The sequence below is a fragment of the Pseudanabaena sp. FACHB-1998 genome (assembly GCF_014696355.1).
Taxonomy (GTDB): Bacteria; Cyanobacteriota; Cyanobacteriia; order Pseudanabaenales; family Pseudanabaenaceae; genus Pseudanabaena.
This window is the reverse complement of record NZ_JACJQA010000031.1, coordinates 1-115,343: the sequence shown is the minus strand read 5'-3', so window position 1 is coordinate 115,343 and position 115,343 is coordinate 1. Positions and strand designations below refer to the sequence as shown.

General features: G+C 43.0%; 88 protein-coding genes and 3 pseudogenes (1 of these 91 running past the window's edge). 49 read left to right on the top strand and 42 right to left on the bottom strand.

The genetic code is table 11. From position 1 onward, the window contains the following. Both H6F42_RS13730 and H6F42_RS13725 read right to left on the bottom strand, forming a co-directional pair. On the bottom strand, nucleotides 1-783 hold the beginning of the coding sequence (locus tag H6F42_RS13730; protein WP_190399933.1) for a hypothetical protein. Its footprint begins 1,023 nt before the window's first position; the window shows 783 of its 1,806 coding nt (coding positions 1-783); the start codon lies at nucleotides 781-783; its stop codon lies beyond the left edge, outside the window. A gap of 301 nt (nucleotides 784-1,084) precedes the next feature. Then, nucleotides 1,085-2,626 carry a hypothetical protein gene (locus H6F42_RS13725; protein WP_190399932.1) on the bottom strand — a complete coding sequence of 514 codons (1,542 nt, stop codon included), beginning with the start codon at nucleotides 2,624-2,626 and terminating at the stop codon, nucleotides 1,085-1,087. A gap of 76 nt (nucleotides 2,627-2,702) precedes the next feature. Here H6F42_RS13725 and aspS point away from each other — a divergent pair, with 76 nt between their 5' ends. Beyond that, nucleotides 2,703-4,496 (top strand): aspartate--tRNA ligase, encoded by a 1,794-nt coding sequence (gene aspS / locus H6F42_RS13720; protein ID WP_190399945.1) that lies wholly within the window; start codon nucleotides 2,703-2,705, stop codon nucleotides 4,494-4,496. 119 nt (nucleotides 4,497-4,615) lie between these two features. Here the strand turns inward: aspS and trmD are convergent, their stop codons facing one another. After that, nucleotides 4,616-5,284: a tRNA (guanosine(37)-N1)-methyltransferase TrmD gene (trmD, locus tag H6F42_RS13715; protein WP_190399931.1), complete on the bottom strand. Its 669-nt coding sequence runs from the start codon at nucleotides 5,282-5,284 to the stop codon at nucleotides 4,616-4,618. 82 nt (nucleotides 5,285-5,366) lie between these two features. Here trmD and glp point away from each other — a divergent pair, with 82 nt between their 5' ends. From glp to H6F42_RS22140, 3 genes are all read left to right on the top strand, one after another. Next, complete coding sequence (gene glp / locus H6F42_RS13710; RefSeq protein WP_190399930.1) at nucleotides 5,367-6,629, top strand: gephyrin-like molybdotransferase Glp; 1,263 nt, start codon at nucleotides 5,367-5,369, stop codon at nucleotides 6,627-6,629. Between the two features lie 305 nt (nucleotides 6,630-6,934). Then, nucleotides 6,935-8,209 carry an RNA polymerase sigma factor SigF gene (locus H6F42_RS22320; RefSeq protein ID WP_347272311.1) on the top strand — a complete coding sequence of 425 codons (1,275 nt, stop codon included), beginning with the start codon at nucleotides 6,935-6,937 and terminating at the stop codon, nucleotides 8,207-8,209. Beyond that, nucleotides 8,210-8,332, top strand: a complete 123-nt coding sequence (locus H6F42_RS22140) for a hypothetical protein (RefSeq protein ID WP_277873870.1) — start codon at nucleotides 8,210-8,212, stop codon at nucleotides 8,330-8,332. A gap of 1 nt (nucleotide 8,333) precedes the next feature. Here H6F42_RS22140 and atpC read toward each other — a convergent pair whose 3' ends face one another. Then, nucleotides 8,334-8,738: an ATP synthase F1 subunit epsilon gene (gene atpC / locus H6F42_RS13700; RefSeq protein WP_190399929.1), complete on the bottom strand. Its 405-nt coding sequence runs from the start codon at nucleotides 8,736-8,738 to the stop codon at nucleotides 8,334-8,336. A gap of 5 nt (nucleotides 8,739-8,743) precedes the next feature. Beyond that, a complete protein-coding gene (gene atpD / locus H6F42_RS13695) occupies nucleotides 8,744-10,177 on the bottom strand; it encodes a F0F1 ATP synthase subunit beta (protein ID WP_190399928.1) in 1,434 nt (477 codons plus the stop codon). Between the two features lie 239 nt (nucleotides 10,178-10,416). On the opposite strand from atpD, the gene H6F42_RS13690 reads away from it, so the two are divergent. The 5 genes from H6F42_RS13690 (at nucleotide 10,417) to H6F42_RS13670 (ending at nucleotide 17,865) form a co-directional block, all read left to right on the top strand. Next, a complete protein-coding gene (locus H6F42_RS13690; RefSeq protein WP_190399927.1) occupies nucleotides 10,417-10,932 on the top strand; it encodes a dihydrofolate reductase family protein in 516 nt (171 codons plus the stop codon). Between the two features lie 471 nt (nucleotides 10,933-11,403). Beyond that, entirely contained in the window at nucleotides 11,404-13,773 is a 2,370-nt protein-coding gene (locus H6F42_RS13685; RefSeq protein ID WP_190399926.1) for a serine/threonine-protein kinase, read from the top strand. A gap of 17 nt (nucleotides 13,774-13,790) precedes the next feature. Continuing rightward, nucleotides 13,791-14,846 (top strand): pentapeptide repeat-containing protein, encoded by a 1,056-nt coding sequence (locus H6F42_RS13680; RefSeq protein WP_190399925.1) that lies wholly within the window; start codon nucleotides 13,791-13,793, stop codon nucleotides 14,844-14,846. Nucleotides 14,847-15,017: 171 nt separating this feature from the next. Further along, nucleotides 15,018-15,863: a carbohydrate ABC transporter permease gene (locus H6F42_RS13675; protein ID WP_190399924.1), complete on the top strand. Its 846-nt coding sequence runs from the start codon at nucleotides 15,018-15,020 to the stop codon at nucleotides 15,861-15,863. A gap of 280 nt (nucleotides 15,864-16,143) precedes the next feature. Further along, nucleotides 16,144-17,865, top strand: coding sequence for a DUF1565 domain-containing protein (locus H6F42_RS13670; protein WP_190399923.1), 1,722 nt, complete (start codon nucleotides 16,144-16,146; stop codon nucleotides 17,863-17,865). A gap of 46 nt (nucleotides 17,866-17,911) precedes the next feature. Here H6F42_RS13670 and H6F42_RS13665 read toward each other — a convergent pair whose 3' ends face one another. From H6F42_RS13665 to H6F42_RS13655, 3 genes are all read right to left on the bottom strand, one after another. Continuing rightward, entirely contained in the window at nucleotides 17,912-19,561 is a 1,650-nt protein-coding gene (locus H6F42_RS13665; RefSeq protein ID WP_190399922.1) for a 2-isopropylmalate synthase, read from the bottom strand. A gap of 143 nt (nucleotides 19,562-19,704) precedes the next feature. Then, nucleotides 19,705-20,682: a class I SAM-dependent methyltransferase gene (locus tag H6F42_RS13660; protein ID WP_190399921.1), complete on the bottom strand. Its 978-nt coding sequence runs from the start codon at nucleotides 20,680-20,682 to the stop codon at nucleotides 19,705-19,707. A gap of 55 nt (nucleotides 20,683-20,737) precedes the next feature. Then, nucleotides 20,738-21,280, bottom strand: a complete 543-nt coding sequence (locus H6F42_RS13655; RefSeq protein ID WP_190399920.1) for a WcaF family extracellular polysaccharide biosynthesis acetyltransferase — start codon at nucleotides 21,278-21,280, stop codon at nucleotides 20,738-20,740. A 182-nt stretch (nucleotides 21,281-21,462) separates the two neighbouring features. Here H6F42_RS13655 and H6F42_RS13650 point away from each other — a divergent pair, with 182 nt between their 5' ends. The 8 genes from H6F42_RS13650 to H6F42_RS13615 all read left to right on the top strand — a co-directional run bounded on the left by H6F42_RS13650 (nucleotide 21,463) and on the right by H6F42_RS13615 (nucleotide 29,350). Further along, the gene (locus tag H6F42_RS13650; RefSeq protein ID WP_190399919.1) at nucleotides 21,463-22,566 is read left to right on the top strand and encodes a type II toxin-antitoxin system RnlA family toxin; all 1,104 of its coding nucleotides are present in this window, start codon (nucleotides 21,463-21,465) and stop codon (nucleotides 22,564-22,566) included. A gap of 11 nt (nucleotides 22,567-22,577) precedes the next feature. Continuing rightward, nucleotides 22,578-22,946, top strand: coding sequence for a type II toxin-antitoxin system RnlB family antitoxin (locus H6F42_RS13645; protein ID WP_190399918.1), 369 nt, complete (start codon nucleotides 22,578-22,580; stop codon nucleotides 22,944-22,946). 42 nt (nucleotides 22,947-22,988) lie between these two features. After that, the gene (rnhC, locus tag H6F42_RS13640; RefSeq protein WP_190399917.1) at nucleotides 22,989-23,927 is read left to right on the top strand and encodes a ribonuclease HIII; all 939 of its coding nucleotides are present in this window, start codon (nucleotides 22,989-22,991) and stop codon (nucleotides 23,925-23,927) included. A gap of 230 nt (nucleotides 23,928-24,157) precedes the next feature. Beyond that, on the top strand, nucleotides 24,158-24,538 hold the full coding sequence (locus H6F42_RS13635; RefSeq protein WP_190399916.1) for a DUF3110 domain-containing protein: 381 nt from the start codon (nucleotides 24,158-24,160) through the stop codon (nucleotides 24,536-24,538). Nucleotides 24,539-24,670: 132 nt separating this feature from the next. Beyond that, nucleotides 24,671-25,144 (top strand): thioesterase family protein, encoded by a 474-nt coding sequence (locus H6F42_RS13630; protein ID WP_190399915.1) that lies wholly within the window; start codon nucleotides 24,671-24,673, stop codon nucleotides 25,142-25,144. 73 nt (nucleotides 25,145-25,217) lie between these two features. Beyond that, nucleotides 25,218-26,429, top strand: a complete 1,212-nt coding sequence (gene argJ, locus H6F42_RS13625; RefSeq protein ID WP_190399914.1) for a bifunctional ornithine acetyltransferase/N-acetylglutamate synthase — start codon at nucleotides 25,218-25,220, stop codon at nucleotides 26,427-26,429. Between the two features lie 158 nt (nucleotides 26,430-26,587). Further along, nucleotides 26,588-27,850 (top strand): ABC exporter membrane fusion protein, encoded by a 1,263-nt coding sequence (locus H6F42_RS13620; protein ID WP_190399913.1) that lies wholly within the window; start codon nucleotides 26,588-26,590, stop codon nucleotides 27,848-27,850. Nucleotides 27,851-27,964: 114 nt separating this feature from the next. Then, nucleotides 27,965-29,350 (top strand): FtsX-like permease family protein, encoded by a 1,386-nt coding sequence (locus H6F42_RS13615; RefSeq protein WP_190399912.1) that lies wholly within the window; start codon nucleotides 27,965-27,967, stop codon nucleotides 29,348-29,350. A gap of 256 nt (nucleotides 29,351-29,606) precedes the next feature. Here the strand turns inward: H6F42_RS13615 and H6F42_RS13610 are convergent, their stop codons facing one another. The 10 genes from H6F42_RS13610 to H6F42_RS13565 form a co-directional block, all read right to left on the bottom strand. Further along, complete coding sequence (locus H6F42_RS13610; protein WP_190399911.1) at nucleotides 29,607-30,533, bottom strand: glycosyltransferase; 927 nt, start codon at nucleotides 30,531-30,533, stop codon at nucleotides 29,607-29,609. 100 nt (nucleotides 30,534-30,633) lie between these two features. Continuing rightward, nucleotides 30,634-30,909 carry an HU family DNA-binding protein gene (locus H6F42_RS13605; protein WP_009625627.1) on the bottom strand — a complete coding sequence of 92 codons (276 nt, stop codon included), beginning with the start codon at nucleotides 30,907-30,909 and terminating at the stop codon, nucleotides 30,634-30,636. A 177-nt stretch (nucleotides 30,910-31,086) separates the two neighbouring features. Then, nucleotides 31,087-33,357 carry a transglycosylase domain-containing protein gene (locus H6F42_RS13600; protein ID WP_190399910.1) on the bottom strand — a complete coding sequence of 757 codons (2,271 nt, stop codon included), beginning with the start codon at nucleotides 33,355-33,357 and terminating at the stop codon, nucleotides 31,087-31,089. Between the two features lie 374 nt (nucleotides 33,358-33,731). Beyond that, a complete protein-coding gene (locus tag H6F42_RS13595) occupies nucleotides 33,732-34,565 on the bottom strand; it encodes a universal stress protein (protein WP_190399909.1) in 834 nt (277 codons plus the stop codon). Between the two features lie 245 nt (nucleotides 34,566-34,810). Then, the gene (locus H6F42_RS13590) at nucleotides 34,811-35,665 is read right to left on the bottom strand and encodes a metal ABC transporter permease (protein WP_190399908.1); all 855 of its coding nucleotides are present in this window, start codon (nucleotides 35,663-35,665) and stop codon (nucleotides 34,811-34,813) included. A gap of 104 nt (nucleotides 35,666-35,769) precedes the next feature. Then, a complete protein-coding gene (locus H6F42_RS13585) occupies nucleotides 35,770-36,510 on the bottom strand; it encodes a metal ABC transporter ATP-binding protein (RefSeq protein ID WP_190399907.1) in 741 nt (246 codons plus the stop codon). A 107-nt stretch (nucleotides 36,511-36,617) separates the two neighbouring features. Next, a complete protein-coding gene (locus H6F42_RS13580; protein ID WP_190399906.1) occupies nucleotides 36,618-37,652 on the bottom strand; it encodes a metal ABC transporter substrate-binding protein in 1,035 nt (344 codons plus the stop codon). 208 nt (nucleotides 37,653-37,860) lie between these two features. After that, complete coding sequence (locus H6F42_RS13575) at nucleotides 37,861-40,152, bottom strand: DUF1796 family putative cysteine peptidase (RefSeq protein WP_190399905.1); 2,292 nt, start codon at nucleotides 40,150-40,152, stop codon at nucleotides 37,861-37,863. A gap of 296 nt (nucleotides 40,153-40,448) precedes the next feature. After that, nucleotides 40,449-41,732: a Glu/Leu/Phe/Val dehydrogenase gene (locus H6F42_RS13570; RefSeq protein WP_190399904.1), complete on the bottom strand. Its 1,284-nt coding sequence runs from the start codon at nucleotides 41,730-41,732 to the stop codon at nucleotides 40,449-40,451. Nucleotides 41,733-41,886: 154 nt separating this feature from the next. Continuing rightward, a complete protein-coding gene (locus H6F42_RS13565) occupies nucleotides 41,887-43,095 on the bottom strand; it encodes a 4-hydroxy-3-methylbut-2-enyl diphosphate reductase (RefSeq protein ID WP_190399903.1) in 1,209 nt (402 codons plus the stop codon). A 219-nt stretch (nucleotides 43,096-43,314) separates the two neighbouring features. Here H6F42_RS13565 and H6F42_RS13560 point away from each other — a divergent pair, with 219 nt between their 5' ends. Then, entirely contained in the window at nucleotides 43,315-43,914 is a 600-nt protein-coding gene (locus H6F42_RS13560; protein ID WP_190399902.1) for a nitroreductase family protein, read from the top strand. Nucleotides 43,915-43,993: 79 nt separating this feature from the next. On the opposite strand, the gene psaK is transcribed toward H6F42_RS13560, so the two are convergent. The 9 genes and pseudogenes from psaK to H6F42_RS13515 all read right to left on the bottom strand — a co-directional run bounded on the left by psaK (nucleotide 43,994) and on the right by H6F42_RS13515 (nucleotide 54,297). Beyond that, the gene (psaK, locus tag H6F42_RS13555; protein ID WP_190399901.1) at nucleotides 43,994-44,266 is read right to left on the bottom strand and encodes a photosystem I reaction center subunit PsaK; all 273 of its coding nucleotides are present in this window, start codon (nucleotides 44,264-44,266) and stop codon (nucleotides 43,994-43,996) included. 173 nt (nucleotides 44,267-44,439) lie between these two features. Continuing rightward, a complete protein-coding gene (locus tag H6F42_RS13550) occupies nucleotides 44,440-46,056 on the bottom strand; it encodes a transglutaminase domain-containing protein (RefSeq protein ID WP_190399900.1) in 1,617 nt (538 codons plus the stop codon). Between the two features lie 248 nt (nucleotides 46,057-46,304). Further along, a complete protein-coding gene (locus tag H6F42_RS13545; RefSeq protein WP_190399899.1) occupies nucleotides 46,305-47,423 on the bottom strand; it encodes a fatty acid desaturase in 1,119 nt (372 codons plus the stop codon). A gap of 361 nt (nucleotides 47,424-47,784) precedes the next feature. Next, nucleotides 47,785-49,758, bottom strand: a complete 1,974-nt coding sequence (locus H6F42_RS13540; RefSeq protein WP_190399898.1) for an adenylate/guanylate cyclase domain-containing protein — start codon at nucleotides 49,756-49,758, stop codon at nucleotides 47,785-47,787. A gap of 279 nt (nucleotides 49,759-50,037) precedes the next feature. Next, entirely contained in the window at nucleotides 50,038-50,271 is a 234-nt protein-coding gene (locus tag H6F42_RS13535; RefSeq protein WP_190399897.1) for a hypothetical protein, read from the bottom strand. A 2-nt stretch (nucleotides 50,272-50,273) separates the two neighbouring features. Then, complete coding sequence (locus H6F42_RS13530) at nucleotides 50,274-50,954, bottom strand: hypothetical protein (protein WP_190399896.1); 681 nt, start codon at nucleotides 50,952-50,954, stop codon at nucleotides 50,274-50,276. A 158-nt stretch (nucleotides 50,955-51,112) separates the two neighbouring features. Beyond that, on the bottom strand, nucleotides 51,113-51,898 hold the full coding sequence (locus tag H6F42_RS13525) for a YoaK family protein (protein ID WP_190399895.1): 786 nt from the start codon (nucleotides 51,896-51,898) through the stop codon (nucleotides 51,113-51,115). A gap of 267 nt (nucleotides 51,899-52,165) precedes the next feature. Next, nucleotides 52,166-52,324, bottom strand: a pseudogene (locus tag H6F42_RS22315) (30S ribosomal protein S16); the annotation flags it as partial. A 788-nt stretch (nucleotides 52,325-53,112) separates the two neighbouring features. Continuing rightward, complete coding sequence (locus H6F42_RS13515) at nucleotides 53,113-54,297, bottom strand: HEAT repeat domain-containing protein (RefSeq protein WP_190399893.1); 1,185 nt, start codon at nucleotides 54,295-54,297, stop codon at nucleotides 53,113-53,115. Between the two features lie 469 nt (nucleotides 54,298-54,766). On the opposite strand from H6F42_RS13515, the gene H6F42_RS13510 reads away from it, so the two are divergent. Beyond that, complete coding sequence (locus H6F42_RS13510) at nucleotides 54,767-55,753, top strand: permease (RefSeq protein WP_190399892.1); 987 nt, start codon at nucleotides 54,767-54,769, stop codon at nucleotides 55,751-55,753. A 141-nt stretch (nucleotides 55,754-55,894) separates the two neighbouring features. Beyond that, the gene (locus H6F42_RS13505) at nucleotides 55,895-56,884 is read left to right on the top strand and encodes a hypothetical protein (RefSeq protein ID WP_347272312.1); all 990 of its coding nucleotides are present in this window, start codon (nucleotides 55,895-55,897) and stop codon (nucleotides 56,882-56,884) included. Between the two features lie 107 nt (nucleotides 56,885-56,991). Here H6F42_RS13505 and H6F42_RS13500 read toward each other — a convergent pair whose 3' ends face one another. Next, the gene (locus tag H6F42_RS13500) at nucleotides 56,992-58,182 is read right to left on the bottom strand and encodes a protein phosphatase 2C domain-containing protein (RefSeq protein WP_190399890.1); all 1,191 of its coding nucleotides are present in this window, start codon (nucleotides 58,180-58,182) and stop codon (nucleotides 56,992-56,994) included. 168 nt (nucleotides 58,183-58,350) lie between these two features. On the opposite strand from H6F42_RS13500, the gene fbp reads away from it, so the two are divergent. Next, on the top strand, nucleotides 58,351-59,379 hold the full coding sequence (gene fbp, locus H6F42_RS13495) for a class 1 fructose-bisphosphatase (RefSeq protein ID WP_190399889.1): 1,029 nt from the start codon (nucleotides 58,351-58,353) through the stop codon (nucleotides 59,377-59,379). Between the two features lie 163 nt (nucleotides 59,380-59,542). Here fbp and carB read toward each other — a convergent pair whose 3' ends face one another. From carB to H6F42_RS13480, 3 genes are all read right to left on the bottom strand, one after another. After that, nucleotides 59,543-62,794 (bottom strand): carbamoyl-phosphate synthase large subunit, encoded by a 3,252-nt coding sequence (gene carB / locus H6F42_RS13490; protein WP_190399943.1) that lies wholly within the window; start codon nucleotides 62,792-62,794, stop codon nucleotides 59,543-59,545. A 135-nt stretch (nucleotides 62,795-62,929) separates the two neighbouring features. Further along, nucleotides 62,930-63,526, bottom strand: a complete 597-nt coding sequence (locus H6F42_RS13485) for a Uma2 family endonuclease (RefSeq protein WP_190399888.1) — start codon at nucleotides 63,524-63,526, stop codon at nucleotides 62,930-62,932. 325 nt (nucleotides 63,527-63,851) lie between these two features. Next, complete coding sequence (locus tag H6F42_RS13480; protein ID WP_190399887.1) at nucleotides 63,852-66,077, bottom strand: NACHT domain-containing NTPase; 2,226 nt, start codon at nucleotides 66,075-66,077, stop codon at nucleotides 63,852-63,854. A gap of 274 nt (nucleotides 66,078-66,351) precedes the next feature. On the opposite strand from H6F42_RS13480, the gene H6F42_RS13475 reads away from it, so the two are divergent. From H6F42_RS13475 to H6F42_RS13460, 4 genes are all read left to right on the top strand, one after another. After that, entirely contained in the window at nucleotides 66,352-66,519 is a 168-nt protein-coding gene (locus H6F42_RS13475; protein WP_190399886.1) for a hypothetical protein, read from the top strand. Then, nucleotides 66,479-66,628 (top strand): hypothetical protein, encoded by a 150-nt coding sequence (locus tag H6F42_RS13470; protein ID WP_190399885.1) that lies wholly within the window; start codon nucleotides 66,479-66,481, stop codon nucleotides 66,626-66,628. Before H6F42_RS13475 ends, H6F42_RS13470 begins: the two co-directional genes overlap by 41 nt. Nucleotides 66,629-66,737: 109 nt before the next feature. Next, on the top strand, nucleotides 66,738-67,736 hold the full coding sequence (locus H6F42_RS13465; protein ID WP_190399884.1) for a phosphate ABC transporter substrate-binding protein: 999 nt from the start codon (nucleotides 66,738-66,740) through the stop codon (nucleotides 67,734-67,736). 313 nt (nucleotides 67,737-68,049) lie between these two features. Next, nucleotides 68,050-69,495, top strand: coding sequence for a trypsin-like peptidase domain-containing protein (locus tag H6F42_RS13460; protein ID WP_347272309.1), 1,446 nt, complete (start codon nucleotides 68,050-68,052; stop codon nucleotides 69,493-69,495). Nucleotides 69,496-69,566: 71 nt separating this feature from the next. Here the strand turns inward: H6F42_RS13460 and H6F42_RS13455 are convergent, their stop codons facing one another. After that, the gene (locus tag H6F42_RS13455) at nucleotides 69,567-70,442 is read right to left on the bottom strand and encodes a hypothetical protein (protein ID WP_190399883.1); all 876 of its coding nucleotides are present in this window, start codon (nucleotides 70,440-70,442) and stop codon (nucleotides 69,567-69,569) included. Between the two features lie 8 nt (nucleotides 70,443-70,450). Further along, nucleotides 70,451-71,962 (bottom strand): bifunctional orotidine-5'-phosphate decarboxylase/orotate phosphoribosyltransferase, encoded by a 1,512-nt coding sequence (locus H6F42_RS13450; RefSeq protein ID WP_190399882.1) that lies wholly within the window; start codon nucleotides 71,960-71,962, stop codon nucleotides 70,451-70,453. A 329-nt stretch (nucleotides 71,963-72,291) separates the two neighbouring features. On the opposite strand from H6F42_RS13450, the gene H6F42_RS13445 reads away from it, so the two are divergent. Next, a complete protein-coding gene (locus H6F42_RS13445; RefSeq protein WP_190399881.1) occupies nucleotides 72,292-73,230 on the top strand; it encodes a M23 family metallopeptidase in 939 nt (312 codons plus the stop codon). 72 nt (nucleotides 73,231-73,302) lie between these two features. Here the strand turns inward: H6F42_RS13445 and H6F42_RS13440 are convergent, their stop codons facing one another. The 5 genes from H6F42_RS13440 to H6F42_RS13420 form a co-directional block, all read right to left on the bottom strand. Next, the gene (locus H6F42_RS13440; protein WP_190399880.1) at nucleotides 73,303-82,770 is read right to left on the bottom strand and encodes a CHAT domain-containing protein; all 9,468 of its coding nucleotides are present in this window, start codon (nucleotides 82,768-82,770) and stop codon (nucleotides 73,303-73,305) included. 215 nt (nucleotides 82,771-82,985) lie between these two features. Beyond that, a complete protein-coding gene (ruvB, locus tag H6F42_RS13435) occupies nucleotides 82,986-84,254 on the bottom strand; it encodes a Holliday junction branch migration DNA helicase RuvB (RefSeq protein WP_190399879.1) in 1,269 nt (422 codons plus the stop codon). Next, nucleotides 84,235-85,050 (bottom strand): creatininase family protein, encoded by an 816-nt coding sequence (locus tag H6F42_RS13430; RefSeq protein WP_190399878.1) that lies wholly within the window; start codon nucleotides 85,048-85,050, stop codon nucleotides 84,235-84,237. The genes ruvB and H6F42_RS13430 overlap by 20 nt, the downstream gene beginning before the upstream one ends. A gap of 59 nt (nucleotides 85,051-85,109) precedes the next feature. Next, nucleotides 85,110-85,976 carry an alpha/beta hydrolase gene (locus H6F42_RS13425; RefSeq protein WP_190399877.1) on the bottom strand — a complete coding sequence of 289 codons (867 nt, stop codon included), beginning with the start codon at nucleotides 85,974-85,976 and terminating at the stop codon, nucleotides 85,110-85,112. 67 nt (nucleotides 85,977-86,043) lie between these two features. Then, the gene (locus H6F42_RS13420) at nucleotides 86,044-86,817 is read right to left on the bottom strand and encodes a sulfite exporter TauE/SafE family protein (protein ID WP_242018444.1); all 774 of its coding nucleotides are present in this window, start codon (nucleotides 86,815-86,817) and stop codon (nucleotides 86,044-86,046) included. Between the two features lie 121 nt (nucleotides 86,818-86,938). Between H6F42_RS13420 and H6F42_RS13415 the strand changes: the two genes are divergently transcribed. The 5 genes from H6F42_RS13415 (at nucleotide 86,939) to prmC (ending at nucleotide 92,911) form a co-directional block, all read left to right on the top strand. Beyond that, nucleotides 86,939-87,580 carry a CHRD domain-containing protein gene (locus H6F42_RS13415; protein ID WP_190399876.1) on the top strand — a complete coding sequence of 214 codons (642 nt, stop codon included), beginning with the start codon at nucleotides 86,939-86,941 and terminating at the stop codon, nucleotides 87,578-87,580. Between the two features lie 395 nt (nucleotides 87,581-87,975). Beyond that, entirely contained in the window at nucleotides 87,976-89,559 is a 1,584-nt protein-coding gene (gene serA / locus H6F42_RS13410; protein ID WP_190399875.1) for a phosphoglycerate dehydrogenase, read from the top strand. A gap of 690 nt (nucleotides 89,560-90,249) precedes the next feature. After that, on the top strand, nucleotides 90,250-91,752 hold the full coding sequence (locus H6F42_RS13405) for a hypothetical protein (RefSeq protein WP_190399874.1): 1,503 nt from the start codon (nucleotides 90,250-90,252) through the stop codon (nucleotides 91,750-91,752). A gap of 101 nt (nucleotides 91,753-91,853) precedes the next feature. Next, entirely contained in the window at nucleotides 91,854-92,000 is a 147-nt protein-coding gene (locus H6F42_RS13400) for a hypothetical protein (RefSeq protein WP_190399873.1), read from the top strand. 44 nt (nucleotides 92,001-92,044) lie between these two features. After that, entirely contained in the window at nucleotides 92,045-92,911 is an 867-nt protein-coding gene (gene prmC / locus H6F42_RS13395; RefSeq protein WP_190399872.1) for a peptide chain release factor N(5)-glutamine methyltransferase, read from the top strand. A gap of 58 nt (nucleotides 92,912-92,969) precedes the next feature. Here prmC and H6F42_RS13390 read toward each other — a convergent pair whose 3' ends face one another. Together H6F42_RS13390 and H6F42_RS13385 are read right to left on the bottom strand one after the other, a co-directional pair. Further along, nucleotides 92,970-93,473, bottom strand: coding sequence for a Tic20 family protein (locus H6F42_RS13390; protein ID WP_190399871.1), 504 nt, complete (start codon nucleotides 93,471-93,473; stop codon nucleotides 92,970-92,972). A gap of 177 nt (nucleotides 93,474-93,650) precedes the next feature. Further along, nucleotides 93,651-94,160, bottom strand: coding sequence for a Tic20 family protein (locus H6F42_RS13385; RefSeq protein ID WP_190399870.1), 510 nt, complete (start codon nucleotides 94,158-94,160; stop codon nucleotides 93,651-93,653). Between the two features lie 905 nt (nucleotides 94,161-95,065). On the opposite strand from H6F42_RS13385, the gene H6F42_RS13380 reads away from it, so the two are divergent. From H6F42_RS13380 to H6F42_RS13370, 4 genes and pseudogenes are all read left to right on the top strand, one after another. Then, nucleotides 95,066-96,787 (top strand): ShlB/FhaC/HecB family hemolysin secretion/activation protein, encoded by a 1,722-nt coding sequence (locus H6F42_RS13380; RefSeq protein ID WP_190399869.1) that lies wholly within the window; start codon nucleotides 95,066-95,068, stop codon nucleotides 96,785-96,787. Between the two features lie 419 nt (nucleotides 96,788-97,206). Next, the gene (locus H6F42_RS13375) at nucleotides 97,207-101,211 is read left to right on the top strand and encodes a magnesium chelatase subunit H (protein ID WP_190399868.1); all 4,005 of its coding nucleotides are present in this window, start codon (nucleotides 97,207-97,209) and stop codon (nucleotides 101,209-101,211) included. 128 nt (nucleotides 101,212-101,339) lie between these two features. Beyond that, a pseudogene (locus tag H6F42_RS21915) lies at nucleotides 101,340-101,559 on the top strand (IS1 family transposase); the annotation flags it as partial. A 289-nt stretch (nucleotides 101,560-101,848) separates the two neighbouring features. Then, on the top strand, nucleotides 101,849-102,454 hold the full coding sequence (locus tag H6F42_RS13370; protein ID WP_242018443.1) for a transposase: 606 nt from the start codon (nucleotides 101,849-101,851) through the stop codon (nucleotides 102,452-102,454). A 31-nt stretch (nucleotides 102,455-102,485) separates the two neighbouring features. Here the strand turns inward: H6F42_RS13370 and H6F42_RS13365 are convergent, their stop codons facing one another. Further along, on the bottom strand, nucleotides 102,486-102,893 hold the full coding sequence (locus H6F42_RS13365; RefSeq protein WP_190399867.1) for a hypothetical protein: 408 nt from the start codon (nucleotides 102,891-102,893) through the stop codon (nucleotides 102,486-102,488). A gap of 189 nt (nucleotides 102,894-103,082) precedes the next feature. Next, nucleotides 103,083-104,294: an FIST N-terminal domain-containing protein gene (locus H6F42_RS13360; RefSeq protein ID WP_190399866.1), complete on the bottom strand. Its 1,212-nt coding sequence runs from the start codon at nucleotides 104,292-104,294 to the stop codon at nucleotides 103,083-103,085. 709 nt (nucleotides 104,295-105,003) lie between these two features. Between H6F42_RS13360 and apcB the strand changes: the two genes are divergently transcribed. From apcB to H6F42_RS13290, 14 genes and pseudogenes are all read left to right on the top strand, one after another. Continuing rightward, entirely contained in the window at nucleotides 105,004-105,504 is a 501-nt protein-coding gene (gene apcB, locus H6F42_RS13355) for an allophycocyanin subunit beta (RefSeq protein ID WP_190399865.1), read from the top strand. A gap of 320 nt (nucleotides 105,505-105,824) precedes the next feature. Continuing rightward, on the top strand, nucleotides 105,825-106,904 hold the full coding sequence (gene fba / locus H6F42_RS13350) for a class II fructose-bisphosphate aldolase (RefSeq protein ID WP_190399864.1): 1,080 nt from the start codon (nucleotides 105,825-105,827) through the stop codon (nucleotides 106,902-106,904). A gap of 299 nt (nucleotides 106,905-107,203) precedes the next feature. Beyond that, nucleotides 107,204-108,118 (top strand): response regulator, encoded by a 915-nt coding sequence (locus H6F42_RS13345; protein ID WP_190399863.1) that lies wholly within the window; start codon nucleotides 107,204-107,206, stop codon nucleotides 108,116-108,118. 53 nt (nucleotides 108,119-108,171) lie between these two features. Next, nucleotides 108,172-108,369 (top strand): hypothetical protein, encoded by a 198-nt coding sequence (locus H6F42_RS13340; protein ID WP_190399862.1) that lies wholly within the window; start codon nucleotides 108,172-108,174, stop codon nucleotides 108,367-108,369. Continuing rightward, nucleotides 108,366-108,653: a hypothetical protein gene (locus H6F42_RS13335; protein ID WP_190399861.1), complete on the top strand. Its 288-nt coding sequence runs from the start codon at nucleotides 108,366-108,368 to the stop codon at nucleotides 108,651-108,653. The genes H6F42_RS13340 and H6F42_RS13335 overlap by 4 nt, the downstream gene beginning before the upstream one ends. A gap of 3 nt (nucleotides 108,654-108,656) precedes the next feature. Further along, nucleotides 108,657-109,082: a DUF29 family protein gene (locus H6F42_RS13330; protein WP_190399860.1), complete on the top strand. Its 426-nt coding sequence runs from the start codon at nucleotides 108,657-108,659 to the stop codon at nucleotides 109,080-109,082. Nucleotides 109,083-109,085: 3 nt separating this feature from the next. Beyond that, nucleotides 109,086-111,443 carry a tetratricopeptide repeat protein gene (locus tag H6F42_RS13325; RefSeq protein ID WP_190399859.1) on the top strand — a complete coding sequence of 786 codons (2,358 nt, stop codon included), beginning with the start codon at nucleotides 109,086-109,088 and terminating at the stop codon, nucleotides 111,441-111,443. Nucleotides 111,444-111,461: 18 nt separating this feature from the next. Further along, nucleotides 111,462-111,875 (top strand): tetratricopeptide repeat-containing protein, encoded by a 414-nt coding sequence (locus tag H6F42_RS13320; protein WP_190399858.1) that lies wholly within the window; start codon nucleotides 111,462-111,464, stop codon nucleotides 111,873-111,875. A gap of 13 nt (nucleotides 111,876-111,888) precedes the next feature. Further along, nucleotides 111,889-112,302 carry an element excision factor XisH family protein gene (locus H6F42_RS13315; RefSeq protein ID WP_190399857.1) on the top strand — a complete coding sequence of 138 codons (414 nt, stop codon included), beginning with the start codon at nucleotides 111,889-111,891 and terminating at the stop codon, nucleotides 112,300-112,302. Continuing rightward, nucleotides 112,290-112,634 (top strand): XisI protein, encoded by a 345-nt coding sequence (locus H6F42_RS13310; RefSeq protein ID WP_190399856.1) that lies wholly within the window; start codon nucleotides 112,290-112,292, stop codon nucleotides 112,632-112,634. Before H6F42_RS13315 ends, H6F42_RS13310 begins: the two co-directional genes overlap by 13 nt. Nucleotides 112,635-112,722: 88 nt before the next feature. Next, nucleotides 112,723-112,932, top strand: coding sequence for a DUF2281 domain-containing protein (locus H6F42_RS13305; protein WP_190399855.1), 210 nt, complete (start codon nucleotides 112,723-112,725; stop codon nucleotides 112,930-112,932). 169 nt (nucleotides 112,933-113,101) lie between these two features. Further along, nucleotides 113,102-113,260, top strand: coding sequence for a hypothetical protein (locus H6F42_RS13300; protein ID WP_190399854.1), 159 nt, complete (start codon nucleotides 113,102-113,104; stop codon nucleotides 113,258-113,260). A gap of 46 nt (nucleotides 113,261-113,306) precedes the next feature. Beyond that, entirely contained in the window at nucleotides 113,307-114,953 is a 1,647-nt protein-coding gene (locus H6F42_RS13295; RefSeq protein WP_190399853.1) for a glycosyltransferase family 39 protein, read from the top strand. A gap of 183 nt (nucleotides 114,954-115,136) precedes the next feature. Then, nucleotides 115,137-115,343: pseudogene (locus H6F42_RS13290) on the top strand (ISKra4 family transposase); the annotation flags it as partial.

Here is a 115,343-nt window from a genome sequence, read left to right as displayed (position 1 = left end):
CAAGGTTAAGTCATAACTATCCTTGAGAGCCGCAATACATTCGGAAAGAATACGATAGACGGAATGTTGAGGAAACCAAAAGCCTGAAACGATCGCAATCTTACGAGGATTAGGCTGATTGGCGATCGCGATACTCTGAATAAGCTGGCTATTTTTGAGGGACTGATTAATTTTGGCTTTGAGCAGGCGATCGTTATCGCCATCAACGTAGGTTGCCCCAAAATAAAGATCGTCGATTTTATAAAAACTAGTTAAGCGATCGTCATCATAAAGCAGGTGTTCGCGCAGATTTTGATAGACGATCCGATTTACTAAGCCCGAACGATAGATCTCTAAATAATGGCAATACCAAAGGCTTGCTAGTTCGGGACTCGCATCAAAAAAAGCTTTACGCTCAAACTGAAATATATTTCTTGCCGAACATAGGGTCAAGATTTTGGCATAGTTATGGGGCTGGAGCTTTAATAATTCGAGATAGGGATCTGTCGTTTTAAAGTCCGAGATCGCGACCAGATTTGAGATAGTTAAGTTTAATTGGATAAATTGCGATACATAGCGATCGCCTAAGACATAATCGGGCTGAGTAAAAATATATAGAAAGTTTTTGACAAAGGCATTGATAAAGTAGCTGGATTCAGGAGTAAGCCCTAGATAGGTGGTTTGATCAAAATGTTCAAGTATGCTAATCAGCTTTTCGGATAATATGTCGTAGTTTTTGGCAAGATAGTCTTGCAGAATCTCAAAATAATTAAATTGGGGATTTGGAGGATTCTGGGATTTCATACTTAATTTGCTAGATAAGTTCAAGAGTCAGCGGTTCGGGGCAAAGCCTTGTATTACCAATTCTTGGCGGAAAAGGGAGTATCTAAATTATGGATTTATTATGAATTTAAATGGTTACAGCTATACATAGATTTAAGTTCATTTACTAAATAGCCACTCACTTACCATCGCAGAATTAGGGGTGCGGCGATTCGCGCCGCACCCCTAATTGAAGAGTTGCGGCACTTCGCGCTGCAACTCTTCAATTAGGGGTTTAATTAAGTATCCCGCCCTAATACCGCAGCCCTTGTGTGTTGAGGTATTAGGGCGTTGGATAGGGCAAATCCTTGGGAGAAATTCTTTGGCGAGGTGGTGTGATTAGCATTAAGGGATCGCCGATCGCTGTGACTTTCCAAGGCGAAGACTGGTATTGCCGCGCCGCCACTAAAAAAGGGACTGCATCTAAAAGGCGCGATACGATCGTACTGGGTGGCACAAAGGCTTGGAGATATGGCTCATTGACACTACCAACATAGGCATAAGCGCCATTGGCAAGCCAACGACCTGCGATCGTCTGTGCATCGTCAGGAGTCACCGCCGACCAACTGTGGATAAAGTGGATCGCTGTAGGAGTTTGCCATTTAGGAATATCTGGGACTTGCGCCTCACTGCCATTGACGGTAAAAGCGCTAGGACTACCAGAGGAATTAACAAACAATAAATCGCTGGCAAGGCGATCGCTTTCGCGCCATTGTTTTAATTCAGCATTAGGAGTAGCGAATAATTTCGTTTTGATCCCCACTTTTTCTAATTTAGCGGCGGCAGGCTTCAGGGCATAAAAATACCAAGGCGACTCATTCGTATAAGTGTCGAACATTAGAGCCGTTTGGTAATCAAGAAAGATCGAACACATGGCTTGGTAAATACTTCGTTCGAGGGAGCCAAAAATCCATCCCGCGATCGCCCAGCGACTCCTATCAGGATTACGTGCTAATCCATCGGTTACCGCAAAATCTTCCTTCGCTTTTACCGCAGGTCGATACTTAACTGCCATTTGACGAGCGATCGTAATTGTATCGATCGCATCTCCTAGTTTTTTGTAGCCATAGCCAGTCTGCGCGATTTTATCTTCCACTGCACTGCGGAGGATTTGCCAGCGAGAGAACTCTAAGCTATCGTTGGGCTGTCCAAAATCGGTGTCTAAAAAGGTGAGAGGTTGCCCCCAAGCCGCCGCCAAGGCTACCGCCGCAGGAGCCGCAGGATCATTTAGGGAAGTAATCACCACTCCCGCAGGAATCCAGCCTAATTTTTGCCAATGATTTGCTAGCAATTTATATTCTGGAACTCCCCAAGTTTTCGCAACGGTATCTAGCAAATCACCTTCACTAGTTATTCGTTTCTCCGCAGCAGGAAGTGCATTAACAGAAGGTAGACGAATTACTTCCGCAGGCTGAAAGCGCCGAATAAACATCGGTGCGTATTGCGAGTCATCCATGAGAATTGGGAAACGTCCTTGCAAATTCCAAGTTTGCAAAGCTTTTAAAAAGGTGGCGCGATCAGGAACTAAAACTACGCGATCAACTGTGGGCAATCGAGAACGCAGTTTTACCATGCGTAAGCCAATTAAATTCGCCCAAGGCTCATTGCCGAAGTTGTCAGAAAATTTAAAAGTATGTTGAAGATTGTTATTACTTTGGATCTGCGAAGAGGAACCTTGCAACGATAGGATCAGGGAAATTAGCAATAACAGCCAGACTGACCAACGTAGCGATCGCCGCCATTTACTTTTACGCTTTTTTCGATGTCGCGATCGCCTCAAATTTCCACTCCCGAAAATATGAACTATCAGTAATTTACATTGCACTGAACAAGTTATGATAGTAAATGGTCAAAATTACAATTTTTACTTTTTTATCTAAAGTCTCGCCAATAACATCATGATGCGTAGCAACTATTGCGGTCACCTCAATGCCAAACATATCGGACAAACAGTTAGCTTGTGCGGTTGGATCGATCGCAGACGGGATCATGGTGGTGTGATCTTTTTAGATTTGCGCGATCGCACAGGAATCTTGCAAATCGTCAGTGATCCCCAACGCACTCCTCAATCCTATGATCTTGCAGGGGAAATGCGAAATGAATATGTAGTCAGAATCATCGGAAAAGTTTCTAAGCGTCCTGACGAGTCACTTAATCCTAAACTTGCCACTGGGGAAGTGGAAATCTATGCTGAATCTATTGAATTGTTGAATGCGGTCAATAAGCCTTTGCCTTTTTTGGTTTCGGAAGCAGACACAGTCAAAGAAGAATTGCGCTTTAAGTATCGCTATCTCGATATGCGAGGTGATCGCCTTGCCAAAAATCTCAAACTCAGATTTGAAGTGGTCAAAAGCATTCGCCGATTCCTTGAGGATGAGTATGGCTTTATGGAAGTGGAAACTCCCATCCTTTGTAAATCCACCCCTGAAGGAGCGCGAGATTATCTCGTACCGAGCAGAGTCAATGCTGGTCAATGGTATGCCCTACCCCAATCTCCCCAATTGTTTAAGCAATTGCTGATGGTAGGCGGCTGCGATCGCTATTATCAAATAGCCAGATGTTTCCGCGATGAAGATCTTCGCGCTGATCGCCAACCTGAATTTACCCAATTAGACATGGAAATGAGTTTCATGTCTCAAGAAGAAATTATTGAGCTAAATGAGAATCTCATCCGTTATATTTTCAAAACTGTTAAAGGTGTAGAACTTGGTGATTTCCCGCGACTCACCTATGCAGAGTCAATGGATCGCTATGGTTGCGATCGCCCTGATACTCGCTTTGGAATGGAACTGGTAAACGTCACTGACTTGTTCGCCAATTCGGGATTTAAAGTATTTGCCAACACCGTGGCAAGTGGCGGCATCATCAAAGTTTTACCTGTAATCGGTGGTGATGAAGCAATTTCTAATACCCGCATCAAACCCGGTGGAGATTTATCGAATCTCGTTGCCCAATACGGTGCGAAGGGCTTAGCCTTTATTCGGGTACGCGAAGATGGTGTGATTGATACCATCGGCGCTCTGAAGGATAGTATTACCGAAGAAGTCAAAAAGGAACTACTCGAACGCACAGGCGCAACCGCAGGCTCGATCCTATTATTTGGTGCGGGTGAAAAGGCGATCGTCAATGAATCGCTCTATCGCCTACGTCTCGCTCTGGGGCATGAGTTGGGATTAATCGATCATGACAAGCTCAACTTCGTCTGGATTACTGACTTCCCGATGTTTGAGTGGAATGCCGACGAGAAAAGATTGGAAGCTCTCCACCATCCTTTCACTTCGCCTCGTCCCGAAGATATTGCTGATGGAAAACCCATTGATGTCAATACGATCGCCCAAGCCTATGACCTCGTCCTCAATGGCACAGAAATTGGTGGTGGTAGCGTGCGTATTTACAAGCGCGATGTCCAAGAGAAGGTTTTTGCCGCGATCGGGCTAACCGATGAACAGGCAAAAGAGAAGTTTGGCTTCCTTTTAGAAGCTTTTGAATATGGAACTCCGCCTCATGGTGGATTAGCCTTTGGACTCGATCGCTTGGTAATGCTAATTTCTGGAGCCGACTCGATCCGCGATGTGATTGCCTTCCCTAAAACCCAGCAAGCCCGTGACTTGTTGACCGATGCTCCCTCCAGCGTGGATGACTCGCAATTAAAAGAGCTACACGTTAAGTTGTCACTCCCTCCCGCTAAAAACTAATAAAACCAAAGAATCAGCTATGCGGTGCGAAGCACCGCATAGCTGATTCTTTGGTTTTAAGGTCTATTTTTAGGCTGTAACTAAAATATAAGGTGAGCAATGCTCACCTTATATTTTAGTTACAGTAAATCAGGACGACGTTGTTTTGTTCTTAAAATTTGTTGCTCCTTTCTCCATTCGGCAATCAGTTTATGATTTCCCGATCGCAAAATTTCGGGAACTTCCCAACCGCGAAAAACGGGTGGTCTGGTATATTGTGGATAATCTAACAATCCATCTTCAAAACTTTCAAACTTAAGCGAATCTTCCTTCCCAACTGTCCCCGGGCGCAAGCGCACCACTCCATTAATTAGCGCCAGAGCAGGAATCTCGCCACAGGTCAGCACAAAATCTCCAAGGGAAACTTCACGAGTTACTAAATGGTCGCATACCCGCTCATCCACACCTTCGTAACTTCCACAAATAAGAACTAGCTGATCGTAGTTCGCTAATTCCTTAAACATTGCTTGCTTCATTGGCTCCCCCTGCGGAGTCATATAGATAATTTCCCGCTTAGGTAAAATTGGCAGTGATTCAACCGCCGCAAAAATAGGATCAGGTTTCATCAACATTCCCACACCGCCACCGTAAGGTTCATCATCTACGCGATGGTGCTTATCGGTGGTGAAATCTCTGGGATTAGTGAGATGTACCTCCGCAATTTGATTAGCGATCGCCTTCCCTAGCAAACTTGTCTGCAATGGCGAAGTAAAAAATTCAGGAAAGAGGGTAACAATATCTATACGCATAAATAAATTTTACCCGAACCAATGCTATTTTTTGAAAGTCTCACTGAGTGAGACTTTCAAAAAATAGCATTGGTGTATTTATATGTTGCCTGTATCTGAAGTCGAAGCAATAATTTTAAATTTAGTAAAACCCTTTAATCCTGAAATTGATAGTGAAAATTTACCCTTATCTCAAGCGCTAAACCGAATTCTTGCTGAAGATATTAAAAGTGAATTGGACTTTCCCCATTGGGATAACTCAGCAATGGATGGCTATGCTTTGAATTATGACGACATTACGGATGTGCAAGACTTGCAAAATTTTAAATTAGCGATCGCCTCCGAAGATATTCCCGCAGGAAAGGCGATCGCCCAGTCTTTAAAACAAGGTGAATGTGTCCGAATTTTTACAGGGGGAATGTTGCCAAAGGGTGCTGACACCGTAATTATGCAGGAAGATACTGAGCGCATAGAGAATTTGTTAAAGCTTAAAATTAAACCCACTCAAGGAGAATATGTTCGCCGCCAAGGTGAATTTATTAAAGCTGGCACAACTCTCCTTAAAGCAGGTACAAAAATTGGAGCCACGGAAATTGGAGCTTTAGCTTCCGCAAGATGTCAGGAAATCAAAGTTTATCGTCAGCCAAAAGTCGCACTTATTTCTACAGGTCAAGAGTTAGTCAGCCTCGAAAATTCAGAAGCCCTTCAATCTGGTCAAATCATTGATTCCAATGTATACGCATTATCCGCCCTAGTCCAACAAGTAGGAGCGATCGCCATTCCCTATGGAACTGTCCAAGATGATCAAGAAATTCTAGAAAAAATCATGGAACAGGCTATTCATAACGCCGATATTGTCATTTCATCGGGCGGAGTTTCGGTCGGTGATTATGATTATATAGATGAAATATTAGAAAAAATGGGAGCCGATATCCATGTTCGGTCGGTAGCGATTAAACCCGGAAAACCTCTCACCGTTGCTTCTTTCACTTCTATTCACATTGTGAATAGAAGTGAGGATAGAATTCTCTATTTTGGAGTACCTGGAAATCCTGTTTCCGCAATGATGAGCTTCTGGCGGTTTATTCGGGGGGCGATCGCCAAGTTAAATGGAGCTAATGAAATATATTGGCATCCTCAATTCATCCAAGCCATTACTACAGAGGATTTACACGCTCAAGGTAGACGGGAAACCTATTTGTGGGGGAAACTCAATTATATAAAGGGAATTCCCACCTTTCAGCCTACTCATAACTACAGTTCAGGCAATTTAATTAGTGCGATCGGCACAAATGCGATCGCGATACTGCGAGTCAATCAAACCTATGTTCCTGCTGGCGATGAAGCCCTCATCATGCTTATCTAAATGCTTTAAGAGAGTACGCCCAGCTACTTATAGCGGTAATCACTTGCAATTAAGCGAGTTGCGGCGCAAAGTGTCAGAACTCGTCTTCTGGTTTTGTGTCCTAACAAGAATGAGAACAGCTATGGATGTATAATCTAGATGTTATAAAAATATGAAAGTAATAGTAGTTTGTAAAACTTATTTTTACATTATTTACAACTTTTAGTAGTCTTGGAATAGACTAAGTGGGCTACGAGAGAAATTAAGTAATTTACTAGTTCCTTTAATCTGTGTGCAGTTGACAACTATCGGTATCAAGCACATGTATGCAAAGTTCTCATCTTATGTGTTGGGCATATCTATTCGCCGCTTACATCGTTGAGGATGTCTGCGGTATGCCATTAGATTCCAACCATCTCACTAACGAAAATATTCTCACGCTGCTAAAAGCCTATAGGATTTCCCCCAGTGAAAACCTACAGGAAAAGCTTATCGAAGTTTACATGGGGTTAATCCGTGAAACAATTTCTAATTTGCCAATTTCTTTAATTAATCAAACTAGAGTTGCTGATCGCCGTTCTAAAGATCGTCCTGTGATCAATGAGCGTCGAGTCACGAATATAAGAACAGGAGAACGCCGTGAAAGCGATCGCGAACTCATCGAAATCGGTAAGCAAGGCTTAAAAAAAGCCCTCCTCCAATTTAATCCTGAGCAAGATACAAATTTTTCAGAATTCGCCCGTTCTCACATCCATCAACACCTCCATAATTTTTTGCAAAGACAAGAGCTAGACAATCGCAATCAGCCGACTCAGTCCGATGAGGTAGATTCTCAAATCACGCTCACCCGCAAACAAGAAACCCTCGAAATTTTGCAAGCCTATCGGGCGAAGCCATCGATTAAGCTCCGCAATCAACTCGTTAATCTGAATATCGGACTAGTCCGCCGCGAAGCTTATCACTGGACACATCAATGCCAAGAAAGTTTTGAAGACTTAATGCAGGTAGGCTCGATTGGGTTAATTAATGCGATCGAAAGATTTGATGTCAGCAAGGGCAATGCTTTCAGTTCCTTTGCCGTGCCATATATTAAGGGGGAAATCCAACATTATTTACGTGATAAAAGTCCAACGGTCAGAATGCCTCGCGCATGGCTAACCACCTATAACCAAGGCTGCAAAATTATTCGCAACAAACGGACAGAGATGGGGCGCGAACCATCTAGCCAAGAAATAGCCGATGAATTGGGAATTAGTGTAAATGAATGGTATGACATCAAACTCGCCTGTCAAAACCGATCGCCTATTAGTCTCGATACCCCCATCGATCAAAGCGAAGATAGCTCAACTTCTATCGGCGATCTGGTCACCGATCAAAAATATCAAAGTTTTCAACTAGCCCAAGAAGACAATCTGCGTTTACAGCAAGCTCTCGATTTATTAGAAGATCGTACCCGTGAAGTGGTGGAGTTTGTATTTTTAAAGGAATTTACCCATCGCGAAGTTGCTGAAACACTGGGGATTAGTGCTGTCACGGTTTCACGACAACTTAAAAAAGGATTAATTGCCCTCAAAAAGATTTTGGCTACACCGATTGAATGATTGCTCTCTACTATCAAGAACAAGGGGCTTAAGCCCCTTGCCTATGCCTACCATAAAAAAGCGATCGCTAGTAGCGATCGCTTTTTTATGGAATCAAATCTTTCGCAACGCGAAAGTATTTAAATTAGATAGCAGTAGTTGCTTGAACTCTAGCGCGAGCCATCCGCAAAGCTTGTTCAGCTTGAATCTTGCCTTGCTTATCTTCAGCTTTAACACCAGCCAAAGCTTGCTCAGCTTCATCAAGTTTTTTGCGGGCTTCTTCAGCATTGATTTCGCTGCCTAATTCGCCACTACGCACCAAAACGGTTACTTCGTTTTCTTCAACCTCGGCGAAACCACCTGTTAAGGCGATCGCAGACCAAGCTTTATCTTTACGAAAACGTAACACGCCTGTTTCGAGTGCCGAAATCAGAGGGGCGTGATCGGTCAAAATACCCAATTGCCCTGTGGAACTAGGTAAAATCACTTCCTCTGCAACAGTGTCCAGAAGAGTTTGATCTGGCGAAATTACTTTTACAGTTAGGGTCATGATATTTAGTTACCAGCCTTTAGCTTTGCTGCTTTTTCGATCGCTTCTTCGATGTTGCCAACGAGATAGAAAGCTTGCTCAGGTAGCTCATCGAGTTCACCCTTAAGGATCATGTCAAAGCCCTTGATGCTTTCTTCGAGAGTGACATACTTACCAGGAGAACCAGTAAATACTTCAGCAACGAAGAAGGGCTGAGACAAGAAACGCTCGATCTTACGGGCGCGGGCTACAGCCAACTTGTCATCTTCAGAGAGTTCATCTAGACCCAAAATGGCGATGATATCTTGAAGCTCTTTGTAACGTTGCAGAATTGCCTGTACGCCACGAGCTACACGATAATGCTCTTCGCTGACGATCCCTGGTTGCAACATGGTCGAAGAGGAATCAAGGGGGTCAACCGCAGGATAAATCCCCTTAGAAGCCAAGCCACGGGACAACACGGTGGTTGCATCCAAGTGAGCAAAGGTAGTTGCAGGAGCAGGGTCAGTCAAGTCATCGGCAGGTACATATACCGCTTGCACAGAGGTGATTGAACCTTCATTTGTGGAGGTAATGCGCTCTTGCAAAGCACCCATGTCTGTCGCTAGGGTTGGCTGATAGCCTACGGCTGATGGCATCCGACCAAGCAGAGCGGATACTTCCGAACCAGCTTGAGTAAAGCGGAAAATATTGTCGATGAACAACAATACGTCTTGCTTGGAGACATCACGGAAATATTCCGCCATAGTCAAAGCCGTTAGACCGACACGCATACGCGCACCAGGTGGCTCATTCATCTGACCGTAAACGAGAGCGAGGTACTGAAGTACGCCCGATTCTTTCATTTCGTTGTAGAGGTCATTACCTTCGCGGGTACGTTCGCCTACACCACCAAACACCGACACACCAGAGTGCTTTTTGGCGATGTTGTTAATTAATTCTTGGATTAATACAGTTTTGCCTACACCAGCACCACCGAATAGACCAATTTTGCCACCACGACGATAGGGAGCAAGAAGGTCAATTACCTTAATGCCCGTTTCAAAGGTGCTGGGTTTGGTTTCTAAGCTAGTGAATGCAGGAGATGGGCGGTGAATTGGGAATTTTTCTTCGGTAGTAACAGGACCTAATTCATCAATAGGTTCGCCTAATACGTTGAAGATACGACCAAGGGTGTTAGGACCAACAGGAACCGTAATCGGTGCGCCTGTATCGGTTACATCCATACCTCTAACGATGCCGTCAGTGGTACTCATTGCAACTGCACGAACTTGGTTATCGCCTAATAATTGTTGTACTTCACAGGTGACATTAATGACTTGTCCTGCGGAGTTTTTGCCAGTTACGACAACGGCGTTATAAATTTCGGGGATTTTGCCACTGGGGAATTCGGCATCGACCACAGGACCGATGATCTTGGTGATGCGCCCGACGGATACTTTCTCTGCGGTTGTTACCATGCTTGCTGTTTACTCCAGCCTCTTAACTCAGAATCTAAAAAATTTGCAATGAAATGACGTGCAAAGAGATATATGCAAGAAAATGCAATACATCAATTTCAAACTATGGGATTTAAACTTTGAGTTTAATCAATAGTCTGATTATTTACACTTACATATAAAGCTAACCGCTTCTCAAAATATCATTTAATGGCTATCGAATGATCGTTGGTTTACTGAAAACGATTAGATTTTCTGCTATGGATAAATTAGTTTTGTATATTGCTACTAGCTTAGATGGCTATGTGGCGCGTAATTCTGGTGAGGTTGATTGGCTTTTTACCGATCAAGACTATGGTTATGAGGATTTTTATGGTTCGATCGATCGCCTCATCATGGGGCGCAATACCTATGAGCAGATCCAGTCTTGGGGCGATTATCCTTATCCCGATAAAGTAGGTTTTGTATTTTCTGGGACTATTCAAAGCGATCGCGACGAAAATGTCACTTTTGTATCTAGTGATTTAGTCGGCTTTGTTAAGGATCTAAAAAAGCAAGGAGGTAAAGATATTTGGTTAGTCGGTGGTGCAGCGATCGCCAAGCCCTGCCTAGAAAATAATCTGATTGATAAATTTATCCTGTCAATCCATCCGATCATTTTGGGAGAGGGTATCCCTTTGTTTACGTCACCTTTACCCACCTTGAATTTAGTGCTAGAGCAGTCTCAATCTTTCAATACAGGATTAGTGCAGCTTACTTACTCCGTTGCTAAGTAGAGGTAAGAGCGGCGCTTCGCGCCGCTCTTACCATTATTATGGTGCACGCGCAGCGTGCGTCATAAATTTTGGGTTTTTATATTTAATTGCACTCAGATCTTTATAGGCTTCAATGATGCTTATTCTTTTGATGCGAAGGATCTTGATTTTTTATTTTTTAATTGATAGAAAATGTTGTATAGCAAAGTAAGTTTTGCTTAAGACATAAAACCCAAAAAGCGAGTTACGGCGCGAAGCGCCGCAACTCGCTTTTTGGGTTTTGGTTTGTACTGGCTAACTCTTGCTTTGCTGTATATCAATACTTTTAGCAACTTCTTATCCAATATTATTTTGTAATTTTATTCAAAAAATTTGTATGAAAATTAACTTGCTATCAAGTTAAGGAAGTGTCAAAATGGTGTTGTTTAGAATCAGCAAAAACTTGTCCTGCTGATTCTAATAAAATCCTTGTTATTACTGGCTAAAATGACTATGCTCGGTAAAACTCTGACTGGGCGCTACAAAATCGTCAAACAACTTGGCGGCGGCGGCTTTAGCCAAACATTCATTGCTGAAGATAGATATTTACCAGATCGCCCCTCTTGTGTTATTAAGCAGCTTAAACCCGCTTCTTCGCAGGAAGATATATTAGAAATTTCGCGAGAGCTATTTGATAAAGAGGCTAAGGTACTCTATCGACTAGGTAAGCATGATTGTATTCCTAGTTTATTAGCTCACTTTGAAGAAGATGAAGAGTTTTTTCTCGCTCAAGAATTAATTGAAGGCGATGTTTTAACACAAGAAATTAGACGTGGACAGTGCTTGGGAGAGCAGTACACGATTGATTTTTTGACGGATATTTTAGCAACTCTTAATTTTGTCCATAGCCAGCAAGTCATTCATCGCGATATTAAGCCTAGTAATCTCATTCGCCGAGCTAGCGATCGCCGTATCGTCCTGATTGATTTTGGTGCAGTCAAAGAGGTCAGCACTCAGCCCATTAGCCAGTTAGGGCATACTTCTAGCCTTGTTATCGGTTCCCCAGGCTATATGCCCAACGAGCAATATAGCGGCAAAACTATGTATGCCAGTGATATCTATGCCGTGGGAATCATCGCTGTCCAAGCCTTAATTGGTTTACCTCCTAATCAAATTCCTGAAGATCCTATAACCAGTGAATTTAATTGGCACGATCTGGCTAAAGTCACCCCAACCTTGGCAAACGTAATCGATAAAATGGTGCGTTATGATTTTCGGCAACGCTATCAAACCGCCCATGAGGTTCTCGAAGCTTTACAACCTTTATTAACGCGATCGCTAGCTCAAACAGTTTTTAGTGCAGTTACCCCTTCTCTTCCCTCTGAAGAGATTCAATCAATACAACCCTCATCAGATACTGCCAGCAATTCTCCAAATCCAGTTCTCAGTCAATTTGAGATTTTGTTGCAAGATGTATCTGATGATCTAGAAATGAGTGAAGATCCTGTAAGGGCTAAAAAATTAATTTGTTTAGTATGCACAGGCATTTTAGAGAATGACCTGAATCGTTTGAATAATTTTAGTTTCGTGGAATTACTTCAAGATTTACATCAACAATATCCAACTATTGACGCGATTAAAGAGAATTTAGTTAAAGCTGTCAAAACTATAGCTGTTCAGAAACAAAAACAATATTTAATAGTTGCCAAAATTGTTTTTAATACAGTTTCCAAACTTTATCCATCAACGAAATCTGAGCCTGTAGAAGCTATTAGTTCTTCCCAATTTAATCATAATGCGGCTAATTCTTCGGCTCAGGCTACCCCACAGATCGCCTATTCGGTTAGTCATTTGGTGATTAATGCTGGCTCCGCCCAACTGGTAGCTCCTCTGGATACTTCGCAATCCAGTAATTCTAATAAAACTTCTGAAGTTTTATTAGAAGAAACTCCTCCAGAAGTTCCCTTTGTATCGGAGCCGCAATTCAACTTTAGTCAAGATGAATTGTCTTTACTCGATCCCTATCCCACTGAGGATAATGATCCTGACAATATCTATGCATGGGTTGCCCATGATATTGATACGGATGCTCAGCAAATGCGCCTCAAAAAGCTTTTGTTATATACCTATCAAGATGTTTGGGAGAATGATCCACGCCAGTTAAATAGTATTGATTGGGTGGCTTTATTAAAAGAGTTGGTTTCTTTTATGCCAACCTTTTCGCAACTGCTAGCTTTAGTTAAGGAGTCTGTGCAACGGGTTTCCAAGCCGCAGGAATATAGCGCGATCGCCAATTTATTGCTTTCCAAGTTAGAACGTCTATATTCTGAAGGTTTTGAGGAGATAGATCCTTCTATTAACTCAAATAGTTCTACTAACGGTTTTAATACTCAACCGAATGATCAGTATGCACAACCAGTTAATGTCCAGATTGATCGCAAGGTTCCCTTTGACCATAAAATTGCTAGCGATCTGTTTGATCTGAGAATGGAACTTTTACGATTTAGCAATCCGATGCGATCAAAGATTTTGCTGTTTTCCGTACTCTATTACCCCTTTGATGCTGAACGTGATAACTGGCAAGACCTTCACACTCATGCCATTGATGGACTGCTGCGACAATTATTTTATGCATTTCCGACTTTTGCCAAAGTTGAGAATATAGTTTGGCAAACGGCGCGATCGCTAAATGAAGCTAATGACTATCAGCAGTCAGCTAGTTATATTCTCCAAGTGATCCAGACTCTATACGAGCAGCTTGAAGCTAAATCAATGCGTCACCCTGCTGAAGGTAGTCTATCGCCTTCGGGAGATACGGACTTCACTCAGCCTAGTGCGATCATTAGCAATAGTGATGACGATGAAACTTGCCAATTTTTATAAGCTAAAAGATTTTTGATATGGAAGCACTTACTTCTCAAGATATTCTCCGTCGTTATGCTAAAGGCGATCGCGACTTTAGTGGCGCAAATCTCACGGGCATTAAACTGAGTGGCGCAAATCTCAATCGCACTGACTGGCTAGATGTAAATTTCTCTAAAGCCTATTTGAATAGTACCGTCTTCACCTTTGCCTGTTTGACTCGCGCCAATTTACGAGGAGCCTTAATGGTAGGCGCTCATTTATGTGGAGCTAATCTCAATCAAGCCAGTTTGAGCAATACCAATTTATCCAATGCCGATCTTCATGGTGCAAGCCTCCAAGGCGCAACTCTCTTTGGCGCAAACCTAAGTCTGGCAAACTTAATGGATACCAATTTGATAGATGCTGATATGCGAACGGTGAACTTAAGTGGCGCAAACTTAAGTGGAGCCTGTATGCGGGGAGCCAATCTCCGACAAGAACGTGCTGTTGGCGATCAGCATGACATAGATGCAAGTCGTAAAAAACGGAGTACGGCTAGCCTGAATGGCGCGATTCTCTGTGGGGCGGATCTGCGGGGTGCTAATTTATCGGGAGCCGATTTGCATAAAGCCGATCTTAGGGGAGCTAATTTGCAAGAAGCGACTTTGAGTGGCGCGAATCTTAGTGAAGCCAAACTCAATAATGCCAATATGTTAGGAATATTTCTGACAGAGGCAAATCTCAGTGGTGCTACACTTTCAGGCTCGGTTTTAGATAATGCTAAGCTGGAACGCGCCATTTTGATCGATGCTGATCTTAATGGCGTTTCGTTGCGAAGTGCAGTCATGGCAGATGTTAAGGCGAGTCGAGTCAAAATGCAGTTAACGGATCTGACCGATGTAAAACTGTCGCGAGCCGATCTCAGTCGCGCCGATCTGAGTGGTGCTGTAATGATTCGCGCTAACCTAATTGAAGCCTATCTGGCTCGCACTAATCTCACAAATGTCGATCTAACGGATGCCATTCTCAATCGTGCGGAATTAAGTAGCGCTAATCTGGTGGGTGCAATTCTCAAAGGGGCAACCCTTCCCGATGGCAAAGTTCAAAGATAAGTCAGAATTAGAGGTGCTTTGTAGGCAAATGGAAGTAAGAAACTTACAGCAATTACCAAATAAACAAGTTGAATAAGTGCGTCCCCCTAAAACTTTTGATAGTGCCGCGAAGCCCCACTATTAAAAGTTTCCAAAATCTAGTGTTAAATCCTATCAATTTAATTAGGCTGTATGAAGAGAAAAAATCAAAAATTATTAAATAATTTAAGTCAAATATCTTTATTTCTTATTTTAATTGCGATCGCTACTTTAACGGTGTTTCCTTTGCTGTGGCTAGTAAGTACTGCCTTTAAGTCCCCTAGCGAAAATATTTTCCAAACCGTACCGCAATTATTGCCAGCCCAGCCCACCTTTGACAATTTCATTAAGGTCTGGAAAAATTCTCGATTCGATTTGTATTTATGGAATAGCTTTTTTGTTTCGGGAATTACGGTAATTTTAAATTTATTATTCTGCTCTCTCGCGGCCTTTCCCCTTGCGAGATTAGATTTTAAAGGACGCGATCCGATTTTTTGGGCAATTGTGGGAACTACAATGATTCCTTTTCAAATTACGATGATTCCTCTTTATATTTTGGCAGTGAACTTAAATCTCAAAAATACTTACACGGGCTTGATTTTTCCCTATGTGATTTCTGCGTTTGGCATTTTTTTATTGCGTCAAGCCTTTCAAAGTGTGCCGAAGGAAATGGAAGAGGCGGCACGGATGGACGGATGCTCTAGTATGGGGATTTGGTGGCATGTGATGCTACCTGCGGCGCGTCCTGCCTTGACCACGTTGGCAGTATTTACCTTTGTGGCGATGTGGGGAGATTTCTTGTGGCCCCTAGCGATCGTTGACAAAGCCGAACTTTATACATTGCCGAGGGGAATTGCTAGTTTGGCTAGTGCTTTTTCGGAGGATTGGCGCTTGATTGCCGCAGGTTCGGTGATTTCGATGTTGCCTGTATTTATAGTTTTTATATTCCTCCAACGCTATATCATTCCCACAGAAGCAAGTATTGGGGTAAAAGGATAAGGTAGGCGGCTAAGCCACCCACCTTTATCATAAAAATGGCGACACGAAGTGCCGCCATTTTTATTTAGGAATTGAGTACTTGCCATAAATCTCAACTTAGGGTAGTTTATGATTCTTAAAGACTTGGGCAGTAAAAATTACAACGCTTCGCGCTCAAACCCAAATCAAGAGAGTTTTTGAAAGCGTTGCTTCGCAACGCTTTCAAAAACTCTCTTATAGTTAGTTTGATCGAATAATCGCTGTAATATTTCCGATAAACATCAAGAGAAGCTATCCATACATGAAAATGAGCATCCGCAAGACATTTCAAGGTTTTATTTTTCATAAAATGACCTATCTGCTTCCTTTGATAAGTATTCTGGCAAGTAATGCGATCGCTATCCCAGTCATCGCCCAAAGCAACAATAAGGCTTCCACAAATTCCAAAATTTCCAATCAAGTTACGAATAATCCTGAATCAGCAAGTCCTGTTATTCTCTACGTTAATCCTCTAACAGGTAGCGATCGCCCTGAAAATGGCTCAAATGCATCTCCTTTCAAGAGCATCTCCTATGCCGTTAGCCGTATTCAAGATGGAAATTCGCGCATTATTCAATTAGCAAATGGAACTTATAGTACTGCCACAGGTGAACGCTTTCCGATTCGATTGCAAGCAAATGTGACTTTGCGTGGGAATGAAGCCAATAAGGGCAAGGGGATCGCGATTTTGGGCGGCGGTTCATTTTTACCCGCTTCTAAATTTCCGCAAAATGTGGCGATCGCTTTGGCGGATCGGGCGGAATTGCGGGGAGTGACGGTAACAAACCCAAATCCCAGAGGTTATGGACTGTGGATTGAGAATGTGAGTCCTGCGATCGCCAATAATACTTTTTTAGACAATCAGCATGATGGCATCTTAATTACAGGCAAATCGACAGCAATTATTTCGGCAAATCAATTTTTTCGGAATGGTACAAGTGGCTTAGCGATCGAGGGTGAGGCGAGTCCTGATATTCGCGGTAATCTATTTCAGCAAACTACCTTTGGCATGAGTATTCGTCAGGATGCCGCACCGCAAATTACGGAAAACACCTTTACCCAAAATCAGAATGGGATTCTCATTCAAGCTAATGCTAAGCCTGTGTTGAGAGGCAATGTGATCGTGAATAATCGCAGCTATGGATTAACTATTTCCGATTTGGCTACTCCAGATTTAGGTAAACCCAATGAAGATGGGGGCAATGTTTTTCAGGGAAATGGCATATTTGATCTACAAAATGTCAGCCGTAATGCGGTTGCTGTGATTGGCAATCAATTAGACAGTAAAAGAGTGAAAGGAAATTTACAATTATCGAATGTGCGTCCGCCAAGCAATCTATTTGCGGCGGCTAATTCCAATTCCATAAGAAATAATCCTTCTTTCAGCAATAGCGCCCCAAGCTCTCCCTTAACTACGCCTCTAACTACTCCTATAAAAGGCGATCGCTTTGCCAATATCAATCAACAACTTGAACAAAGGATTGCTACTAGTCAGACTATGAATTTTGCGCCTAATCTTGATACTCCTCCCGCCTTAGTTAGAAATGCCCTGTCACCAAATGCTAGCAATCAAGCCAATAATCCCTTTTGGTACGAGCCTGTTACGCCTTTAATTATCAGAATTACGCCCAAAAGAATTGACTCACCCGTGCCGCCAAATACGGAAATTAATTCCAGCTTACGTCCTGTTGTCTCGAGACCTCCTAGTGGAGAGCCAGTTAATCAGCCAATCCAGATAGCCCCACTGGGAAATACAAATTTTAAGCCGCAAGTGCCTCCGCGTTATCGGGTGGTTGTGCCTGTTGGTTCGCCTAATGCGGTCGCGCAAGTCCGTCAAATTGTGCCAAATTCTTTTGCATCAAGGCTAAATGGCTACTTAGTTGTGCAAATCGGAGCCTATAGCGATCGCCGCATTGCGGAGGTGCAGGTGTCGCGGCTGGCGCAAAAGGGCTTGAATGCCAGAATTGAATCAATCAATCCATAAAAAAAGAGACTGGGCTTGCCCAGTCTCTTTTTTTATGGATTACAAATTATAGTGCTGCTTCTTTTTTGAGATTGTCGCGATCGCTTACTTTTGTATTTGGAGTCTGAAGCGCGAAATAGAGCTTATTCAAGGCGCTGATATAAGCTCTAGCAGAGGCAACAATTACATCGGTATTTGCGGAATGTCCCGAAAGCGTACCCACATCAGGATGCTTAAGGCGAATTGTGACTTCGCCAAGGGCATCAATACCTGCGGTTACAGATTGGACGGAGTATTCAATCAACTGATTGGGAACATTCACAATTCGATTGATTGCCTTATAAATGGCATCGACGGGTCCAGTGCCAACGGAAGCATCGGTTATTTCTTGACCATCAGGCATCACGACTGTAACAGTTGCAGTAGGAATGGCGCGATCGCCACAGCTTACTTGGACATGATCGAGCTTGAAGGCTTCAGGAGCATGACGGATTTCGTCATTGACGATCGCCTCTAAGTCGCGATCGCTAATTTCACGCTTTTTATCTGCAAGCTCCTTAAAGCGCACAAAAGCAGCATTAAGTTCCTGTTCGGAGAGTTCAAAACCAAGTTCCTTGAGGCGAGAGCTTAAAGCATTACGTCCCGAAAGCTTACCAAGAACAATCAAATTATCGGATAAGCCAATGGATTGGGCATCCATGATTTCGTAGGTGAGGCGATTTTTTAATACGCCATCTTGATGAATGCCCGACTCATGGGCAAAGGCATTTGCGCCGACGATCGCCTTATTGGGCTGTACCAACATCCCTGTGAGATTAGACACAAGGCGCGAAGTCTTGTAAATCTGCTTCGTATCAATGTTGCAGAGGGGAGCCGTAGACTCCGCAGGACGACCAAGATAGGTATTGAAATAGGAACGACGTACATGCAAAGCCATGACTAACTCTTCAAGGGCGGCATTGCCAGCACGCTCACCAATACCATTGATCGTGCATTCCATTTGCCTTGCGCCATTTTTAGCGGCTTCAAGGAAGTTGGCTACGGCTAAGCCCAAGTCATTATGACCATGCACAGAGATAATGGCGCGATCAATGTTTGGCACATTGTCCTTGATGCCCTTAATTAATGTGCCAAACTCTGATGGGGTCAAATAACCAACTGTGTCAGGAATATTTACGGTCGATGCACCTGCGGCGATCGCGGCTTCTAAAACTTGATAGAGAAATTCTGGATCGGAGCGTCCTGCATCTTCAGGAGAAAACTCCACATCTGCAACCTTAGATTTAGCATAGGCGACCATTTCTGGCACGATCGCCAAAACTTCAGCGCGAGTCTTGCGAAGCTTGTACTCCAAATGAATATCGGAAGTGGCAAGAAAAGTATGAATCCGACCTTTTGCCGCAGGTTTTACAGCTTCCGCCGCCGCCTCAATATCCGACTTAGTGGCACGGGCTAAACCGCAAATAGTGGGGCCATTTTCTGTGCCGACGAGTTTGGCGATTTCTTGGACTGCATGGAAGTCCCCCTTGCTGGCAAAGGGAAATCCCGCCTCAATGATGTCTACACCAAGTCGAGCTAGTTGCTGAGCGATTAGCAGTTTTTGCTCCACGTTAAGGGTTGCGCCGGGAGATTGTTCGCCGTCGCGGAGGGTGGTGTCAAAAAAGATAATGCGGTCTTGAGCAACATGAGACTCTGATGGTGTTGATGATGTAGACATAGGGCGTTATTTCATGAATATATTAATTGTGAAAATTCAACATTGCGCTAATGCAATCTTAGCCTTTTTCTTAGAAATTGGTAAGCAAAACCAAACCTAAAAAAAAGCGATGCATTGCATCGCTTTTTTGATCGCTTTTTTGATTACACAGCTTTAGCGATTACAGTCCGATGGCGCGGAGTATTCGGAATAATCGTGGGAGTTTCAAAACCTGCGGCGACTAGCTCCGCAGCCAAATCCAAGGAGAAGTATTGATCAAGATAGGGTTCTGTACTTTTGAGCAGAGTCAAAATGTAAGGAGGCATCTTTTTATAGATATCTGAAGCGGGATTCATATCCATGAGCGTGAAATAACCATTGGGGCGCAAAATACGGCGCATCTCTCTAAGGATTTGGCGCGTTGCCTCTTGAGGTAATTCATGAAAGATCAGAAAGCAGGAAACAAAATCAAAGGAACTATCTGGTAAGCCTGTACTTTCGGCTGTGGCGTGCAACCAATTGACTTGCTGCGATGCAAGAAGTTCGGGATGCTTGGTGCGGGTATTGTAATTAGCGATCGCCAAAAAATGGGGAGACAAATCTAAGCCTGTGATTTTTGCTTCAGGATAGGCGTTATGCAGTGCAAATGTACTCATGCCCACACTGCAACCGATATCGAGAATGTCTTGGGGCGGATTGGTGATTTTTGATTTGACAATATCAATGTAGCTTTGGCGCAAGCGGGAATCGCCTTGAACTGGAGGCTCGTCATCATTCCAAATACGGGAATGGACAGCATAAGCAGCAGATTCTACTTCGGTTGCAGGTAACCAACCCAGATTCCCTTCTTCATAGGCATGGAAAGGCTTTAGGTAATATTCAGGATATGTTAAGTTAGGATTTTGAACTTGGGCTAATTCTGCATCAAGATTTTGTTTTTGCAAATCCGCAGCAATTTGCAGCCAGTTTACGCCCATCGACTCAGCGCGTTCGATCATCATTTTCCGAGCGCGTTGTTTTGCAATATTAAATAAAGGCGCGATCGCTAAAATGCCATTAACTAATCGCGAAGCTAGTCCAATTTTTGTTTGACCTTTGGTTTGTTGTGTTTGTGAACTAGGGGCTGAATTGGCAACAGTCATAATAATTTTTTAATTTAATTTCTAAGGTAAGACTACAGGGCATAGACCTTGAGTCTTACCTGATTTTACGTGACTTAATCGCGATCGCGGGATTGCCACTATAAATTGTCATTGGCTCTAGCGATCGGGTAGCGACACTACCTAAGCCTAAAACTGCGCCTTGCCCCACCCGCACCCCTGCGGCAATTGTCGCCCTAGCTGCAATCCAACTCCCAGTTTCCAAATAAATCGGTGCTGTCTGGAGAGCAAAATCGCGATCGCTCCAGTCATGATTGCCTGTACAAAGATAAACCCCTTGAGAAATGCAGCAATGGCTCTCAATCGTAATCAGATCCAGATTATCTAGCCAAGCATCCTCCCCAATCCACACAAAATCATGAATAACTAAGCGCCAAGGAAATTTAACCCTAACTCCCGTTTTAATTCTTACTCCCTGCCCAATTTTTGCGCCAAACCAACGCAACACATTTACTTTTAATCCTGAGAAAGGAATCAAGTAACTTTTGACGATTGGCGATCCCACAAAGTACCAAAGTAATTGTTTTACGATGGATGCTCCTGTGCTGTAGGTTCCTGTAGTGTAGCGATCAAGACGCAAAGCGATATTTTCTCCTTAGATTATTATTCAGGTACAAAATGACATAGACATTTTTTGCGTTAATACACTTGAGACATAAATGTTAAATTTTTATTTTGATAATTCTTGCAGATTTTTTACTATATAAACTTAGAATAAGTAAAATAAAAACATAAAACACATCTTTATTTTAGGAATAGTCAATGTCATCTGATTTTAAGGAACTTAACTTAGATAGAACCCGTCTCAAGGAGTCCTTGGAAAAATTTTGCCAAATCAATAATATCCCCAGCCATCAATATAGTGAGGTTTCTAAGTCTACTCACAGGATAAAATATCAACATGAGGGTTGCCCCGTTACAGTTGATTTTATTTTTATTACCAATGGGACTACAACCATTCATACAAAACTTGGCAAGTATCCAGACAAAGGAGAATTACTAGCCGTTTATCTTAAGAACAACTTGGTTAATGATGATAGAAAGTCAGTTGTTGTCACAGTAAAAAATATAGACAAAGTGACTTTTGATACAATGATTGAGTTTTTTCAAGAACTTAAAAATGAGGATTTGGAAATAACACCAATTTCAATAAGCCACATCCCAGAAGACGCAATTAAAAAAGCTATAAGATTAACCAGCCAATATAATGATTCTTTAACCATAACTTACTTCAAGACTACTAACACTTTGGTAATTCAAGGTAAGCCTCTATATGGATACGATCAAGCAACTTATTTCCTTTCTCAATATACAGATCTAGACGGTTTTGTAGATATTGTAAGTAAGGGAGAAGAAGATGCTAATATCCCTGAAATAAATAAAGATAATGTTGAAGCCGAACTGAAATCTTTATTGCCAAATGCTTATACCCAATTAGCTGATGGAATACTTAAAATGCTCCGTACAAGCTGGACTTTAAAAGATATTTCGCTTCCTTTGCCAGACTATAGTTGTTATGTTTTTCCATCTTTGAGAGCGCTTGAAGGAGTTATGAGAAAATTATTGTTTGACGCTGGGTATTCTATTGAAGGAGAAAACAATAACTCGTTTGGAGGAATATTTTATATAGATAATAGGCAAAACTCTTATTTAGTAAAACCTGATTTTAGAAATGAAATTGGCAACGATAAAGTCTGCGATGCATTGGAAGTTTGCTATACCTACTTTAAAGAACAACGACATGAGCTTTTTCATATGAACGATTTTTCCGATGCTAGTAGATTTATCCCAACACAAAATCAAGCAAGTCAAATCATTGAGAAAGTTATAAGGATAATCGATAGGGCTTACAGTCAATTAATTTAATTGGAATAAAAATGATCGATGCTAAACAACTATATGAAATTGAAAGGTTCTCAAATCATACGATAATAGTTTTTTCTATGACGTATATGAACCCTATTTCTTATTTGCCCACTATAGAAAAAGATTTGGGCAAGTTAGACTTTAGCGGGAAAATTATCTTTGATTTATTGCTTTCTAATGGTAATAGCTCAAATCGTTTTGTTGAAGCACGTGTAAACAAGGCAAAGATCGACAGACGATCAATGAAAGTTATTGGATACTCTAGTTTAGAAGCATCTTTTATTAAGAAAACTAGAGAGTTTTATAAATCTCATAAATCTATATTAGACAACAGCACCATTTTATTAGATGAGGAAAAATTTAATTTAATTTACAACTGAATATCATGAACTAAAGCAATTTAACTAAATCAAATTTAAATTATGAATGACATTAGTAAAGCAATTCAAGAATATGAAAATCTTCGTCATTTAATTCTAAGTAATGATTTTGTAGTTTCTGACTACAAGCAAATCAATTATGGTTTACAGTTTTCTATTAGTAAATTAGGGTGGTCAGGTATTATTAGGGTCTATCAAAATAATCAAGGCAAAGTAAAAATTGACTTTTCTCAACTCGATAATAGCGAAAATTCAGTCTTGATAAAACATCTAAATGGCAATCAAACTAGGGATTTACCTCAAACAGTAAAACCAAATAGTTTTGATGCAGTTATATTGCCTGTTATTGGTAGTGATGAATCAGGTAAGGGAGACTATTTTGGCTCTTTAGTTATTGCTTGTGTATATGTAGATGAATTTATTTCACAAAAACTTTTTGATCTTGGAGTAAAAGATAGTAAATCCATCAGCGACACAAAAATCTTAGAAATTGCTAAACGGATTAGATATATTTGTAAAGATAAGTTCATAGTCTTAGAAATATCGGCCGAACGATATAATCAGATATATTCAAAACTTGAGAATGAGAAAAAATCACTTAATGATTTATTAGCTTGGGCACACGCTAAAGCAATAGAAGAAATTTTATCTAAAGTTGAATGCCAGACAGCAATTGTAGATCAATTTGCTGATGAGAGTCTGCTACTTGAAAAACTACAGGCACAAGGCAAAAAAATACAAATTATTCAAGCCCATCGTGCTGAAAGTAATGTAGCTGTTGCAGCCGCTTCTATTTTGGCGAGAGAAAGATTTATCAATAAGCTTGATAAGCTGGGAAAACAATATGAAATAAATCTTCCAAAAGGGGCTTCTCAAGAAGTAATTAAAGTAGCAAGGCTATTGGTTGAAAAGAACGGCAATGAAATTTTAAAGAAGATGGTGAAACTTCATTTTAAAACGACAAAAGAAGTACTTGCTTGATTTCAATTACTATAGATAGACATGAAAAAGCCTCAAAGTAAGATTTCATTGCAAGCAAATCTTGAAGAATAAATAAAACTTTTATAAAAAATAAAAATAGAGTAAGTGACGACACTATTACAAATTGGTATAAATGGTTTGAGAGAGTGCGTCCCACAGGGACGCACTCTCTCAAACCATTTAGGATTGTTATACAATATTAAAGCTTTTCTAACGGTCGAGTTTTTTCTATGCAAGTTTGGGTATTGCTGTTTAACGCTAACACCGATAACGAAGGTATCTACACCCTAGAAATTGAAGGCAACAATATTGTGGTTGCTTTCGAGCAGGAGGATGATGCCATCCGTTATGCTGGATTACTAGAAGCACAGGATTTTTTATCGCCAACGGTGGAAAGCATTAACAGCGAAGATTTAGAAGAATTTTGTCAAGAGTCAAATTATGACTTAAACATTGTCCCCACCGATGCCTTGCTGGTTCCGCCCGAAAAAAATGTTGATAAAACGGATTGGTCTAAGGATCATCAAGAACTAACCGAACCAGAAGACGAAATACCAGTCGAAGATCCCGTAATTGCCATGATGCGCCGTCGTCTAGAAAATTTACTATAACCCATGAATAGGGAGTGGTGCTTGGCTTTGCCGCGCCTCACTCCTTACTCACTGGGGAGTGGCTAGGATGAGAGCAACCTCGCATCCCAATGTAAGAAGTAAATTTTAAAAATTCCTTTAGGTACGATCATCATGGCAAATTTATCTTCTAATACCCTAACTAGTGAAATTACCCAGTTTGAGCCAAGCAGCAGTACTCAAGGTTGGTTTAACTATCCCGTCCATGTCTATCCTCACCATACCGACTACTCAGGCGTAGTTTGGCATGGCACTTATCTAACTTGGATGGAAGCCGCTAGAGTGGAATGTATGCGATCAGTCGGGATGAACTTTGAAGAGTTAGTTTCCGCAGGTGTGGATTTGCCTGTAGCCGAGATGTCTCTGCGCTACCACCGTTCCGCAAGGATGGGAGATGATGTCTTAGTGATGACTAAGTTAGTGCCAGACAAAGTACGTCTCAATTGGGAATATCAAATTCGCACGGAAACAGATCTATGTGTAACAGCAGTGGTTACCCTTGTACCTGTAGATTTTGAGAAACGTAAGTTGTTACGATCGCTACCAAGCTCGTTAGAAGGGGCGATCGCCAAGCTTACAGGAATTTAGATATAGTGCGGACAAATCTCACCTCCTAATCTAAATAAAAAATAAAAAATATCCAGAGGAAATTTTAAAAATCATGGCAGATTGGCAAGTAATCACAGGCGGCGTGACCGCAGCAAAAGGCTACAAAGCCACAGGTATCACCGCAGGACTAAAACCATCGGGCGCTCCTGACTTGACTTTGATTGCATCCGATGTCCCTGCGATCGCCGCAGGTGTATTTACGAAGTCCTGTGTTCGCGCCGCCTGTGTGGACTTTAACCGCGAAGTCTTAGCCAAAGGTGGCTCCGTTAGCGCAATTTTGTGTAATGCAGGACAAGCTAATGCCAGTACTGGCGCAGAGGGTTGGCGCAATGCGGTGGAGTGTGCCGAACTTGTCCAAAAGGCTTTAAATACGGTCGATGGGGTTTTAGTTGCCTCTACGGGAGTGATTGGTAAGCAGTTGCTCATGGATAAGATGCGTGCAGGGATTGCCAAAATTGCGCCCTTGATTTCTCCCGATGGTGGCGAAGCTGCCTCCAAATCAATCATGACCACTGACACTGTGCCGAAAAGTATTGCCCTTGAAACAGAAATTGATGGTAAGCCTGTCAGAATTGGTGGGATTTGCAAAGGCTCAGGCATGATCCATCCAAATATGGCGACCATGCTTGGTTTCGTCACCTGTGATGCTGGGGTAGAGCCGAAGCTCTGGCAAAAAATGTTATCTAGCTCAATCGATGCCAGTTTTAACCAAGTTACCGTCGATGGTGACACCAGCACTAATGACATGGTTTTAGCGCTGTGCAATGGTCAAGCAGGCGTAACTGTGACCGATGAAAATTCTGCTGCGGCGCAAAAATTACAGGTGATGCTCCAAGAAGTCTGCATGAGTTTAGCTAAGGCGATCGCCCGTGATGGTGAAGGCGCAACCTGCATGATCGAGGTGAATGTTTCAGGAGCTTCTAGTGTGGAAGCCGCCCGCCAAATCGCTAAAACCATTGTCGGCTCATCCCTCGTCAAATCCGCCGTATTTGGCAATGATCCGAACTGGGGAAGAATCGCTGCCGCCGCAGGGCGATCGGGCATAGATTTCAATCAAGATTTGTTAAATATTCAACTGGGCGACTTTGTGATGATGAAGGATGGTACTCCACAGGAATACGATCGCCAAGCCGCTAGTGACTATCTCAAAACTGACACCGTAATTATTAATGTCGGCGTGGGTGATGGATCTGGTAGTGGTACTGCGTGGGGTTGTGACCTGAGCTATGACTATGTCAAAATTAACGCCGAATACACTACATAAAAAAGAGAAAGGATGTACCTTGTACATCCTTTCTCTTTTTGCTAACGCTGATGTAGGATGTCTCCTTTACGGGCAAGGTGATATAGCTTAGTAAAATTGTGGCTAATTTCTCGATGAGATTTTTAAACCTATAGAGGCTAAAAAGAGGCAAAAAGCATATGCAGGTAGATGAACAGGCGGACAAACAGGTAGAAACGTCTACAGAAATCAGTAATATATCTGGAGATACACAAAGAATTGCTGCCAGCAGCACTACTAGCACCATGAAGAATGCCATCGAACCAAAGCGGTCTAATAAACTATTAATTCCTTTAATCGTAATTGCTTGTGCTGCCCTAGGCGTAAGTACATGGTTAGTACTGGGTCGCAATAATCAACCACAACCAGTCGCAACCCCAACTACTAGCAGCCCTGCCAAAGATCAGCCCAAAGCAATTAGTGCCTTAGGTCGTTTGGAGCCACAGGGAGAGGTAATTAAAGTTGCCTCGCCATCTGCACTTGGCACATCTCGGATTGTGAAATTGATGGTCAAGGAAGGCGATATCGTGAAACGTGGTCAGGTCATTGCGATTCTTGACAGTTACGATCGCTCAGTGGCGGCGCTACTCCAAGCTCAGAGTCAAGCTCAAGAAAGTGAGCGTAATCTGGCGAAGGTAAGAGCAGGTGCAAAGAGTGGCGATATCATTGCCCAAGAGGGTAATGTACTGTCGGCGGCGGCGAATATCAAATCCTTAGAAGCTAATGCTAATAGAATTCGTGCCGAATTAGAAATTGCGGGTCGGGATTACAATCGATTTTTACAAGTCTTTAAAGAAGGTGCAGTCTCGCAAACTGTTCTGGATAGCTATCGGATCAAGGTGGAAACTTTACAAGGACAGTTTTTCCAAGCTCAGCAGCAAATTCAGCAAGCTCAGTTTCAACTGCGACAATCACAGGGGCTACTCAGTAGTGTCCAAGAAGTGCGTCCCACGGATATCCAGTTCGCCGAAGCTCAGTTACAAACAGCGATCGTCAATGTTAAAAGAGCCGAAGTTGATTTAGATCTTGCTCAAGTCCGTGCCCCTATTGATGGACAAGTACTGAAGATCAATTCTAAAACTGGTGAAGTTGTCAGCCAAGCCGATGGAGTGATTGATCTCGGTAATACCAGCCAGATGTATGTGGTTGCTGAAATCTATGAGACCGATATTGGCAAAATCAAGGTTGGTCAAAAAGCTAACATTGAGAGTGAAGCCTTTGAAGGTGAAATTACGGGCAAAGTCGATAGTATTGGCTTAAAAATTGCTAAAAATGATGTACTAGGAACTGATCCTGCGGCTAAGACAGATGTACGGATTATCGAAGTCAAGATTAAGCTAGACGATAGCAAGAAAGTCTCAGGGCTAACCAATCTTCAAGTCAGAGTCAAAGTTGAAACTTAATCCTCCAGCAAGCTCTTTAAAAAAAGAGCTTAGTACCAAAACTAAAAATGGCGTAGCCATTTTTAGTTTTAAAAAACCTATTTATTTCTACTTCGAGAATTTGGCTTTTAAAATATGATTTTTGCCGTACCACTTGCATGGTTACAGCTTACCTACGAGAAAAGCCGATTATTAGTGGCGATCGCAGGTATTACTTTTGCTGTAGTTTTAATGTTCTTGCAATTAGGGTTTCGTGATGCCCTGTTTACTAGCGCTGTGCGCTTGCAGGGAAACCTAATAGGCGATCTGGTAATTATTAGTCCGCAGTCAACCAACCTTGTGGGGATGCGAAATTTCTCTCAACGCCGTCTCTATCAAGCCAGCGGATTAAAAGGAGTGTCTTCGGTTAACCCTCTTTATATTGGCATCGCGGCTTGGAAAATCCAAGAAGATCCTGCTGGACAAACTCGCAACATTTTGGTGTTAGGAGCAAATCCTGATGCTTCTATTTTTAAAATGCCAGGAGCCGCGCTAAATATTAACAATGTCAAAAAACAAGATGTAGTTTTATTTGATCGTGCTTCCCGTGCTGAATTCGGTCCTATTGTTGGCGAATGTGGCACTTTGGCGCTCAAGGCAAAGTTTAATGACGAAGCTTTTGCCTGTAATAACCAAGTTAACCGCGAAGTGGCTAATCGCAAGATTTCGATTGGGGGACTATTTGAATTAGGAGCTTCCTTTGCGGCTGACGGGGCAACGATTACTAGCGATACTAACTTTTTAAGAATTTTTGATAATCGACGTTCAGGATTAATCAATGTCGGTTTAATCAATTTGCAACCTAATGCTTCTGCTTACGAGGTTATGCTGGAATTTATTCGCTCTCAACCGGGGGATAGTGTGGTATTACCCCGAGAGAAATTAGTGCCAGATGGTAAGCGAGTTAAAGGGCTATTTCAAGAGCGCATCGGTGCTGATGGCAAATTAACTTTGGAAGAGAATAAAGATAAGGTAACTATTGCCAAATCTGAGTTAACCGTTGCCGATCTCCAAAAAACTGAAGATGCGGCGATCGACGATACGCGAATTTTGACAGCCCAAGGCTATGTCAATTTTGAAAAAGGCTACTGGCAAAAAAGTACGGCGATCGGCTTTATCTTTAGCCTTGGTACGGTAATGGGCTTTATTGTTGGCATTGTTATCGTCTATCAAATTCTCTATACCGATGTTTCCGATCACCTTGCCGAATACGCGACCCTAAAAGCGATGGGCTATGGCAATTTTTACCTTGCTCAAATCGTAATTCAGGAATCCTTTGTATTGTCAATTCTGGGTTTTATTCCCGGATTAGGCATTTCCTTTGGTTTATACAATCTCACCAAAAATGCGACCTTACTGCCGCTATATATCTGGGATAAGGCTATACCTGTGATGATTTTAACGATCGTTATGTGTGTGATTTCAGGAGCGATTTCTCTCCGCAAAGTTCAATCTGCTGACCCTGCGGAAATATTTGGCTAATTATCTAGTGATAGCTAGATAATTAGCTGTCGCCATTCTTGTTAGGATATAAAGCCCAAATAGTGTGAGGCGGCGCGAAGCGCCGCCTCACACTATTTGGGCTTTAGACATTAAACCCCAAGAATTAGTGGTGCGGCGCGAAGCGCCGCACCACTAATTCTTGGGGTTTAAAATCACAAAATGGCGTAGCCATTTTGTGATTTGGTATTAGAGAATGGTGGCACTTTGCGCCATCATTCTCTGTGGGAGATGTAATCTAGCAAAATAGTAATTTGCTTTCTTTATCCCAATTGCGATACATCCAGATTACGGTGTACCAATTCATGTAAATACGGAAGATTTCCATCGCAATTTCCGACTTACCCCGATCGCATAGCCATGTAAGTAGAGGCTTAAGCGTGCGATCATTAAGCAATCCCCCAAGGGTGAGAATGCCCCATAGAGCTAGATGTAGCCAAGTTTTTTGGATCATTAACTTGACTTCCCATGTGGGATGCTTTTGATAGAAGATAATACTCATCCTGCCGCGTTGTTCTTCGAGATCGAGAAGGCGCGGCATCTTGTCGATGGAGAAGGCAGCATGATAGTGGAAAGCGATCGCCCCTGCACAAGTTAAGCGCTTTAAGCCCAGCTTTTTAATTCGCATACCTAGCTCAAAATCTTCCCAGCCATATTGAAAGAAGCCCGTATCAAATTTTCCTGCTTCTAATAACCATTGACGGGCGATCGCTAAGTTACAGGTATCAAAAATTGCGGCTGTAAATACAGGAACAGAGGGTACTGGCTCAGAATCGGGAGCTTCCAGATTTGTAGTATTGATAATGCGCCCATAACTATAAACTTTTTCGCCTTGAGCTAAGGTTCCTGTATGGGCTTCGAGATATTCAGGATTAACCGTAATGTCGCTATCGACAAAGGCGATATATTTGCCGAGAGCGGAGTCGATGCCATAGTTACGCGCAGTGGCGGCGGCGGCATGGTCTTGGGTGAGGAGGCGCAAATGTGGGTAGCGATCGCGATTAGCGGTTAGAAATTCCACGGTTCCATCGGAGGAACCATCATCAATAACGAGAATTTCATAGGGCTGAGTTATGGTCTGCTTTTCTAATGCGGCAAGGCATTTTTGCAAGATTGGCAGACGGTTATAGGTTGGCACAACCACTGACCACAACATTTCCGACACAGATTTTCTCCCTTGTTCCGTTTTTCTGAGCGATCGCCTCAAAATTATACCTTCAAAAAAGGGGGCGCATTGCGTCCCCTTTTTGACATCTGAGAGTGAATTACTCTACTACTTTTTCTTTAAATTGCTTACCTGCGGAAAAGGCAGGAACGCGAGTTGCCGCAATCACCATCTTTTCTCCAGTGCGTGGGTTGCGTCCTTCACGTTCTTGGCGTTCGCGTGGCTCAAAGGAACCAAAGCCAACTAAAGTTACGCGATCGCCATCAGCAACGGCATCAACGATAGATTCAAGAGCCGCAGTAACAATCACTTCAATATTTTTCTTAGATACGGATACCTTTTCGGCGATCGCATCTACTAGTTCACCTTTATTCATCGTAATAGCTCCTATGTCGCTTTAATTAAGAATGTCTAGGAAATTGATTCGGAATCAATACTACAGTACCTATGGTAGTCGTCAAGCGCTTTTGACCAAAGTTTCGTAGATTTATTTACATTATGGTTCTGTAATTTGATGTCGCAGCAAAGCTGCGACATCAAATTACAAATGAAGTTAGCGCACTGCTTGGCGCATGTAGTCACCCCAAACCTGTGCGGCTATGGCGCTTGAGCCTCTAGTCACCCCTTCATCATTACCCAACCACACAGCCGTAACGAGATTGCGTTTTAGAGCAGCACCTACAAACCAGAGATCGCGCCCTTCATCAGTAGTTCCTGTTTTGCCAACGACCGTATCTTGGGGGATTGCAGCCGATCGCCCTGTGCCATACTGCACCACGCCGCGCATCATATCCAGCATCGTGCTAGCTACACCCGCATCGATCGCTTGACGTGGCTTGAGAAAATTACTTGCCTCAAAAATAACGCGACAGGTTTGGCGATCCTTGGGATTTTTGCAGTCGGCACTATCGAGAATGCGTTTGATCGCGTGGGGCTTAATATATTTGCCCTCATTCACTACCGTGGCATAGGCTCCCGCCATTTCTAAGATTTTGACCTCATTGCCACCCAAAACCATGTTGCTGGATTCGTCTAGCTTTGCAGTAATGCCCAAATTCTTTGCCATTTTGACCACATTTCCCAGTCCTGCATTCTCCGCAACTCTGACCGCAACTACATTTTCGGATAATGCAAAGCCCCGATACATATCGATCGCGCCACTCCCGCCATTGTGACAACCAATAATCCCTGAATGGGGACTACAGGAAAAAGTGGTGTTAGCAGAAATTCCGCGATCAACGGCCGCCGCATAGCTAAATAACTTAAAAGTTGACCCCGGTTGGCGGAGGGCTTGAGCCGCCCGATTAAATTGACTAGCTTGGTAGTCAACCCCCCCTGTCATGGACAGCAATGAGCCATCCTTGGCATTGACCGTGACGATCGCCCCTTGGCTAAAACCGACACTTGCGCCATCGCGATCAACTGCCTCGCGCAAAGCTTGATCGGAGGCTTTTTGCATTGTGAGATCAAGATTTGTTTCGACAATTAAATTCCCTTCCCTCGCAAAGTTATCGCCGAGGAGGTCTTGCAACTCGTCAAAGACATAGCTGTAGTAATAGGGAGCTACCGAGCCTTGGAGCTTTGTTTTGGCGGCTTCATTTAGGTTAAGGACGGAACGTCGGGCGCGATCGGCATCCTTATCAGTGATCATACCCAGTTCCGCCATGCGATTAAGAATGCGATCGCGATATTCGAGAGCAGTTTTCTTGTTTTTAAAAGGATTGATATTTTCAGGCGAAGGTAATAGTCCTACGAGGGTAGCTGATTCTGAGAGATCTAGCTCCGAGGCTTCCTTGCCAAAATAGAGCTTAGCGGCATCTTTAAAGCCATATACCCCATAACCTGTATAGGCGCGATTGAGATAGAGCCGCATAATCTCATCTTTGTTGTAAGTAAAGGTGAGTTTGATCGCTGCGGCAGCCTCACGCCATTTACGCCCTGCGGAGTCCTCCTGCCCCACATAGGTTTTGCCCAGTAGGTTTCGCGCCAGTTGCTGCGTAATCGTGCTGGCTCCTTCTAAGCGCTCACCACGACTGCGAACATTGGTAACTAGCGCCCGCGCTACCCCCACAGGGTCAACCCCAATATTCCAGTAAAAAGAAGTATCTTCTGAGGCAATCACTGCCTTAGGGATAAACTGCCCAAACTCAGCAATGGTGGCATATTCTGTATGGTTGGCGATGTCAGTAGGGTCGAGGCGCTTGATGCCATCACCAGCCAGAACTTCGACGGGTCCTTGCTGGGTAACGGGTAGAGGCTTCAGATCGGGAACCCTACCTAGTTCATAGCCGATCGCCAGCACGATTATTCCTGCGATCGCGCCAATGCCGATGCCCGTATACTGCACCGTGCGGATATACCAAGGCGGCGGATCGATATAGCAAATTGTGGCTGCTTCTGCTAGTTCAGGGGGACCCAGCGTAATTTTCATTTTGTGGCGCAATGGCACAGATTTAAGGCGCTGCTTTTGGCGATAAATGCCATTGGTCGAGTCTTGGTCTTGCAGGATAAATTGCGCCTTCTTTTGAGAGCGATCGCGGACTAATTGGGCATGAACTTGGCTAACAAGCGGTGTTTGGACGACAATGTCACACTTACTGGTGCTGCGTCCTAGCACATAGCGATCGCCCACTAAGTCATAAATTTCGGGTTTATCCTTTTGCGATCGGCGTACTTCAAGCTTTGGTACACGCTCTTTAGGATTAATTTTTAATACCCCATTTACCACCTGTGTCATTTGATAAATCTGAGTCATCAACTTAGATTTTGGTGGTTTAGCCTGTGGTGATGGAGACGATGGTGGTGGCGATTTCGGCGATTTCATAGATGGCTAGGACGTAATTTATAAACGCACAGTTTCCGAGTATGCCTGCAAATTTAATTATGCACTGAAACAAGAAGAGCTACGCTAAGCGTAGCTCTTCTTGTTTCAGTATTTTAAATAGTGCAACGAAGTCACGCCATTCAAAAATCACAAAAAGCTTATTTTGCAAGCTTTTTGTGAGTGATGCTCCCTTCTCAGTATAAAAATAGACATTAATACCAATTCATGAAAGTGTGACAACACTTTTATGATTTAAAAACCAAACCCACTACTAATTTAAAATGAAGAAATGGCTACGCCATTTCTTCATTTTAAATTAGTAGTGCAGGGCTTCGCGCCGCACCACTAACTATTGGGTGGGAAGGGAGTAGATTCTATTCAATGGTGCGGGTTAGCAGTACAGGAACTGTGGCATTGACACGCACATAGTCCGATGTAGATGTACCAAGTAAACGATCAAGGTCGGGTAAACTGCGGGCGATCGATGGGCGGCGATCGGGAGAACCGAGCATCAACAAACTAGCGTTAGATTCATCCGCAAGGCGACAAATTTCTTTGCCCACATCCCCAGAACCAATAAAAGTTTTGGATGGGATATTCATCCGCTTGAGTTTAGCGGCGGCTTCAGCTAATACAGGATCATTGGCGGCGTTAGCATCTTCTTTACGCTTAACCACTCTAGCGAGGAAAATTTCCACATCCTTAGCACCACTCACCAGTTTAATCGCCAGATCGAGGCTGTATTGAGAAGCTGCGGAAGCATCGATGGAAACCATCACACTACGAATGGTCTTAATATACACATCATCTTTAATCAGCAGCATCGGTGCATCTGATAACTGGAAGACATACTGACTGACAGAATTAGCCAAGATCGCCTGCAAGCGTCCCATGCCACGCGATCCCATGATCAATATGTCGGCTTTGAGTTCTTCCGCGACTTTGCAAACGATATCTTTGGGTTCACCTTCTTTGAGTAGGGGGACGGTGCTATTTTCGGAACCCAGACGCAGGTTTTTGATTTCTCTGTCGATGATTTTTTCACCTGCGAGGCGATATTCCGTAACGGATTCCGAGTTAATCGAGTTGGGGATAATGTGGAGAACGTTAATCTGGGATCTTTGCATACTAGGTAGGGCTAGCAGCATGTTTAGCATCTCGCGCGATCGCCCTGAACCATCAACGGCTAACAAAATTTGTTGGAACATAGGATTTTTAAGACTTTGGGTGTTTGTTAAATTGATTATGGGTAGCGCGAAGCGCAACTCGTAATCTATAAAAAAGTTGCTATATCTTGAGTAAAGCTCACTTACAAGGCGATCGCTGCAAAACGTTGAGATTCTTAAAATTCAAAGTGGGGTTATAGCTAGCTATAAGCTACAAGAGGGGCGCTTTGCGCCCTGCTATAAATCTTAGTTAATTAGAGGCTGTGCTAGGCATAGCCTCTAATTAACTAAGATTCGATAATTTGTTGATGCGATCGCGCTAACATCCCATGCTTTGGCGCAAAAATCATGGCAACCATAAATAACAGAGTTTGCAAAACGACGATACAGCCTCCCGTAGAGCCATCAATGTGATAGCTAATGTAAGTTCCCATAACACTCGAAAACATCCCCGAAGCCATTGCAATCAAAATCATGTGGTCAAAGCGATCGCTTAAGAGATAGGCTGTCGCCCCGGGGGTAATCAACATGGCAACCACTAAAATGATGCCCACGGTCTGAAGCCCCGCTACAGCAGTTAAGGATAATAAAGACAGCAAAATGTAATAAAGGAAATTGGTATTTAGTCCAATAGAACGAGCATGGGTGGCATCAAAGCAAAACAGAATTAAATCCTTTCGCAATATCGCCAAGGTGATTAAGGTAATTAGGCTAATGATGACGGTTTGGATAATATCGCGATCGGCGATTCCTAAAACATTACCAAAGAGAATATGTCCTAGATCAACGGTACTTTTGATTTTAGAAACTAAAACTATGCCTAGAGCAAATAAACCCGTAAATACTAAGCCAATAACTGTATCTTCTTTAATGCGCGTATTGGATTTTATAAAACCGATCGCAATTACCGAACCCACCCCAAATACAAAAGCACCGATCGCAAAGGGAATATTCATCACGTAGGCTAGGACTACCCCCGGAAGTACCGCATGGGATACAGCATCCCCCATTAAAGCCCAGCCTTTGAGAATCATAAAACAGGAAAGTGCGGAACAGACAATCCCCACTAAGGCACTAACCCAAATCGCCTTGACCATAAAGCCATATTGCAAAGGTGCGGTAAACCATTGAACAAGTTCCATAATTGTTAACTTCCTTAAATCCCTATATTTACTTTTTTGATAGATAAAACCATAGGAAAATTTTTAAGATGGCTGCATTGCAGCCATCTTAAAAATTCTCTTGATTAGGCTTGGACATAGCGCGGTGTAAAGCCTCCAAAGGTACGGGCAATATTTTCTTCCGTGAAGACTTCCGAGGTTTGACCATAGGCGAGAATCGTGCGATTGATGAGAACTACCTGATCGCAAAAAGTATTAACGGAATCTAGATCATGGGTTGAAACTAGCACGGTGTAGCCTGCATCGCGTAATTCCATTAGCAAATTAATCATCATCTTTTCGGTCTTAACATCAACCCCCGCAAAGGGTTCATCAAGAAGTAAAATCTTCGCCTGTTGGGCTAAAGCTCGCGCAAAAAAAGTGCGTTTCTTTTGACCGCCCGATAGCTCGCCAATTTGGCGATCGCGCATATCCCACATCTGCACACGCTCTAGGCTATCGCGTACCGCTAATTTATCAGGCGATCGGGGAATACGCAAAAAGTTCATATAGCCATAGCGCCCCATCATCACCACATCATGGACACTAACGGGAAAGTTCCAATCAACCTCTTCTGTTTGGGGTACATAGGCGACAAGGTTATTTTTTTGAACTAAGCGAATCGGTAAGCCATTAATTAGCACGCGACCAGTGGCAGGCTTAACAAAACCCATAACGGATTTAAATAGAGTGGATTTTCCTGCTCCATTCATGCCCACTAAACCGCAAATTGTGCCTGCCTTTAGTTGTAAGTTCGCTTTATGTAGAGCGACTTTGCCATGATAGGCAACGGTGACATTTTCAATATCAATGCTGATAGTTTCCATATTTTTTATCTTTTATTTTGATTTTTTGTATTTTGATTTTTTGTTTACGCTGAATTGTCTATTTTGTGAATCAATTGGTGAGTCAATTTTTGAGTCAATCAGTTGCTTTAATTAGAACTTTGCAAACCTTGGATTAAAGTATTGACGTTGTATTCCAAAAGCTTGAGATAGGTGGGTGTAGGACCATCGGGAGGAGAAAGGGAATCTACAAAAAAGACTCCTCCAAATTTTGCACCTGTTTCTCTGACTACTTGCATTTGCGCTTCATTGCTGACTGTACTTTCGCAAAATACCGCAGGAATGCGCTTCGCTTTTACCGTGTCAATTACCTTTTGTACCTGCTTAGGTGTGGCTTGCTGCTCGGCATTCACTGGCCAAATATAGACTTCCTTTAAGCCATAGTCACGGGCTAGATAGGAAAATGCACCTTCACAACTGACGATATAACGCTGATCGGCAGGAATGACGGAAATTGCTTGCTTGAGCTTTGCCTCGATCACTTGAATTTGCTGACTATAAGCCTTAGCATTTGCGTCATAGGTCGCAGCATTAGGAGGATCGAGCTTGCCGAGCGCCTTGCGAATATTTTCCACATAAATCAAAGCATTCTGGGGCGACATCCACGCATGGGGATTGGGTTTCCCTTGATAGGCATCTTCGGCAATATTTACGGGCTGTACGCCTTCACTAAGAGTTAATCTCGGCACTTTGGGAAAGTTGTTATAAAATCTTTCCGCCCATCGTTCTAGGTTCAGTCCATTATCTAAAATTAGGTCTACGCCTTGACCTCGTCGAAAGTCACTGGGTGTTGGCTCATAGCCATGTATTTCTGCCCCAGTTTTGGTAATGGACTCCACGATCGCCTTATCTCCCGCCACATTTTGCGCCATATCCGCTAGCACCGTAAAGGTGGTGAGGATCACTTTCTGCCCCTTTGGGTTTTGGCGACTAGTGGTGCTACTAGTGGAATTATTCACACTAGAATTATTTGGATTTGAAATATCTGAGCCTGCCTGCGGACTACATGCACTAGTGGCAATCATCAACATCAGCCCAATCCAAACCGCATGGCAACTAAATACGCTCTGTTTGGAAATTGCGCTTGATGAGTAGATTTGCTTAGACCTAAGTTGAAGCTCCATGATTACGTTTCATAATCGTTTCATTTTTTAAAATATAACACAGATAGCTCTAAAAAATGAAACGATTATGAAAAAAGGCGGCGCAATGCGCCGCCTTTTTTTTGCAGTCTACTCAGTCTTTAGGTGATACCAGAAAATTTTAAAAAACCGCAAATTAGAATATAAAGCCAAAATTTATAGGCGGCGCGAAGCGCCGCCTATAAATTTTTTAGGGTGGACACCAAAATAAATTTTGGCTCGATATGCCAAGAGATTCGAGAATACCCTTCATTGTTTTTGTACATTCCATCCAATAATCTTGGCTGTCATACATCCAGTCTGGACTAAAGTGCAAATCGTAATGAATGAGATGGGGAATATCCGTAAACTCTTGAGAATTCTGTTGGGAAATGAGTAATACCCTAAAAGGCTTACCAGCACATTTGATCTGTAACTTCTTCATGAGATCGAGAACATAATCGCGATTAGTGATCCCAGTACGCACAAATAGAATCTCATCCGCATGATTTAGAGTATAGAGAAATCTCTTTGCTCTCGCTGAGTAACGCACCCGCATTCGATCGTGGATAGGCTGCATATCATGATTGGGATCATCAGTATCTTCAATCTCATGTCCAAAGGATAATCCTGACCATTTGGAATGATAGATGCGATTTTCAGCTTGATTGTAATGCAGATAGGCGGGATTCCACATATCCTGAAAATCATTGACCACCATATCCGTGACATCGCCTAAATTCGTCGATCGCGCCAGATCAAAGGGGAATGCAGGCCCGTCATACTCCATTTTGTAGAGCAGCATTCTCGCCGCACAGCGATCGCCTAGAGGTAAAATCGCAATGCGGTTAACTTCCGAGAGCTTGCATTTGTAATTAAGCAGCATTGTTGATTTTGCAGGAGCCTTGACCCGACTCTCTAAGCCTTTTTCGCCAATCATCATTGTCCGAAAAGGGGCTTCAGGATCAGTGGGATCGTGATACACACCCGCAGGCATGGCAACGAGGGCGGCGCGAACTTCTTTCCACATCGGATGGATATTGTAATCCTCATCGGATTCATTGATAATCCGAATCGTGTTTTCGCTTTCCTTGAGAATCCCTAAATGCCCGTCATAGTAAATGATATCGGAAACTTGGGGAGAAAAGAACTTTAGGGCTGAGCAGTATTGCAAATCTACGCCAATGGGAATCTTGATGGTGTTATCAATGGAACCATTAAATCCAATCGTCAAGAGAGGCAAGACACCCAGATCATCATTTTTGGCAATATAGGAGCCGAGGGGTAAGCTTATCTTACGTTTGAGAGCTTCTTGCAGCTCTTTCCAAGTGGGAGTGATGTTATATTCATACTCCGATTTATTGATAATTCGCAAGGTTTGCGCTTCTGGATTGGCAAGGATTTTAAATCCATATTTATCTTCATAGATGGATATCTCTTCACTACTCTTGCTCTGCAAAAATGATTGCCATTCGCTAGATAAGCGATCGGTTTGAAAGATCTTCAGGTCAATCGCTTCAAACATGAGGCGATGCCCTGCGGTGTTGGGGTGAGCGACATCCAGAGAGGTTTGATATTTCCAACGCCCATAGCCATTATCCAAGACATCGAGCCAATCGAGGATCGGCACGCCCCAATTCAGCATCCGACTGTGTGTATCGCGCAATAGCCAATTATGCTCAGGGGTATAGTCACTGTGGGGATAGAGTCCACCCAGTACAGGGCTTGCGCCTAGATCTTGGGTCATTTTGATTAATTGCAGTAAGCCACTCTCAAAGCGACGTTGCACGGCTCGGCGATCGTGGGGACGACAATGGGCTAAACCTTCATTCCCCAACGATAGCGAAATAATCACAATATCGGGTTTTTCTGGCGCAACTACCGAAGCAAAGCGCTCAATCGTGCTGGTGACATTGGCTCCCAGTTGCGATTTATTGACCAGTTGATGTCCATACTTTTCCTGTAGAGCTTTTCCTAGTTGACTAGCCCAACCCTTGAGTAGCCAAGAGCTACAACCCATTGCGACAGAACTACCCAGAACTAACACCTTGAGTCCATTAGCTGTGATTTGGGAACTTTGGTTAGTTGGGGAAGCGATCGCCTTGTCAAAATAGCCGTAGGGGAATGCGTGAATATACCCAAAAGCACCATCATCCACAATGATGGTGGAATCTTTAGAGTTGATATATTCAGGCTCAATGGGAACCCAGCGATTTACTGCGCTTTCTGTTTCCCATTTGGCTTTCCCATTAGCGGCCACTTGAACATATTTATATTCAATTCGAGGATCAAGTTCAGACTCACTTGATCCTGAGTTACTTGCAATATTAGAAATACTGGAGGGATCTATATCAAAATCTACCCACCAAATTGGGTAACTAGCACCAGATGTTCGTAGAGGCAGATATTTCTGGAGATCCCATGATCCTAATTGTGGAATCGAGCCAACTATACCAATCATTTCCCCATTTTGAGTGGGTGCTTTTACCTGAAATCGATACATAGAAATATCTTCTCTGGATAGGAAAGGAGTAATTATACTTACAATTTCTATAGCAATAGAAGTTGTAAGTATTAACCACTTTTTAAATTAACTTTTAAACTAGCATTTAATGCGCTTCAAGTCTGTTTTAGAAATTACAGCAAAAATCTAAATATGAGAGGCGGCGCTTCGTACCGTCTCTCATATTGGCTGCCAACAATTCCTGATCAAACGAACCCCAAAAGATTTTTTAAAGTGTTGCTTTGCAACACTTTAAAAAATCTTTTGGTTTGGATTTGAGCGCAAAGCGCTGTAAATTACTGCGCGTAATAAGACCTTGTTCCTTTAGCGTCGATCGCATCGCTGAGACGAGTTAGAGCATGGACATAGGCGGCGGTTCGCATCGAAATTTGCTTTTGCTGGGCAACTTCCCAAATCCTTAAGGTTTCAGTCACCATACTTTGCTTAAGGCGATCGTTTACCTCTTCTAGAGTCCAATAAAAACCACTGCGATTTTGTACCCACTCAAAATAGCTCACGGTTACGCCCCCCGCATTGATCAAGATGTCTGGAAAAACCATGATGCCTCGACGTTCGAGAATCTTGTCGGCGGCAGGAGTTACGGGACCATTGGCAATTTCTAAAATATATTTGGCGCGAATTTTATGGGCATTATGCTCCGTAATTTGATTTTCCAGCGCCGCAGGAACCAAGATATCGACATCTAGTTCGAGCAATTCCTCATTGCTAAGGGTGTCATGTTCGACAATATTGCATACAGAATCTTGGCAGTAAACCGCTTGAAAGGAACGAGTAGAATTTTTATAATGGACAATGCTAGGAATATCTAGTCCTTTTTTAGAGTAGATTCCCCCTTTGGAATCGCTTACAGCCACTACACGATAGCCCGCTTTACTCATGGCTTCTGCGATCGCTGCGCCCACATTCCCAAAGCCTTGCACTGCTACCGTAGTTTGCGAACGTTCCATTTTGAGTAATGGCATTAAAGTCTCGATCGCAAAGAAAGCTCCTAATCCCGTGGCCGCTTCGCGCCCAATGCTGCCTCCCATCGTTAAAGGCTTGCCTGTAATCGCCGCAGGGCAGAGCTTGCGCTGAATGGTGCTATATTCATCCACCATCCAGCCCATGATCGTGGCGTTGGTCTGCACATCGGGCGCAGGGATATCGACATCGGCTCCCATAAAGTCTGCGATCGCATCAATATAGCCCCGACTGAGGCGTTCTAATTCAAATTTAGATAGTTGCTTCGGATCAACGGCTACGCCGCCTTTTGCGCCACCAAAGGGCAAATTCACCGCCGCGCATTTAAAGGTCATCCAAAAGGCTAAGGATGTAACTTCATCCATATTGACCTTAGGATGAAAGCGAATACCGCCTTTGGTAGGTCCCCGCAGATCGTTGTAGCGTACTCGATATCCCTGAAATACTTTTAAAGTTCCATTGTCCATGCGTACAGGAATAGAAACCTGTAGACTTGCCTTGGGCGATTTTAAGCGTTCGATCGCATCTTCGGAAATATGCACATGGGCGATCGCATCAGCTAGCCGTTCACTAGCTTGATCAAATAAAGACTCTGACACAAATACCTCCAGATAATTGTGTTTCAACAGTTCTCAATGATATAGCAATGCTTGGTCTAGTTAGAAAAACAAAACCGAAAAGAGAGATAGCGAAGCTATCTCTCTTTTCGGTTTAACAAAAAAGCGCTGCAAAGCAGGGCTTTTTTGTAGCAAACTAACCCTTAAGGTCAAAAATTCTGTAAATGACATCTTCGACTACGCGATCAGGTGTTGACGCGCCCGAAGTGATGCCAATCGTGACTTTGCCATCGGGGAGCCAGTTGGGAGACTGCTCGATCGCCTTGCCTAGGGGCTTATGCTCAATGATTTCGGCGGAGATAATCCGATGCACATCATCAATGTGATAAGAAGGAAGATTACGCTCGATCGCAATTTCTTGTAAATGAGTCGTATTCGAGGAATTGTAACCACCAATCACAATCATTAAGTCTAGCGGTTGCTCCACAATCTCGAACATCGCATCTTGACGCTCTTGGGTGGCATCACAGATCGTATTAAAAGAGAGAAAATGCTCATTCAGGTGTTCTACACCATACTTCTGCATCATCGTGCGCTCAAACAATTTGCCGATCGCTTCCGTTTCCCCCTTGAGCATTGTGGTTTGATTAGCTACACCAACCCGTTCTAGATCGCAGTCAGGATCAAAACCCGCGGACATCGCCTTACTAAACTTATTTAGAAATTCTTGACGATCGCCACCATTGAGCATATAGTTGGTGACATATTCCGCCTCTTTCATATTCAGCACCACTAGATAGCGCTTCGCATAGGAACTTGTAGCGATCGTTTCCTCATGGTTATATTTCCCATGCACAATGGAAGTAAAATCTGCTTTCTTATGCTTTTCGACGCGGTTCCATACCTTTGACACCCAAGGACAGGTCGTATCCACAATCTTACTGCCAAGGTTATCGAGTAGCTGCGTTTCCTGAACACTTGCACCAAAGGCAGGCAAAATCACCACATCTCCCTGTGCCACACCAGAGAAATCCTTATTCCCATCCTCATTTACAGGCACAAACTGCACTTCCATTTCCTTTAATTTGGAATTAACAGAAGGATTATGGATAATCTCATTGGTAATCCAAATGCGCTCATTGGGAAACTGGGTACGAGTTTCATACGCCATGGCTACGGCTCGTTCTACTCCCCAACAGAAGCCAAAGGATTTGGCGAGATAAATCGTCACATTTCCCTCTGTATAAACATAGTCATGTTCGCGAATTGTCTGGATCAAGTCACTATGATACTGCGATCGCATCGTGGATTCGGCTTCTTCTCCATGCCCAAAGCCGTTGCGAAAATAGTTGGGGGACTTTTGCAATGCTCTCCGCATCGCTTGCGTATCGAGCGTATTATCCATGCGCTTAAATGATCCTAGGTAATTGTGCTGAAAGTATTATAACGTTGTAGTGAGCAAACAAAAGTGGTGGCGCTTCTCACCACCACTTTTGTTTTGGGTTTTGAGATGCCATGCTCTTGGGTGAGTCAAACATCAGTGTCAAGCACTATAAAATAGAAAAAGATTGTAGCTTCATCAAAATTTGACTTAAATTACTTAGAAATCCCGCAAATTATTAACATGGAAAATCCTGCAATTACAAATCATGAAATTCATCCCTTAATCGCCCAGAGATGGAGTCCTCGCGCCTTTGATAGTAAGCCTGTAGAAACTGAAAAACTCGCCCAACTATTTGAGGCGGCAAGGTGGTCAGCTTCCTGTTTTAATGATCAACCTTGGGTCTTTATTGTGGCGACTAAAGACGATACGGTGAACTATCAAAAACTTCTAGATTGCCTTGTGCCTTTTAACGTCTCATGGGCGCAAGCTGCACCCGTATTGGGTTTTGTAGTAGCTCAAAAAAACTTTAAGCATAATGACAAGCCAAATGCTTGGGGTGAATATGATGCAGGGCAAGCGGCGGCAACTTTAGCGTTACAGGCTACAGCTTTGGGCTTAGTAACTCATCAAATGGGCGGTTTTGATGCGGATAAGGCGATCGCTACATTTAATATTCCTGAAACGGCTCGTCCAATTGCCGCGATCGCGATCGGCTATGCGGGAGAGACTAGTAACTTACCTGCGGATCTCCAAGAGAAGGAAAAAGCTCCACGCGATCGGCAGCCCCTCGCTAGCTTCGTATTTACAGGAGAATGGGGAAGTTCAGCTAAATTTATATAAACAATCAAATTTTTGATAGCACAGCTTCGCCGTGCTATCAAAAATTTGATTGTTTATGTTGCGATGTTGTGGCGAAGCCTTAAAGCAAACCAGCTTGAGCCAATCCCAAAATTAAGCCAGCCCCAAGAATATGACCAAAACTAGTAACACCAAGTAGTTCGGGTATACCAAAGCCAGAAAACAATCCAGGTAATCCTACGGGCAAGCTGGGGCCAACACCCTTAACTTTGATGCCATAACGACCTACCACTAGCGCAAATACATTTGCAGTAATCATAATCAAGCCAACGCCAACAGACCAAGTAGGGGTAGCGGGAACAGCAGCGAGTAAGTTAAGTGTTAAATGTGTCATATATTTAAATTCCTAAGTCTAATTACCTATAAAAAATTTTTTAACTTCCCTAATCCTAGGGTCTAGGTAGACATCAGAAAATTCTTCTTAAGCTAAATTCATTAAACTTTGTAATCGTTTACAACACCCACTTTGATGACGCGACAAAGCCACGTCATCAGCAATCTAACTCTTTAGAGTTCTTCAAGAATTTTAAACCGTACATGATTTAAGGCTAGTTCACCAATGGAGTAAGGCTGGGGCTGAATGGTTTCAAAAAAGATTCCCTTGCCGATTTCCACATGATACCAAGGTAACCCCATAAACCAGCGCGTCGGATAGGGGCGCTCGCCTGTATCGTCGGGATTAGATTCCATTGGTAACCAACCAATACTAGGAATATAGAATTCAATCCAAACGTGATTGTAATACTGATGTAGAGGGATATTTAGCATCAGTTCACCTTCATGGGGACATTTATAGCGCCCGACCGTGCGGCAAGCAATTCCATTTAATCTTGCTAAAGCTAGCAATAAGCCCACATATTCGCCACAGGAGCCAGTGCCTCTCACAATCACTTCTTCGGGCGAGGCAATATAGGGCGTAACTCGATAGGAAAGCTTGTCATATACATAATCTCGGATCAGTCGCATCTTCCGCAAGATGTTAGTTTCCTCACCCACGGCTTCTTGGGCAGCAGCTTGGATGATTGGATTGTCCATACTTAAGCCATCATCATCCACCAGATAAAGCTTCTGCATCTCTGGCGATAGCTCAGGGACATATTCCACTTCGTTCTCCTTGAGTTCGTACTTGATGCCATAGAGTTCCAAAGTTGCTTTCCAACCAAACATTCTGGCTTCTTCAGGCTTAAGGTTGCCTAGCTTAAAAGCAGCAACTTTTTGACCATCGACAATTTCCTCTTCAAAGGGAATTCCAATTGGCTCGATCGCTAATAACTTTTGGCGAAAGGTATCCGTCGGATAGGCAACTCGCCAAGTGAGGTTGTAAACAGAGGTAGGATCTTCAGTAGAAAGTTCTTCAAGATAGATCATTTCCACTTTATAGCCCGTGGTGAGCGTATAGTTTAATTTTTCTTCCTGATATTGATTGAATTTGAGTTGATGGATGAAGACCTTTTCGCGAGCAGCCACAGAAAATGGTTCATCTAAATCGTTAGGACTTTCGCGAATGTAGTTTTCATCTCCTGAATAAACTACATATAAGTCATTTCCTAAAAATCCTAACCCTGTCGCATTGGGAAATGGCGTTAGCCCTCGCTGCAAAACTTCACCTGTTTTGGCATTGAGGCGATAGACTGTTTCTTCTACGCGATCGCTGACCCATAATTCCTCACCCAACAAGGTTAGAGCCTCAAATCCTGCACCGGGAGCGTCCATAATCCTGAGCAAAGTGCGAGTGGCGCGTCCAAATACAAAGATTTTACCAACTTCCCTCGAACTGACATAGACTCCGCCTTCCGATACGGCAATTCCATCTACTCGATTAGGGAGTTCCATAAATGGTTGCAGTTCATAGTCAACCATGTCGCAGTAATAAATCCCATTGTCCTTAGCAATCCACAAAGTTTCTCCAGCGATCGCTAAACCAGTGGCATCTCGAAAATCGGAAGCGGTGTAATTATTGGTTACTGTTGCGCTTTCGGAAAAAGGATCGATTTTGAGTAGATGCCCTTGATAGGCATCAACACAAAGCGCATAGGGTTTGCCAATATTTGCATCATTTAGCCACACTAAACCGTGAAGGTTGTAAGCGCCAACGGGATAAATCGTGCTGGGTAAGCTAGGCATAGGGTATTAGGCTGTTGTGTAGACGGATAAAACTAGAAAGATTTTGAACTTTCCACAAATCTTGATCTGACTTTAAAAGCAACATTACTTCCGTAGCGAAGGTAACAGTTGTGATAATTGGATTAGTATATCTCAAGTCTTATAGCTGTAGTCACTTGCAGTAGGACAAACCAAAACCCAAGAAGTGAGTGGCGGCGCGAAGCGCCGCCACTCACTTCTTGGGTAAAGTGTTGCACAGAAACACTGTATTAAAATTTCTGAACTTGAGCTTGAGCGCTTTGCGCTCTCAAATCGGGGCAAGGTACGATTTTGGAACCAGACCAATCTGTAAAAGTATTTTGATCCAAATAATGCCTTGGTGTCTGTAGCATTAATTTCCATGCTTGCCCCGCATCCATCAGATTAAATTTGTCGGGATAGTGAGCTAGTAATAATTCTTGCACTTGAGGATAATAATTTGGATTCAATCCTGGGAAAATATGATGCTCGGTATGATAGGAAAAATTGATATGTAAAACATTAAATATTTTCGGTACACGAAGAGATAGGCTATTAACTAAAACATCATTTTGCTCAGTCATTGGACATAACATGTGATTAGTGTAAATATAAAATATTAAGCCAGCATATCCTATCCAAATTGGTAGAAAGTAGCTTAATAAAATCTTGATTGGGGAGAACCCAAGATCAAGAAAAATCGTTAAATGTAAAGCAACTAAAACCAATAATTCTAACGCGATCGCTCTACGTTCTTTTTCACTAACACTAAAAGCAAATACGGGATATTCAGCCGAGCGATTATTAAAAAACAATACTGATGTCAAATTGCGAAATACATGTACTCCCCAAGCATGAGCCATGCCAATTACTAATAATATTGGATTAACTTCTGAAGAGGGGACAAAGATATTTTGAACCCATTTTCCCCAACTATTTGGTTGTGAATATAAATAGTTGCGATCAGGATCTTGTTCGGCATTAGTCTTATTGTGATGCTCACGATTATGAACTGCTTTCCATAGAGTTGGCGGCATCCATGACATGGTAAATCCTAAAAGACTAATTACGCGACGAAGTGTAGGATTACTAATTGCCGAACTATGTAGTAAATCGTGAGTACTAAATGACAAGACAATAATGCTATTTGCCATAACCAGTGAAATGGGTAAATATAGCCATAGTAAATACCAATTCCATCGATCTAGGTATGAAGCGATCGCCCAACCGACGATCATTATCATCATATTTATAAGCAAAATCCAGACTTTATTGGGATCTGCTAAAAAAGCTTCTGGTGGTAATAATGGACGAAGTTTTTTGACATAGTCTGACTGGGTCATCAAACTTTTTTGATCAACGATATTCATTAGGTAGAGGTCGAAAGGGATTACTAGGGTGCTGAAATTTCCCCTCTATAGACTTACCATGTCAAGGTTATGGAAAAAGCCTGTTTAAGTAACAAATATCCGAAAATCAGCTTAAAATCGGCTATTTTTTAGGCTTTAGCTTCTATTCTTTGTTTTTTATTCTACTTTTCTTCCTAAATAATTAGGGGTGTGCGACTTCGTAGCGTACCCCTAATTATTTATAGCAATGGAAGTTTTGCTTAGGACATAAACCTCCAAAAGCGAGTTGCGGCGCTTCGCGCCGCAACTCGCTTTTGGGGGGTTGATTTATACTGGATAACTCTTGCTTTGCCATAGGGTTTTGGTATGAGTCCTTTTAGTATTAGAGTGATGGGATTTGTCCTTTTTTGAGAATATCGATTACGGCCGTATGACGCTTGAGATCGGTTTGGACTTGCTCGTAAACTTGGCGATCGCATCCTTTTAACCCGATCACACCATAAAGTCTCACCTTGCCAACTCTTCCCTTTAAAGCATGTTCGCCAAAATCCACCACATCAATTTCATCCTTAACAATCTCGTAAAGATTGCCAGTAATGACAATGTCGGTTCCTAAATCCTTAGTCATGCCTTCGACCCGACTTGCCACGTTAACCGTATCGCCAATCACCGCATATTCAAGGCGACGAGCCGAGCCAATATTACCAACAGTCACTTCTCCATAATTAATGCCAATACCATTGGAGAAGGGAATTTTTTTTTCACTCTGCCAAACCTTACGCAGCTCCATCAATGCAGCTCTCATATTGAGAGCCGCATTAACCGCATTCATGGCATCCGCCTTTTCACCTCGGGAAACAGGAGAGCCAAACTCCGCCATAATCGCATCACCGATAAATTTATCGATTGTGCCTTGATATTCTAAAATTGCATCCACCATGCCGCCTAGATAGGTATTAAGCTGTTGAATGAGAACCTTAGCTGGTAGACGGCTAGAGAGTGTGGTAAATCCACGAATATCGGAAAAGAGAACCGCCGCCTTGATGGTACGCCCCTCTAACAAGTCCCGAAATCCTTCAGGCTGATTGACGATTTCCTCGACAATGGGAGCCGCCACATAGCGCTCTAGAGTACGGCGCAGCAGTAGTTTATCAATTTGAGCCGCAATGGAACCTGTAGTTAACAGCGCTACTCCATTTAAACTGATGGCGATCGCAGGAATTGCGACAGGTAGAATCGCACTGCCATACACAAAGCTGGCGTAACCAATTCCAAACCACGCGATCGCAATCCCTAAAGATGCCAAAATCTGAATATTTGGGCGCTTAAGTAGACAAAGAAGGGTTCCTGAAATACCCACCAACAAGAAAATAAATAGCCCACTATGCACAGGATTTGGGAATAAAGCAAACATGCTTTTACCTTGCATTAAGGTGGCGATCGCATTGGCATGAATTTCAATCCCTGACATCCTTCCCATTGCCGAGTTTTGAATGTCCTGTTTAGACGCAGCAGTTGCCCCAATCAATACAATTTTATCTTTAAAAAATTTGCCATTCTGAAGTTGCTCACTCTTCCAATTCTCAGGATCGACTACATAATAAAACGGAATCTGCTGTTGAGCATTTGTCCAAGTATCCACTCCTCCAAAGAAATAAATCCCGTCGCCTTTAGGTTGTGGATAGCTAATCTTGGCAACATTTAAAATAGAACTAGCAAAGGTAGGCACATTCGGCAAGCCACTGTCCGCAGGTGGTTGCACACCTAGACGATGGATATTAGTGGTAACTTCCGCTTTAAAATTTATTAGTCCGAGGGTGTTAGGTTTAATCTTGAAAATAGATTCAGGCGAAGCTAGTTGCAAGATACTCGCTTCGCCAATCTGCGTAACCTCATAGCTAGCTGCAAATACCGCGCGATCGCCATACTTCGTAATTGCTTTTTGAAATTTGTCATCATCCTCTTTGCCATGATCTCCGGGAGTGACAAACAAAATGTCAAAGGCGACGACTTTGGCTCCCGCTTTGACTAGTTTTTCGAGGACTTGGGCATAGACTACACGCTTCCATGTGGTTGTGCGAAAGGGTTCTAAAAATGGACGAACTTTTGGATCATAAAATTCACCTTGACGGAGGGAGATGTCATCGATCGCTAAGATCACAATATCTTTGGGAGGAGCGATCGTACCTCGCCAGTTAAAAAATGCTGATTGGGTTTGACGCTCAAGGCTCTGGACTTCGTTTAGCTCAAATCCTGTGGCGATCGCCCCAAGCCCCGCAATCAATCCAACCAATGCATAGCCAATAAATTTGGGGCTAGATAAAGCTTTTAACTTATTTGTGATCTTAGCTTTCATTATATTTTCAGCTATTGTAAATTGACTATAGCAATCCTACTGCCTTCCTTGTCCAGAATTAAAGGTGTGGGCAAAGCCTACACCTTTAATTAAAAATAAAGGCGGCGCAATGCGCCGCCTTTATTTGGGCGTTAATGTACTTGACGCACTTTACAAATTCTTACCCCCCTCAGTCCCCCCTTGGAAGGGGGGAAGTCTGAGTTCTCCCCCTTCCAAGGGGGAGTTAGAGGGGGTTCTAAATATTTGGTGTGTCAAGTATATGAATGCCTTTATTTGGGGTTAGAAAAATCTATTACTAAATCTTCGCAATAGGTGAATGAGGTTATGCCAGAGGTAATCAGGCGTTACTCCAAAAACAACCTTTGCCAGAATTAAGACGATCGCTAAAGTCGCTAAAGGAAAAAATAGGGCTCTCGCAATTTTTTCTAGGAATGAATATAAAGCGATCGAAGTAACAATAGCTCCTACTAATAACAGCCAATCGTAAACGCGATCGGAGAGATGAATATCCATTGCTATTTTTCTTCTCCAGCAAACTTCATTTTAGAATTAATTTTTTCGACGATCGCCTCAGTGGAAGGAGCAAAAGACGATTTACCACCAGCCATTTGCTTGCCTGCACTCATTTTTGCGCCAATCTGTTCAGCCGTAGGGATAAAAAGCTGCTTATTTTTTAGAAATAGTTGTTTCTTTTGAGCAGGAGTTAAAGTTGCAAAGATATCTTTTTTAGGAATAGCTTTAAACACTGTACTTAGCTTAGTCTTTTGAGCAGGAGTAAGGGTCACTGCTTTAAAAGCCTTCCGAAAACTAGTTCCTGCCGCAACTTTAGATGCAAACTCCTCTTGTTGCTCAGGAGTAAGCACACTGGCAATCTGGGGCAAGATTTCTGTTTCTAGTTGCTGCAATAAATCCGTTGTGCTGTCCGTAGCCGTAGGAGTTACGGATTCTTGGGGAGCCGTAGGTTCTTCAGCAATAATTGGAGTCTCAGTTACTTCTGCTTCAACTATTGGTTCTAGTACTTCAGTTTCTGCTGGTGCTAATGATTCTGGCGCTTCAATCGCAGACTCAGTTTCACTAACCGCCGCCACTAACATTGCCTCGGAGCCAGAGATTGCTTGAGCCTGAGTTGCGTTACTAAATAGCAAGCTCACAATCATTAACGCACTAATAATGACTGATAAAAAACGTTGTTTCATTTTCTTTTTTCCTAATATTGAACTTTGATTTATGGATGTTGTCGATCAAGAAACCGAATAGAGAGTTGCGATGCTAAGCATCGCAACTCTCTATTCGGTTTCGGTTTGGTTCTAACATTACTAGCTATGGATATAGGGGATTGAAATCTTGGAGAAATCTAAACGGGTTGACGAAAATGCTCGACAAAGGCAGCGATCGCTAAAATAGAAATCGCAATTAAAGGTAAAACTAAGCTCCACCAAGACTCGGACACTAAAACAAACACAGCCGCTAGCAAACCACCCAGAGCAAAACCGACAATCGTGGGGACAAATCGACCAATTCTCTCAAGGGACTCGGCGGCTTCTAGCTTAGTAACTTCATTCTGTTCCTTAGCTAATTTAGCGCTACAAAACTGCACCACATCAATAGTTAACTGAGTTGTATTTCCCGTCATAACCGTAGTAGGGATATAACTTTTAAAGACACCTCTTGCTTCCTTCATTAAAGCGTTCTGAATTGCCATCGCAATCACACCAGAAATACCAATCGGCAAGATTAATTCTTCCTGCACATCCAATAATAAAGCTGGCGAAAGAGTCGTCCCGATCGTCAAAAAAATGGCAAGGGCGATCGCCTCAGCCGTCAGCAAAACTCCAAAAACGCACCATTGTTGACGACGCGCATAGCGTGCAAGAATAGAAGTTAGCGCCACCGTCACCACAAATGTCGGCAACATGATTAAACGGGTAATTGTTGTCTCTGCGTCCGAACTTACAAACGAAGAACCTGCCAAGGCGATATTGCCTGTAACATGGGCTGTAAAAAGTCCAAACAGAATAATAAATGCGGAAGTGTCCACAAATCCAGCAACCCAACTCAGTAAGAAACCTGCGGGCTTATCACTAATCAAAAAAGCTGTGATACTAAATTTTGAGGGCGATCGCGAAATTACAGATGTCATTTGTTCGTCTCGAAACACGTCTGACTTCAATTATTTTCTAGAACCCGTTTAAGAATTGTCTCGATTCCTACGCTGTGCCTAAAAAGTGTGGCTAGAAAGTAGCAATAATTTCTAGCTTTCAGACTGGACAGTAAAACATGGAATTGCAATTATATTGCTCTAGTCTGTCTCCCCTGATGAGAGACAGACTAGGGTTTCCACGTAATATCTGTAAGGGATTTGAGTTTGCATTTTGCCTACAGCAAAGTGCAAATCGCTATACAGAAATTAAGGAGTAGCTTCTAAGGCAGGAGCTGCTTCAACGGCTGGAGCTTCTACACTTTCTACGGCTGATGCTTCTTCAGGGGCAGCTTTTTCTTCAACTTCTTTCTTTTCAGTAGCTTTTTTCTCAGCCTTCAACTTTTTGGCTTCCAACTTAGCGGCTTCCTTAACTTTTTTAGCTTCTAGTTTGGCAGCTTTTTTAGCAGCTTTCGCCGCAGCTTTGGCTTCTTCTTTAACTTTTTTAGCTGCAGCTTTCTCTTCTGGAGTTTCTACAACTTCTTCGGTTTCCTCAACTGCCGCATCAGCTAATAGCAATGAAGATGGCATGGCACTTTCATTGGTAATGCTTCTAACAGGAACAGACCCATCAGCATTTACCTGAAGGGCATTACCGAAAAATAAACCTAGCATCAGGATAGTTGCCAAGCAAAATCTACTAAATCTAGCAATCAACTGAGAATTAGAAGAAGGAAAATCTCTCTTAGACATATGTACAAACTCCTCTTTTGAGAATGAAAAACTTTTTACTTAGTGATTTTTTTACTTAGTGATTTAACCACTATGAATACCAATACTATTTCTTGAAGCCTGAACGATAGTTAAATCCCATAAACAAGCATTGAATTACTGCAAAAAATTATTACTAGATCTTTTACAGTTGCGCTCCATTAGAACAGCACAATCTAAAGATGATCGTATTTTAAATCACTAATCTTTACTTCTTGATTTGTTGCGGCTTCACGGAATAATGCATTCCGAAAAATTGCTATAAGCGAGCATTGATATTCAAAATTACTGTATACAGTATACATAGATTATCCTATGCAACGATAAAAGACAAGAAAAAAGCAAGCGATCGCTTGCTTTTTTCTTGTCTTTTATCGTTGTTGCCATTTTTGTTAGGACACAAAGCTAGAAGAAGAGTGGCGGCGCTTCGCGCCGCCACTCTTCTTCTAGCTTTGGATGATCGTAAAGTCTGACTCATCCCCAAAATCTTTGACATTGGACACAGAATAGTTGGGGATTGAGACAGAAAATTTGACATTATGTAAAATTTCCTGAGCCTCTGGAGAATTAACTTGGGCTAAAGCTCTTAATACCGCACTGCGAACTGAGCGATCGCGGTCTTTTAAAGATTGAGAAAGATAAAATACCGCGTCATGGGTGCCAATTTCTCCAAGGGCAAGGGCTGCATCACAACGGACATAGGCATATTCATCTTCTCTAAGGATCTTGGCGAGTAAGGGGACTACTTCTTCCATGCCGATTTGACCTAAGGTACGCGCCGCCACACTCCGCGTATGACTAGAGGAATTATTCAGCATCTTAGCCACTGCGGAAATCGCGGGAACGCCGATATTTTTTAGGGCTTGTACTGCTTGAGACTGCACACTAATATCATTTTCTGTGAGTAAGCTTGCTAAGGAATTGGCGGATAATGGCGATTTAATTTGTCCTAACGCCCAAGCTGCTTCAAAACGTACAGATTTGCTACCATTTTCGAGGGTTTCGATTAAAGTGGTTACCGCTAGGGGGGAGCTAATTTGCCCCAAAGAATGCGCTGCATGGACTTTGACCATATCATCGCTATGCTTGAGGGCATCAACTAAGGGAGATACCGCAGGCAAGCTCGCCCTCCCTAAAGCTTTGGCGACTGCGGCTTGCACTTGGATGGAAGGGTGGCGTAATAATTTGACTAAAGCATTAATGGCTTCAGAACTGCCGATCCAACTTAGTGCCGAAGCGGCTTGCCAATGAATTTGCCTATAGGGATTTTTTGTAGCTTCGATTAGGGAGGATATGGCGAGGGGCGATCGCAAATAACCTAAAGCGATCGCAGCTTTTTTGGCGACAGCTACGTCATCACTTTCAAGGCGTTCTAGTAAAGCTGGAATTACGTTATCGCGGCAACGAATCAGTTTTTGTAAAGCCACGGAAAATTGATCGGATCGGGCGGCGGCATCAAATTCCGCTAAAATTGCCGATTCGCCTCCCAACTCAGGGGCAGTCATAATCCGACGATCTTCGGGTAGAGCATAACCGGGGGAGGCGGGTATCCGATAGTCTTCGATTTTTGGTGGCGTGATTTTGGCGTTATGGGTAACTTTAGAAGGTATTTTCGGTTCTTGCGTATTCATAGCGTCTGTCCTATTTATGCCTTGATACTTGGTTTAGTCCCGTTACCCATCACAACAATCAAAGATTATCGGCATTAAGTAGCTAGGCGTAATTAGAAAAACAAACTAAAAGCTGTGGCGCACGCTGAGCGTGCGCCACAGCTTTTGAGGGTTTATATTTAATTGCGCCCAGCTACTTATTTGTATATTTTACGAGAATAGTCTCGCAAAACTTAAGTAATTTTTGAAGGATTGACTAGCGCAGCAGAATCAAAAAATACAGCTAAAAGCTGTGGCGCACGCTGCGAGTGCGTCACAGCTTTTAGAGTTTTATATTTAATTGCGCCTAGCTGCTTATTTGTTAGTCTAATTTGTTAGTCTAAAAATTGGTAATATAACGACTCGGACAGTCAGGGTTTTAAAGACCCCAAATGGCTACGCTATTTTGTGTCTTACTCTTTAGTCTTGGTTGCTAAAAAATAGCGCATCTATGAACCAACTTCTCAGCGCATTTACTTTGTTTTTGAGTCTCCTTGTGGAAGCTATTCCCTTCCTAATGATGGGGGTTTTACTATCAGGAGCTTTATTAATATTTGTAGATGAGCGTAAACTTATAGCGATCTTACCCAAAAATCCATTGCTTGGCGCATTAGCAGGTAGCTTATTGGGATTTATGTTCCCTGTATGTGAATGTGGCAATGTGCCTGTGGCAAGACGGTTAATTTCTCAGGGAGCGCCAATTTCAGTTGCCGTGAGTTTTTTACTTGCGGCTCCGACGATTAATCCCGTGGTGATTTGGGCAACTTGGACAGCCTTTCGCGATCAGCCTGAAATTGCGGTTTTGCGAGTGGTGTTATCTTTGGCGATCGCCACAATTGTGGCGATGGTCTTTAGTAGTCAAAAGGATTTGCGCCCAATCTTACAGCCTAATATTGCGATCGCTTTGCCAGCAGCTAAGATCAAGGCGGGGGCTGTGCCTGTGGGAACATTCTTTTTGGGGGAAGATACCAGCAAACCGCTCGATTTATCGGGTTATGCGACCAGCCAAAGCATTGCTACAAAATCTTTGCCCGATCGCTTAAATTTGCTGCTAGATAATACTCTGGCGGAAATGCGCGAACTAGGGGCAATTTTGGTCATGGGCAGTGCGATCGCCGCCATTATTCAGGTATGGGTTCCGCGCGATATTATTCTTAATCTCGGACAGGGGCAAGTTAGCTCGATTGTCGCGATGATGATTTTGGCAGCGATCGTCTCGATCTGTTCCACTGTGGATGCCTTTTTTGCACTATCCTTTGCCTCGACTTTTACCAGTGGCTCTCTGTTAGCTTTTCTGGTCTTTGGCCCCACGATTGACCTCAAGGCGATCGGATTAATCTTAACGATTTTCCAAAAACGGGCTGTGATTTATATGTTTTTACTTACAGCCCAGCTAACTTTTTTAAGCTGTCTATTTATCAACTTTCAAATTCGCTAAATAGGAAGATGTGCGACGCGACGCGTCGCACATCTTCCTATTTAGATTGCAAATTATAATTAAGGATTACTCGTGTCTATTAGTGAAACTGTACTTGAATCAATTTCTGAAGCACCCGTCAGCTATGAAACTTTAACCAATATTGACCCCACCGAATTTTCACTATCCTTGCCTGACCCCAGTGATGAAGGCTTAGCTGAAGGACAATTTTTGGCTGAGGTCGATCAAGCTTGGCAAGTATGCGATCGCTTTGATTTACAGACAGACATTTGGCGGGGCAGGATTTTACGGACTGTGCGCGATCGCGAAAAAATGAATGGCGAAGGGCGAGGCACGGGCTTTCTCAAATGGCTACAGGAACGGGAAATTAGCAAATCCCAAGCCTATTCATGGATTCAACTAGCCAATAGTGCAGATACGCTGATGGCGGATGGGCAACTCGATGCCGATGACATTCGCCAATTTAGCAAAAGAGCCTTTGTGGAAACTTCGCAAGCGGCTCCCGAAGTCCAGCAACTGATTGTCGATGCGGCGCGGAATGGCGAAAAGATTACCCGTCGCGAAGTGCGTCAACTTTCTGATGAATGGACAGCGATGAGTTCTGACCATCTGCCCGATGACCTCAAAGAAAAGGTTGCCGCCCATACGATTCCTACTCGCTATGTGGCTCCCTTAGTTCGGGAAATTGATAAGCTGCCCGAAGCCTATCAAGTGCCACTTAAACAAGCGATCGCCGATGGTTCCGATCTTGACAACATCAAGCTAGTAACCGCCGATGCCCAACGGTTAACCAAATATTTATCGAATACTAATCAAGTCCAAGCGATCTCCCAACGTTCCGTTAATATTGATGCCGCACTGGAGGAAGCTTTACGGATTGGGTGTCTAAAGCTCGCCTCAGACTTAGTTAGCCAAGCCTCTCAACTTGAACAGGCGATCGCCAAGCTCTACGGCACATGGAAGCGCGTTTCCACATCTGCTGATCAGTTATATGTAGAAGCAGGCGCTAGTACTCCTAATCTTTTAGATCTATTAAATTCCCTTGATTCCCTTGCCAGTCCTAATGTCGCCGTCCAAATTGGCAACGAACATTCAGGGCGCACTATTCGCTTACAAATTACCGAAGAGTAGAAATAAACAGCGCCTTTAGGCGCTTTCATACTCCTACATATAAAACCAATAAATAGCTATGCGCGGCTTCGCCGCGCATAGCTATTTATTGAGTGTGAGGAGAGTAACTAGCCGACATTGCACAAAACTAGAACTGCCGTCAGATTGTCATGCCCATTTACACTATTACCCAAATCAATTAAGCGTTCTAACCCCGTATCTAAAGAAACTTCTTGATTGAGGATGGGTAATAAATGGGTTTGCCAGTTCTGCTCGATCACATCGTTATCACACAAACCATCGGAACATAACAGAAACAAAGTTGGCTCAGTTAAGGAAAAAAAGTTAATCGTAGGCTCTAGACGTTCGGTCGGATGCGGACCCAAAGCTTGCGTTAATTGAAGGGCATCGGGTCTAGCCAAGGCTGACTCTCGGTCTAGCCCCAAGTCGATTAATTGATTAAATACATCATGATCGCGAGTAATTTGTTCTAACTTGCTAGCACTATTGCCAGCCATATTTTGATGAGAAAGCTTATAAATACGACTATCGCCCACATGGGCGATCGCCACCCTCAAATCATGAATCGCTAACATCACCAGCGTGGTTCCCATCCTACTGAGAGCTTGGCGATTTTCCCCTTCATTCTTCGCAAAAATAGCTTGATTAGCATTGCTAATGATCTCGCGTAGTTTCTTGTCCCCCGGCAAAGTGTCAACCCAAAAGGGACGAAATTGATCTGTAATCGAGTTAACTGCGATCGCGCTGGCTTCTTCACCTCCTGCATGACCACCCATCCCATCACAAAGGATAAATACCCCTCGATGACTGCGATCGCTAAGTTGACTTTTGCCATTAATACTACGAGTTTGGAAAATCGTCGCAAAATCATCTTCGTTGCGATCGCGTTGCTTACCCACATCAGTTTTACCGCCATAGGTTATATCAATCAAAAAATTTGAAGACGAAATTCCATAACTAGCTTCGTTCTCAGCTATATCTATTTCTAAATTGGCAAAATCTAGGTCGTTATCCTTCAGAAATGATGGATCTAGGAGATCCTCTGATCTAGTCTCTAAGCTTGTGGACGATGGTTCAATAGGAGTCTGGCTAGAAATAAAATCTTCTATTCCTACTTCTATCTCTTCCGTCATATTTTCTAAATTTAGAGGTTGAGTATCTCCTAAGCTTTGTTTATCATCTTTAGCCTCAAAACTATCTAGGGTATTGATGAGATCTGTAAAAATTTTTGTGCCACAAAATTGACAAAATTGATAGTTATCAGGATTTACAGCTTGACAACTAAGACAAATGTTCATAAATACGCCTCTTTCTAGTCCTAGGGCTACTGCGTCAGCACAGCAACGTTTTGTGAAAGTGCATCCCGAAAGAATGCGATTCTCCAAACTATATCTTAATTAAACCTTAGTTTCATAGTTAGGATTGCTGATTCATAATGAAAGAGCAGAACTAAGGTAATCGCACCTATGACCGATTCTACCAGACTCAATCCCGCCGATGAGATTGCCCTTGGACGAGACTTTATGACACTCTCGCAGCACGTCCTCTCCAATTTTGGGACATTCTCGGCGGAGGCTTATGACTTGAGTGCTTTGATGAGCAGGATTGGCTTAGCGGGTAAAACTATCGCACGACATCTTAGCCTTGCAGGTTTGCTGGAAAACGTACTGGGTGTCACTGGTGAAACCAATGTCCAAGGCGAAGCTGTAAAAAACATGGATCACTACGCTAATCGGGTGTTTCTTCGTGCTTTTGAACAAAGCGGCTTAGTATGTCGGCTCGCTTCCGAAGAAATGGAAAAGCCCTACTATATTCCCGAAAATTGCCCCATCGGTCGCTATACCTTACTTTACGATCCCATAGATGGCTCTAGCAATATCGATGTAAATTTAGCGATCGGTTCCATTTTCTCAATTCGTCAACAGGAAGGCGATGATGAGAATGGAGAAGCCGAAGATTTATTGCAATCGGGACGTAAGCAAATTGGTGCAGGTTACATTCTCTATGGCACAAGCACGATGTTAGTTTATAGCTTGGGTAAGGGAGTTCACGCTTTTACCCTTGATCCTAGCATCGGTGAATTTATTCTCTTTCAAGAAAATATTCATATTCCTGACAGTGGTTCTACTTACAGCGTCAATGAAGGTAATTTTTGGCAATGGGAAGAATCAATGCGTGAATATATTCGTTATATCCATCGCCAAAAAGGCTTTTCGGCAAGGTATTCAGGTGCTTTAGTTGCTGATATTCATCGCATTCTTTTTCAAGGGGGGGTATTTCTCTATCCGGGAACTATTGGTCATGAGGATGGAAAATTGCGCTTACTGTATGAGTCTGCGCCCCTCGCTTTTTTGATTGAGCAAGCAGGCGGGAGAGCTTCGACTGGGACTCAAGATATTCTGGATGTTGTGCCGACAAAATTGCATAGTCGAACACCTTTGATTATCGGCAGCAAAGAAAATGTCAAAGTTGTAGAATCTTTCTTAAACAAATAGAAAAAGCTGCCCAAAGGGCAGCTTTTTCTATTTGTTTAGCGATGGCACAAAGCGCTATCACTCATCTTTGGGGCTTGAAACTATACTAAATCACAAATTTTAAAACTAAACTCAGTAAGGTTTTTCAAATTAAGAAATGGCGTAGCCATTTCTTAATTTGGTATTAAGCGTAGTCTTGAAGCGCAGTTACGGAAATTGCTCCAGATTGGAGAGAGCGAATGGCAGCGATCGCCGCTTTTGCTCCTGCAAGGGTCGTAATTACAGGAATCTTGTAGGCTAAAGCGGTGCGCCGAATCATCTTGCCGTCGGTTTTTGCTTCCTCACCACTAGGTGAGTTAATGATCAATTGAATTTGACCATTTTTCATCGAGTCTCCAATGTGAGGACGACCCTCATGCACCTTGAGAACTTGCTTCGACTCAATGCTATTGCGGCGAAGGATCTTGTGAGTTCCTTCTGTAGCCACCACTTTGAAACCAAGCTCAATAAAAGCTTCGGCAACCGATGAGATACCACTCTTATCGCGATCGTTGACTGAGAGAAATACGGTTCCTTCTAGAGGTAAGTGAGTCCCTGCGGCAATTTGAGCCTTGGCAAAGGCGCGCCCAAACTCGGTGTCGATACCCATAACCTCACCTGTTGATCGCATTTCAGGACCCAAAATCGTGTCGGTTCCTGCAAACTTCGCAAAGGGGAGGACGGCTTCCTTAATCGAGATATGTTTGGGAATTACCTCTTCCGTTAAGCCTAATTCCGCTAGGGTCGCTCCTGACATGATTCGCGAAGCATAGTTGACAAGAGGAACATTAATCGCCTTGCTGACATAGGGAACGGTACGGGAAGCACGAGGATTCGCTTCGAGAATAAATACTTTGCTCTCTTTAAGGTTGTTATTATTCAACTGCACAGCATACTGAATGTTCATTAAACCGATTACATTTAGAGCCTTAGCAAGACTAATTGTCCAAGTGCGGATGGTGGTCAGAACTTCAGGGGGCAAGGAGAAAGTAGGAATCGAGCAAGCCGAGTCGCCTGAGTGAATCCCTGCTTCTTCGATATGTTCCATAATGCCGCCGATGGTGACATTGCCTTGTTGATCAGCGATCGCATCCACATCAACTTCGATCGCTCCCTCTAAGAACTGATCAATCAGTACAGGGTGTTCAGGCTCGATGATGATAGCGCGGCGCATATAGTCTTCCAATTCGGCATCGGAATAAACTACTTCCATGCCACGACCACCGAGAACATAGCTAGGACGCACGACAACGGGATAACTAACTCGCTGAGCAATGACGATCGCTTCTTCTTCGGAACGGGCTAGACCATTATTGGGCTGTAAAATGCCAATTTCTTGACAAATTGCCTCAAAACGTTCGCGGTCTTCGGCAATATCAATGGAGTCGGGCGAAGTACCCCAAATCTTAGTAGGAGAATTGGTGTCTTGGAGATACTTCAGCAAGGGAACTGACAACTTCAATGGAGTTTGTCCACCAAATTGAATGATTACGCCTTCAGGCTGTTCCGCTTCGATGATGTTCAACACATCTTCGCGAGTCAATGGCTCGAAATAGAGGCGATCGCTAGTATCGTAATCGGTAGAAACAGTCTCAGGATTTGAGTTAACCATGATTGTCTCAAATCCTGCGGCGCGTAACGCATAGCTGGCATGACAGCAGCAGTAGTCAAACTCAATCCCCTGCCCAATCCGATTAGGTCCACCACCGAGAATCATCACCTTGCGCTTTGTGGAAGGGAGAACTTCTGATTCTTCTTCATAGGTTGAGTAGTGATAGGGAGTGAGCGCTTCAAATTCAGCAGCACAAGTATCAACGGTTTTGTAGGAGGGAATAATACCCAAATCTTTACGATAGGCGCGAACTACATCTTCGTTTGTACCCGTCAGATAGGCAATCTGGCGATCGCTAAAGCCCATCCGCTTAGTTTCCAGCATCTCTTCTTTCTTGATGCTGTCGAGCTTCCGCCCCTTGATTGATAGTTCTACATCGGTAATCTCACGCATTTTTTGCAAGAACCAAGGATCAATATTGGTTAGTTCAAAAATCGCTTGTACTGACAAACCAGACAGAAATCCATCACGGATCGAGAAAACGCGATCAGGATTAGGAACCCGCAAACTGTACTTAATTTTGTCGAGATCAGGTAAGGTTTCTTCGCGATCGCCACCAAAGCCAAAGCGCCCAACTTCCAGCGATCGCAATGCTTTTTGGAATGATTCTTGGAAAGTACGCCCGATCGCCATCGCTTCGCCGACAGACTTCATCTGAGTAGTTAGCACTGGCTCAGACCCGGGGAATTTCTCGAAGGCAAAGCGGGGAATCTTGGTGACTACATAATCGATAGTTGGCTCAAAACTAGCGGGAGTTTTCTTGGTGATGTCGTTAGAAATTTCATCAAGGGTATAGCCTACTGCTAGTTTCGCCGCAAATTTAGCGATCGGGAAACCAGTCGCTTTCGATGCTAGTGCCGAACTACGCGACACGCGAGGATTCATCTCAATGACAACCACATCGCCATTTTCAGGATTGATCGAGAACTGAATATTTGAGCCGCCAGTTTCTACGCCAATTTCACGAATGATTTTAATTGAATAGTCACGCAAACGTTGATATTCTTTGTCAGTCAGGGTTTGAGCAGGTGCAACTGTAATCGAGTCGCCTGTATGGATACCCATTGGATCAATATTTTCGATGCTACAAATGATCACCACGTTATCGGCGAGATCGCGCATCACTTCTAGCTCGTACTCTTTCCAACCGATTAGCGATCGCTCAATCAAGATTTGTGATACAGGACTAGCTTCTAAACCAGAGGCACAGATTTCTTCAAACTCCTCTTGGTTATAGGCGATCCCGCCGCCAGTACCGCCCATTGTGAAAGCTGGACGGATAATTAAGGGATAGGAGCCAATTTCTTGGGCGATCGCGCGGGACTCTTCCATCGTTGTCCCCAAGCCCGATGGACACATGGCAACGCCAATCCGTTCCATTGCCTCTTTAAATAGCTTGCGATCCTCTGCCATTTCGATCGCTTCCAGTTTTGCGCCGATTAGCTCCACGCCATATTTTTCTAGCACACCCATTTTCGCTAGGGACACGGCTGTATTTAGCGCCGTCTGTCCTCCCATCGTTGGCAAGATCGCATCAGGGCGCTCTTTTTCGATAATTTGAGCAACCACTTCGGGTGTAATCGGCTCAATGTAAGTGCGATCGGCGGTGGCGGGATCAGTCATGATCGTCGCAGGATTGGAGTTAACTAGGATCACATAGTAGCCCTCGTCCCGTAAAACTTTACAGGCTTGGGTTCCTGAGTAGTCAAATTCACAGGCTTGACCGATGACGATCGGACCAGCGCCAATCAGCAAAATCTTTTGGATATCGTTACGGCGGGGCATATTATCTTGTTTTTCGTAGGTAACTCGCATTACATTTTATAGCGTCATGGCGATCGCGCAATGTGTAGCGCATGATGCTAATTGGATTATTGGTTGTGGTGATGGCGATCGCTTTAAAAATTGTGACGCAAATGCTCAACCCTCTTGGCTAATTTCAGTGTCATTTGTCAGTGTCAGTCCTTGATAGATTTGGGCGATCGCAAAGGTGAGATTGATGCTCTTTAGCTCGATCATGTCACCTTCTTGGTAGTTAACAATTATCCATTCTCCATTATCTTTTTTATGATAGAGGTCTATTTCAATGCTGGTAGAGCTAACTAATAGATAGTCTTGTAATACAGGGTTGTTCGCATATAGCCGAAATTTGCCGCCGCGATCGTAGGCTTCGGTACTAGGTGATAAAACTTCGACAATTAAGGATGGATAGGTGATGTATTGAGTGGTGATTTTGTCGCGATCGTCACAGGTGACGCTGACATCGGGATAAGTGTAATTTTCGGCTTTGACCATTTTAATCCGTAGGTCTGAGTTCCCGATGATGCAATTGCCAGCACCTAAGTGAGAATCAAACATAGTAATAAAGCGAATGGCAATACGTGCATGATTAACACTACCGCCACTCATGGCATAGACTTGACCTTCGAGATACTCATGCTTATGTATTTGCTTTTCTTCCCAAGCAAAGTATTCTTGAGGTGTAAGCTGAGGAAAATTTTCTCTAGCTGCAATCATGTTTTCAGGGAATAGGATTTGTTTTGTATTTTAACAAATACGATCGCCTCTCAAATTATCACAAGGCGATCGCCCCTTATACAATCAAATCCAAACCCAAAAATCTCGTAGGGGCATAGCATTCCCGCCGAAATTTATGATTTTACCGATTCCCTTCATTTGGGAATGCTATGCCCTAAACCTCGCAACGCAGGGACAATTTATCGGTGAAAGCGAAGAGGGTTAAGCATTTGCAGAATGATGTGTCTGCGATCGCTTTAAAAATTGTGGCGCAAATGCTTGACCCCTACAAGAAAATGTGGTGATTATTTTTCCTTTTGCCTTTCTACTTTTTACTTGGCAACAGCATCGTTGATTCTATTTCTTCGCGGACTTGTTTGCTGACGTAGCTGCGGTTCATGCACTCGACAAGGAGGAGATTGGCGGCGTAATATTGATTGAGAAGTTCCTTTTGCTCTCTAGTGAATTGCCAATCGTGACCGATATTGCGGCGATCGATACATACATGACGAAACTGTTGAGTCCATTGTTTGTCGTTTTCTTGCCACCAATCACAAAACTCTGCAAGGTATTCATTAGGATCAGGACTATCATTTTTTAGCGCTTGCTGTAGCACATGATCGGAAATTTCATAAGCATTATCTATAGTTTTAGCAAGAGCGAGCGCTATCTCTTTAACTTGATTTTTAAGGAAATCTGTAGATTGAGAAAGGTTGAGAACATGAGCAAGGGCAGAATCTAATTCAAGCGATTTAGATAACCTGACATCTCGTTCAGATGTCAGGTTATCTAGTCCAAATGCTAAAGCGATGAATGCTGGCCCGTCTTGGTTGCCACGAATAGCCTTAAGAGCAACGCTAGAGTAAAATGCTCTCAGGGCAATATTCTTATAAATACATTGGATAGAGTTTGTTTTTTGCTGCGTCCAAGTCAAAAAATCCTGCAAATTCTTATCATTTTCTAACATTCCATCAATATGATGTTTCATCAATCGCAAAAAGCCATCTGCTTGTCTCAACATTTCCGCAGTTAGATAAAAAACTTCTTTCCATTGCGGATTTGTAATACTCTGCACCAATATTTCTAATTGACTTGTCCGTACAATTTCTCGTGCTGTAAAATATTCCTGAAAAGTCAAATGAGAAAAAGAATAAATATTTCTCGCCCTCTCCACTAACAACCCATGATGATGCTCGATCGCTTTTAGCACTACCTCACTATCCAGCCGCAACGCTTCAGGATCTGCCGAGGCTTCAGGAAGATTGCAGATATAGTTCTTAATCTGGCGTTGCAAATCCTCTTGCCGAAAGAAATATTCACCATTCACAAAGGTGTTAAAGGCAATCTGTCCCAGCATATCCTCCTTATTTTGTGGCGACAGATGTTTATAAATTACCTCTCGTTCAATATTGCGCTTCGCATCCCACTTTTTCATCAACACTTCCAAACCTTCCTTATACAGTTCCGATCGCTTCGGCGGGAAGTCGTTACGCTCACCAAACACCAAACACAACAGCGTCAATAACAAAGGACTTTTCGCTAATTCCTTAACAGGTTTATTACCCTGTAATCTCTCTAACAACCGTTCCGCTTTTGACTCATCCCTTTCCCGAAACCAATTATTCACGAAGGTTTCAATCTGCCCATCATCAAAATCCGCCACCTCAACTTCCGTAAACTTCTCAAACTGATATTCTCGCGCTGCAATCCTACAGGTAATCGCAAACCGATTTTTTAGCCAATCCCTCGAAAATTGATCGATATCCTGCTTAACACGGCGATCATCTTCCTTCTTCACCTCATCCAATCCATCCAACAGGATCAACGCCCTCCCATCCTTGAGCAAGCGCTTCACCATATCCGCCGCCACATCCCGTTTTTGAAATTCTGTCAAAATATAATTTTCTAGCGTTGGCTGTCCCCTCTCCTCCGCATAAGCCTTCAGCGTCACAAATATCGGCACAAGTTCCCCATGAAACCGATCGCCGAGACAAGACATCGCCAAATATTTCATAAACGTGGTTTTCCCTGCCCCCGGTTTACCCAATACCACCAGCTTTTGAAATTCTTCAACCGCCTCAAATCCCTTTACCCGTTCTTTAATCGTCCCCACTAAAAAGCGATCAAAATGCTCACGAGTACATACCTCCATCACCTCGTCATAGCCAATCCGCCGCCGCCCAGTCACATCCTTAATGATATTCACGTCAGTATAAATCCGATCCAAATCGACAGGTTGCGTCATATCCAACACCCGCATCGTCCCACAGCGCTCCGTCACATCCGCCGCAATTTTTTGCTTCACCTCTTGGACTAGCAGATCGAGGTCATCACTTACGGCTTCTTCCCCTCGTATCTCTCTGAGTCCAAGATATTCACATATTTCGTTGAAATTGTTTTTGTCAATCGGTTTCCCAGCAAATAAAGCTGTAATAGTGGATCGCGAAATTTTTAGTTGTTCAGCAAGAAGCTGTTGCGTATACTTCTCGCGCCTCATTGCCTTTTTGATATTACTTATATCTTTCTGAGAAGCCCGTAGTGATCGTGCCATTTCTAAAACTCAAGCAACTCAATCCATTTTGACATTTTCTAAGTCACGCAAAATTTGAATATGAAAATCAAGATTACCGCAAGCACAGGCAAACTTTAACAGCGCAGATCCCCGACTTTTTCTGCGCTATCACAAAAAATTGGCAAGTTCACACAAAAAGTCGGGGATCTTAATCTCTACCCGTAAAAACAAGCAAATCACGCAAATAGCCCAAAGTCAGTCAAGCAGACACCTTTCATAGTGAGTACATAAACTATTTCAGAGCAAAAAAATTATGTCAGCACAAATTCAAAAAACAGCCCAACAACAAACCCAAACCGCCCAAACCAGCACCAATCCCAACTTAGATATTACCCCTCTCATCATGCCCATTAGTTATTCCATCTCAGGAGCGATCGCCCTTGCTGCGATCGCCGCATTTCTCCGTCAACTCAGAGAATAACTTAGCTACTCTATTTCAGTCGCGATCGCCCTTGCTGCGATCGCCGCCTTTCTCCGTCAACTCAGAGAATAGTCCTGATTGCCATAGCGATCGCAGTTTAGATGTGTGAAAGGCGATCGCCGTCTGGCAAACCCTTCGTCAGCCTGTAATTCTCTTTTTGGGTTTTAATCTAAATTCGCGCTAAAGTTATGCCAGATATGATTTAGAGATTTAGCGCTATGTCACAGGGCAAAGAAACTACAGTTTTAGTATTGTCATTGCTACTTACGGCTGGAATTGCGGGTGGTGGATATTGGTTCTTTTCGCAGCAGAGTAAGCAGGCTCAGATCCCTTCACCGAATGTATCGGTATCCCCTTCATCACCATCCCCTTCATCGCCATCCCCTTCAGTAAGTAACAATCCCAACCCCGCACCACCCACTGGACTCAATTTTGACACCTCTTTGCCTAATCCGAATGTTTTAGAGATGGATGGCAGTACCACCATGGTTGCTTTGGTTAAGGAATTGCGAAACGGCTATAGTCAAGCTAATCCGAATATTCCCACGACTTTTGGTGTGCCTGATGGCAAGCCTAGTGGGTCTAGTCAGGGATTACAAAATCTGATTAATGGAACTGTGGCGATCGCTGCGAGTTCACGTCCACTCAAAGCCGCCGAAGCCCAATCGGGAGTGCAATTAGTACCGATCGCTAAAGATGCGATCGCGGTTTTTGTAGGGATTAATAATCCATTTAAAGGTAACTTAACCAAGGATCAAGTACGGGATATTTATTTAGGCAAAATCACCAACTGGTCGCAGGTGGGCGGCAGTAATCAACCAATTAAGGTGATCAATCGCGCCACTACCAGTGGCACTCGAGAAGCTTTTCAGGATATTGTCTTGCTTGGTCAGACTTTCTCGCCCGACAATGCCAACTACATTACATGGAAGCAAGATGAAACAACCGCTATTTTGCGAGATCTAGGCGATAACGGGATTAGTTATGCGACTGTCTCGCAGGTGGAGAAGCAAGAAATTGTGAGGATTGTCCCCATTGATGGTGTTAATCCCATGGATGTGGGATTAGTGAAAGCAGGAAAATATCCCTTGAGTCGTAATTTATTCTTAGGGGCAAAGAAAGTAACTAGTCCTGCGGTTAAACAATTTATAGAGTTTGCACTTTCGCCACAGGGTCAGCAAATTATCCAAAAATTAGGTTTTATTTCCATCCAATGAGATACAGCGCTTTGCAATCAAACACACTAGGAAATTGCTATAAATGATTTAAGAGAGTACAACCCTTGGGGTTGTACTCTCTTAAATCGTTTAGGATTGCTATAGCTGTTGCCATTCTTGTGAGGACACCAAACCAGAAAGCGAGTGGCGGCGCGAAGTGACGCTACTTGCTTTCTGGGAGTTTGAAGTGACCACAGCTATATATGGGAAACAAGCAAATCTGTTTTCCTGTCTACATGATTTGATTGTGGGTGTAAAGCACCCATAACCGAAAAGATGATTTGCCCAAAAGACTGTGTTTGAGGATGGTTTTGTGAAAAAAGGAATCAAAAATTTGATCATCGGTTTGACCAACAAAATGATCAGCAAAGAAGTTGTGAACCTTGTTGCCTCTAGCTTCATTCTTTGCGGAGGTATCAGCGCGATCGCCACATTTCCTTTAATTCCATCAGCCCCAGTTCAAGCCCAATCCGATGAAGATACAAACATCCGAGTTTATAAGCTCGCTAGCCCTGCTGTGGTATCTATTCAAACCCCAAGTGGCAATGGGAGCGGCTCGATAATTGATGCTAAGGGTTTAGTGTTAACCAATGCCCATGTGGTGCGTGGGACAACGACGGTGAACGTCATTCTCAGCGATAAGCGCAAGTTTCGGGGCGTAGTCATTGCCAGCAGCCGCAACCCTGACCTCGCAGTAATTCGTCTAGAGGGAGTAACCGATAGCTTACCAACTATTTCCATAGCATCTTCAACGGGTATCCAAGTGGGACAACGCGCCTTTGCGATCGGCAATCCCTTTGGACGCTTTGCAGGAACCTTAACCACTGGGATTATTAGTCGCATTGATAGCGATCTCAAATTATTACAAACCGATGCCGCCCTTAATCCCGGAAATTCGGGTGGTCCTTTGCTCAATAGTCGAGGGGAATTAGTAGGCGTAAATACGGCAATTTTTACGACAACTTCGGTAAATAGTGGCATTGGCTTAGCGATCGAGGCAGATACGGTCAAGCAATTTATTGCGGCGGCTCGTAATGGCGCGATCGCCAATAATCCGCAGCCAAATCTTGCTGCACCGATGGTAATTAACCTAAACGGCAATCCGATCACTGCTACCCTCACAGCCAAAGATAGAACTTTACCTGATGGCAGTTATTACAAGTCCTATCAATTTCAAGGCGTAGCGGGGCAAGCGGTGGTAATTGAGATGCGTGGTAATGGCATCGATCCCTATCTGGTTTTGTTTGATAGTAGTGGGCGTAAAATTGCCGAGGATGATGATGGTGGTGGTGGCAAAAATGCCAAACTTGCTCTCACTTTGCCGACCACAGGACGCTACACTCTCTATGCCAATTCCTACGAAGTGGGTGAAACTGGCTCTTTTGTCCTCTCTGGACGTTTGAGCGATAACGTTGCATCTGAGTCTACAAATAGCCCGATTCTTTTACAAAAAATTGGCAAATTAGGTTCTGAGAGCCGTATTTTTGCCAGAGATGGCAGCTTGTTTGACAGCTTTAGTTTCACTGGACAAGCAGGACAGGTGGTACAAATTGATCTAATGAGTCCCGATTTTCATCCTTATCTAGTTTTATTTGCACCCAATAGTAGGTTTTTAAAAGAAAACAATGGTTTACCCAGTCGCAGAAGTGCATCAATGACGATTGAACTGCCCGTAACGGGAACCTATCGCACCATTGTCAATGCCTACGATCGCAATGGCAAAGGAGCCTATAAGCTCACAGTTAAGCGAGTGCGCTGATCTGCACAAAGTTGCAGCGCAAAGCGCCACAATTTTATAAATAAAAAAGCACCCTTAGGGTGCTTTTTTATTTATAAAGTTTGCTCGTTGTTGGGACGGGGGCGGACACGACTTGGCGTAGAGTCAGGTTCGGGCAGAGGTGTGTATTGATTGCCTGTAAAGTCTTTGCTAACTCGTAAGCGCTGGCTGGTGATCGTAATGCCTGACTCGCGGACTAATACAACCGAAATCCAGCGATCGCCTGAGGAAAAAGGAGCTTGACCGATCTTAAATAAGCCCCCCGCCCGTAAAGGACGGAGATTGATCGTATTTTCGTTGAGGTAATTTTTGGCTTCAACGGGTTCTTCGATCGCTGCGCCTAACAAAAGACTTGTTCCCAATGGCTCAGTGACGATCGCATCTAAGACATATTGACGACCGACTCCAATTAATTCAGGAACCTTGAGCTTTACAGGAGGTGGCGCTTCACCAGTACTCAGCGAAGATTGCTCAGCCAAGACTTTCTGAGATACCACCTGCAATTGACCATTGATACTTTTGTAAGTCTGGGTGGAGATCAGACGAGCATCTAGCTTGAAGTTATCGTTCTCAGATCCCTTTGCCCCCTGCACCATCGTTACGGTTTCGGCAGTAATCAGATCCCCTTGCTGCTCCCATTTGGAGATTTCCGTGCGATAGCTAATGCTTTTATATCTTTGCCAGAGGTCGCGCAATACTTGCTTGTAGCGATCGCGATTCAGCCCATCGGCATGATTAAAAGTAGGCGCGTAATATTTCATTACCGATTCGATGTCTTGGCTGCTAGCAGCTTTATCCATCGCAAACACAATGTTTGATAGTTCGGCAGGTACGGGTTTAGATGATTGGGCAGCTAGGACGGGACTAGCTAGAGGTGCGATCGCCGCAACTGCCGCCGAAACAAGTAACAGAGTAATTCGTTTGAACATGCGTAACCCTAATCGATATCGCTGGATGAATGTGACAAAGCAAGAAATTGTTTCTCATTTATACGCCCTGATTGATATAGTGTCTCATTTATTTCCGAGATTTTTAACACCGCGTGGGGTGAATATCCACTTTTGGCAATGCGATCGCGTACTCCCGCCTCATGATCGATGAATACCACGATGTCACGCACCTTTAAGCCACAGCTTTCAATTTTTTGCGCCCCTTCGATCGCACTTTTGCCAGAAATCAAAATATCATCGACCACCACAATCGTTTCGCCAGTTTCGTAATTGCCTTCAATTAAGCGTCTCGCGCCATAGGCTTTGACCTCTTTGCGCGGAAAAATTAGTGGGAAATTAAGTCTCAGGGCTAAGCCCGAAGCCGTGGGCAAAGAGCCGTAGGGAATCCCTGCAATGCGATCGAATTTTAAATTTTGTAAAATTTCGGCGTAAGTATTAATTACCGCATCAAATACTTGGGGGTTAGAGATAATTCGCCGCAAATCAATGTAATAGGGAAAAACCTGTCCAGAGGCTTGCACTGTCTCCTCAAAGGTGATGCAACCAATGTCAAATAATTGCAAAATCAAATTCGCATGGGGATGTCCCTGCTGATCGAGGAGGCAAACATTTGGCATCCATAGATCGCAGCTAGGACGATCTTTTGCGGTAGTAGCGATCGCTTGGTTAACTTCATCCCGTAGCGATCGCACTAATTGGGCAGGCTCACCGAGCGCCAGAGCATCCTGATTCACAGGCAATATCAAGCCGCCACTAGTGGCATCCAGTCCCGCCTCCAGAATTGCGCCCAAATTCTCAATCTTTTGACCACTGGCTAAACTATTCGCCCAAATACTCCGAGCTAAGATTAAACGCTCAGGGGCAAGCGATCGCACCTTTGCTAGAGCCGCAGGATTGGCGGCTCCGACCTCTAGGGCTAAATTCTCCGTCCCCGCCCAAGCTTGGCAATTCTGCACAACATTGAGATATAAAGGCTGCTCTCGATTGGGATATTCCTGAAAGCCTTGAGCTGTGGCGTTAGACGAATAGCAGCTAACAAAAATGGCTTTTTCGGGATACATCAAAAAACGTGCCGCCAAATCTTGCCCAATATAAGGACTCAGGGTAATCGCATCTACGCCCCATTGCTCAAAGGCAGTTCTTGCCATCACCGTACTGCTATTGAGATCGGCGTGCTTCGCGTCCAAAATGATCGGAATCTCGGGCGGAATCGCCGCCAAGGTCTTCGCTAATAGCTCCAAGCCTCCAGCCCCTAAGGCCGTATAAAACCCTAAGGTCGGTTTGTAGGCACAGACCAGATCCGCCGTGGACTGAATGATAAAGTTCATCCATTCCCAGAGATAAGCGACGGCGCGATCGTGATACACATCGGAGTTAATCTCCGCATCATATTTCACTTTATATTTAGCAGGCATCACTTCGGGGTTAGGATCTAGTCCCAAACAGAGGATGCTCTGATTTGTGGCGATCGCTGTCCTGAGTTTCGAGGCAAAGCTCATAATTTAGCGCCAATTTTAAAGCAGTGAATAAAGCTGCAACAAATATACTGCTTAGATCTTCATTAATAACTTGAAGCCAGAAATATTTTAAAAGTGCGGCGAAGCCGCACTTTTAAAATATTTCTGAGGGTTCATTAATCGCGAGTTGTCATATTTTCTCCAAATTGATGTAAAATCTCACTCGTTCTCGTTACGCAAATTATCAGAGTATTTATTCCTAGCTTTCTACAAGTGATCTACAAGTGATTAGAAGCGATGCTTTTAGTCAACCTAAGCAATTCTGTAATGCTTGTAGCTTGCCCTTAACCCTCCTCTAGCGCAACGTTCCAATGCAAAACCCTTCCTCTCGCCTTCTCTCATTAGTTTGTGATTTAAAGCAAGGACAAAAGCCTCGCCTTAAATCGCAGCCGCTAAATACGCGCTCACTATTACTCGCCTTCACAGGCTTGGTAAGCAGTTTAGCGATCGCCGCACCAATTGCTCAGGCAAATCGCCTCGAAACCTTTGTGTATGATTTAGCCGATAGCAAAATTGAGTTCTCTCTCAAAAATGATATTGAGCCGAAGGGAGTAGTGATTAATAATCCCCCTCGTATTGTGATTGATTTACCTGGAATTGTTTATCAGGGACCAACGGTGCGCCGCAGGGTGGGAAAAGGTGTGCAGTCGGTCAGAGTAGGACAGGTCGATGCCAATACAACCCGAATGGTGGTGGAATTTTCGCCTGAAGTGACCATTAATCCTCAAGACTTAAAGCTTAAGTCCAAGCAGCCCGGTCGTTGGTCGATGCAACTCCCTCAGAATATTGCCGCGATCGATCTGGGTAGTATTTCTAATTTCACAATTCCGATTACAGGCGCAATTATTAGTTCGGGCTTTGGATGGCGCATCCATCCTGTGACGGGAGAGCGGAAATTACATAAAGGTGTGGATTTTGCGGCTCCTACGGGTACGCCAATTTTTGCAGCAGCCGAGGGAGTCGTGACCGATGCAGGTTGGACGAATGGCGGCTATGGCAATATTGTGGAACTGCGACATAATGACGGCTCTTTAACTCTCTATGCCCATACCAATAAGGTCTATGTATCGAAGGGGCAAGTGGTAAATAAGGGACAAGCGATCGCGGAAGTTGGCACGACAGGACGCAGTACGGGACCTCATCTCCATTTTGAAATTCAACCCGATGGCAAAACTGCCGTCGATCCGATGGATTATTTGCAACTGCGCCAAGTAACCCTCGATCTCGCTTCTAATAGTTTTAAAGACTAAGCAAAAAGCTCCCAAAGGGAGCCTTTCATAATAAAAAATTGAGAACGTTGCAAAGCAACGTTCTCAATTTTTTTATAGCCAATTACCGACGAGGATAAATGATGACCAGTAGAAAGGATGACTTAGATCAATGTCACTCGAACCTGAAGGCAAAGGAATGTTTGGGAAACCTTGAATACCCGTAATTTGACTATTGCGGACATTAACTTTACCCAATAACAGATTAATTTGGGCAGTTTGCATTGCTTGAGCTTTATTCACTGCATCAGGGAAAGCATTATAAAAACTAATCATTAACGGAGCAGTTCCAGTATCTGAGACTTCCCAGAGCGAAGCCAAAACACTTCTTGCGCCAGATTCTACGGCGAGTCCGCTAATCCCTAAGTTGTTGCCAACCGCAGTCTGACAAGCACTTAAAGTAAGCATATCGATCACAGGGCTGTCAAATCGCAACTTAGGAATTTGACTTAACTGTAAGCGACTATCCCAAAACTGAATAAAGGAATCTTTATTCGTATCACTGACAAATTTTGCATGGGTTCCTAAGTGCAAAATATTATAGATACCTTGCTGTCTTTGGTTCTGAAGATTATTGACGGTAAATTCCTTGTTGAGGAAGAAAGCACCTTTTAAGACCTCTGCGGATATAGTTTTAATTTCTATATCCACCGATGGTAAAGCGCTAAAGCCTTCCACTGATTCCGTAAGTCCCATCGCTAATACACGGGTTGCCTTGCGATCGCGCTCTTCGACACGAGTAACCCGCATTGAGGGGATGTTGGCGATCGCATAGCGTTCTATCAAAAATTGCTTACCATCGTGTAAAGACGCAGGAGGTGAAACTCGTAAGCCTCCATCCATCACAAACACCAAGGTATTGACCTTCATCGCCTTCAATTCTTTATCGATGGGACGAATAATCCAATCATAGAGTTTTTGAGATTGTTCTAAATAGTCATTAGAACCCACATCTCTCAAATTGTTTCGATAATCATTTACTACGGTTTCCACGATCTCTTGATTGGCGGCAAGGGTAAAGCGCCGGAAGGGAACACCTTTTTCTTTAGGTGGAATAACCAAAATTTCAATGCGATTATTCAGTAAGACAGGGTAAATCAAAGCCGCAACATCTCCTGTTTGTTGAGCCACAGTCGAAAGTAAATCTTGGGTCTTCTCAATGGTGATACCCGAATTGCCAACAGCGTTCCCCGTAAATATCTCTAGCTCAGAGGCATAAGCTCTTTCTATGGCATCAAAGGCTTTGTCTAGTCTGCCTTCAGTTAAATAGCGATCGGCTTCTTTTTTGGCAATATCGCGAATTCCCAATAGTTTCTCTTCAATGGGATCTGTGACAAGGACTTTTTCAGGGACTTTCGGAGGTTCAAAGGTGGGATCGGACGGAATTCTAATCGTAATAATGGGTGCAAATCCTCCAGGAGAAATAGAGATACCTCCCTCGGTGAATGTACTTCCCAACAACACGGGAATCGTAGTTCCTAAGTTTAGGGTTGATAGCCCTGCGTTTAAGATGCCCCTAGAACCATTTACCGTAGCATCACCCACCACAAAAGAATTTAAACCTCCTGTTTGCAGTGAGATGCTACCGCCTAAGCCGCCTACAGTACAAATACTAGAGCCAATACAAGAGGAGGTGATGCTACTTAAAATTGTATCCGTAATTTTGAGGTTGCCCCCTGTACTAACCAAAGTGACGTTGCCGCCTTGGGTGAGGCTAGAGGCATCAATAGAGGAAACAACTACATCACCACTAGGATCAAGGGTGACATTCCCAGCTTTATCCCTTCCCGAAGCATTAAGCCGACCTGCATTAATCGCCGTACTTGCGTTATAGAAAATCTCGCCGCCTGTGCTGCCCGATGTATTAACATCCCCTGTACTAATGCTGCCATTGCTGCTAGTAAGCCGCACATTACCACCCAGAGCAGCGATCGCACTGGCGTTAATGTTACCCGTAGTGAGATTTTGCAGGGCGGTGATGGTGACGTTGCCCGCATTACCTGTAGTTGGCGCAGTGTTTATGTTACCGATATTAATTGCGCCTTGGCTGCTAAGGGTGATGGAGCTATCACGGTCATTGATCACATTGCCGAGGGAAATATTACCAGTGACATTGATATTGATATTATCTTTATCAAAAGATGATTCTGAGAAGCTGGAATAGGGTGTGAGGGTAGTACTAGGGGCGATCGCGAAGCTGCTTAGAGGTGTAATATCACCCACCTGTGATAGAGAGATCTGATTACCATTTGCATCTAAATTTAGAGCAAATCCACCATTGATATTCCTAAAGAAACGCATGGAATTACTGCTAACAATGGTCGTATCGCCAACGAGATTAACTGGTCTATTGAAAAAGACTGAGTTAGCCGTAATGTTGCCCGCGATCGCATTGTTGCCAGTACCACTATCAAAAAATTCACCTGCAACATTAATCTTGGAAGTGGGGCTAATCCTAAAAGTACCACTACTATCAATATCGAGCGAGAAACCCAAAAAGCTGCTGTCAGTAGTCGTAAAGTTGCGAGCGATCGTAATATTGCCGCCCCTTAAACTGGCTGCGGTCGCCACTACATCTTGATCAATTATCACATCTCGCCCAGTCAGTTCCAATTTACCTGTTAGCGAGGTCTGTGATAAATTGATGGTGCTATTTTCTAGAGTTAAAACCAAGTCGCGGAAGTTAGTAGGCAAGTTCGTAATCGAAGAATTTTCGGCAATGTTATTTAGATCCAAATCGCGCATAGTCAAGCTCTGACTACCCGCAAAGCTCACGCCTCCCTTAAGAAGATTGCCACGTCTGAGAATAATATCAGTATCTGGATTATTAATTAAGAACTTGGTAGTGCCATTGACCGTAAGGCTACCCGTACTCTGACCTAAAGTCAGAGGATTTGTGAAGGTCAGATCCCCGCCAACGTTGGTATTGCCTAGTTGAATGTTACTAGCGGCAAGGCTTAGGTTGCCATTAACATTAAAGTTCAAGGTGAAGTTGGGAACCGCAATAATGGAACTAGCGGGGGAAGCAGCAGTGCCAATTTCTAAGCTCGTGCCATTGGCAAAGGCTTGATTAGTGCCAATATTGACATCATTATTATTTACCGCGATCGCTACGAGGTTAGCTTTTAGAAATGGAATGGCAGTATCCGAAATAACAAAATTTCCTGATGCACTAGATCCGATCGCGATTGTCGGATTAGGAATCGAAGGAATCAGAGTCAGCTTGTCAGCAGTAATATCTCCGCCAATATTGAGACTTGCCGCCCGAATAGAAATATTTTTGCCTGTTCCATTGACTGTACCAAGATTACTGAAAGTACCAACACTGTCACTATTAGAATCAGCGTCGAAAGTAATATCTGTAATCCCTGTCCCGACAATCACATTGTCATTAAAGGTTTGATTACCCAAGGTTGTGATATTGCCATTAACTTCCGTTGAGCCTCCCGCGTTGGTCGTTAAACTCGCCGCACTAACTGTATTACTAAATCTGGTGAGTCCAGTGCTATTAGCAATCAGATTTCCTAACGGAACTGCATTGGAACCAACCGCGCCACTAAAGGTGAGATTACCCGTGCCCGCATCAATTGTGAGGTTATTTACTCCTGCCGTTGTACCGCTAAGGGTATTCGCAAAGCTCACTCCTCCGTTAGCTCCTCCTGTGGTCGCGGTAATTGTTAAATTAGGGCTATTTAGAATGACTGGGAAGGCAAAGTTAAGATTAGGAACTGTTCCATTAACACTAGAAACATTAATACTAGAACCATTGATGGTGATGTTACCATTACCAAAGGCGATCGCTCCAGCATTACCAGTGATCTTGGATGCAGTATTGAGACTACCAACAGTTAATCCCGTAACTGAGCTAAAAATAATATTGCCACCATTCCCATCAGCACTGGTGTCAATAGTCCCTGAGGAAGTATCGATCGCGCCTGAAGTACTTGTCAGGGAAGTGGCATTACCCGATGCGATAATATTGCCTGCGGTGATATTTTGATTGGCGAGGAAGGTGACATCGCCCGTAATATTGCGGAAGTTAAATCCTGAAGTATTAATTGCGCCCGTGCTAAGAGGCGATCGCAAAGTTAAGGAACTAGCGAAAGTAGCATTTCCAGCTAAAGAAATAAGCCCACTGCTATCGGTACGACCAATAAAGATTTGAGAGAATCCATTTTGTAAGTCGTTTACCAATGCGTTACTAACTTCGAGATTGCCATCGTTAGCGTTGGCGATCCCACCGATTACAATATTGCGGGTAGCAGTAACAGGCTCAATAAATAACAAACCTGTGCCACTGATATTACTTAAACCATTGCTATCGATTTCATCAGCACTAAATCTCAGTAAACCGCTTGTATTGGTGGGCTTAATATTGGCATTGCTCAATAAGATTCCAAAGCTATTAACGGGAGCAAATCCTGTAAAAGTGACAGAGCCAGTGCCAAGTGCATCTACATTTCCCGAACTTACAAAAATACCGTGATTACCAATACCAGTACCTCTGCCCGTTCCCGTTAACAAGAGATTACCAAGGCTACCTAACCGAATTGTAGAAGTTCCTAAATCAACGCGTATACCTTGGTTATTATTTGTTCCCAGACCACCAGTGCCAGTAATGGTCAAATTAGCATTATTATTAGCTGCAAAAATCGTGACATTGCCGCCTAAAAGTACGCCTTGATTGTTATCTCCTGTAGCTGCATTGCTCGTACCTATGATCGTAATCGATCCATCCGCAGTACGGATCAAACTTGAATTCAAAGTGGAATTGCTACTAATGCTCACCCCGACACTAGCTGCGCCCGTGCCACTATTGCCAGTTAAAGTAATATTCCCTGTCCCGATCGCATCTAGAATAGCGCGACTAATTACGATGCCAGAGCTAGTATTGCCATTTGAATTGCTATTGCCAGACAAATCCAGATTACCAGAGCCTGTAGTGCGGATAAGGGCATCATTGGTTATCAAAATACCATTATTAGCGCTAGTCGTACCGTTGCCAGTACCTGTAATGGTGATGTTGCCATTAGCCGCTTCCACCACCGTCCCAGTATTCCGAATTTCCACGCCATGATTATTGGAGTTACCATTACCGCCTAAACCTGTAATGGCGATATTGCCATTACCATTAGCTCTGACAGTGATATTGCCATCCAACAGTACACCCTTATTGTTGTTGAAGAATGTACTGCGACTATCTCCAGTTAGCGAGATTGAACCACTTGTAGTAATAATTTGTCCTGTTACCCCAGCAGTACTGCCGAGACTAATTCCAAAGTTATCAAGAGAACCTGTTCCTCCAGTTCCTGTTAAGGTAATATTGCCAGTACCAATTGCTGCCAAAGTCGCCCCAATCACCAAAATTCCTCTGCCTCTGGAGTTTGTGTCAGTACTTCGTCCTGAGAGATTGAGATTACCTGTTCCTGTGGTTTGGATGATCGCGCTATTGGTAATTCTGATCCCGTCGGTATTGCTACTATTTCCACCAGTAGCTCCAGTTAATGTGATGTTGCCATTGGAAGCCTGAATGATAGAACCAGAACCGAAAATTTCAATTCCCTTATTATCAGAAATACCAGTTCCACTGAAACCTGTGATTACAACATTGCCAGTGCCATTAGTTAGAATTTGACCACCATTACTAATCTGAACACCAATGTTATTTCCACTAAGATTAGAGAAGTTACCACCATTCAGAGTGATATTACCTCCTGCTGCATCGATTGTGCCATTAACGGTGATATTAAAATTAGCAAAGGGAGCAAATATAGTGGGTATAGTAAGAGGGTTTGCTCCACTACCCAAGACAATATCTCCGCCACTACTATTGATTAAACTACCTGAAGCTATGGAAATGTTACCTCTATTAGTAATATTAGTATTAGCATCGCGATCAGAATTTAGAACAACATTTAAAGCTCCGCCTGACGAAGTGATTTGAGCATTATTGGCAATCGAGATTGTAGTTCCAGATTCTACGGTAAGACTTCCCGTAGCAGTAATATTGTTGTTAATTGTGACGTTGCCAGCACCAAGGGGCGATCGCACAATCGTCGGCTGCGCGAAACTTGTATTTCCAATAAAAGTAATTGCGCCAGTTCCTAATAGATTACCAATGGTTAGGGAACTAAAAGTACCCCCAGCAAAAGCAACAAGATCCGTAGTTGTCAGGTCGAGAATGCCATTTGTATTAATAGCTCCTCCGATCGCAATGGGTTGACTAACCGTAACTGGCTTGAGTGTGAGATTGCCAGTACCTGAAGCAATCCCATTAAAATCAAGTTCATCGCCAACTAATGACACATTGCCATTAACAGTAAAGTTGCGGAGTGTAATTCCATTTGCGCCTGTCGCAACTAAATCAGCATTGATGATAGTATTGCCCAAATTTGAGGTAATGCTATTGGCGAAAACAGTACTAGCAAAACTTGTGGTTCCAGTGGAAGCGATCGTTAAATCGCCAAGGGATTGACCGTTAGAGGCGATCGCATTGCTAAATGTGACATTACCCGAATTAGTATTAATAGATAAAGCCGAAGTGACAGGACTAGTAATAGTATTGGCAAAAGTAACAGAACCATTGGTTGTGCCAGTAGTATCAATCGTGAGACTTGAGCCAGCAGCACTATTATCAATTACAACTGGGCGAGAGAAGGTAAGGTTACTGGAACTGCCATTAAAAGCACTTAAATTAACTGTATTTCCTGTAATGACAATATTAGAATTTGCGCCAGCAGTTACCGATAAAGTACCTGCGTTACCTGAAGCATTGCCTCTGTTAGCACGAATATTACCAAAAGAGATTTGACCAGCACTAACTAAAGTAATGTTGCCAGCATTATTAGGAAATGCTGAAGTTGTGCCAGAATCTAGACCTTGTAAATTTAATAAGCCATTATTAGCGGTAATGCTAATGTTGCCGCCGCCTATATCCGTACTAAAAGAGCTAATAACTGTATTAGCTGAGGAAATGATATTTCCTAAACTACTACTAATCGTAATATCTTTACCATCAGTAAGTAAATCACCAAGATTGTTAATGCCTTGATTTGCGACTAAATTAAAGGCTGATTGGGAAGTATTAATTGCGAAGCCACCACCATTAAAGGTGTTTCCCGTTCGTATAGAAATCGGCGCAAAGTTGGGCGTACCTATAAAAAGATTATTATTTAAAGCGATCGCATTATTACTAGAACTATTCCCAATTATGACTTGATTGAAAGTGTTTGTACTTCCTAATAGCCCCGTGAAAGAACTATCTAAAAATACATTGGTCGCATTTCCTGAAACATTGATAGTACTTCCATCAATGACTAGAGCAGCATTATTGCTGAATGCTTGCAAAGTGATATTACCCGTACCAACTATACCCGTATTAGGAAATGAGCTTTTATCGCTTGTAAATGTCAGATTTCCTGAACCGCTACTAATGGTTAAATTGCCACCTGCTGGCGATTGAATATTTATACCAAGACTGACGGGATTCGCGACATTACCAGTGAAGTTAATATTGCCATTAGTTTGAACTGTGGTTGAATTGCCAGTGAAAACTTGAGAGAATAGAATTCCATTACCACCCAAAGCTCCTATGCTATTGCCAGAGAGATTAATCGTTCCATTAGTAGAGGTAATTGCTACAGATCCAGTTCCTGATACAAACAATCCATTGCCATTGGTGGCGCTAGTAGTACCATTGATCGTAATTGTGCCAGAGCTACTAGAGATTTGATTATTAAAGCCAGCAAGACTGATGCCATTAGCTGAAGTACTATTACCAATGAGATTAATGTTACCTGTGCTAGATGTGAGATTCCCATTGACAGATAATTGTCCTGCGCCAATAATTTGGACATCGATCGCGCCGCCATTAGTTGTAATTGGGGCGTTAATACTAATATTTCCTGCCCCCGTCGCAAAAGCAGGATCATTAGCAATTAAACGGACATTACCACCATTGGTCGTAATAGCGGAATTTACAGTGATGCTATTACCAGCTTGAGCAGTAATCCCGATCGCAAGGTTCCCAATATTGATGGGATTACTAAAGGAAATATCATTAGTTGCTTGAAGCACCACATTTGAAGTGGCACTATCAATTAAGCTGCTACTAATAGTGACACTACCGGGAGTATTAGTGAATGCGGATGCATCGTTTAACGTAGCACTACCGCTAAAGGCAACTGTGATATTTGTGGGATCGAGTAATAGCGTCCCTGTTGTACCGTTGAGTGCGCGAGTGTCAGTATTGCCGCGATAGTCGAGATTTTCTTTTCCTGATACTTCGACAAAGCCGCCATTCCCTGAGAGGTCTCCACCTCTTGCAGCGATCGCCCCGTAAAACTGCGTCGAGCGATCGCTCCAAATAATTACCTTACCGCCATCACCCGTTAATAAGCCATTCGCGAAAATATTGGAACTAGCATCTATATAGGTTTGCAAAGCATTGGGCGCAATCCCCTTGCCTTGCAAGTTGCCACCAATGAGAACTGTCCCGCCCCCAGTGACTCCCGAAGCATTAATTTGAGCATTAACTAAGCCGACTTGATCGCCAAATATGCCAACATTCCCGCCCTTAGAGATATTCGAAGAAACATTAATTGTGCCAGAGGCGATCGCCATGCCATCTTTAACGACGATATCTGAGACTGCTGGGCTAGCCACTAGGGCAATACTACCATCGGGCTTTACCACTACTTGATTAGCCTGTGCGGCTTTACCTGTCAGGAGTTCCGCTAATTTTGGCAAAGCGCTAATAGTTCCATTCCAAGTTGTCGGCACTGCATTTTTAGTTACCGCTAAGCCAAGTACTAAATCAGGCGATCGCAGTTCTACTTGGGAGTTACCCGCAACTGCGGCAACATTCACATTACCCGCAGGAGCCGATAAATTTCCTGTATTAATGATCGTGCCAGCAGTTAGGGAAATATTTTTGCCAGCATCGACCGATAGATTACCTTGATTGATGATCGCCGCAGGTTGGGCTACTGCAAACTGGATACTTTTAGGATCGCCACTAGGAAAGCTAAGGGAGTTTTTATCGACATTAAATTTTTGATTTTGATCAAAGCTTAAACTAGTTCCTGTATTTGCATAAAAGGAACCTCCGATATCTAACCGTGAATTGACCCCAAAGACAATTCCGTTAGGATTTAATAGGTAAAGATTTGCATTAGGAAAAGCTTGGCGGCTCTCGATTGTACCGAGAATATTAGAGGGGGTATCGCCCGTTACCCGATTAATAATATTGTTGACTTTTGCCCCATCAACAGAGGAAGTACCTGTATTAAAGATTACACCCGAATTTGGAACATTAAACTTATCGAAACTGTTATATAAGTTGCCTCCATTGGCAGTCCCTTGCCCTGTCGGCGCAATAACATTCCCTTTTACTTCCGTTGCCGTCGAACCGTCAGTTGTAATCTGCGCCTGTGTCGCTAGCGAGGGCATTACTAGCGTAGAGGTGAGAGCAACGATAGAAAATACACCAAATCGCCGAGCTTTTAGCAAAAGACCAGCCATTAGAGAATTGCTCGCGCTACGGTTCGATAGAAACATACTATATGATTCCCCGATTCGGAATTTTGTGTCTTTGTAGTGCCAATAGTATAGCAATCTCCAATCATTTCCGAATGTTGCGAGAAGCATTTTAAAGCAGCTACCATGCAAATTAAGACAAAAAGCGTAATCCAAGAAGTAAGTGACGGCGCTTCGCGCCGCCACTCACTTCTTGGGTTTTAGTTTTGGTATAAACCTGTGATCGCTGTTTGGACAGGATAGCCGAGATGCTTCCAAGCGGCGGCTGTGGCTACGCGACCCCGTGGGGTGCGATTGATATAGCCAATTTGGAGCAAATATGGCTCATATACTTCTTCGATAGTGTGGGCATCTTCACCCGTAGCTGCCGCCAAGGTATCTAGCCCCGCAGGACCCCCATTAAAATTTTCGATTAAAACCGTAAGCAGTTTGCGATCAATCCAATCTAGCCCTTTCGGATCTACATTAAATAACTCAAGGGCTGACTCCGCGATCGCCCCAGTAATTTGCTCTCCCTTCGCCTTAACTTCAGCATAATCGCGTACTCTTTTTAAGAGGCGATTGGCGATACGGGGCGTACCCCTAGAACGGGTAGCGATCGCCTCAGCACCAGCGTCATCGATAGGCGTGCTGAGAATCTTCGCACTACGGGACACAATTTGCGTGAGTTCATCCTGTTCATAGAAACGGAAATGCTGCACAAAGCCAAAGCGATCGCGTAACGGTGAAGATAAGGAACCAATTCGGGTCGTCGCCCCAATCAAGGTGAACTTATTTAACTGAACACTCCGAATTCTGGCTCCCTGTCCCTTACCAATTGTGATATCAAGGCGATAGTCCTCCATCGCAGGATAAAGAATCTCTTCCGTCACATTGGGCAAGCGATGGATTTCATCAATAAAGAGAATATCTCCCTGTTGGAGAGAAACTAATAATCCCGCCACATCGCGAGGACGCTCAAGGGCAGGAGCGGAGGTGATTTTGCATTGCACTCCCATTTCCTGAGCAATGATCAGGGCGAGGGAGGTTTTGCCTAAGCCGGGGGGACCATAGAGCAGGAGATGATCTAAGGCGGATGATCGGGATTTTGCGGCAGCGATCGCAATATGCAGCAGTTCTTTTAAATCCTTCTGTCCGATGTAATCTTCCAGATTTTTAGGACGAATGTTAATATCCACATTCGTAGTCACAGCTTCATTTTTAGCAAGCTGATCGGCTAATTTCTCCTCTGGAGTTGCTTCTGCTTGCAATAAATCTAAGGCTTGCTGAAGTTCAGGAGAAGTATCTTTTTTTGTATTGCGGCGCGTTGTTTTTTGAGTTGATTTTTGAGTTGTTTTTTGATTAGTTACCTTTGGCGCATCCTCTTGAGAATTTTCTGGCAATTTCCTTTGAGAATTTGAGTCCTCAGATTTATCATCTTGGATCTGTGAAGGATTTTGCGGATTTGGTTTAGAGGAGATGATTGCCATACGCCTTTGGTTGCTCAAATTTATAGATATCTTCGATCAATTGCGCCCAACTATCAACTAAAGATTCCAGAATTTTTTCTCCCTTTTCCTTAGTTGCCGCTTTAGCGTCGCCTAAAACTCCACTACGGCTTAAATCCCTAGTTACCCATGCAAAGGGATTGGCCCCTTCCATACTCAGCATACTATGTTGGGGCAAGCCATAGGGATATTCCGTCACAGCCTTAGTCATATCGACCTGAGCAGGCAAAAGAGCCAACATTAAACTTGTCTCCCCATCGCCGCCATGAATTCCCAATTCTAATTCCTTTGCAGTTAATAGCTGTTTCGCCACATTGGGAACACGCCATGTAAAGAGAGGAAAAATCATCAAATCAGGATACTTCTCATGGAGATCGCGAGCGACTATTTCTAAAATTTGCGGCTGTCCGCCGTGAGAATTCATGAAAGCAAGTTTCCGAAAACCCGCCCGATAAATACTTTCCGCGATATCGCTTAAAACTGCGATCATCGTTTGACTACTCATCGTAATCGTACCTGCAAAGGTACTATGCTCATTGGATTTGCCATAATACAAAGGAGGCAAGGCATAGGCGGGAATATGAGGATCTAGTTTTTCTAGGGTTTTTGCCAAAACTCCGATACTAATTGCGGCATCCACAATTAGAGGGAGATGGGCGCCATGCTGCTCGATCGCGCCCATCGGCTGAATAATTACCACATTCTCTTTGTTAGACATTGAGGCGATCGCTGGCGATGTCAAATAAGCAAAATAGCGATCGGCTGGAAAATAGTTCATGATTTTAGGAATTAAGGGCTAAGCATTTTTCCTTTGGCTCTAGGGCAAAATGAAAAATACTAGAGACAAGAAGAAGCTACGGGATCTACTAATAAACCTGAGAGAATGTTATGTAACATTTCTGTTTGTTCTAACATTCCTAAATGTCCACAATTAGGAAGCTCAAAAACATTTTCGCCATAGCCATTAAAGGATGGATGGAAGCTTGCGAGATGGCGCACATACTTAGGTTCCATAATTGTGTCATTGGCTCCCGCCACAAAATAAACGGGTTGTCTGAGCTGCGAGACAATTTGAGGTAATCGATGTACTTCTTCTTCGCTCGTAGAATCTAACAAAGTACCTCGCGCCGCCGCATACTTAGCCGAAACAAAATCAATTACTCTCTGCTTTCCCCAACTCGAATCTAATGGTTTCTGGACGCTATCTTGGGCAAATTGTCGATGAATGAATGAAAGATTTTGGAGCCATTGAGGACGCAACTTAAGGAGGATTTTACCTGCGGTACGAAACTTTTCAAATTCTTCTTTAATATAAATTCCGCCACCCGCATTCAAGCAGACTACGCCCAAAACCCGATCGCCTAACAAATTTGCTGCCCATAAAGCGATCGCGCCGCCTAACGAATGCCCCACTAGCCAAACCCGATCAATCCCCAAATGGTCAAGCAGTAATTCGAGATCTTTGGCATAGCTCACTAGCGAATAGTCATGGCGATCGCCTAGTTGTGATCTTCCAAAACCCCGCAAGTCATAGGATAAACAAGGAAAATCTGACTGCAATTGCGAAATCAAGGGTTGCCAATAGGCTTGGCTGAGCATCCAACCATGCAAAAAGGCGATCGTAAAGGGAGATTTATGCCCTGATGGAGATGGGGATGTAAGTCTGTAGCTGTGTTTCGCTCCTTGAATGATGACGCTAGACATATAGAAAAAAGCCTATGGTTAGAGACAAAATGCGATCGCTAAATCGATCATATCGCAAGACAAGAAGCTAGCTCAGCCAACTTTTAATAAAAAAGTAGATGGTCATCGCCGTACCAACGCCTATTACAAAGCGGCGTACAAAAATTGGAGCAATTTTTTGAGCATAGTAGGCACTGATATAACCACCAATAGAAGCGCCGATCGCCGCAATGAGTCCCTCTTGCCATAGAATTGCCCCCGCAATTACAAAGGGAATCACAGTCACCGCGTTGATACAACTAGTCAGCATCACCTTATAAGCATTCATGCGATTAATATTGGTCATCCCCATCAGCGCAAAGGAAGCTAGGAATAAAATCCCCATTCCCCCACCAAAAAAGCCACCATAGATCGCCACAATCAATTGCAAAATGGTGACAAAGACCGAGCGCCATAATTTTAGATTCGCAAATTGGGATTGTTTCTGTTCAACCCATCCCGTTAGCTTTTTACTAAAGGCAAACGCAAGGGTCGCCGTTAACAATAGGTAGGGTAAAATCCTCAAAAAAACTTCAGGGGGAGTCCTTAAGAGTAAAATTGCGCCGATTAAGCCGCCGATCGCTCCCAAAATGCATACTTTGACTAAGGCGCGTTTGTCCTGAGCAAATTCATGGCGATAGGCTCCTGCACTAGCTAATGTCCCCGGTAATAAGGCGATCGAGTTCGTTGCATTCGCAGGTATAGGCGGAATGCCCACAAACATTAAAGCGGGAAACAAAATAAAACTTCCACCCCCTGCAATTCCATTTAGTCCACCCGCTAACATGGCTGCCACAAAAATTAATAAGTATTGTAGATCCATGAAATGTATGTTTGTATGTAGAAATGAAAAACGTTTAATTTATTAAATCCAAATTTAAATTTTGGATCTACTGATTATAGTGACTGCAAAATCCATCCAAATAAATCAGGAAATACAAAATATGATTCAGGCGTTTAGAAGATACCAGAAATTTTTATTTGGCTTAGTCCTTGGCCTTACTATCTGCCTACTTGCGATAAATTCTAATGCACCCGCCCAATCTCATAACCTTTCATCGGCAATTATTAATTCGCAGATTGCTACTTCTACTACTTTAGCAACCTATCAACAGCAAGCGGAGGCTGAACTAATTGCTCAAAATAATTTGATTAGCCAAAGCACCAGTTTCACGAGATTTGCAGCAATCTTGTCGGGCGATGAAGTTTATCCTAACCCAGTCTCAACAACAGCCGCAGGAGTAGTGGGGGCGGCGCTTCGTGGCAATCGGCTCATTGTGCGTGGTGGTTTTTATAACCTAAGCAGTCCTTTGCGCGACTATGCCACTGATCCTTTAGACCCTCCCAATCCGAAGATCACTTCTGGAGTACATATTCATCGAGGTGCAGCAAATGCCAATGGACCTTTCCAGTATGCTTTGGAAGTAAAAGTAAATCCTGATAATGTAAGCGGTAATGTGAAGGGCGAATATACTCTGACCGATGAGCAGCTTCAAGCTCTCAATAGTGGCGGTCTATATGTGGATATCCATACCAAGTCTAATCGTGCAGGTGAATTGCGCGGTATTTTAAAAGTACAAACATAACCAAAAAGTACTTCATTGGGTTTTCCAAAACTAAAAATGGCGCAGACATTTTTAGTTTTGGTATTAAACCAAAACCAAGAAAGCCACAAAGCCAGAAAACTGGTGGAAGCATTACTTAGTAACGCTTCCACCAGTTTTCTGGCTTTGTGGTTACTGTAGGAGGTAATGTTTTACCATGGACAAAACAATATCTGTCTAACTCTGCCGAAAGGTAGGATCGCTCATTTTTGCCTTAATATTATTCATGTAAGCAATTATTGTGGTCTTAGTGTGTCTAAGCTGCGTTGTATCTAGCGTTTATCTTGCATTTATTTTGAGTTAATTCAAGTGCGTTTAGGATTTAGAGCGTAGCCGCAAACCTTCCGCTATAGGCACTGGTACATTTTTTAATCGTTATGCCCAAAGTTCTCGTTTCTGACCCCATCGATCAAGTCGGTATCGATATCCTCTCTCAAGTCGCCACCGTTGACGTAAAAACAACTCTCAGCCCTGAAGAGCTAATCCAAGTTCTCCCTGAATATGATGCAATTATGATCCGCTCTGGTACAAAGCTTACCAAGGAGGCGATCGAAGCTGGCAAAAACCTCAAAATCATCGGTCGTGCTGGTGTTGGGGTCGATAACGTAGATGTTCCCACCGCAACCCGTATGGGCATTGTGGTAGTTAACTCTCCTGAAGGTAACACCATCGCGGCTGCCGAGCATACCCTCGCCATGATGATGTCTTTGTCTCGCTTTATTCCTGCTGCCAATGCATCCCTCAAAGGTGGTAAGTGGGATCGCAAGAGCTTTACTGGCGTTGAAGTTTACAAGAAAACCCTTGGTATTCTTGGCTTAGGTAAGATTGGTTCTCACGTTGCTACGGTGGCAAAATCCTTAGGAATGCGTATCCTTGCCTACGATCCATTCTTGACTGCCGAACGTGCTGAAAAATTAGGCGTACATCTAGTTGAACTAGAAATTTTGCTGCGTGAAGCTGATTACATCACTTTACACTTGCCTAAAACTAAAGAAACCGCCCATCTGATTAATGCCGATCGCATTGCGATCATGAAAGATGGCGTGAGAATCATCAACTGCGCTAGAGGCGGGATCATTGATGAAGTAGCGATCGCGGAAGCAATTAAGAGTGGGAAGATCGCAGGAATCGCCCTAGATGTATTTGAAAACGAACCCCTTGAAGCGGATTCTGGTTTGCGTGAGCTAGGCGCAAATGTAATCTTGACTCCACACCTTGGCGCGTCCACTGAAGAAGCTCAAACCAATGTAGCCGTTGACGTTGCTGAGCAAATTCGTGATGTCTTGCTTGGCTTACCAGCGCGATCGGCGGTTAATATTCCCGGCTTGCGTCCTGATGTATGGCAAAAACTCAAGCCATACCTCCAACTTGCCGAAATGTTGGGCAACTTGGTCGGACAATTGGCAGGTGGTCGTGTCGATAACCTCAATGTCAAACTCCAAGGTGAAATCGCCAATAGCGAAAGTCAGCCTATTGTCGTCGCCGCCCTCAAAGGATTGCTATCTCCTGCCCTGCGTGAGCGCGTTAACTTTGTTAATGCCAGCATCGAGGCGAAAGAACGCGGTATTCATGTTACTGAAACTCGCGATCCTTCCGTGGAAGATTACAGTGGCTCGATCCATTTGACTGCTCATGGTAGTCAAGGAGAACAGTCCGTCACAGGCGCATTGCTTGGTAAGTCAGAAATTCGGATCACCAGTATCAATGAGTTTCCGATCAACGTTGCGCCAACCCATTACATGTTGCTGACCCTCCACCGTGATATGCCTGGAATCATCGGTCGGATCGGTTCTTTGCTTGGTAACTTCAATGTCAACATTGCCAGTATGCAAGTCGGTCGTCGCATGGTGCGCGGGGAAGCAGTCATGGTCTTGAATATTGATGATCCCTTACCTAGCGGACTGCTCGATGAAATCGTGCATATCCAAGGCGTAACTGATGCCTTTGTAGTCAAGCTATAATCCAACTCAAAAATTGTGATGTTTGATACTAACGTCCAGCAATGCTAAGTAGCTAGCCGCAATTAAATATAAAATTTTAAAACCTGTGGTGTACGCGCATCACAGGTTTTAAAATTTTATGTCAATTTACGAAAGTGTGACAACACTGGTGTTGTCACACTTTTTTAAGATATGTAGCTCTCTTCAACTGTAATAACAGTTAAAGTTAGGGTTTAAGTAGTAAAGAGAAGTTTTTGATAGAGAGGCAAAGCGGCATTATCAAAAACTTCTTTGGGTTTTCATGCGAAGTAAAATAACGTAAAACGAAATATAAGTTTTTTCTTTTCTAAAAGATCATATATTTATTAAAAATGCTTGTTTTTATGTTTTAATAATTAAAAAATAGTGATGATTAACTTGACTATCACTATAATTTTTGTTTTAACTATCGATAAAAATACTTACTACATTAATCTTGTAAATATCTTGGCTTTATTTTTTAGCAACCTTTATAGATGTGAACTTAAATAATAATTGTTTATAAAATTTTAGCTATCAATTCTACAAGACTATATAGCCATCCTAAATTAATTGTGAAAAGCTAAAGCTCACAAAAAGTAGCTTTCGTTTCCTTTTCTCTTCTATCAAATGCTTTAAGATTGCTGTATAAGGATTACTGATAACAAAAACTATTAACCAAAGTTAAGTATCGTGATGAGATTTAAGGCTAAAAGATTAATTTCATTTCTATTATTGTCTCTATTCGGGTTAGCAATATTTTGCAACTTACCAATTGTTTCTCAAACTACAACAGCAATTAGCGAGCCGTGTTCGATACCAAATACTATAAAAGATAATGCTGGAAAGCCAGATATTCCTGTTATATTTAGCTTGTCCAGTGTGAATAATTATCATGATAATGAAGAAGTCATAACAAAGGACAAAAAAAAGAGAAACAAAGCAGTCATGCTAGGGGATAAAATAGTATTAGGTTTAAAAATCGACAAAATAGATGTTTCTCCAAAAGGAAATAGTAATTCTAAATCTACTTCCGAACTATTAATTGATGCTGAAACAGCAAATAAAATAACTAGTCAACTTGTTTTACAAATTGACGGGTATTCGTTAAAAAATAATCAGGGGGTTTTTATAGAACCTAAGAAGTTATTATTTCAGCTTGATTATAATGAAGATTCCAAAAATGTATGGAAAAACCTTCTTGGTCCGATTTGGAAAGCTCAAAGAGAAGCTTCAGTTACTTTAGGATGCCCTCAAGGTTTACCAAGAGTCGATAAATCCAACAAAGAAGTAGATAACAAAATCATTATTCAGATTGTTAACTCTCGAATGTTGATGATGATTTTGCCAATCATAACGTTGATTGGAGTTTTATTTTTTCGAGCATTTCATGATAATCTTCGTGGCTCTGGGATTACACGTAATAGGGTATTTAGTCTTGGAAGATTTCAGCTAGCTTGGTGGTTTTATATAATAGTAATTACATGGATATTGCTATTCACTACTACGGGTAGTTTTAATGATCTGATACCTGCACAGTGTTTGATTCTATTGGGTATTAGTACTTCTACAGCAATTGGTGGTAGTGTTATAGATTCTAGTAATGATAGACAACTAGACGAAACCGATAAATTAAAACTAAAGAAACTGGATGAAGCTTACCAATACATTACCAATAAATCAAATCAAAAGAAACTGTTAGAAAAAGCTTACCAAAACATTGAGGGTGAAAAATTTAAAGAACTTAGCCAGCTTCGTATAAATAATGAAGAATTTCAATTTATTATAGACATCTGTAAAGATCCTAAAGTTCCTAAACTCGAAAACATCGAAGAAGCTAAGAAATCAATTTGTAAAGAGATGAATAAGCTTGAACCGCAATCAAATAACTTTTTTGCAGATATACTTACAAATCCTAGTGGCGAAATAAACCTTCATCGCTATCAAATCTTTATTTGGTCTGTGGTTCTTGGATTAGTGTTTATATATAGTGTACTAACTACATTAAAAATGCCTGAATTTGACGTAAATCTATTGACTTTACAAGGTATTAGTTCTGGCACTTTCCTTGCTCTTAAATCTCAAGAAATTCCTGTCAATAAAGACTCTCAACAAAAAGATTCTCAAGAAATTTCTTCGAGGAAAAATGAAAATATTAAGCCAATGTCTCCCAATGCTCCTCCGACTGATACATAAATCTCTAGTTAAGTTTAATATTTAAAAAAGCAATTATAGAGACAACAAATTGTTGAATGTGAAATCAAGCTACAATAGTCTCAATTTAGCAGTTATAAATTATGTCAACTTCAAAACCATATACTTCTTCAGAAAAATATCGCCAAATGTTGGTACGTGATGGCGATCGCCGTTTTCAAGACTGGCATAATCGCTTTCTGAGTTACCAACAGGCTTATCTCGAAGACATGAGCAAGCGCAAAAAATAAACAAAAGGCTCGCTTAGCGAGCCTTTTGTTTGGGAAGATTAATTATGAACTTTTGGGAATGGTACGATCGCCAACTTTTAGCCACAAAGCAGCATGACGTACCCAAATATGAATTAGAGTGGCTAGTCTTACGTTTAACTTGTTTAGATAAGTTAGACCTAAGATTGCGATCACCAAGTGTCAGCGAAAAAATTACGCCTGAATTATTAACTAAACTCGATCAACTCTGGCAACAAAGATTAAGCGATCGCCTGCCTGTGCAATATTTAGCAGGATCATTAATGTGGCGCGATCTAGATTTACAAGTTACTCCTGCCGTTTTAATCCCCCGTCCTGAAACGGAATTAATTATTGATATTATTGCCGAGCATTGCCAAGACGCGATTTATCAAAATGGGATCTGGGTGGATTTAGGAACGGGTAGCGGTGCGATCGCGATCGCCTTAGCTCAGCATTTTCTAAAAGCAGAAATTCATGCTATTGATTACAGTAAAGATGCGTTAGAAATTGCTACGTTAAATGCAAACAATAACAACCAGAAAATACAATTTCATCATGGTAGTTGGTTTGAGCCATTAGCGAAATTAAATCTGCAAAATAAACTAGCAGGAATTGTTTCTAATCCTCCCTATATTCCGAGCGATGAAGTTTTAAATTTACAGCCAGAAGTGACTAATCATGAGCCACACTCGGCACTTGATGGCGGCAGAGATGGGCTTGATGATATTCGGGAGTTAGTAAATACTGCCCCAATATATTTAATTTCGGGTGGGTTTTGGATTATTGAGATGATGAAAGGTCAAGCGGAAATTGTGCGATCGCTATTAATAAAAAATGGCAGTTATACAAATATTCAAATCCATCAAGACTATGCAGGGATTAATAGATTTATATCTGCTCAAATCGCTTAATTATTTTCAAAAGAAAAAGCCTTGCATAGCAAGGCTTTTTCTTTTGAAAATTGAAGATTTAGCGGACTTGAAAATAAGCAACTTCAGATATTACGGGAATTTTATCGGGATATTTACCCCGCACACATTGAAATACTGAATAAAGAAAAGCCGCCGTAATCCCCAAAAAAGTCACACTAGCAATGATCTGCAATATAAATCCAAAAGCTTCACTCCTACCCAAAATCACTGCTAAAAGCTCGGTTACTGCCCCAACGAGAGCAATAATAATATCTAACAGTAAAGCCTGCATCGCATTAAAGCGAATAAAATGATTTACCTTGTAGCTTCTTACAACAAAAATAAACACACAAAACCAAGCAACAAAACGGATTGAGATAAAATCAATAATTGAAATTGACAAAATCTGATTTAGTTTAAAAATTGGTAGAAAAGCTAAAGCTAAAGGTGGAAACTGAAGAAACAAAAAAGTGCCAAATAGAACTACTGCGGTAATAGGTAAAAAGTAGGGCAAACTAGCATATAACCTATCTAAATAATCAACTGAACTACGTCTTGCCATAACTAATCTTGTTTTTTAGTTTAATTTAAGTAGGTGAGCGCAATTAAATATAAAAACTAAAAGCTGTGACATACGCTGTGTGTGTGGCACAGCTTTTGGATGTGTTTTTTTAATTATGCCTAGCTATTGATGATGTTTAGAAATTAGACAGCCCCATCATTCAAATAGTTAATTAACTTACAAATCACACTGAAATGATGCAGCTTGAGAGAGTGTAGGAATATCCGAATATTCTCCTTTAATACTTTGATAAACAGCATATCCCGCTAATAAGGTTGTACCGATAAAGATGGTATTTGCAAAGATTGAGCTAATTACTGAAGGCAACGCATTGCTGGATACCTGCTCTAGAACCTGAAAAAAAAGTTGAGCGATGAACAACACAATTTGCATCAGCAAAGCTTGCATGGCATTGAAGCGAATAAAGTGAGGCACGCGGGCATCCCTTACAACTAAGAAATATAACCCCATAAACAGAAAAAATTCACCAGTCAACCCCAACAAAGGGACTAAGGGAAAGGCTAAGACATTTCCATATAGCCACACAAAGGGAATAAAGGGGAAAATGAGCAAAGGAAACTGTTGAAATAAAACGGCTCCATAAATTACGCCAGCCGACATTGGCAATAAGTAAGGCAAGCAGCTATAAAAGCGGTGCAGAGGTGAAGCGGATTGCTGCCATGTCATAAAGGTTTCCTTAATTTCAGCGCGTTAATTGATCAAATATGGCTAGATCTTAGCTCAAATATAGCTGTGACCTCTCATGTTTGTTTTTGTCCTACTCCCTACGCACCGAAGAATTAGCTATGCGGCGCTTCGCGCCGCATAGCTAATTCTTCGGTTTTAATAGACTGTGAAGGAAGTATTATCCTTGTTTCCCAGTCATCGCTGAAGAAATAGTATGGCTAGTCTTGTTAGGACACAAGCAAGTGGCGACGCGAAGCGCCGCCACTTGCCTCTTGGGTTTTGGTTTGTCCTAATGCAAGTGACTACAGCCATAATTTGCCTTGCTTGATTTACACCTGCTATACCCTAGATAAATTCTCAAAAAGATTGTAGATTCAGTTTTTTCAGAATTTATCTGTAAGTAGCTAGGCATAATTAACTACAAATCAAAACCCGTAAAGTTGCATCCTGTAGGGGCGCAACTTTACGGGTTTTGGTAATTTATTTTGCACAAGCACTTATTTTTAAATAAGCATAAACCCTTGCGATCTAGTTAATTAATTGTCACATTCCTGAAGAACTTTTGGCGGATGCGATCGCTAGAAATAGTAGGCTAAACTACCTAAATCTTAATTTGAAACTTTATCAAACAAATAACTAATAGTGCTTTAAGTAGCTAGGCACACTTAAATATGAAATCTCAAAGCCTATGGCGCAAGTGGAGAGTGAGCCATAGGTTTTGAATCTCACTTTTAATTATGTCCAAATACTTAATCCTAATTGATTAAAGTTGTGATAACCTGACGAAATGATTGTGTGAGGATATAAGAGTGGTAAATTTGGCAAGGCGATCACGCAAACCAGCTACACAAAAAACAAATGACTACTTATATAGCAATCCTCTTTTATTTGGGCGATTAAATGATTTGAGAGAGTGCATTTCCAAGGAGCGTATTCTCTCAAATCATTTAGGATTGCGATATATCTTAAATTTAAAGCGCCTTGGACTAGCTCTGGGCTTATCAATAGCCACATTTACAGGCTATAACGTTAGCAGTCTCTCAGCCAATCCCATTCTCAGATCTAGCCTTAAAGAACTAGACTCTAAAACCAAACAATTGAATGGAAAAACGGATTTAACCACACAGGAAGTTTTGATTCCAGTCAAACAAATCCGAGTTGTTGGTAGCTCAATTTTGACAACAGCCGAAATATCTAAAATTACCGATCCTTACCTTAATAAGTCTTTAACTTTTAATCAATTACGGGAAATAGCGGATAAAGTCACCGAGTTTTATCAAGAGCGAAATTACATTACTTCTCGCGCCATCATTGAAGCACAAGATATTAAAGATGGCGTTGTCACCATCAAAGTCTTAGAAGGCTCTTTAGAACGGATTGACATTAAACGAGCAGGTGATGCCGAAGGTCGGCTCAATTATGACTATGTGAGGAGTCGTGCGTCTCTAGCGGCGAATATTCCTCTTAACTTCACCCGTTTAGAAGAAGAACTACAGCTTTTACGCTCAGATCCATTACTGTCAGATATCCGAGCCAATCTTACCGCAGGGTCAAACCCCGACCAAAGCGTATTACAAATTACTTTCTCTGAAGCCAAAACCTTTAATACCCGCCTGTTTACTGATAACTATGGCAACGTGTCCTCGGGCATATATCGCGCAGGAATTAGCGTGCAGGAGGCAAATTTAACAGGTATTGGTGACAGCGCATCGATTAGCTACCTCCGATCAGGTAGCTCTAACACCTACGGGATCGGCTATCAATACCCTCTAAACCCGACAGGCGGGACATTGAGTTTTAGTGCCTCGATTGGCGATAGTCGGGTGACTCAGCCTGAATTTGCCAGCTTAAACATCGCGACAGATTCTAAGGTGTATGAGTTGAGCTACCGTCAGCCGCTAATTCGCAATCCTCGAGAAGAGCTAGCTGTAGGAATTGGCATTTCCTTTGAAGATAGTGCTTCGTCTTTTGATGGAAAATCCTTTAACTTTCAGAATTTAGCGTTTGATGATGGGCGATCGCAAGCAAGAGTGTTAAAACTGAGTCAAGAATATGTCAATCGTGATACGTCAGGAGCTTGGGCGTTTCGGTCTAGCTTTAATGCTGGGCTAAATATTCTGGGAGCAACTATTCGGAATGACGGTTCCCCCGATGGCAGATTTTTATACTGGACTGGTCAAGCTTTACGTGTACAAAGGCTGGGCAACGATCGCGATACTCTGGCATTTTTTAGACTTAATATGCAGCTAACAGGCGATCGCTTATTGTCTCTCAATCGGTTCAGCGTGGGAGGTCCTCAGTCGGTACGTGGCTATCGTCAAAACCAAACTACGGGTGATAGTGGTATTCAAGGATCTATTGAGGTGCAACTTCCTATAGTCAGAAACGAAGATGGATTTCCGATTGTCAAATTACTTCCATTCGTTGAAGGTGGCACAATCTGGAATACCCGTACTACTAATCCCAGTCCCCAAACTTTATTTGGGTTAGGACTAGGAGCGCAGTATCAACCATTTCGTAATCTCATATTTCGCATTGACTATGGCATTCCCCTAGTCAATGCGAATAACTCTGGCTCAAATCTCCAAGATTCAGGACTATATTTTTCCATAAACGGTAATTTTTAAACTAAGGATAAAGGCGGCGCAGAGCAAAGCCCAAGCAGAGAATGGCGGCGCAATGCGCCGCCATTCTCTGCTTGGGCTTTGATTTTTGACGTTATACCAATTCCCAAAAGTGTTTTGGTATTGGCAATAGGGCAAGGCGAGTTATATGACTCACCTTGCCTGCATCACATTAATGCAAGAAATATTTACACTTTGTAAGCTCCAAGCTTAAGATATATAACGAAATGTAAACAAATCAATTTCAAATTATTGCATTTATTGCCCAAAATCAACCACTGCAATGGTTGTCTGGTATTAAATAGTGAATAGGTATAAATCTTTAATTGCTAAATGTTACGCTACGTAACATTTTTGGCAAGCCATAACCAAACGCAATATATAACCCCCAAAAAATCAGGACAGTAATTTAAGGAGACTGCATGTTCACTTCTGTGCCACCGATCGCAACATTATCTGGTAGACGTATCATTCCCGAAAATCTACAGGGTCGGGTCTTAATGAAGTTGGTCTATGTAGTGCTTGAACCTCAATATCAGAGCGCTATGTCGGCGGCTGTAAAGTCAATTAATAAGAACAACCCTAACCTAGCGATCGAGGTAAGTGGTTATTTAATCGAAGAATTGCGTAGCCCTGAAAACTACGAAGCCTTCAAAGATGATGTCGCCGAAGCCGATATGTTTATTGCTTCGTTGATTTTTATCGATGATATGGCAACTAAGATTGCTCAAGCAGTGCAACCCCATCGCGATCGCCTATCCGCTTGCGTAGTATTTCCCTCCATGCCTGAAGTGATGCGCCTCAATAAGATGGGCAGCTTTAGTATGGAAAATCTAGGGCAGTCGAAAAGTGCGATCGCTCAGTTCATGCGGAAGCGCAAAGAGAAGTCAGGCAGTTCTTTCCAAGACAGTATGCTTAAGGTCGTGCAGACCCTGCCGAAGATTCTTAAATATATGCCAATGGATCGGGCGCAGGATGCTCGTAACTTCATGTTGAGCTTCCAGTATTGGCTGGGTGGTTCTACTGAGAATCTAGAAAACTTCCTGTTGATGTTGGCGCAAAACTATTTGCCTAGTGTTAAAGCGAGAGCGAAAGAAGATGGATCGGCTCCACTCCAAATTAAAGAGCCTGTCACTTATCTCGATATGGGGCTATGGCATCCTCTCGCGCCGAAAATGTTCGAGAGTACTGCCGATTATTTGAACTGGTACAACTCGCGTACCGATATTCCCGATGATATGAAAGATCCTCTCGCGCCCTGTGTGGGTCTGCTGATGGCGAGAACGCACTTAGTCACAGGCGATGACGCGCATTATGTGGCGATGGTACAGGAATTGGAATCTCTGGGGGCTAGAGTAATTTCCGTATTCAATGGGGGCTTAGATTTCTCGAAGGCTGTAGAAGAATATTTTTATGATCCTAAGCAAAAGGATCGGGCGATCGTCGATAGCGTTGTGTCACTGACTGGTTTTGCTCTGGTTGGGGGCCCTGCTAAGCAAGATCATCCTAAGGCGATCGAAGCTCTCGAAAAGTTGAATCGTCCCTACATGGTGGCTCTGCCCCTTGTCTTCCAAACCACTGAAGAATGGCAAGATAGTGATTTGGGTTTACATCCTGTGCAAGTAGCGCTACAAGTCGCCTTACCAGAACTCGATGGCGGACTTGATCCGATTGTGCTTTCGGGGCGTGATAGTGCAACTGGTCGTTCCCATGCTTTAGGCGATCGCTTAGAAACCATCGCCAACCGTGCGATCAAGTGGGCAAATCTCCGCCGCAAACCTCGCCATGAGAAGAAACTTGCAATCACGATTTTTAGCTTCCCTCCCGATAAAGGCAACATTGGAACCGCCGCTTATTTAGATGTATTCTCTTCCATTCATAAGGTAGTGGAAGCTCTTGGGAATAATGGTTACGACGTTCAAGGATTACCAAAGACATCCCACGACATGATGTCTGAAATTCTGCATAACCCTGAAGCCATGGTTGGCAGTCCTGAATTGAATGTTGCCTATAAGATGTCTGTTCCTGAGTATGAAGCCAATACGCCCTACGTCGATCGCATTATCGAGCAATGGGGAGCCGCCCCGGGGCATTTGAACTCCGATGGACAGAACTTGCTCATTTACGGTAAGCAGTACGGAAATATCTTCGTAGGTGTGCAACCCACCTTTGGTTATGAAGGCGACCCGATGCGCTTGCTATTTAGCAAATCCGCTTCCCCCCATCATGGCTTCGTGGCTTACTACACCTATCTCAACCATATCTGGGGCGCTGATGCCGTCCTCCACTTCGGAACTCACGGCTCAATGGAATTCATGCCAGGGAAGCAGGTGGGTATGTCTGGTGAATGTTTCCCTGACAGCCTGATTGGTGCGCTGCCAAACATCTATTACTACGCAGTTAATAATCCATCGGAAGCCACGATCGCTAAACGTCGCGGTTATGCCACAATAATCAGTTACATCACCCCTGCGCCTGAGAATGCTGGCTTGAGCCGTAACTTGCAAGAACTGAGCGAATTGATTGCGTCTTACAAAGATTTACGCCTCGGTGGTCGTGGTGTCCAAATCACCAACACAATTATGGACAAGGTGCGCTTAGTCAATCTAGATAAGGATGTCCAGCTTCCCGAACAAGATGCTAAGGAAATGTCTCTTGAAGAACGCGATAACGTCATCGGTCAAGTTTACAACAAGCTGATGGAAATCGAGTCCCGCGTTCTACCTTGTGGCTTACACGTTGTTGGCGAACCTCCTAAGGTCGAAGATGTTACGGATGTTTTAACTAGCATCGCCAGCTTTGATCGCCCCGAAGACAACATGAAGTCTCTTTTGAGAATTATGTGTGAAGCGATCGGACGCGATATCGAACAGCTTTACAAATCCAGCGACAAGGGTATTTACGCCGATGTGGAATTGTTGGCTGGTATTAGGGCGATCGCCAATAAAGCCGTAGGCGCATTGGTCAAAGCCAAAGCTGATGACGATGGCAGAGTTTCTAAACTCTCAGTTCTCAACTTTTTTAGAATGGGCAAAACTGAACCTTGGATTGAAGTCTTCCAAGAGAATGGCTATCCCAATATCAATAAAGATGACATCAAGCCTCTATTTGAGTTTCTAGAGTTCTGCCTCAAGCAAGTTGTCGCTGACAATGAACTTGGCGGATTGATCAAAGCTCTCGAAGGCGATTACATTACCCCTAGCCCCGGTGGTGACCCAATTCGTAATCCTTTGGTTCTGCCCACTGGCAAGAATATGCACGCTCTCGACCCTAACTCGATCCCTACGAGCGCCGCAGTCCAAGCTGCGAAAACCGTAGTCGATCGCCTCTTAGAGCGTCAACGTCAAGATAACAACGGAGTCTATCCTGAAACGATCGCAGTTGTCCTTTGGGGAACCGACAACATCAAGACCTACGGCGAATCCCTCGCTCAAGTTCTCTGCATGATTGGCGTGAAGCCCATGCCTGATGCTCTTGGACGCATCAACCGTTTGGAACTAACTCCCCTTGAAGAACTAGGTAGACCTCGCGTTGATGTGGTCGTCAACTGTTCAGGCGTATTCCGTGATTTGTTTGTGAACCAAATGGACTTGATCGATCGCGCCGTGAGAATGGCTGCCGATGCCGATGAGCCTTTGGAAATGAACTTTGTCCGTAAGCACGCGATCGCCCAAGCGGAAGAATTTGGTTTAACCATCAGTCAAGCCGCAACTCGCGTCTTCAGCAACTCATCGGGTTCCTATTCCTCTAACGTTAACCTTGCTGTGGAAAACAGCACATGGGAAAACGAAGAAGAATTGCAACAGATGTATCTATCGCGCAAGTCCTTCGCCTTTGGTGCGAACGTCAGCAATACACAACAGCGTCAGCTTTACGAAGCCTCACTGAAGACCGTTGACATGACCTTCCAAAACTTGGACTCGTCAGAAATCAGTCTCACCGATGTATCCCACTACTTCGACTCTGACCCCACCAAGCTCGTTGGCAGTCTCCGCAAAGATGGTAAAAAACCTGCCTCCTTTGTTGCTGACACCACGACAGCCAATGCTCAAGTCCGTACCCTGACTGAGACCGTCCGCCTCGACACCCGTACTAAGATTCTCAATCCTAAATGGTATGAGGGAATGCTCAAGAGTGGTTATGAAGGTGTGCGCGAAATCTCGAAGCGCCTTGTAAACACAATGGGTTGGTCGGCAACGGCTGGCGCAGTAGATAACTGGGTTTACGAAGATGTCAATGATGTCTATGTGAACGATAAAGAGATGTGCGATCGCCTCAAAAATCTCAACCCCAATTCGTTCCGTAAGATTGTTGGTACGCTTCTAGAAGTCAATGGTCGCGGCTATTGGGAAACCAGTGAAGAGAATCTGGATAGATTGCGTGAGCTATATCAAGAACTCGAAGACCGCATTGAAGGTGTCGAATAGTTTTTGATTTAGTAAAATTCAAAAGCAGGTGGGGTAATTAATTTACCTCACCTGTTGATTTTAGGCATTGCACAAATAAAAGATGAATGAGTAAATAAAAGATAACGAGTTTTAAGCAATGAAAAGCAATGAAATGTCCAAAATGTGATTCAGGGAGACGAGGAGATAAACAAAATCATATTTGCGCTGATTGCGGTCGCCAGTTCATTGATAACTACTCAGTGCTAGGATATTCCCTCGATGTCAAAAAAAATATGCCTAAAAATGTACTGCAATGGTATGGGCTTTAGACAAATTGACAGATGTACCGATGTTAGTCGCAACACTGTCATCAACTGGGTTAAACAAGCAGCCCAACAATTACCAGAGCATCCACCGACTCACTTAATATTCGCGATTTGAGGATAAATTTTATTGCTACAAACATTAGTAGCCGCTCAATGATTCCTACAATTGTAGAATTTAAAGATAAAAAAGATGATATCGATTTAGAGTATCGAAATTTATTTTTTAGAAAATTTGCAAGTGACATTTTCAAGCAACTTCAAGAAAAAGTAAAAGCCTTATCTAAAATTCGATTTAAGTGATCCAGAATGGGAGATCATTGCCCAAAGAGTCAGGTTCAATAGCAACAATCATGATCGAATTGCACGCACAGGCAAGAGAACAAGTTAAAAAAAAGCCAAAGTGGTCAACTTTAATCATCGTTGATTCACAAGCCACAAAAAACACCTGTAATGCAAGCATTGAGTCAAAAGGGTTTTGTCACTACAAGTCCACCAACGGCATTAAACGACATCTAGCTGTTGATACATTAGGTTTCCCATTTTTTACGTACTCTACCAAAGCAAGCGTATCCGATGATCGGGGATTAATTGAAATGTTTGAGCAAAATATTGACTATTTCAAATCGAAACCACTGAACGTTTCCAAGATAACGATAATGGATCACGGGTATAACCCTGAAAATCTCACAAAAGAACTGGAGAAGATTTATCCACAGATTATGACTAAAATCAAGTTTAAGCTTGCACCAAAGCTATCAAAAGCAGAAAAGGAAGCATCGAGAAAATCTGGTTTTGTAGCTATTCCCGTGCGTTGGGTAGTTGAAAGAAGTAATGCTTGGGTGGAAAAATGTAAAAGCCTTGTCAAAAACTTCGACAGAACTCTCGACAATGCTAATGCTAGACTCAAACTTTGCTTTATCAGGCTTATGCTTAAGCGCATTGCTAAAGCTTCCTAAGATACCAAATGAGTTCTAACATTTTTATAATTTAGCTATTGCCATAGTTCTTATGAAACCGATTGGGGCTAGAGCTATATTTCTTAAAAAACTTGCTTAAAATTCCCAAATAATCCATCTCAATGTGATTCGCTTTTAACCAAATCGCCACACAGTTAATGGCTAAGCAACCAATTCCTAAAAACATCAAGATAAAGGTGGGAGCCATCACCACACCCACAATATACCAACTAATTACGTGGGAAATCATTAGGAGTGCATAGACGATCGCCCCAGCCGTAATTGTGAAAATTTTGATAGGCGATCGCTTAAAAACTGTAAATAAAATCGTTTGTGATGTAGCGATCAAATTAGCAGGCACAAGAAATGCACAGATCTCCACACAATGCGATCGCGAGAAATTACCCAGTGAATCGCCCAAACAATACAAATCTAACATTCAGTTAATCCTTCTCTCTTCCCTCAAAGACTTCTCAATTAGTGAGTTAATCCCTTATTACAACTGCATATACCGTAGCACGAGCTTCTAACTTCCTAAGTATTTGTTACTAAAAGCAATAAACAATCGCAATACAGAGCTTTACCCCAAAATTTTAAAAGTGCCGCGAAGCGGCACTTTTAAAATTTTTTATGGATTTTTGGGACGGACAATACCAAATACAGAGGTATAGCCATGCAAAAATGTGGTTCCCCCTACAGGTCCTATCTCTCCTGAGCAGAAAAAGCCACTCAGTGGAACTAACCCAATATGCTTTTGTAATAGCTCTGAATCAAAATTAGGTTTAGCGTATAAGCGCTCACCACGACCCATACAGGAAAACATCAGGGCTGCTGTCGGCGAAACATTGGGAGCTTCTAAACTTAACTGATTGGTGTAGTTAACTAAAGCTTCCTCAAGATCCTCCGCAGATGCCTTGCCATCGCGTAAATGCAATTGAATTCTCTGCCCCGGACGCATCCGATCGCCTACCGCGATCGCCCCAGAACGCGGATCGACCCCAATAATATTCCGAATTAAGAAATCGCCTTGAGAGGGATCAGCTTTAAACTCATTCATCACTACACCGATGAATAAAGAATGCTGCGCCAGTTCGCGATCACTCTGACTCAGATCACCTACCGTATCTTGTAAGAGCGTAAGCGGCGGTTTGCCTTCCAATCCTAAAATCAAATTGCGTTCGCACTCCGAAACCTGCAAGACTCGACCAATAGGACGACAGCCCTGTGCAACTACGGGATCAATAGTTACATCTCCCCAGAGTGCTACTCCCAACAATCCTGTGCGATAGAGTTTATATTTATTTTCTTCATGGAAGCAGAACAAAGCATTGGCTCCCATACCGCCACTGCTAGCTAATCCGCCCACCTTAACCGCTTGAGGATAGGCAAAATCAAGCCCCTGAATCAAATCATTGATTGGAAAGGAAAAGGGATCACCAACTAATACAAAGCTAGGCAAGTTTGCAGGATCAACGTCCGTTAGTTTTTCCCAGCGAGCGGGTGAGCTATCAAGATCGGGGAGATCATTGTCATCTAAATGAAATACCTTCGCTTCAGTATTGGGCAAATGACCTACTAATAAAGCGATCGCGGGTTTATCTTCAAACTCACGACCATTGCCTACAATGCCACCGCCTGAGCAACCAATTAATTTCTTAATAGGTAGATGGTCAGCAATTAGAGGCAAAAGACGCGGATAGTCGCTAGCAAAGGCAGTCGAAACAAATAAAAAGCCTAAATCAAGCGATTTCTCACCTAGCGCCGCAATAACTTGCTGGGACAGGTCTTGCACCGCAGCTTCCAAGGATATTTTCGTCGAAAGACTACTAATCCAATTCATACACCTAGCCCCAACTCAAGTTCACTTCCAATAGTTCTTTAATAAATTGCTTGAAAGGATTTGAAATAAACCCTCTATATGTAAGCTTAGTATCTAAGCTTACATTGCAGCGACATAATTCCTACATTTGCCCTAAGTTCCTATAAAGATTCTCATTATAGCTATAGCTACTCCAGCCGTAAAACCTAATAGAGAGTTGCGGTGCAAAACGCCGAAACTCTCTATTAGGCATAATTAATAAACAGACCCACAATCTTCGGCGCACGGGCAGCTTGTGCCAAAGGGTTTAGGCTTTTAGTTGCTTAGCATTTTTTTTAGTTTGTGGAAGCGCTGCATTTCAGTTTTTCAATCTTCTACAGAGTACTGCCTTCCCCGATTATTAAATTATTGTCAAATCTATTGCTCCCTTCCCACCCAAGGATTAGTGTTGCGACGCGTCGCAACACTAATCCTTGGAGTAATATTTTTGATAAGTTTTAGTAACCTTTTCTAAAGTGCTTTAATTTGAGCGCAACACAGGCAAATGTAAAGTTATTTGAAGTAGCCTTTGATCTGCCAAGTCTTGGTGAGACGCTGAAAGCACAGTAAAATAACTTCGGTAACCAACTATAAAGATTTGGTTGTCAAGTTTAAGTTATATATAGTTTACAAACTTTACAAATACATTTACAGATACATTTATTAAAGCTAAATCAACGGAGAACCTTATATGCCACAGGATGCAATCACTAGCCTGATCAGTACTTACGATGCTACTGGCAAATATTTCGATCGCGATGCCTTGGATACCCTCAAATCATATTTCGCGACAGGTAGCGCCCGCCTCGGAGCTTCGGCTGCAATCACTGCTAATGCTGCTTCTCTTGTCCGCAAAGCTGGATCGCAATTATTTGAAGAAGTACCCGATTTAATTCGTCCCGGTGGAAACGCTTATACAACTCGTCGCTTTGCCGCTTGCTTGCGTGACTTGGACTACTACTTGCGCTATGCATCCTATGCCCTAGTTGCTGGCAACAACGATGTCCTAGACGAAAGAGTATTACAAGGTTTACGTGACACCTATAGCTCTCTAGGCGTACCCATTGGACCTACAGTTCAAGGTATTCAAATTTTGAAGCAACTTGTTTTTGATTTGGTGGGCGAGAGTGCTGATTGGCTCGCGGCTCCTTTTGACTACATGACCCGCGAACTTAGCGAAAAAAATATCTAATTAGCTGACCATACTACCCAAAAGCTATGACGCACGCGCAGTGTGTGCCATAGCTTTTGTTTTTTGTGTCCTCATCACAAATGACGGCAACTATAGCTGTAGTCACTTGCATTAGGACAAACCAAAACCCAAGAAGCGAGTGGCGGCGCTTCGCGCCGCCACTCGCTTCTTGGGTTTTGTGTCCTCACAAGACTGGCTATGTCTAACCAAAAAAGAAGGGTGTTAACCGCCCTTCTTTTTTGGTTAGATATAATCTTCAAAATGATTTAAGATTGTTAATAATCGCACAAGCTCGATTTTGTCTAGGAGAGATTTTATATATGGCTTTAGTACCAATGCGCCTGCTGCTCGATCATGCGGCTGAAAATGGATATGGCATTCCTGCATTTAACGTCAACAACATGGAGCAGATCCAATCGATCATGCAGGCTGCTAATGAAACCAACAGCCCTGTAATCCTACAAGCATCTCGTGGCGCGCGCAATTACGCAGGTGAAAATTTCTTGCGTCACTTAATTTTGGCTGCTGCCGAAACCTACCCTCATCTCCCCATCGTGATGCACCAAGATCACGGTAATGCGCCTGCAACTTGCTTCTCGGCAATTCAAAATGGCTTTACCAGCGTGATGATGGATGGCTCTTTGGAAGCTGATGCGAAGACACCTGCTAGCTACGAGTACAACTTGGAAGTTACTTCTAAGGTTGTCGAAGTTGCCCATGCTTTTGGTGCAAGCGTCGAAGGCGAACTCGGTTGTTTAGGTTCCCTTGAAACTGGTAAGGGTGAAGCTGAAGATGGACATGGATTTGAAGGTGCGTTGGATCATTCGCAACTTCTTACCGATCCTGATGAAGCTGCTGACTTCGTTGAGCGTACTCAGGTTGATGCTCTTGCAGTAGCGATCGGTACTAGCCACGGTGCTTACAAGTTCACTCGCAAGCCTACTGGTGAAATTTTAGCCATCAGCCGTATCGAAGAAATTCACAACCGCTTACCTAATACCCACCTTGTTATGCATGGTTCTTCTTCAGTTCCTGAAGATCTACTTGCTTTGATCAATGAGTATGGCGGCGCAATTCCTGAAACCTATGGTGTACCTGTTGAAGAAATTCAAAAGGGTATTAAGTCGGGTGTTCGTAAGGTCAATATTGATACCGATTGTCGCCTTGCTATTACTGCTGCTGTACGTGAAGCTTTGTTTAAGGCTCCTAAGGAATTCGACCCTCGTCACTTCTTGAAGCCTTCGATCAAGTACATGCAAAAGGTATGTGCCGATCGCTATGTGCAGTTTGAAGCTGCTGGTCAAGCTAGCAAGATTAAGCAAGTTAGCATTTATGATTTCGTTCCTAAGTATGCAAAGGGCGAATTGAAGCAAGTTAGCCGCCAAGTTGTTAAGGCTTAAAGCTTATAAAGAGCTTGAAAAATAGCTTAAGAAAGAGCTTTGCTGAGCAAAACTTGAGTAAATCTACTTTTTAGAAAATTAAGGGGTGCATTGCACCCCTTAATTTTTTTGTGGTGAAATTGTGCCAACACTTTTATGAATTAAAAACCAAGCCCAGTAAAGGTTTTAAAAACACAAAATGGCGACGCTATGTTGGGTTTTGGTATTACTAGGTTTGGTTTTCAAATAACAAAAGTGTCACCATACTTTTGTTATTTGGTATTACTATATTTGCAGCCAGTATTCATTAAATTTTGCTCATGAGTTCCAATTTGTTTTCTGCTGCTGAGTCAAATAGAGCAACATCACTCAAAAAGCCTAAGATTTTAGTGGTTGATGATGAGCAAGATAATCTGGATTTGCTATATCGCACTTTTCGGAGAGAATTTGTGGTATTTCGTGCGGAAAGTGGTATCCAAGCCCTAGAGATTCTGGCAAAAGAAGGGGAGATGGCAGCAATTATTTCCGATCAACGAATGCCTGAGATGAAGGGAACTGAGTTTCTTAGTCGGACTGTTTCCGACTTCCCTGATACGATGCGGATTGTGCTGACTGGATATACAGATATTAATGATTTGATTGAAGCTATTAATTCGGGGCAAGTTCATAAGTATTTAACTAAGCCTTGGGAGCCTGAACAATTGAGGTTAGTGGTGTCCGAAGCTGCTCAAAATTATGACTTGTTGAAGCAACGTTCGGAGGAGTTATTTCGCTCTCAAGCTCAAAATGCTTTGTTGTCCGTAATTGTAGAAATTGCTCAAAAATCACAACAAGTATCCAACTGTGTATTGCCATTGGCAAGTGCTTTTTGGCAAAATTTTGGGGCGGATGGGGTGATGTTGCAGTTAGCTGAAAATGGGGCTTTAACTGACACTCAGGCTATTTGTGGTGCTTTGCGCTGGGATTTGGCAAATAATCCGCTAGTACAGATGGCGATCGCGTCAGGGGAATCACAAGTTTGTTTTGATGGAGATGATCCCGACCAATCATGTAAAACCTATGTGGCGATCGCGATTACCTTCCGCCAGAATGTTTTAGGCATATTATTTATGGGATGGTTAAATTCCCATGCTATTAACTCTAGTGATGTAGCGGCAATTCAGCAATGTGCAGATGAAGTCGCGATCGCCCTTACCTGTATTCGCTTCTATGCCAAACGAGGTTCAATTGGATAGGGCGATTATTAATTTATTAATATCGATATGTTGAGCAGTTCATTGGTGTAAATATGGAACCAGTTTCTCTTTTTGTTGGTTTGTTAGCGATTGTGGGAACAGGTTCGTTAACCAAGGTTGGCGAAAATATTACCGATGAGACAATGAAACTGGCGCGATCTCTTTGGTCAATCATGCGCCGTAAAGCGCCAAATACGCAGATTGTAAGAGCCATTAGCGCGGGTAAAGTTTTGATACTCAGTAAGCTGTGATTGATGTCGAGGCGATCGCTGATGATCCTGAGATAGTGAAGTTGTTGGATGAAGTGCGATCGCTTTTGGCAAGTAATCAACAACTAGCGGCAAAGGTCGAAGAGTTGGCGGCACAGACTAAAATTGTACAAGTGATGGCTAGTGATATTGAGGGTGTAAACCTTCAGGCAAAATCAATGAAGCAAACAGCACCATCGGGCAGTGGCTCAGTCGAGCAGACGATGCTAAAAAATGTCAAGGTAACGGGTGATATTGATTTGGGTGATTTAACTCAGGAGGCTTAGGCGATGGAAGAGTTATTAGAACTGAAGGGATTTTTGCTAAGTGGCAATATCTCCGATGCTTTGTTGTTGGTTGAGGAGATGACAGAAATGAGCAAGGATGACAAAATCAACAAGATTTATAGCTTTGCCAAAATCTTGCTGATGCATCTGATCAAACAACGTGCCGAAAATCGCACTACAAGATCGTGGGATCTTTCAATTAAAAATTCGGTACGAGAAATTCAGCGTACTAACCAACGACGTAAGGCTAAAGGAAATTATTGCGAACCTTCAGAACTACGCGAGACAATAGAAGAGGCTTATGATATTGCGTTAGATGCTGCTGCGGGTGAGGCGTTTGAGGGAAAATATGAGTCGGCTGAGTTGGGTGCGATGGTCGATCGCAATGCGATTATTAATCAGGCGATCGCTTTAGTTTCTGGAGATTAATGTATGAGCGAACAACCGCAAGTTAATCAAACAGGATTTCAAGATGTCTCGGTTGGCGGTAATTTGACAGCCAATCTCGATCAAAGCGTTAATAAAACCGTCATTCATCAAGCGTCAAAAGTAAATCCGCCCATCCCTGACAATGTACCGATCGCCTCACCGAACTTTGTGGGACGGGTGAAAGAACTAGAGGACATCCATGCCAAGTTGCAAGGGGGACAAGGGGTAAGTGTCTGTGCGGTGGAGGGGATGGGCGGACTGGGCAAAAGTGAACTTGCTCTCCAATATGCTTGGCGCTATCGACAGGAATATGCGGCGCGGTATTGGTTGTCGTTGCGGGGTGTGGGTTTGGCACAGGCGGTGGTGACTTTGGCGAGTCGCTATCTAGATTTGCCTAAAGTGATGCAGTCGCAAACCGTAGAGGCTCAAGCGGAATGGTATTGGCAAAACTGGACACCGACTGAGGGGAAGGTGTTGGTGATTTTTGATGATGTGACCGATCTGGCGAGTATTCCTAGGCAAGCTAGACCATTGGCGGATCGCTTTCAGATTTTGGTGACGACCCGCAAGCGTAAGTTCCATCCGTATTTTGCGGATATTCCCTTGGATGTGATTTCTGAGGCTGAGGCTTTGGAGTTGTTGGCGAAGTTGTTAGGCAAGGCGCGGGTGGATCGTGAAGAGATTGCCGCTAAAGCAATTTGTAAATATTTGGGTTATTTGCCTTTGGGTGTGGAGTTGGCGGGGCGATATCTGCAATTAGATGAGGATCTGTCGCTGAGCGATTATCAACAACGCTTGACCATTGCCGATGAGTCATTGGATTTGCAAGAGACGGAAGAAATTAATGCGACGCGAGGGGTGATTGCGGCGTTTGAGTTGAGTTGGCAAGAGTTGAGCGCGGGTACGGGTAAGGTGGCGATGTTGTTGGGGTTGTTTGCTCCTGCGGATATTGCTTGGGGTTTGGTGGAAGATGTAGCAACGCAACTAGACCTGATAGGCAATAAAAAGACAGAATCGTCATCAAAAACTTTGCTCAATAAAGCTCTTAGTTATTTTCGATTAAACCGACTGAATTTCGATGAATGGGATTTACACAATGCGAGGAAGCTGCTTATTAATTTGCATCTACTCAAATCAATTGATGAGGATCGCACAAGATTTGCGGTACATTCTCTGATAAGAGAGTTCTTCAAATGGAAACTTTCTCAAGAGCCTAAAACAAATCGCCTGTTTCGAGAGGCTTTTGTTAAGAGATTGCTAGCAATTGCCAAACAAGTGACTGAATCTCCGACGCAAAATCTGATTGCAAATATAGCTCCTGCTATTTCTCATTTAGATATGCTGAATCGTGAGATGCTCGATGATATACCAAATCATGAAAAAGATGTTGATTTATTGTGGGCATTTGTAGGAGTTGCTAGATTCTATCAAGGACAAGGACTATACGCACTTGCAGAAGACCATTTTCAAAGGTGTGTGATTTCCGTGCAAAAAATTTTAGGTGAGCAACACCCAGCTTTTTGTGTCAGTCTAACTAATTTGGCAAAAATTTATGCTATTCAAGGAAAATATGAAGAAGCTGAATTGATGTATTTGCAAAATCTAGATTTGCTGAGAAAAGATTTAGGCAAAAATCATGCTGCTGTCTTACTAAATCAAAATAACCTTGCAACCGTATATCATGAGCAAGGCAAATATGAGGATGCAGAATCTCTCAACAAAGAAACTTTAGATTTGAGGCAAAAATATTTAGGTGAGAGTCACCCTGATTTTGCTGCCAGTCTATGTAACCTTGGAGCGCAGTACTATTCGCAGGGAAAATACAAAGAGGCAGAACCACTTCTCCAAAAATCTTTGAATTTGAGAAAAAAATATTTAGGTGATTGTCATTGTGATGTTGCAGATAGTCTAAATAATCTAGCTCATTTGTACTATCTACAAAAGAGATATAAGGAATCAGAAACCCTACATAAAGAAGCTTTAGTGTTGAGGCAGAAACTACTTGGGGATAGACATCATGATTTTGTAACTAGTTTGAACAATCTAGGAGCATTGTATACAGATCAAGGGAGATATGAGAAGGCAGAACCACTCTATAAGCAGGCACTGAGTTTAAGAAAAGAGCTATTTGGAGATCTCCATCCTGCTGTTATACAAAGTTTAAATAACCTTGCAGTTTTATATTATAAGCAGGGAAGATCCGAGAAGGCAGAAGCACTCTATAAGCAAGCTTTAAATCTTGCTGAACAGGTAATTTATCCAAATATACAGTTGCTTCGGGAAAACTATAAAGAATGCTCAAAAAATAAGAAGAGTAAGCCAAAACCATCAAACAAAAAAGGGTTTGGAGGAATCAAATAGGCATCTAACGAATTATCAATGTCATTTTTATACTATCCGCAAGGGAGATACGATAAAGCGGAACCACTCTATCTAGAAGCTTTGCAATTGATGCAAGAACTGTTAGGCGATTGCCATCCTGATGTCGCTACCAGTCTCAATAACCTCGCAGAGTTGTATCGTTCGCAAGGAAGATATGAAGCAGCCGAACCATTGTATAAACAAGCCCTTGCACTGAGGCAAGAACTGTTAGGCGATTACCATCCCGATGTCGCCATAAGTCTCAACGACTTCGCAGCTTTACGTTACCACCAAAATCGTTATGATGAGGCGGAATCGCTATTTTCGCAAGCCCTAGAAATTTGTGAATTTGTTCTCGGTAGCAATCATCCCAATACGCAAAACGTTAAAAATTCCATTGCCTATTTACGAACGAGAAAAGGAAAAAGTTAAAAGGAAAAAGGAAATGGCAAAAGATTTATTTCATGATGCAGTCAGAAATGCTCTAATCAAAGATGGTTGGCAGATTACTGATGACCCATTCTTCTTGAAAGTTGGAGGTGTTGAATTTTATATAGATCTTGGAGCCGAAAAACTCATTGCCGCCGAACGCAATAATGAAAAAATTGCCGTAGAGATCAAAAGTTTTATCAATCCTTCATCGCTAACGGACTTTCATCAAGCGATCGGACAATTTCTTAACTATCGAGTAGCATTAAAAGCAAGAGAGCCAGAACGCAAACTATTTTTAGCAGTTCCAAATACCGCCTACGCAAGCTTTTTCCAAAAAGAGTTTGCCTATATGGTTATTGCTGAATATCAATTAGAAATCTTTGTTTACGATATCGAAAGCGAGGTAATTATCACATGGAAAATCTAGAAAAAATCGCCAAGTATCGCACCATCATCAAAGAGATTTTGGGACACTATGCCTCCTACAAACCCTCTCATGGCGAGATCGAGATGCAGTTTCTATCGGATACAGAACACGATCACTATCAAGTATTAGGTGTGGGATGGGATCAAAAAACACGAGTTTACGGTTGTTCCATGCACTTAGATATTAAAAATGGCAAGATTTGGATTCAAATCAACAATACCGAACTCGATATCGGTCAAGCCCTCGTCGAAAAAGGTGTGCCAAAAGAAGATATCGTCATCGGTTTTCAGCCCGTTTATATTCGCCAAGTTTCAGGCTATGCGATCGCCTAAAGTACCCATCCAAATCCCCCAACTCGCTATCTCTGTCTTTGCAGCCATCTAAAATCAAATTAGCCCAAATTCTTCAACTAACTCGACTATGACCATCAAAGAACAACTCCTTCAAGAAGTAGAAGCATTCCCTGATTCACTCCGAGCCGAAGTTCTCGACTTTGATCTATTTCTCAAAAACCGTTACATCGATACAGAAATTACCACCGAAGAACAAGACACGTTCCTCGCATCTCAATCCGCCTATGAACTAGGAGACTATCTCACCCTCGAACAATACGCATCAAATCAGGCATGAGCTATCAAATTATTATCCCTAAACCAGTTCAAAAACAACTGGATAACATCTCACAAATTGAACGCGATCGCTTAATTGTGACATTACGCTCTCTAGCCGATTAGCCTTGTCCGAGCTTGGATGTTGGAGAAGTTGCAGCAAAAACAAGCAATCATCAAGGAGACCGAATTTGTTGATTGAGAATTATTTTGCAAAGATTAGAAATATACTTTCCAAGCTTCCAATTATTCAAAGATTTGAAATTGAGACAGATGGACAGAGCTATGCCGTAGCCGTAGCCAATGCCGAAATTATTATTCAGGAATGGCTAGCCAATTGGGAAATATAGCGATAGGGTTTTAAAACTATTCGCACATAATTTAAAGGAATTTAGAGTGAAAATTCATAAGTGGGCGATCGCCATCTTATTGTGGGGTTTCCTATTTCGGGCTACTTGCGCCATTTATTTGAATACAGGCTTTGACGAAGCTTACTATTACCTGTATACCCAAAATCTCAACTGGAGCTATTTTGACCATCCCCCGCTAGTCGCTTTGACAACAGGGCTAGGAGTATGGCTTACAGGCGCAGTTACACCATTTACGATACGGATTGGTGGGATTTTGCTTTATACAGGCACATTAATTTTTTCCTACTTAGCTAGCCGCAAATTATTTGGCGATCGCACAGCCACGCTGACTTTAGGGATTTTGACAACTATTCCTATTTTTCAAATCGCCTTTGGTATTCTCACGCTGCCCGATAATGCCTTGATGTTTTTCTGGGCAGCCTGTTTATGGGTTGCCGCCGAGGAGTTTTTCCCCTCTAGCGATGTCTATGACACCAAGCCCTATCAGCCAACTTCCAAACTCGCGCTGATCGGCTTATTGGTGGGCTTAGCCTTTTTAGGTAAATATCACGGTGTATTACTAGGCGGAGGCTTAGTTTTATTTTGTTTAGTTAGTAATCGCCATCGTCGCGCCCTATTATCTATTTGGACGTTGGCAGCGATCGCCCTATTTATGATCGCCATTTCCCCTGTGCTGTATTGGAATTCTCAGCATGAATGGGCTTCTTTCCGTTTCCAAAGCGCTCGTGCAGTTCCATCTCAGGGCTATAAATTCGAGCGATTATTAGTAACAATTTTGTTAGCGCTGGGCTATCTATTCCCCACTTTTGGGTTTCCGTTATGGTGGACAAGTTTTCGCACTCTTGGGGAATTGACGCTATTTAAGCGCAAACCCCAAGCGGAACTAAACGCAGAGATGGAAGAAACAGCGATCGCCCAAGATTTGCTTTATCAAAAGCGCTTGCTGATTTTGTGCCTATCCATGCCCATTTTCTTTGGTTTTACCTTTATGGGCGGCTTTATTCAAATTCTCCCCTCATGGCATATGCCCGGATTCTTTGGTGCAACCCTGTTATTAGGCGATCGCGCCGCCCAAGTGCAGCTAAAGCGCCCCAAATTCATCCGCAATTGGCTTTGGGGTTCTGGGATGGTAATTTTACCGCTTTTGTTAATTGGTTTACTCCATGTGCATTGGGGGATTGCCCAAAAGGGTGGTAATGCCGCGATCGCAGGTGGATTCTGGGAAGCCAAGGACGATCCTTCGACGCAGATGATTGACATTGAGCAGTTGCGTCAAGCCTTTGTCGATTCGCCTGAGTTAAAAGCGGAATTACAAAAAGCGGATTTTGTATTTAGCAATAGTTTCTTTGTGGCGGGACAAGTGGGGATGGCGATCGAGCCACTGGGCAAAAAAGTGACCTGCTTCGATGAAGACTTACGAGGCTTTGCCTATTGGAGTAAAGCCGAAGATTTTGTAGGCAAGACTGCCCTCTATATCACTTCGGAACAGTTCATGAAAGATGAGCGATTTCCCCAACCGCTAGATAAATATAAAGGCTACTTCCAATCCTTAGAAAAAATTGCTGATGTTCCCATTAAAAGAGGCGGACAAGCCGTACAGATTTTCCCCGTCTATCGTGCTTCCCCGATGCTAAAGCCCTATCCCAGACCCTACGGATCGACCTCCCTATAATAAAGTGGCGGCACGAAGTGCCGCCACTTTTTACTTTTTTGTTAGTTTTTGATTTGCCCATAGCCACCTCTACCATTGCTATATCAAGGAACAAAATTTGGGAGCATCTCAATTAGGCACTGAGTAGAAATACTTAGGAGAAAAGAGAGATAAAATAGAAAAAAGATTATCCAGACCAAGCAAATGACACCAGAAGAAAGAGGAAGACTCGAAGCCTGCACCAGAGAGATAGCAGAAATCCTATATCGGGATGCGGAAGCCAAAGATGCAGAGCAACTGAAAACGCTAGAAGGCATAGAAATAGCCGTGAGAGAGCAAATGTTGGAGAACGTGAGTCCAAAGGTGGGAATTTTTTTGTCGAAAAAAGCAGTGGGACAAAAGCAGGAAAAG

What these genes read in the sequence shown, in the direction of transcription:
- aspS (WP_190399945.1), top strand. Translation starts at nt 2,703, where the DNA reads ATGCGTAGCAACTATTGCGGTCACCTCAATGCCAAACATATCGGACAA.
- trmD (WP_190399931.1), bottom strand. Translation starts at nt 5,284, where the DNA reads ATGCGTATAGATATTGTTACCCTCTTTCCTGAATTTTTTACTTCGCCA.
- glp (WP_190399930.1), top strand. Translation starts at nt 5,367, where the DNA reads ATGTTGCCTGTATCTGAAGTCGAAGCAATAATTTTAAATTTAGTAAAA.
- H6F42_RS22320 (WP_347272311.1), top strand. Translation starts at nt 6,935, where the DNA reads ATGCAAAGTTCTCATCTTATGTGTTGGGCATATCTATTCGCCGCTTAC.
- atpC (WP_190399929.1), bottom strand. Translation starts at nt 8,738, where the DNA reads ATGACCCTAACTGTAAAAGTAATTTCGCCAGATCAAACTCTTCTGGAC.
- atpD (WP_190399928.1), bottom strand. Translation starts at nt 10,177, where the DNA reads ATGGTAACAACCGCAGAGAAAGTATCCGTCGGGCGCATCACCAAGATC.
- H6F42_RS13690 (WP_190399927.1), top strand. Translation starts at nt 10,417, where the DNA reads ATGGATAAATTAGTTTTGTATATTGCTACTAGCTTAGATGGCTATGTG.
- H6F42_RS13685 (WP_190399926.1), top strand. Translation starts at nt 11,404, where the DNA reads ATGCTCGGTAAAACTCTGACTGGGCGCTACAAAATCGTCAAACAACTT.
- H6F42_RS13680 (WP_190399925.1), top strand. Translation starts at nt 13,791, where the DNA reads ATGGAAGCACTTACTTCTCAAGATATTCTCCGTCGTTATGCTAAAGGC.
- H6F42_RS13675 (WP_190399924.1), top strand. Translation starts at nt 15,018, where the DNA reads ATGAAGAGAAAAAATCAAAAATTATTAAATAATTTAAGTCAAATATCT.
- H6F42_RS13670 (WP_190399923.1), top strand. Translation starts at nt 16,144, where the DNA reads ATGAAAATGAGCATCCGCAAGACATTTCAAGGTTTTATTTTTCATAAA.
- H6F42_RS13665 (WP_190399922.1), bottom strand. Translation starts at nt 19,561, where the DNA reads ATGTCTACATCATCAACACCATCAGAGTCTCATGTTGCTCAAGACCGC.
- H6F42_RS13660 (WP_190399921.1), bottom strand. Translation starts at nt 20,682, where the DNA reads ATGACTGTTGCCAATTCAGCCCCTAGTTCACAAACACAACAAACCAAA.
- H6F42_RS13650 (WP_190399919.1), top strand. Translation starts at nt 21,463, where the DNA reads ATGTCATCTGATTTTAAGGAACTTAACTTAGATAGAACCCGTCTCAAG.
- H6F42_RS13645 (WP_190399918.1), top strand. Translation starts at nt 22,578, where the DNA reads ATGATCGATGCTAAACAACTATATGAAATTGAAAGGTTCTCAAATCAT.
- rnhC (WP_190399917.1), top strand. Translation starts at nt 22,989, where the DNA reads ATGAATGACATTAGTAAAGCAATTCAAGAATATGAAAATCTTCGTCAT.
- H6F42_RS13635 (WP_190399916.1), top strand. Translation starts at nt 24,158, where the DNA reads ATGCAAGTTTGGGTATTGCTGTTTAACGCTAACACCGATAACGAAGGT.
- H6F42_RS13630 (WP_190399915.1), top strand. Translation starts at nt 24,671, where the DNA reads ATGGCAAATTTATCTTCTAATACCCTAACTAGTGAAATTACCCAGTTT.
- argJ (WP_190399914.1), top strand. Translation starts at nt 25,218, where the DNA reads ATGGCAGATTGGCAAGTAATCACAGGCGGCGTGACCGCAGCAAAAGGC.
- H6F42_RS13620 (WP_190399913.1), top strand. Translation starts at nt 26,588, where the DNA reads ATGCAGGTAGATGAACAGGCGGACAAACAGGTAGAAACGTCTACAGAA.
- H6F42_RS13615 (WP_190399912.1), top strand. Translation starts at nt 27,965, where the DNA reads ATGATTTTTGCCGTACCACTTGCATGGTTACAGCTTACCTACGAGAAA.
- H6F42_RS13605 (WP_009625627.1), bottom strand. Translation starts at nt 30,909, where the DNA reads ATGAATAAAGGTGAACTAGTAGATGCGATCGCCGAAAAGGTATCCGTA.
- H6F42_RS13600 (WP_190399910.1), bottom strand. Translation starts at nt 33,357, where the DNA reads ATGAAATCGCCGAAATCGCCACCACCATCGTCTCCATCACCACAGGCT.
- H6F42_RS13595 (WP_190399909.1), bottom strand. Translation starts at nt 34,565, where the DNA reads ATGTTCCAACAAATTTTGTTAGCCGTTGATGGTTCAGGGCGATCGCGC.
- H6F42_RS13590 (WP_190399908.1), bottom strand. Translation starts at nt 35,665, where the DNA reads ATGGAACTTGTTCAATGGTTTACCGCACCTTTGCAATATGGCTTTATG.
- H6F42_RS13585 (WP_190399907.1), bottom strand. Translation starts at nt 36,510, where the DNA reads ATGGAAACTATCAGCATTGATATTGAAAATGTCACCGTTGCCTATCAT.
- H6F42_RS13580 (WP_190399906.1), bottom strand. Translation starts at nt 37,652, where the DNA reads ATGGAGCTTCAACTTAGGTCTAAGCAAATCTACTCATCAAGCGCAATT.
- H6F42_RS13575 (WP_190399905.1), bottom strand. Translation starts at nt 40,152, where the DNA reads ATGTATCGATTTCAGGTAAAAGCACCCACTCAAAATGGGGAAATGATT.
- H6F42_RS13565 (WP_190399903.1), bottom strand. Translation starts at nt 43,095, where the DNA reads ATGGATAATACGCTCGATACGCAAGCGATGCGGAGAGCATTGCAAAAG.
- H6F42_RS13560 (WP_190399902.1), top strand. Translation starts at nt 43,315, where the DNA reads ATGGAAAATCCTGCAATTACAAATCATGAAATTCATCCCTTAATCGCC.
- psaK (WP_190399901.1), bottom strand. Translation starts at nt 44,266, where the DNA reads ATGACACATTTAACACTTAACTTACTCGCTGCTGTTCCCGCTACCCCT.
- H6F42_RS13550 (WP_190399900.1), bottom strand. Translation starts at nt 46,056, where the DNA reads ATGCCTAGCTTACCCAGCACGATTTATCCCGTTGGCGCTTACAACCTT.
- H6F42_RS13545 (WP_190399899.1), bottom strand. Translation starts at nt 47,423, where the DNA reads ATGAATATCGTTGATCAAAAAAGTTTGATGACCCAGTCAGACTATGTC.
- H6F42_RS13540 (WP_190399898.1), bottom strand. Translation starts at nt 49,758, where the DNA reads ATGAAAGCTAAGATCACAAATAAGTTAAAAGCTTTATCTAGCCCCAAA.
- H6F42_RS13535 (WP_190399897.1), bottom strand. Translation starts at nt 50,271, where the DNA reads ATGGATATTCATCTCTCCGATCGCGTTTACGATTGGCTGTTATTAGTA.
- H6F42_RS13530 (WP_190399896.1), bottom strand. Translation starts at nt 50,954, where the DNA reads ATGAAACAACGTTTTTTATCAGTCATTATTAGTGCGTTAATGATTGTG.
- H6F42_RS13525 (WP_190399895.1), bottom strand. Translation starts at nt 51,898, where the DNA reads ATGACATCTGTAATTTCGCGATCGCCCTCAAAATTTAGTATCACAGCT.
- H6F42_RS13515 (WP_190399893.1), bottom strand. Translation starts at nt 54,297, where the DNA reads ATGAATACGCAAGAACCGAAAATACCTTCTAAAGTTACCCATAACGCC.
- H6F42_RS13510 (WP_190399892.1), top strand. Translation starts at nt 54,767, where the DNA reads ATGAACCAACTTCTCAGCGCATTTACTTTGTTTTTGAGTCTCCTTGTG.
- H6F42_RS13500 (WP_190399890.1), bottom strand. Translation starts at nt 58,182, where the DNA reads ATGAACATTTGTCTTAGTTGTCAAGCTGTAAATCCTGATAACTATCAA.
- fbp (WP_190399889.1), top strand. Translation starts at nt 58,351, where the DNA reads ATGACCGATTCTACCAGACTCAATCCCGCCGATGAGATTGCCCTTGGA.
- carB (WP_190399943.1), bottom strand. Translation starts at nt 62,794, where the DNA reads ATGCCCCGCCGTAACGATATCCAAAAGATTTTGCTGATTGGCGCTGGT.
- H6F42_RS13485 (WP_190399888.1), bottom strand. Translation starts at nt 63,526, where the DNA reads ATGATTGCAGCTAGAGAAAATTTTCCTCAGCTTACACCTCAAGAATAC.
- H6F42_RS13480 (WP_190399887.1), bottom strand. Translation starts at nt 66,077, where the DNA reads ATGGCACGATCACTACGGGCTTCTCAGAAAGATATAAGTAATATCAAA.
- H6F42_RS13475 (WP_190399886.1), top strand. Translation starts at nt 66,352, where the DNA reads ATGTCAGCACAAATTCAAAAAACAGCCCAACAACAAACCCAAACCGCC.
- H6F42_RS13465 (WP_190399884.1), top strand. Translation starts at nt 66,738, where the DNA reads ATGTCACAGGGCAAAGAAACTACAGTTTTAGTATTGTCATTGCTACTT.
- H6F42_RS13455 (WP_190399883.1), bottom strand. Translation starts at nt 70,442, where the DNA reads ATGTTCAAACGAATTACTCTGTTACTTGTTTCGGCGGCAGTTGCGGCG.
- H6F42_RS13450 (WP_190399882.1), bottom strand. Translation starts at nt 71,962, where the DNA reads ATGAGCTTTGCCTCGAAACTCAGGACAGCGATCGCCACAAATCAGAGC.
- H6F42_RS13445 (WP_190399881.1), top strand. Translation starts at nt 72,292, where the DNA reads ATGCAAAACCCTTCCTCTCGCCTTCTCTCATTAGTTTGTGATTTAAAG.
- H6F42_RS13440 (WP_190399880.1), bottom strand. Translation starts at nt 82,770, where the DNA reads ATGGCTGGTCTTTTGCTAAAAGCTCGGCGATTTGGTGTATTTTCTATC.
- ruvB (WP_190399879.1), bottom strand. Translation starts at nt 84,254, where the DNA reads ATGGCAATCATCTCCTCTAAACCAAATCCGCAAAATCCTTCACAGATC.
- H6F42_RS13430 (WP_190399878.1), bottom strand. Translation starts at nt 85,050, where the DNA reads ATGAACTATTTTCCAGCCGATCGCTATTTTGCTTATTTGACATCGCCA.
- H6F42_RS13425 (WP_190399877.1), bottom strand. Translation starts at nt 85,976, where the DNA reads ATGTCTAGCGTCATCATTCAAGGAGCGAAACACAGCTACAGACTTACA.
- H6F42_RS13420 (WP_242018444.1), bottom strand. Translation starts at nt 86,817, where the DNA reads ATGGATCTACAATACTTATTAATTTTTGTGGCAGCCATGTTAGCGGGT.
- H6F42_RS13415 (WP_190399876.1), top strand. Translation starts at nt 86,939, where the DNA reads ATGATTCAGGCGTTTAGAAGATACCAGAAATTTTTATTTGGCTTAGTC.
- serA (WP_190399875.1), top strand. Translation starts at nt 87,976, where the DNA reads ATGCCCAAAGTTCTCGTTTCTGACCCCATCGATCAAGTCGGTATCGAT.
- H6F42_RS13400 (WP_190399873.1), top strand. Translation starts at nt 91,854, where the DNA reads ATGTCAACTTCAAAACCATATACTTCTTCAGAAAAATATCGCCAAATG.
- prmC (WP_190399872.1), top strand. Translation starts at nt 92,045, where the DNA reads ATGAACTTTTGGGAATGGTACGATCGCCAACTTTTAGCCACAAAGCAG.
- H6F42_RS13390 (WP_190399871.1), bottom strand. Translation starts at nt 93,473, where the DNA reads ATGGCAAGACGTAGTTCAGTTGATTATTTAGATAGGTTATATGCTAGT.
- H6F42_RS13385 (WP_190399870.1), bottom strand. Translation starts at nt 94,160, where the DNA reads ATGACATGGCAGCAATCCGCTTCACCTCTGCACCGCTTTTATAGCTGC.
- H6F42_RS13375 (WP_190399868.1), top strand. Translation starts at nt 97,207, where the DNA reads ATGTTCACTTCTGTGCCACCGATCGCAACATTATCTGGTAGACGTATC.
- H6F42_RS13370 (WP_242018443.1), top strand. Translation starts at nt 101,849, where the DNA reads ATGATCGAATTGCACGCACAGGCAAGAGAACAAGTTAAAAAAAAGCCA.
- H6F42_RS13365 (WP_190399867.1), bottom strand. Translation starts at nt 102,893, where the DNA reads ATGTTAGATTTGTATTGTTTGGGCGATTCACTGGGTAATTTCTCGCGA.
- H6F42_RS13360 (WP_190399866.1), bottom strand. Translation starts at nt 104,294, where the DNA reads ATGAATTGGATTAGTAGTCTTTCGACGAAAATATCCTTGGAAGCTGCG.
- apcB (WP_190399865.1), top strand. Translation starts at nt 105,004, where the DNA reads ATGCCACAGGATGCAATCACTAGCCTGATCAGTACTTACGATGCTACT.
- fba (WP_190399864.1), top strand. Translation starts at nt 105,825, where the DNA reads ATGGCTTTAGTACCAATGCGCCTGCTGCTCGATCATGCGGCTGAAAAT.
- H6F42_RS13345 (WP_190399863.1), top strand. Translation starts at nt 107,204, where the DNA reads ATGAGTTCCAATTTGTTTTCTGCTGCTGAGTCAAATAGAGCAACATCA.
- H6F42_RS13340 (WP_190399862.1), top strand. Translation starts at nt 108,172, where the DNA reads ATGGAACCAGTTTCTCTTTTTGTTGGTTTGTTAGCGATTGTGGGAACA.
- H6F42_RS13330 (WP_190399860.1), top strand. Translation starts at nt 108,657, where the DNA reads ATGGAAGAGTTATTAGAACTGAAGGGATTTTTGCTAAGTGGCAATATC.
- H6F42_RS13325 (WP_190399859.1), top strand. Translation starts at nt 109,086, where the DNA reads ATGAGCGAACAACCGCAAGTTAATCAAACAGGATTTCAAGATGTCTCG.
- H6F42_RS13320 (WP_190399858.1), top strand. Translation starts at nt 111,462, where the DNA reads ATGTCATTTTTATACTATCCGCAAGGGAGATACGATAAAGCGGAACCA.
- H6F42_RS13315 (WP_190399857.1), top strand. Translation starts at nt 111,889, where the DNA reads ATGGCAAAAGATTTATTTCATGATGCAGTCAGAAATGCTCTAATCAAA.
- H6F42_RS13310 (WP_190399856.1), top strand. Translation starts at nt 112,290, where the DNA reads ATGGAAAATCTAGAAAAAATCGCCAAGTATCGCACCATCATCAAAGAG.
- H6F42_RS13305 (WP_190399855.1), top strand. Translation starts at nt 112,723, where the DNA reads ATGACCATCAAAGAACAACTCCTTCAAGAAGTAGAAGCATTCCCTGAT.